Origin of the sequence: Henriciella algicola (assembly GCF_003576245.1) — a bacterium.
In the GTDB taxonomy this organism is placed as follows: domain Bacteria; phylum Pseudomonadota; class Alphaproteobacteria; order Caulobacterales; family Hyphomonadaceae; genus Henriciella; species Henriciella algicola.
Map to the genome: position 1 here is coordinate 167,003 of NZ_QWGA01000008.1, position 111,601 is coordinate 278,603.

Sequence of the window (111,601 nt, forward strand, 5' to 3'; positions counted from 1 at the left end):
GCGTGCCTTTCATGAAAAGCACCACATCGTTGCTCTTCACGGCCTTGTCGATGGCTTGCTGGACGTCGTCGCTCATTCTCGTCTCCAATCGGAAATTCCCGGTATCTGCAGGGAATGTGTGGCGAACAGGCGCTTGCTTCAAGGCCTGCTCGCGGTCGGCTTACATGCTGTGGCCCGCTGCGGCAGCGGCCCGGAAGCGGTAAGCGTCAGGCCTAGTCCTTGACTTCTTTCATGATCTGCTCGCGCGCAACGGCCAGCAGTTCTGCCATGTGCTCACGGATGCGCGCATCAGAGCGGTCTACGCCCTTGGCATCGAAATCGCCGCGAACCTTGCGGAAAACGTCTTCGTCGCCCGGCTCTTCAAGGTCGGACATGACCACGGACTTGGCGTAAGCCTCAGCCTCGGTGCCAGACAGGTTCATCAGGTCCGCAGCCCAGAGGCCGAGCAGCTTGTTGCGGCGGTTCATGATCTTGAACTGCAGCGCGCTGTCGTGCGCATATTTTGCTTCCTCGGCGCGCTCGCGATCGTCGAATGTGCTCATGGTAAGCCCTCCTCTTGATTGGGCATGACTGGCTTTGCCGGGATATAGATTGCCATGCCCCGCCTGCGCAAGACGCTAGAGCGGTGCGCCAGTGCCGCAACCCCAAGGGCGCCTGCTGAATCATCGTTTGTTTAGCAAGAGCACTCGCGTTATCACTCCGCCTTGTTCTTGGGGGCGCAGAGCGGCTGATCCTACAGCGCGTCTCCCCTTGGCGGAGGGATAGCGATGTCACGCAGACGCATGATTTATGAGGGCAAGGCCAAGATCCTTTACGAAGGACCAGAGCCCGGCACCCTGATCCAGTATTTCAAGGATGATGCGACGGCGTTCAACGCTGAGAAGAAAGCCGTGCTTGACGGCAAGGGCGTCCTGAACAATCGCATCAGCGAATTCCTGATGACCCGCCTGTCAGCGGTCGGTATTCCGAACCACTTCATCAAGCGCCTCAATATGCGTGAGCAGCTGATCAAGAAGGTGGAGATCATTCCGCTGGAAGTGATCGTGCGAAACGTCGCTGCGGGCACCATGTCCAAGCGCCTTGGCATTCCGGAAGGCGAAACGCTGCCGCGCGCCATTGTCGAGTTCTGCTACAAGAAGGATGAGCTGGGCGACCCGCTCGTTTCTGAAGAGCACATCGCGGCTTTCGGCTGGGCCAGCCAGCAGGAGATGGACGACATCGTCTCGCTCGCGCTGCGGATCAACGACTTCATGTCCGGTCTTTTCTCGGCAGTCGGCATTCGCCTGATCGACTTCAAACTCGAGTTCGGCCGCCATTTCGAAGGCGAGATGGTTCGCACCATTCTTGCGGATGAGATCAGCCCTGATAGCTGCCGTTTGTGGGACTATGAGACCAATGAAAAGCTCGACAAGGACCGGTTCCGCCGTGACCTTGGCGGCGTGACGGAGGCCTATGCGGAAGTTGCCCGGCGCCTTGGTATCATCAAGGAAAGCGCGCAGGGCGGCGATGTGATCGACTTCACAAGTGGCATGAAGTAGCCTTCCCCTCAGGGGGACAGGATATGGCACTCAAGGTTGTGGGCGCAGGCTTTGGCCGCACCGGCACGCTTTCCATGAAGGTGGCGCTCGAACAGCTCGGCTTCGAGAAATGCCATCATATGATGGAAGTCTTTCCTAGCGAGTTTCAGCTCAATAGCTGGAATTCAATTGGACGCGGTGAAGAGCCTGACTGGGATGAAGTGTTTGACGGCTTTCAGGCGAGCGTCGATTTTCCATCTTCCGCTTACTGGCGAGAGCTTTCGGCCCACTATCCAGACGCCAAGGTGATTCTCACGACGCGCAGCTTTGACAGCTGGTATGAAAGCGCGCTGGAAACGATCTACCCGGTCAGCAAGAAAATCCCGAACTGGATGACGTTCATTCCGCAGGTCCGCAAGATCAAGGAAATGACCTACAGCACGATCTGGGATCGGGTGTTTCATGGCAGGTTCGAGGATCGTGACTATGCGCGCAAAATCTTCGAGCAACATGAAGCGGCCGTGAAGGCTGAGATTCCGGCTGAGCGCCTGCTGGTTTTCCATCCGAAGGAAGGGTGGGAGCCACTGTGTGAGTTTCTTGGCGTGCCTGTACCGGACAGGTCTTTTCCGAACGTGAATGACCGGGCGGATTTCAAGAAGCGGGTCGCGGCTTTCACCTGGCTCAATCGCGCGCCGTGGATCGTCGGTGCACTTGGTGTGGCGGGCGCAGTTGCAGCGGCGCTCGCCTTTCAATAGGACGTCAGATCACAAGGACGCAGCAGCGTCGATTCCGAGCGGAGACGAGTGTCATGAAAGCCATTGTCCATGTCGGCCTGAAACCCGGTGTTCTTGACCCGCAAGGCAAGGCGGTTGCCGACACGCTTGGCCGGATGGGCTATGACGAAGTGCACAGCGCGCGTATCGGCAAGGTGATCGAGCTCGATCTTGAAGGCGTTGCCAAGGACAAGGCGGACGCCCGCGTCAAGGAAATGTGCGAGAAGCTGCTCGCGAACACGGTGATCGAGTCCTATCGCTACGAACTGGTCGATTAGGCCGTTTCCGCGCTAGTCTTCCCGAAACATAAGGGAGGACTTCTATGATCAAGCTTACATTCTGCCTGCACAGGCTGCCGCATCTCAGCCGGGATGAATTCCAGACTTATTGGCGAGAGAACCATGCTCCGCTGGTCGCAAAGCATGCCAAGACGCTGGGTATTGCGCGCTATGTGCAGGTGCATGCGCTGACCCATGACTTTAACGGTGTGATGCGCGCCAGCCGGGATGCGCCGGACATGTATGACGGCATCGCGGAAATCTACTTCGAAAGCTGGGACGCGCTGTTCGAGGCGGGCCAGAACGAAGGAAATGCCGAAGCGGGCGCAGCCCTGCTAGAGGATGAGCGCAAGTTTATCGACTTGCCGCGCTCGCCTCTCTGGTTCAATGAGGAACACGTCATCATTGATTAGGGCTGGATGGACTGGCCCAGTTCATGCTTTGGTTTGCAGTATGAAACAGCGTCTTCTTGTTATCGCCGCCATCGCCGTATGCCTTCCTGCAGCGGCTGAGGAAATCTGCCGCTCCATCTCGACGAGCTGGGACACTGAGAGCGGGCAGAGCTTCAATACGCGGATGTGGACCAAGGCCGACGAAGCCGGATGCAAGATTGTCGAACACCTCATCGATGGCGAGAAGATCGAAGGCGTCGACTGCGATTGCGACCTCATTGCCGATGGCTACGAAGATCGCATTCCTCAGCCTGTGTCCGAGCGCCAGCGTGGCCGGCTGACCGATATCTGCGAAGGACCAATCGCGATCGAAGAAGCCGCGCCCATGTCCAAGCCGGGCGATCCGATCATCATCAACGGCTAGGCTTTGCCCGCTAGACCACCGCGACTAGTCACGGGGTTTGCGGCAACCATCGACTATGCGCGCGCTATTATTCGTGCTCGGCACGTCCTGCGGAACGTAGGGCAGGGCGCAGGCATGCACTGTCGTCCGGTTAAAGTCGTGGGTTTCGCGCGCGGCGTCGGCCTCTTCACGAAGGTCACTCATCGTCTCGCCCGGAGCGAGTTCAACGACGCCGCAGGTCTTCTGCAGCCCGGCAGACCGAAAGCAGTAGCGCGCATTGATCGGCTTCTCGCAGGAATTCTTGTAGGGGCCGATATCGCCGTCCCGCGAAAGACAGTCATTGGCGCCTGCATGCGCGGAAGGATTGGTGAAGCGCGACAGGATGTTGGCGCCAATCGTGACCAGTACGACAACCAGGACGATGCGCAGCCAGTTCGGTACTTTCGAGAGCAACTTTTTCATTGGCGTGTTTCCCCCTCTGGCAGGCAGCCCTGTTTCATCCGCTTTGTATTCATATCCTCGACCATGCCGGGCATGTAAGGCAGCTTGCAGGCATAGGTTTCTGCCCGAAGCAGTCCGCCGAGACGTGCGAGGTCGGCCTCAATCTCGGCCCGGTCGAAGCCTTGGCCCGGCTCCAGCCGTTTCGTCTCGCAGATGTCGTCGGCCGTCTTTGAGTAAAGGCAAAGCTCCGCATTGATCGGGAAGTCGCACGTGTTCTCAAGCGGTGGATCGGTGTCCATGATTGGGCCGAGGCATCGCTTCACTTGCCCGAGTTTTTCGGGCTGAAAGATCAGCGCCGACACAACACCAACCAGTAGCAGGCAAAAAAATGCTCCGGCTGCCCAGAGGCAGCCCGGCTGTTTTGCCCGTTCCTGTGCGTCTGACATCGATTGTCCCCCTAAGAGGCTCCTATCAGCATTCCAGGGCAAGCAAAGCAGAAATAGACAAAAGAAAAGCCCCGGCGGTATGGCCGGGGCTTCGTATTCTGGTCAAAGGGCGTGAAGCCTTATGCCATCTTCTTTTCGAGGTTCTCTGCCACGGCTTCGAGGAAGCCTTCGGTGGTGAGCCAGTCCTGATCTGGACCGATGAGAAGCGCGAGGTCCTTGGTCATCTTGCCGCTTTCAACGGTCTCGATGACGACCTGCTCGAGGTCTTCAGCGAACTTGGTGACCTCAGGCGTGTTGTCGAGACGACCACGGTGGGCGAGGCCACGGGTCCAGGCGTAGATCGAGGCGATCGAGTTGGTCGAGGTCGCTTCGCCCTTCTGGTGGTTGCGGTAGTGACGGGTCACTGTGCCGTGTGCGGCTTCAGCTTCGACCGTCTTGCCGTCTGGCGACATCAGAACGGAGGTCATGAGGCCAAGCGAACCGAAGCCTTGGGCGACGGTGTCGGACTGGACGTCGCCGTCATAGTTCTTACAGGCCCAGACATAGCCGCCGGACCATTTCATGGCAGCTGCGACCATGTCGTCGATCAGGCGATGCTCATAGGTGCCACCGAACTCAGCGAAAGCATCGGCGAACTCATTGTCGAACACTTCCTGGAACAGGTCCTTGAAGCGGCCATCATAGGCTTTCAGGATCGTGTTCTTGGTCGACAGGTAGACAGGCCACTTGCGCGACAGACCGAAGTTGAACGATGCGCGAGCGAAGTCGCGGATCGACTCGTCGAGGTTGTACATGCCCATGGCGATACCGGAGGACGGCGCGTCGAACACTTCGTGCTCGATGACGGTGCCGTCAGAGCCTTCGAACTTCATCGTCAGCTTGCCCTTGCCAGGGAATTTGAAGTCGGTTGCGCGGTACTGGTCGCCGAATGCGTGACGGCCAATGACGATTGGTTGGGTCCAGCCTGGCACCAGGCGCGGCACGTTGGAGATCACGATCGGCTCACGGAAGACGACGCCGCCGAGGATGTTACGGATCGTGCCGTTTGGCGAACGCCACATCTTCTTAAGGCCGAATTCCTCAACGCGGGCTTCGTCCGGTGTAATGGTCGCACACTTAACACCAACGCCGTATTGCTTGATGGCGTTTGCAGCGTCGACGGTGATCTGGTCATCGGTTTCGTCGCGCGCTTCGATGCCGAGGTCGAAATATTTGAGATCGATATCGAGGTAGGGGTGGATGAGGCGGTCCTTGATCATCTGCCAGATGATGCGGGTCATCTCATCGCCGTCGAGCTCGACGACCGGATTCTTGACCTTGATCTTTGCCATCGTGTGAAAGTCCTCTTAGTTGCACTGTATCCCGGGCGGCTATAGCAGAAGGGGTCGAATGGTCAAAAGCGGTATTCGCGCCTGCAACAGCTGATTGAGCGTACCCATGAAACTCACCCGACTAAGTCTTGCCGCCACGCTGAGCCTCTGCGTGCTCGCCGTGCCTTCAAATGCGCAGTCACGACAGGCAGGTCGAGACACTTCAGTGGCCAGCGTCACGGTCGGTCCGAGAGACGATGGCAACTGGTTTGTCCGTTACAGCTTCGATGCGCCGCAGCCTGTGTATGCACTCGCGCATTCGCAGACGGGCTACCGGTCCGCGACCTGGTCGCCTGAGACTGAAGGTGTTCGCCTTGGAAGGCTGGATGGCGTCGATGTGATCGTGATGGATGAACCGGTTGGTGTGATCGAGTTCAGCATCATCCCCCTGACAGGGCAGCTGCCAAATGACCCGACGCCGTTTGTCACGTTTGCTGGTGGCGGCATCGCCGTGCACGACGCGCAGTTCGAACTTGTCGGGTTCAAGGATATCGCGAGCGTCGAAGCGTTGGACGGCGATCTGGGTGCCCTGTCGTCTGACACGTTGGCGATGACCCTTACAGTCGAAGCAGAAGGGCCAGTCCTGACCAGTGCTGCTGTTTCGGAAGACACGTTGAGTGCGCCGGTGCAGGACCAGTACGTTTATATCGGAGAGGGTGAGTACGCCTCTAAGGATGGCTTCTCATTTCTTGCAGACCCTTATCTGCCGGAATGGTTGTCGTCCGGCTTGCCGGGGGCCGTTGAGGGGTTTCTTGGCACACTGGAAAGCCGGTGGGGTGCGGAGCTGGAGCGCGATATTTCTGTCATTGTTGCCTACAAGGGCGCGCAGGCGCGCGGTCTTTCGCTTGAGGGGAGCGTGTTGGGCAGCCAGATCATGCTGGAGCTGGGCGGGCAGGGCTTCTCCAACCGCAATAGTGATGCGCTCGCCTATCTGCACTGGTACACGATCCGCGAACTCGTGGGCCTGTTCCAAACCCGGAACGGTGTTGTCCTTGGTGGGCCAGAAGCTGCCTGGATCCATGACGGCTTTGCCAATTCCATCGCCTACCAGCTGATCGCATCGGATATGGATGCGCCGGACGGGTTTCTTTCATCGGTCTATCAGAATGCTTTTGAAGACTGCGTGACGACGCTCGAAGGCGGCTCGCTGGAAACCGCACTCGAGCGCGGCGCCTCCTCCGGTCCCTATGCCTGCGGCGACTTCATTGCCCTGGCGACCGATGGCTATCTCAAGCAGCGCAATCTGTTTGGCTTCTGGGATGGGCTGAGCGACTGGGCGGCTCGAAGCTCGGATCATGTGATCGACAAGCAGGTCTATTTTACCTCGCTGCAACTGATGGGGGCGACGCCAAGGCAGCGCGAACGTATTCGTGCCATCGTCGAAGATGAATTGAGCCAGCCGCGCCGGGCGCTTCGCGACCTGCTGCAGGATGCGGGGCTTGAGCCCCAGTTTACTGCCAATGGCCAGTTCCGTTCGATGGAGTGGCCGGACTATTCAGGCGAATGACTGACACAGACAAGCCAATTATTATTCTCGCGGAGCCACAGCTCGGCGAAAACATAGGCTCGACCGCGCGCGCAATGCTGAATTTCGGACTGACCGAACTTCGTATCGCGGCGCCGCGGGATGGATGGCCGAACCCGGCGGCAGAACCGATGTCAGCAGGCGCGTTTGAGGCGGGCGTCGAGGTGACGGTGTTCGACAGTGTCGAAGAAGCCTGCGCCGATCTAGGCTACCTGATCGCGGCCACGGCGCGTCCGCGCGGCATGGAAAAGCCCGTGGTGACCGCAGCTGGCGCGGTAGAGCTTGTTTGCCAGCAGTCTCTGAAAACCGGCATCATGTTCGGTAATGAGGCGCAGGGCCTCCACAATGACCATGTCGCGCTCAGCGATGCGATCATGACTTATCCGGTCAATAAGGCCTTTGCCTCGCTCAACCTGTCTCAGGCCGTCATTGTGTTCGCTCATGCATGGGGCGAGGCTGCAGGGCAGGAAGGCCGTTTTGAGGGCGCTGAAGCTGGCGTCAGTGATGTGGCGAGCCGGTCCGAGCTAATCGGCATGTTCGAGCATTTTGAGTATGAGCTGGAGCGCGCGGGCTATTTCTATCCGCCGGACAAGACGCCGCTCATGACCCGCAATCTACGCAACGCGTTTATCCGCGGTCAGTGGACCAGCCAGGAAGTTCGTACGTTCAGGGGTGCGGTGAAGGCGCTTGCCATCGGCCGCGGCAAGGCGCGGGTCAAGCGCGAGGACTAGTTCTCGCTCCCGCGCGCGCTTTCAGGAAGGTTCGCCTGTACCAGCGCATTGGCAAGTCGCTCACCCGTCGAAGCATAGACACGTTCGGCTGACACCGCGCCGTCGTCACAGGAATTCCTGCGTGCTGCCTCTGCCGAATAGGCCGTGTTAAAGGCATCGACCATCGAGGTACGCAGACGGCCCTGATAGGGCGCTTCGAGGCTCAGCAGATCCTGCATATAGCTGCGCCAGTACTGGTCATTGCGCCCATTACACAGCACGCGCAGGGCGTGGGCAGAGCCAAGCGTCGAAGAGAGGGCCACGACGTCGCGTAGATAGTCCTGGCTTCGGACGTCTGCGTATTCTCCCTCTGCCTGGTACTGGCCATGCGCTGCCTCCACTGGCAGAAAGGCCACTCCAAGCAGGCACGGGAGCGCGATTTGTACGATCTTCTTATACATGAAAGAACTTTCTCCCGGCTGGAGGCCCGTCTCAAGCCGCTGGCTGAACAAATAGCGCCTCACACCTTAAACGATAGTTCGCAATTCAGGCGCCCATGGGGCGGTGAAGGGACCAAAGGTGTCATTGCATATGGCAATACCGACGCTTTTTTCAGCACGGCCGTGCGCGACTTTGTGAAAGAGGTCTATTCCGCGCCTCGCCTTGCCTGGTTTCAATCGATTGCCGCCGGCCTCGATAACGAGTTTCTGCAGAAGGTCGGACAGAAGGCCGAAATCTACACGGTCAGCCATGTACAGGCACACGCCATCGCTGAGTGGGTTCTCTGGGCGGCTTTCGACTTCTTTGGGGAAGGGGCCGCGCGCCGGAGGTCTCAACAGGACCGGAAGTGGCAGAAGGTGCCTTTCCGTGAGGTCGGAGAGACAAGGTGGCTGATCTATGGGTTTGGCCACATCGGCGAGAATGCCGGGCGACGCCTGAAAGCCCTAGGCGCACATGTGACGGGCGTGCGCCGCTCTAGCGCGGTGTCTCCATTTGCCGACCATATGCTGCATCCAGATCAGCTGACGCCTGAGGATATTGGCCTGGCCGATGCAGTGCTCTTCTGTTGCCCGCTGACAGCGCAGACGGAAAACCTTGGCAATGCCGACTTCTTCGCGGCGATGTCGCCGGGAAGCCTGTTCCTCAATGTGGGGCGCGGCCCGCTTGTCGATGAAGACGCGCTGATAGCGGCGCTCGATCAGGGGCGGCCAGCGCATGCCGCGCTGGATGTTACCCGCCAGGAGCCACTGTCGCCAGAAAGCCCGCTATGGGGACATCCGGCCATTACGCTGACGGCGCACACCGCGCCGACGACTGAGGGCACAGACCGGCGTAATGACGAACAGTTTCTGGAAAACCTGTCCAGCTTCCTCACTGGAAAGCCACTGCGCCACGAGGTTGATGCTGCCGCATTCAAGGCGCAGTCGAGCGTATTCGGAACCTGATTTTAGAGAGCCGCAGCCGGGCGTGCGTGAAGCAGCCTAGCGTTCGACAGTCCAGCCGCGTGCGGTGCGATGGGCTTCCAGCGTGATGCCGCTTTCGTCTGTCTCACCACCGGCATATTGCGCCCGGCGCGGCGCTGCCTTTCCTGTCGTGAGCTTCAGCAGGACCGCAACGGCTGCGATGAACAGGCCAGCGGCAGCAGTGATCACTGCGATGACGCCAGCCATGAACACGATCGCGATCGCAAGCAGGCCCTTGAGTGTCCAGCGTGCCGCCTCTTTGAAGGCGTAAGCAATCCGGCTGAGGAACAGGTCTGCTGAAATCGGGGTGCGTGCTGATGTCATGTGCGTGTCTCCTGCAGACGAATGTGAAGGCTGAAAGCGCCGGAATCAATCTCTCTGCGGCGGAATCCCTCAGTTTGCCGCAATCAGGCCTCGTTCTGCCCGAATGCGCGCATAAGCGCCCGTGATGGCGGCAGCCTTGTCATGCGCGGCGAGTTCAAACTCGCGCGGGGCGCCATTCCCGACAATCCGGTCGGGGTGGTTATCTGCCATCAGGCGGCGATAGGCGCGGCGGATGTCGTCGAAGGCAGCGTCATGTGCGACACCGAGGATGTGGTAGGGATCATCGCGGTCCGGCCCGAGATGGCTCGCCCGGATGCGCCGGAAGGTCGTTTCGTCAAAGCCGAAGGCCTCTGAAACTGTCCGGAGATAATCCATCTCGTCGCTGGTCACTGCGCCATCGGCGCCGGCGATCATGAACAGTCCATCGAGGACGCCTTCGAGCAGACATGGGCGCGCGGAGTATTTCTTGCCGATCTTGCGGGCGTAGGCTTCGTATCCGCGCACTGTCTGCTGGGCGATGCGGAAGACGCGCCGGACCTGTGCTTCGTCCTCGGGCGAAGCACGAAAGATGCGCGAGAACATCATCACTTCGGCATCGCTGACCCGGCCATCCGCCGCCGCCATCTTGGCGCTGAGACCGATCACCGCTGCGGTGAAGCCGACATCATTGGGATCAGGCGCGCAGGCCTGTTCGCTCCCGACCGGCTCTTCCGGCGTATCGGGATCGAAGAGGCGTTTTCCGCCATCGATGAGCAACTGCCAAAGGCTCATTAGACTGCCAGTATATTCGGATCGGGCTTGGGGGACAGTAACCTATACTCACAAATGACGATAATAAGCATTACGAGTTCGTGAGAATTCACTGCTATTCGCTGGTCTTACCGTGGCTATCACGCCGATCAACGGCGGCGCGCAGGCTGGCCATTTCCTCCCGCAGGGAGGTCAGCAGTTTCAGGATCTCGTCACGCTCTTCCTCGGCGTGCTCGACGTCTTCCTCGATGTCTTCCAGCAACTCATCGGTCGCGGCTCTCTGCTCAGCGGCGAGGGCTTCGACGACGAGGGCGATGAAGAGGTTCAGGACGGCGAAACTCGCGATGAAGATGAAGGTGATGAAGAAAAGCCAGGCCCATGGGTGGCCGTCATCGATAACCTTCTGGACAACTTCGAACCGCCATCCATCCATCGTCATGACCTGAAACAGCGAGAAGGCAGAGCTTGGCAAATCGCCGAAAAGCTCCAGCACTTCTTCATTGTCGGTGTTGCCGTACATGTTGGTCGCCATGACGGCGTAGACGTAAGTCAGCAGGGCCAGGACAGCGACGATGGCGCCCATGCCCGGCAAGGCTTTCAGGAGCGCTTCGGTAATGCGCTTCATCATCGGAACGACATGGAGCAGCCTTAGCACCCGCAAAACGCGCAGCGCCCGCAGGACGGAGAAGGCTTCGCTTCCCGGCGCCAGCGATATGCCGACGACGATGAAGTCGAACCAGTTCCAGCCGGAGCGGAAGAAAAGAAGGCGGTAGACGACGAGTTTCAGGAAAATCTCGACCGCGAAAATATAGGTGATCGCCCGGTCGATGCCGTTAAGGGAGACGACCAGCGTAGGCGGCAGGTCTTCCTGATAGGTGAGAATACCCAGAACAATCGCGTTCAGGATGATCAGCGCCGTGATCAGATTACGAAACCAGATGCTTTCGATGGCTGCTTCCAGCCGCGATGTATGTGTCTCAAGATCTAGCGTAGCGCGCGCCATCCTGTTCGCCCCCATTCACGATGCCTGCTGCCGTCTTCGCCTGTCTATGTCGAAGCAGCCGCCAAGCGCAATCAGTCTGCCGAAGTCGTTGTGTCGCTGATAATCTGCCAGTCGCCGCCAATCTTGCGGAAGACGAGCGTGAAGAGGCCCGACGGGGTGTCATTCTCGCGTGTAAGCTGCCAGCGACCATGAAGCACGGCGGCATCTTCGGACAGAACGACGGTTTCTAGTTCAGTGAACGACAGCGTGCCCATCGCCTCGCGCGTGTCGTACCGCGCCTTGTAGCGCGCAAGCGTTGGCTCGAACCCGCGCGTGACGGTGCCGCCTGAAGCGAAGCGCAGTTCGGATGAGCGCAAATAGCCATCCATGAAGGCGTCGATATCGCCGCGATTCCAGGCATTAGCCTGCTTCTGGATCACAGCTTCGATGCGCTCGGTCTGAAGCGAAGCCGAGTTCGCAGGAACGCTGGCTGGCACTTGCGAGGCACAGGACGCCAGAAAGAGACAGGCTGCGAGAAGTGGGGCCTGGTATGCAAGACGCATTGATTTTCCTTTCCATTCACGCGACCAGTGTAGCCGTTTAATCCCGCAAGGGAATTCGCTGCAGTGATTACCTGTCGCGCGAGAGCAGAATGCCGTTCTGGTTGGGAGATAGATGGACATGACAATGATGATTGGCCTCATTATCGGCGGCCTGGTCCTGCTGTTTGCAGGCGGCGAATTCCTCGTGCGCGGATCGGTTGGCGTCGCGCGCAGATTGGGGATGTCAGAGCTCCTTATCGGCCTGACCCTGGTGGGGTTCGGCACATCCATGCCTGAACTTGTCACAAGCCTTCAGGCGCTGTCTGACGGCGCGACGGGCCTTTCAATCGGCAACGTAATTGGTTCGAACATCGCAAACGTGTTGTTGGTGATCGGGGCGGCGTGCGTGATTTCACCCATCGTCACAAACCCGCGAGCACTCGCTCGCGACGGTCTGTTCATGGTGGCTGTCACCGCTGTTTTCGCAGCCGTCATCTGGATTGACGGTTTCACCCGAATGACGGGTTTCGCCTTCATCGGTGTCCTGGCTGTGTATCTCGTTCTTTCAGTGCTCCTCGATAAGCGGAAGGGATCTGCAGCAAGCGAGGTTCATTCCGGCGAAGCAGAGGTCGTCGAGACCAGGGAGCCTCTGCTGATCTCATTGCTGCTCGCTCTGGGCGGCATTGCTGGTGTGATCTTTGGGGCGCGTTTCCTGGTGCAGGGCGGCTCTGATCTGGCGCGCATGTTCGGCATTTCGGAGACCGTCATCGGCCTGTCCATTGTTGCTGTCGGGACCAGCCTGCCAGAGCTTGTGACCTCCGTCGTGTCTGCGCTGAAGGGAAAAGCTGATGTCGCTCTCGGCAATGTCATCGGCTCCAACATCTTCAACATTCTGGGCATCATGGGTGTGTCGGCTGCGGTCTTCCCGTTTAGCCTCATGTCCACCCAGGAGCCTGCCGCCGGAACGCCCGTCGACGTCAGCGCCATGGAATATGGCGAGATGACAAGCCTCGTCACCATGCAGGACATGGGGGCGCTGGCCCTGTCCGTTTTCCTGCTTGTTCTGTTTGCATATACCGGGCGAAAGCTGGCGCGCTGGGAAGGCGCAGTCTTGCTTCTTGCCTATGCGGTCTACATGTCGCTCAGCTTCGGCATTCTGCCGCGCATCGGAGGTTTCTGATCCATGAGCGATAATATCTATACCGGTCTTGAACAGCTTGGCGGGTCAAGCGCCATTCCCGCTTCGCCTCAAGCGGCAGAGCTGGAGCGTGTGAAGAACCCGCATGCGGGAACGCTTTATCTGGCGCGCTTTACCGTGCCGGAGTTCACGTCGCTGTGCCCTGTCACCGGTCAGCCGGACTTTGCGCACATCGTTATCGATTATGCGCCGGGCGAGTGGCTGGTCGAGAGCAAGAGCCTGAAACTCTACATGACCTCATTCCGCAATCACGGCGCCTTCCATGAGGATTGTACCGTAGCCATCGGCAAGCGCCTGCAGGACCTGCTGGACCCGACCTGGATGCGGATCTGCGGCTACTGGTATCCGCGCGGCGGTATTCCGATCGATGTCTTCTGGCAGACAGGATGTCCGCCAGAAGACCTCATCGTTCCGGACACAGGTGTGCCGACCTATCGGGGCCGCGGCTAGGCGCGTTCGAGCGCCGTCATGCCGTCGTCGGTACGGGTAGCACGGAAGCGGGCGATAGAACCCGTGGTGTAGGACTGGTCGCGAACGCCAGAGACTTCGACATATTCCGAGGTCACATCGTCCGCGGTCAGCGTCACCAGCGTGTAGCCGTGGCCGTCCACCTTGTACCAGTTCACATCCTCGTTGGCGGCCGCAAACTGGTCGCCAAGGTCCGGCACGTCCTTGATGTAGGTGCCAAGGCCGGGCGAGGTGACCGAGGTGCAGCCAAATTCGACCCCGCGGGGCGCGCCGGCGCTGTCATGCAGCGTATTGGCCCAGGCAGTGTGCGTGTCGCCGGTCAGGGTTACGAGCCGTGCATTTGACGCCGTCGCCGATGCGTAGAGGCGCTCACGTGCGGCGGGGAAGCCATCCCAGGCATCAAGGTTGAAGGGTAGGCCAAGCTGGCTGAACGGTATCATCTGGGCGACGTATCCGCTCTGCGCGGCTTTCTGCGCATCGGTCAGCGTTTCCATCAGGTTTGGCGGACGCACACGGGCCATGATGACCTGATTGGCGAGGACCTGCCATGTCTTGCCGCTTGAGACAGAGGACTGCAGCTCGCCGTCGAGCCATTCTTCCTGAACCCGGCCAAGCATGGTGCGGCTCTCATCGCTGACGCGCCCCATGACGTCCTGCGCCTTTGCCGGGATGGCGTCAGGGGCAACGCCAGCCAGTTCTGCGCCCCATGAGATTTCGTCCGAGCGGCCTGTCAGGCGCGACTCCAGGCAGAAGACGCTGGCGGTGTCGCCAAAGCTGAAGCTGCGGTAGATCCCGCCTGTGGCGCGGCCCACTTCCGGGTCGCGAACTGGCATCCATTCCAGATAGGCCTGAACGGCAGCCTGCTTACGGTCACTCCAATTGCCTTCGGTTTCCGGCTGATGGTTTTCAGCGCCTGTCCGGTAGGAATTGTTGGTGCTTTCGTGGTCGTCCCAAGTGCATATCCAGGGGGCGACGGCGTGGGCGGCCTGAAGCATCGGGTCGCGCTTGTACTGGGCGTGCCGGGTCCGGTAGTCGCCGAGTGAGACGATTTCCATCGGCGGCTCGTGGTTGCGGTCAATTTCCTGACCAGCCTGGCCGCCATAGCCGTCGACGCCGTACTCATAGAGATAGTCGCCAAGATGGATCACGGCGTCGAGGTCCGTGCGCTTGGAAATGGCGTCATAGACGTTGAAATAGCCGAACGGGAAATTCGAGCACGACACGACGGCGAAGGTTACAGGCGGCTTGCCTGAGGCAGGGGCGGTCTTCGTCCGCCCGACGGGGGAAACGACATCGCCGGATGTCGTGCGGGCCATGAACTGGTAGAAGTATTCAGTGTCGGCCTGCAGGCCCTGAATGTCTGCCTTGAGCGTGAAGTCGCGCGCGGATGTGGCGTTCAGCTGGGTTTCTGCTGCGAGCATGCGCATCGCTTGATCGCTGTAGAGGCGGACAGTCACTGGCACTGGTGACTGCGAATCTTCATCATCCGGTGTGACCCGTGACCAGACGATGACGCCATCGCTGAGCGGGTCGCCAGATGCGACGCCGTGGTCAAAGCTCACCTCGCCTGCGAAGGCCGCGCGGTTGTCGACCAGCGGCGTGTTGCCCGTGGTTTCGGTGGCGCAGGCAGCAAGACCCGCCGCGCCCGCGCTGAAACCTAGAAAGTGACGTCTGGAAATCTTGCTCATTGTAGCCCGCTCCTCAGGAATCGATTTTCGCCTGTCTACAGCGCGATCATGACGACTCCGCGAAACAAGGTCTATAAGCTGTCCCGATGAACACACTCACTGCCACTGCGACGGATGCGGACAAGGGAACGAGGCTAGACCGATTCCTGTCCGAAGCCTTGCCGGAACTTTCGCGGTCTCGCGCGAAAGCCTTGATCAAGGAAGGCGCCGTCAGCCTTAACGGCAAGACGGCCGACGATCCGAAGGCCGGCGTGTCGCCAGGCGATACCTACACGCTCGACATGCCGGACCCGGTGCCAGCGACACCAGAGCCTGAAGACATCCCACTCGATATCCTTTTCGAGGACGAGCACCTCATTCTGGTGAACAAGCCTTCAGGTATGGCGGTCCATCCTGCGCCGGGCAGCTGGCAGGGCACGCTGGTGAACGCCTTGCTTCATCATTGTGCTGGAGAGCTGCCCGGTATCGGAGGCGTCGAACGGCCCGGCATCGTGCACCGGATCGATAAGGGCACCACAGGCGTCCTCGTCGTTGCCAAGACCGAGCCTGCCCACGCAGGACTGTCGAAGCTTTTCAAGACGCACGATATCGACCGGACCTATCTCGCCATCACGCGCGGGGCGCCGCGCCCGCTGGTCGGCACGGTAGACATGCGTATTGCCCGCTCCACTAGTGACCGCAAGAAAATGGCCGTCATTCGCGATGAAGAGAGCGAAGACGGGCGTCACGCTGTCACGCATTACAAAGCCAAAGAGACTTTCGGTGAACTCGACAAGGGCGTTGGTCTTCCAGCGGCGGCGTTGATCGAATGTCGCCTGGAGACCGGCCGCACGCATCAGATCCGCGTGCATCTGGCGCATATCGGTGCCCCGCTCATTGGCGATCCGACTTATGGCCGCCAGCGCGGCATCAAGGCGTATGGGTCAGGTGAGGCCTTCATCGACGCGACAACGCGCGCACGTCAGTTCGACAGGCAGGCCCTGCATGCCGCCAGCCTTGGCTTCGTTCATCCAGTGACGGGGGAAGACGTCTTCGCCGAAGCGCCGCTGCCGCCTGATATGGACGGGCTTCTGTCGGCGCTTCGGAAGATCTGACGAGGGTCTAGCCCTTAGGCTTGAACCAGTCGGGCAGCTTGTAGGTCATGCCGAGGTCCTGAGCGACCTGTTCATGCGTGATGTGGCCTTCAGCCACGGTGAGGCCATTGGCGAGGTGCGCGTTGGAGTTCAGCGCCTCATGCGTGCCCTTGTTCGCGATCTGCAGGACAAAAGGCAGCGTGGCGTTGTTCAGCGCGTAGGTTGATGTACGCGGCACGGCGCCCGGCATGTTGGCGACGCAATAGTGCAGGATGCCGTCGACATCATAGATGGGGTCTTCGTGCGTGGTCGGCTTCGAGGTCTCGAAACAGCCGCCCTGGTCGATGGCAATATCGACAAGCACAGCGCCCGGCTTCATCGTCTTAAGCTGCTCGCGGGAGATGAGCTTTGGCGCCGATGCGCCCGGGATCAGAACTGCGCCGATCACGAGGTCAGCTTCCTTCACGGCCGCATCAAGCGCTGCCTTGGTCGAATACATCGTCTTCACCAGACCGTTGAACTGGGCGTCGAGCTCTGCGAGGCGGTTATTGTTGCGGTCAAAGACGGTGACGTCGGCGCGCATGCCGACAGCGATTTCTGCGGCATTGGTGCCGGACACGCCGCCGCCAATGATGACGACTTTGGCAGGCTGCACGCCGGGTACGCCGCCAAGCAGAAGACCGCGGCCGCGCTTCGTGCGCATCAGCGCCCAGGCCGCAACCTGCATGGACATACGACCGGCAACCTGGCTCATCGGGCGCAGAAGCGGCAGGCCGCCAGCGGGCTCGGTGACGGTCTCATAGGCGATGGCGGTACAGCCGGATTCGATCAGGCCTTTTGCCTGAACCGGATCGGGTGCGAGGTGCAGATAGGTAAAGAGCGTGTGCTCAGGCGTGAGGCGTGCGGTTTCCTCTGGCTGAGGCTCCTTTACTTTCACAATGAGCTCGGCAGACTTGAACACTGCGTCTGCGTCCGCGACGATTTTTGCACCGACATCGGTATAGGCTTCATCGGCAAAGCCGGAGCCGAGGCCCGCACCTTGCTGGACGAAAACTTCGTGGCCGGAATTGATGAGGTCGCCAACGCTCTCAGGCGTCAGGCCGACACGCGATTCCTGCTTCTTGATTTCAGTCGGCACACCAATGCGCATCGTCAGTCTCCTGCATAAGATTTCGCGGACGGTATGCGCTGTCAGGCGGTAAGTCTTGCCAATTCACATCGGCGCAGGAACACGTCGCGACAATAATTTCCCCGGCTTGGCGGGTCAGACAGAAGCCTAATTCGATCGCAAGGAATAACCAGCCGCGCGCACGGTCCGGATCGGGTCCTCGCCGCCCTTGCTCATCAGCGCCTTGCGGAGCCGGCCGACATGCACATCGACTGTCCGGACCTCGACATAGACGTCCGATCCCCAGACACCATCAAGGAGCTGCTCGCGAGAGAACACACGGCCCGGATGCTGGATGAAGTAATCAAGCAGACGAAATTCGGTCGGCCCGAGATGGATCTCTTCGCCATTGCGGCTGACTGTGTGCGTCGTCCGGTCGATGGAGATGTCGCCCACGGTGACGCGGTCATCGACGAGGGCAGGGCGGATACGGCGGAGGACAGCGCGCACGCGGGCCATCAGCTCCGTCGTCGAGAATGGCTTGGTGACATAATCGTCTGCGCCGGTATCGAGGCCTCGAATACGGTCGCTTTCTTCAGAACGGGCCGTCAGCATGATCACGGGCAGATTGGCGGTTTCAGACTTGGATCGGATGCGGCGGCACACCTCGATGCCGGGCACCTTTGGCAGCATCCAGTCGAGCAGGACGAGATCTGGCAGGCGCTCCTCAAGCAGGAGCATCGCCTCGTCCCCATCGGGGGCGACGGCAGTGTCGTACCCTTCACGTTCCAGATTGTAGCGGAGCAGTTCGGCGACTGCTTTCTCGTCTTCAGCAATCAGGACGAAAGGCTTCAACGCTGCTCTCCCTCGTCATTGGCAAGCCGGGATTCGACCTTGGCGCCGGTCGTCGCTTCGCCGGTGACCATGTAGTAGACGGCCTTGGCGATGTTGGTGGCGTGGTCGCCGATCCGCTCAAGGTTCTTCGCCATGAAGATCAGATGGGTGTTCGAGCCGATCTGGCGCGGGTCTTCCATCATATAGGTCAGCGTCTCGCGGAAGAGCGAGGTATAGTGGTCGTCGATATCGTCATCCATATCGAGCACCATTTTCGCCGCTTCGATGTCCTGGCGCAGATAGCAGTCCAGCGCCATCTGAAGCTGATGGGACACGGCGCGCGACATGCGCTCAATGCCTTTGACGGCGGCGCGGTTTTCGTCGCCGGTGAGTTCAAGACAGCGCTTCGCGATGTTCTTGCAGAGGTCGCCAATACGTTCGATGTCGCCAGCCAGCTTCATGGCGCCGAGCACCGCGCGCAGGTCGCCCGCCATCGGATGGCGCAGGGCGATCAGGCGGATGATTGCGCGCTCGGCCTCGACTTCAAGTTCATCGATGGAGCGGTCGCGCTTGATGACGTCGCGGGCAAGCTCGAGGTCGAACGTCGCAACGGCGCGGCTCGCATCCATGATCATGCTCTCGGCAAGACCGCCCATGCGCAGGAGGTTTGCCGAAAGGTGCTCAAGCTCATCGGTAAAGGCTGTAACAATATGGTCAGGCATATCGGGTGTCTCTCTGCCGCTTAACCGAAGCGGCCAGTGATATAGTCTTGCGTGCGGCCATGCTCAGGATTGGTGAAGATCCGTTCGGTATCACCGTATTCAATAAGCTTGCCGAGATGGAAGAAGGCCGTCTTCTGCGAGACGCGAGCGGCCTGCTGCATGGAGTGGGTGACGATCACGATGCAGTAGCGCTCACGCAGCTCGTCGATCAGCTCCTCGATCTTGGCGGTCGCAATCGGGTCGAGGGCCGAGCACGGCTCGTCCATCAGAATGACTTCTGGGCTGACAGCGATGGCGCGCGCAATACAGAGGCGCTGTTGCTGGCCGCCGGAGAGACCGGTGCCCGGTGCCTGCAGGCGGTCTTTCACTTCTTCCCAGAGACCGGCCTTGCGAAGCGAGTTCTCGACGACCTCGTCCATCTCTGCCTTGCCGGAGGCGAGGCCATGGATGCGCGGACCGTAGGCGATATTGTCATAGATCGATTTCGGGAACGGGTTCGGCTTCTGGAACACCATGCCGACGCGCGAACGCAGCAGGACCGGGTCTATGGCCGGGTCATTGATGTTCGCGCCGTCCATGAAGATCTTGCCGGTGACCTTGGCCGACTCGATCGTGTCATTCATGCGGTTCATGCAGCGCAGGAAGGTCGATTTGCCACAGCCCGATGGGCCGATGAAGGCGGTCACAGACCGGTCTTCGATCTCGAGCGAGATGTCTTCGATGGCCCGCTTGTCGCCGTAATAGACGTCAATGTTCTGGCAATCGACCTTGATTGGCGCAGAGGCGGTGTCTGCACGAGCGGAGGATTTGGTCTGGGTGAAGTGTTCCATATTTCCGTCCATGGTGACTACCATCTCCTTTCAAAGCGGCGTCTGAGAATGATCGCGATCAAATTCATGAGAACGAGGAAGACGAGCAGCACGATAATTGCGGCTGCGGTCTGCGGTTCCCATGCGCGCTCTGCACCCGTCGACCACTTATAGATCAAAACGGGCAATACCGTCGACTCGTCCATCGGGCCGTCGGGAACTTCTGCAACGAAGGCGACCATGCCGATGAGCAGAAGTGGGGCGGTTTCGCCGAGGGCGCGGGCCATGCCGATAATGGCGCCCGTCATGATACCTGGCGCTGCTAGCGGCAGCACATGATGGAAGACCGACTGGGTCTTCGATGCACCAACTCCTAGCGCTGCTGTGCGGATGGAAGGCGGCACAGCGGTAAGCGCTGCGCGCGATGCGATAATCACCGTCGGCAGGACCAGAAGGCCAAGTACAAGACCACCGACCAGCGGCACAGAGCGGGGCAGCCCCATGAAGTTGATGAAAACAGCTGCGCCAAGCAGGCCGAAGACAATCGACGGTACAGCGGCAAGATTGTTGATATTGACTTCAATCAGTGCCGTCAGGCGGTTCTTCGGCGCGAACTCTTCAAGGTAGACCGCTGCAAAGATACCAACTGGGATGGCGAGGAGCGCCGTGACCAGCATGGTCAGAAGCGAGCCGATAATCGCTGCGGCCGTGCCGGCGAGTTCCGGATAGGTGCTGTCTGAATTGGTGAACAGGCTGGTGTTCAACACCGATTTAACGCGGCCTTGCGTCTGCAGGATCTTGGTCCAGGCAATCTGACGGTCAGTGACCGTGCGGTTTTCCTGGCTCTGCGCAAGAACGAGGGCCTCCATCTCGGCGCCTTCTGCAGGCAGCACGCGCGGACCGGCGAGATAGGTCAGCGATAGGTTGCGGCCTTCGGAGCTTTCCATCCGGTACCAGGTGTTGCCAGCCTTGATCAGGGCAACGGCCGGAGCATCGTCGACATCGGTACGGGTGAGTTCGGTAAGCGCTGCGCTGAGCTTTTCAGCGTCGTCCTGCGAGGCCAGTGTCAGCGTGACGCCATCCTCGGTTGAGCCTTCTCCGGCTGCAACAGTGCCAATCTCGACAGATTTACGGGCGCTGACGCCGCCCTTTAGAAACAGATCAATGTCATCGGCAAGCGCGACATTGAAAATCTGCTCAGACCCAATGGTCTCTGGGGCATCGGCGGTGGCGCGCGCAATCGGCAGGACGGCGAGCCGGGTGAACACGCCATAGAGTTCGCGCTGATCGTTGCGATCAGCATCATCCGCGAGGAATTCGTCAGCCAGCTGGTCCTGCAGCATGAGGTTAAAGCCGCTGACATTGCGGGCGATCGCATCCGGGTCACGCGTGCCTTCCGGATCGACATAGCTCGCCTCAATGTTGAGGTCATAGCTCAGTACATGACGCGAGAACGCGCTGCTGGCCTGTCCAAAGATGGAGACCAGCAGGGCGACAAGCGCGACGATCGCGATACCAATTGCAAGTTGGCCGTACAGCTTGAAACGCGCTTCTGCGGCGTGGCGCTTTTTCAGGCGTTGCAGCGCTTCTTCGGTAACGAAGGAGCCGGTGTTCGCTGGGCCTTCAGTCGGGCTACTCATATTTTTCCCTGTACTTCTTGACCACGCGGAGCGCGATTAGATTGAAGATCAGCGTGACGATGAAGAGCACGAAGCCGAGCGCGAAAGCGGACAGGGTCTTGGCGCTGTCGAACTCTGTATCGCCGGTCAGCAGGGCGACGATCTGGACGGTAATTGTCGTAAGGTCGGCCGTCGGGTCCGGCGTGATCTGGGCGCGCTGACCCGCAGCCATGACAACAATCATCGTCTCACCGATAGCGCGCGAGACGGCCAGCAGCAGGGCAGCAATCACGCCCGGCAGGGCAGCCGGCATCACGACCTGTTTTACGGTCTCCGACTTGGTAGCACCCATGGCATAGGCACCGTCGCGCAAGGTCTGCGGCACCGCATTGATCACATCATCCGAGAGCGACGACACGAATGGGATGATCATAATGCCCATTACGAGACCGGCGGCGAGCGCGCTGGTCGGCTGCGCAGCCAGGAAGCCGTCCGGAATGAATGGTAGGCCGTTGATCCAGGTGGCGCTTGATCGAACAATTGGCGCCACGAACTGAAGCGCGAAGAAGCCATAGACCACTGTCGGGATACCAGCGAGCAGTTCGAGGATGGGCTTGACGATGCTGCGGACGCGTGGGCTTGCATATTCCGACAGGTAGATCGCCGAGAACAGGCCGATCGGCGCGGCGACGAGCATTGCGAGGAATGCGATCAGGAAGGTGCCGAAGAAAAGCGGGATGGCGCCGAAATCTGCGCCCGTCTGCGCATTCCACTCGGTGCCGAAGAGGAAGCTGAAAACATTTACGCGTGAGAAGAAGCGCAGCGCTTCGAACAGCAGGCTCGCAACGATACCGATCGTGGTCAGGATGGCGATCGCGGCGCAGAGGAAGAGCAGGAATTTGATGCCGTCTTCGACGCGTGCCCGTGCACGGAAGTCACCGCTGAGACGGCTGCGGCCGAAGAAGAAGCCACCGGCTGCAGCCAGAACGGCGAGCAGGATGGCGGCGATACGCGAGAGACCTACAAGGTTGGTGTAGCGATCCGATGCCGCGTCGAAGAGGGCATTGCCTGTCGCCGTGGCGTCGCGGCGGGTCGCGTGTTCGGAGATGCGGTCAATATACTGGCCAAGCTCCAGATCGCCGAGCGCGCGGATGCGTTCCGGAAGTTCACTGGCGAACTGCGCGCGAACAAGGGATTCGCCGAACAGCATGTAGAGGAACAGAATGATCGCCGCCGGCGCGATCGTCGCCATTGCGACAAAGTAGCCATGATAGTTTGGCTGTGAGTTCAGCTGGGATGTGTAGCCACGAGCGATGCCCACGGCCTGCGTGCGACCTACATAGAAGGCCATGAAAGCAGCCGCGGCGAGCACTGCAAAGAGCAGCCAAGCGACGGGCAGATGTCCGAAAGTTTCCAGCATTCCGCTGCGCACCCAATAGAAGCCTTTGGGGCCTCATAACGGCGCTGATTGACACATATGTGACACATACTGATCACAAGCGTGTGTTGGTGCTGCTCTCCTAAAGGTGGAACGACGCAGTGCTCAGAAATTTCAACGGTTTTCCAGTTTCTGGATGTGTGAAATCAAGCTGGCTTGCATGCAGGCAGAGCCGTCCCGAGCGACATGCGCTGTCATAAAGTCGATCACCGAGAATCGGGTGACCGATTGAGGCGAGATGAAGCCTCAATTGGTGGGTTCGTCCGGTCACCGGCTGGAGCTTCAGATGCGCGATGTTTTCTGCCTGCACTTCTAGCGACCAACGTGTCCGCGCTGGCTTGCCGGACTCAAGATCGATGCGCCGGCGCGGACGGTCCTGCCAGTCTCGCCCGATTGGAAGGTCAATCTGACCCCTATCACTTTCCATCTGGCCCTTCACGAGGGCGTCATAGGTTTTTGAAACCGTCCGGTCTGCAAACTGCTTCGCCAGGCTGGATTGGGCTGTCCGATGGCGAGCGACGACAATCAGTCCTGACGTGTCGAGATCCAGCCGGTGAATATCGAGCGCTGAACCATACCGGTCGGCAAGATAGGTAAGCACGCTGGCATGCTTGTGGCCTCCGCGTCCCGGAACTGAGAGGAGCCCGGCAGGCTTATCGGCGACGATGAAGCTCTCGTCAGCATGGATGATGTCGAGCGCCTCTGGTGGGGGCGGGCAATAGTCCGGCTCCGGTGGGACAGGCATGGCTTCAGCGGTTGGTGGCCGCGCTGCCTTCAAGGCATGGCAGCCAGACACCAAAGCAGGCGCCTTCACCTTCTTCACTCGCAACAGCAAGGCCGCCGCGGTGACGCGCCATGATGTGCTTGACGATGGCCAGCCCCAGCCCGGTGCCTTCAATGTCGCCGCCGCGGCTTTCATCGACGCGGTAGAAGCGCTCACCCAGCCGGGAGAGGTGCTGGCGCGCGATGCCAACCCCTTTGTCGGTGACGCTGATCCAGGCGGCAGCAGCTTCAGACGACGCGCGCGGCTGTAGCAGCACCGAACGAATAGCGTCTTCGTTCGTCCCGGTCGCGAGTTTGGCCGCATCAGCCATGCTGCGCGCTGTCCCGATGTAAACGGTGACCCGCCCGCCTTTGGGCGAATACTTCATGGCGTTGCTGATCAGGTTCTGGACGACCTGCGCAAGTTCGTCCCACTTTGCGGTGACCCGGATTTCCCGTCCAAGACCCTCAAGAGACAACTCGATTGCCCGTTCGGCAGCGAGTGGCTGAAGCGCCAGCACCGTCTGGCTCAGGACGTCACCCAGATCGATGACGGTGTCAGGAGCGCGATGTTCGCTAAACTCGATCCGGGACAGCGAAAGCAGATCAGAAACGAGGTGGCGCATCCGGTCGGTCTGCTTATGCATGATCTCCAGAAAGCCGTCCCACGACTCCCTGTCGTCGCGGGCGGGGCCGCGCATGGTTTCGATAAAACCGGCAAGGGCGGTCAGCGGTGTGCGCAGTTCATGGCTCGCATTGGCCAGAAAGTCGGCGCGGGCCCGCTCCGCGCGGTGCACGGCCGTGCGGTCTTCAAAGACAACGAAGACGCTGGAGGCTTCGGGGCCTGGGGTGAGGTGAGCCAGCCAGAGCTCATCGCCGTCAATGGCCATGAATTCCACTCGCTCGCCCGCACTGCTGCGCGAAACCCTGTCAGTGGCTGCAAGAACATCCGGCTGGCGGATGATGACGGATTTGAGCGCGCCCTCAATGTGCTTGATGCGAAAGAGGTCAGAGATCTTCTTGTTGGCGGACTCGATACGCCCTTCGCCAGAGATGTAGCAGGCCGGAAATGGCAGCGCGTGAATGAGTGAACGCACGGACGACTTCATCGCCTCATCACTCGCCTGCAAATCATCGACGGGGGCGATATCTATGGTCGGCGGTGCAGAACCAACGAAGTAGGCTAGCGCGCCCAGCGAAAGCACAATGATCGCCGTCACGCCTTCGAAGATACCAAGGGCGCCCGTGATCATCATGAAGGCAAGCAGGCCGCTTCCCGCTATGCCGAGCACGAAGAAATCGCGGATCCTCTCTGCCCGGCGCAAAGCTGATTGATTGGGGTGCTGACGAATGCTTGCCATATCACTCCAAACCAAGAAAACGGGCGCTCGGCAAGTCGGGCGGGCTGCCCACACGCTTGAAAAGGCAGCTAATTACAACTGACTGCCTTCCGACGCCCGATGATTATTGAAAATCGATAATTGTTTGTTGACAGTCGAGTAATCGCTGCTTAGAGCTGCGATCACATCAAGAGAGGGTGGAATGAAGTTCGAAGGCCTTATTATCGCTGTAGCCGCACTGACCGGATGTAGCAGCTTGCCGGACATGCAGAGCCTGGCTGGCGAGCCAGTTGCAGTCTTCCCTGCTGCGCCTGATGCACCAAAAACCTGGGCCAAAAGCGGTGTCTCCGGAGAACTGCCGACGGGGGACTGGATTTCGCAATTTGGCGACCCGGTGATGGCGACGCTGGTGGCTGAAGCGCTGGCTGCAAATCCCGATCTTCAATCGCAGCTTGCCATCGTCCGCGCGAGCCGCGCGCAGGCGCGCTCAGTCTATGGCCGCTCGCTTCCAAACGTATCCGTTTCCGGTTCTGTGGGGGTTAACTCAACCTATAGCGCCGCCCTCGATGAGCGCTTTACCGACCCGACATATGGCATCGGCGTCGATGCAGGCTGGACCGCTGATCTGTGGGGCCGGGTACAGGCCGCGATTGACGCAGCAGAGGCAGACCTCGTCGCGAGCGAAGCTGATCTTGCTGCTCTTCGACTTGCACTTGCCGCTCAGACCGCAATTGCCTGGACTGACCTTAACGAGGCGTTAGCCCAGGAACGTCTCGCGATCGCGACTTTCGAGGCGCGCGACCGGATCGTGACGCTGACCGAACGTCGCTTCTCACGTGGACTGTCGACTGCGCTTGATGTTCGCCTTGCCCGCAGTGCTCGCGCGACCGCTGAGGCCGCCATTGCTGCGCGTCAGCAAGCGCTGGGCAATGCCACGCGCCGACTGGAGATCCTCCTCGGTCGCTATCCTGCAAATGAGATCGAAGCCCCCGCGGCCCTGCCAGAGCTTGCCCCGATCGAAGCGGCAGGCACGCCAATGCTGCTTCTGGCCCGGCGCCCGGACATTGCCGCTTCAGAAGCGCGCCTTACAGCAGCAGGACTTCGCGCAGAACAGGCGCGTCTCGCGCTCCTTCCGACGCTGAATCTCAGCGCTTCACTCGGCACGAACCAGACTGATCTTGCTGACCTGTTCGACCCTGTCCGGATTGCCGCAAATGCGATCGCAAGTCTTTCCCAGCCTGTATTCAATGGCGGCGCGCTCCGCGCCGACCGTGATGCGGCCATCGCTTTCGCTGAAAGCGCTCTGGCGAACTATGCAGGCGATGTGCTGACCGCCTGGCGCGAAGTTGAAGATGCGCTCGCCGCTGACGAATTTCTGGCCATGCAGGTCGACGCACAGCGCCGCGCGCTTGAGGAAGCCGTTGAGGCTGAAAACCTCGCCACCCGCCAGTATTCGAATGGCCTCGTTTCGATTTTCAATCTGATCGATGCCCAGACACGTAAGCTTAACGCAGAGAGTAACCTGATCGCAGCCCGGTCAGCCCGCGTTTCCAACCGCATCTCCTTCCACCTTGCCATTGGTGGTGCGGTCACCGAGGGGCCAGCGGCCCCGGATTCTGATATATAGAAGAAGTCGAGAACAGAGACCTCCCATGAAGCGTATCATCACAATCCTGCTGCCAGTCCTCGTGCTCGTCGTGCTGATCGGCGGCGGCGCCGTGGTCACCAATCTCCTCAAGCCGCCGGTAGAGCGCGCTGAAGAGCAACCGCGTGGCCTCTCTGTCTTCGCTGAAGCCGCCGAAGAGACCGATCTCGACCTCAAGGTCCGTGCCCAGGGTGAAGTTCGTCCCAAGCGGCAGATCATCGTCGCGCCCCAGATCGCAGGGCGCATCTCTTACGTGTCCCCAGACTTCGTCGATGGTGGCTTCATCCGCCAGGGGCAGGTGCTCGTCCGCCTCGAGGCCGCTGACTATGAGCTTGCCGTGACGCGGGCCCGGTCTGGCGTCGCGTCCGCCCAGCAGGCGCTGGCCCGTGAGCGCGCCGAGGCCGACCTTGCAGAGCAGGACCTTGCAGACCTTGGTATCGAGGATGCGAGCCCTCTTGCCCGCCGTGAGCCACAGCTGGCCGAAGCGCAGGCAAATCTCGATTCCGCGAAAGCCCTGCTCGCTGACGCCCAGCTCGCGCTTAATCGCACGGCTGTCACGGCGCCATTCTCTGGCCGTGTGCGTGAACGCAGCGCCGACCTTGGCCAGTTCGTGAGCCCGGGCCAGACGCTGGGTACCATCTTCGCAACCGATGTTGTCGAAGTCTCCCTGCCGCTTTCGGATGATGAGCTTGGCCGGACCGGTCTTCCGCTCGCCTTTGCCGAAACGGCTGAAACTCCGGGGCCGCGCGTCATCTTCACGACGAATGTGGCCGGTGAGCCGCGCGAATGGGTTGGCCGCGTAAAGCGCACCGCCGCAGCTCTCAACCCGCAAACCCGTCTCATCAACGTCATCGCAGAACTCGAAGACCCATACGGCACCGGCTCTGATGATGGCGTGCCGATGGCGCCGGGCCTCTTTGTCGATGCAGAGATCGATGGTCGCCGGATGGAGAATGTCGTGCGGATTCCGCGCTCGGCTCTCCGCGGCGTGGATCAGGTCTTCATCGGCGACGGTCCTGAAGGCAAGCTCCACATCCGTACCGTGAATGTCGTCTACAGCACTGATGATGGGGCCTACGTCGCAAGCGGTGTCGAAGATGGTGAGCTGGCAGTCGTGTCTCCGATCCAGGCTGCGTTTGACGGGATGAGCATCCAGGTCGTCGAGCGTATGCCTGATGGTGAGCTCGTTCCGCGCACGCCTCGGAAAACGCCGTCTGAAGAAGCCGATGAAGAGGAAACCGCTGCAGCGCAGATTGCCGGTGAAACCGAAGGAGCTACCCAATGAGCGGTCTTGTCGCCTGGTGGGCCAGAAATGGCATTGCTGCCAACCTTCTGATGGTCGTCGCCTTTATCGGCGGGACGTTCGGCTTCCTTAGCCTCGAGAAAGAGGCGTTTCCGTCGGCTGACTTCAATGGCGCGAGCGTTTCCATCGCCTGGCCAGGGGCGTCTCCGCAGGATGTCGAGGACCAGATTGTCGTCCGCCTCGAAGAGGTCGTGGCTGATATTGACGGTCTCAAACGCCTGACCGGTGTTGCCCGTGAAGGGGTCGGCTATGTGAACCTTCAGACTGAACTCGACGTCAACGTCGATGAGTTTGTCGATGAGGTGAAGCGCCGTGTCGACACAATCTCTAACCTGCCGCAGTCATCATTCCCGCCGCAGGTCACCCGCTGGCGTAATGACCAGTCATATATGGGACTTGCCCTTCACGGTAATGTCGACCCGGCGACACTGGACTACTATGCGGACGAGACCCGCGACCGTATCGCGTTGCTCGAAGGCGGTGAGCTTGCCAATGTGCAGGCGACGCTGGGCGAAGAAGTCTCCATCGAAGTCTCGGAAGAAGCGCTTCGACGCTACAACATGACCTTTGCGGAAGTCGCCAGCGCTGTCCGTAGCTCGTCGCTGAACTCTTCTGGTGGCACCGTGCGCACCGAAACGGGCACCGTTGCGATCCAGGCGCGGCAACTTGCCGATACGCGCGAGGATTTTGAGAATATCGTCATCCGCCAAAGTGCTGAATTCGGCACCATCCGTATTCGTGACGTCGCAAACGTTGTTGACGGTTTCGTCGATGGCGAACTCGACGCCACCTACAATGGTGAGCCAACGGCCTTCATCATGGTCAATCAGCCTGAAAAGATGGACATCGTCCTCTACTCCGACAACCTCAAGGACTTCATCGAACGCGCTAATAGCGGACGTGGCCAGGATGCACTTCCAGAGGGGCTCCGCCTCGACCTGCTTTTCGATATGTCCGAGGTCTATAGAGGCCGTATGGACACGATCAGCTCTGCAGCTCTGCAGGGTATGGCGTTGGTTCTCATCATCCTTATCCTGTTCCTGCGGCCGATCGTGGCGTTCTGGGTAACCATCGGTATCGGTACCGCCTTTGCGGGCGGCATCATGATCCTGCCGCTTTTTGGCGTGTCGCTGAACTTCCTCTCTCTCTTCGCGGTCCTCCTCGTGATCGGTGTGGTCGTCGACGACGCGATTGTTGTGGGCGAAAATATCCACAAGGAGGTCGAAAGTGGCCGGCGAGAAGGCTTGGGCGCGGCAACTGTCGGTACACAGCTCGTTCTGAAACCGGTCATCTTCGGCGTTCTGACAACGATGATCATGTTTGCGCCCTGGGCCTTCATTCCAGGGCCTGAGCGCCAATTCACGGCACAGATCACCTATGTTGTCGTCGCAGCGCTCGCATTCTCATTGATCGAGTCCATGCTGATCCTGCCATCGCACCTTGGTCATATGAAACCGCAGAAGTTTGATGGCCCGGTCGGCGGCCTGATGCGCTTTCAGCAGCGTATCGCCGATAGCCTGATCACCTTTGCAAACCGGGTCTACAAGCCGCTTCTCGAATACGCCGTGAAGTTCCGCTATGTCACGGTCGCAGTCTTTACGTCGCTGTTCGTAATCGCGATCCTGCTCGTCCAGTCGAACATCGTGCCGTTCCGCTTCATGCCGCAGATTGAAGACGATCTGGTGCAAGTTCGTATCGACCTGCCGGACGGCTCACCGCAATCGCGTTCCATTCAAGTGCGTGACCAGCTGCGCCTTGCAGTAGAGCAGTCGCGGCAGACCTTCGATGAGCGCTACCCGGAGCTTGGCGATGATCACATGATCCGCGACATCTCCATCGTCGCGACAGAAGGCGACGTCCAATCGTGGATTGGCCTTATTCCGCCACAGGACCGCCCGGACGGTGTCTCCACGAAGGAGATCGCAGACGAAATCCGCGCGAATTTCGGCGAAGTGCCGGACGCCGAGGAGGTGAACTTCCAGTTCACGATCAACAACTCGGATAACTCCATTCGTTATGCGCTGAACAATGACGACCTCGATGTGCTGCGTCAGGCCGCCGATGACGTGAAAGCCCAACTCGCGACCTATGAGCAGGCCTTCGATATCGGCGATAACCTGTCATCGGCTGCGCAGGAAATCCGGATTGACCTGAAGCCTGGCGCAACCTCACTTGGCATCACGCTGGGCGATATCACCTCTCAGGTTCGCGCAGCCTATTATGGCATCGAAGCCCAGCGCCTGCCGCGCGATGGCGACGATGTGCGCGTCATGGTCCGCTATCCAAAAGAAACCCGCGAGTCGGTAGACAGCCTGCGAGATCTGCGCATCCGGACCAATGACGGCCGCGAAATCCCGCTTGAGCAGGTCGCAGAGATTTCCTTTGCACCTGGTATCGACCGAATCCAAAGACGTGAACGCATGCGCTCGGTGACCGTCTTCGCTGACCTCGTCGGCGACAGTACTCGAGCCACGATCTTCGCGGACATGGAGCAGAATTTCTGGCCAGACTTCGCGAAGAAGTACCCGACGGTGACACGCGGCGCAGTTGGTGACATTGAGAGCGAGCAGGAATTTCTGCAGGACATCACGACGCTCTACATCATTGCGTTCGTGGCGATGTACATTCTGCTGGCGATCGCCTTCCAGTCCTATTCGCAACCACTCCTTCTCATGCTGGCCATCCCGTTTGGCTATGCGGGCGCCGTGTTCGGCCACTTCGGGTTCAATACCCCGATGGCGCTCTTCTCGATGTTCGGCATCGGGGCCGCAGCTGGTGTTGTGATCAACGATAACCTTGTCCTCGTCGACTATATCAACCGGCGGCGCGAGGAGGGGGCTGGCGCCCTTCAGGCCATCGTCGATGCAGGCGTGTCCCGCTTCCGCCCAGTGCTGCTGACATCGGTAACGACCTTTGTCGGTATCCTGCCGATGATCGCGCAGAAATCGGTACAGGCGCAGTTCCTGAAGCCAATGGTAGTCTCGCTCGGTTCGGCGGTGGCGTTCGCACTCTTCGTGTCGCTACTTCTGGTCCCGGCTTTCTATGCGGTTGGCTGTGAGGTTGGCCGGATCTTCCGCTGGACGTGGGGCGGTCGGCCATACCGCCAGATCGGGGAGTCGTATGAAGGCGAAGCCCATATCGACGAGGAAGAACTGATCGGAACGAGCCGAGGGGCTCGTCCGCACCCCGCAGAATAATATTTCCAAGGCGCGGCAGATTGCGGGGTGGATTTACCGCAAACTGCCGCGCTATCTAGAATAAAACTGATGGAGAATCCCTGAATGAGATATCTGATGTCTGGCGTTGCCGCTGCAGCGCTCCTCGGCGCCTGTACGACCACTGATCAAACCGCAGACGCGCCGACGCCGCCGTCATCCAGCGAAGCGAGCAGTGCATCGCAGCGTGTCGTTGAAACCACTTCGCCTGACTATTGGGGAAGCTGGGGCATCGATACCGGCCTGATGGATTCTGAAGTTCGTCCGGGCGACAACTTCTTCATGCATGTCAGCGGCGACTGGTTCGACGAGTTCGAGCTGCCTGCAGACAAGACCCGCTACGGCGCGTTCGACCTGCTTCGCGAGAAGTCAGAACAGCAGACCCGCTTCATCATCGAAGACCTCGCTGCTGAAGAGCCGCCAATCGACACCGCTGAAGGCAAGGTTGCCGCGTTCTACAACGCCTACATGGCGACCGATGCCATTGAGGCCGCAGGCATGGCGCCAGCCCAGCCCTATCTTGACCAGATTGCAGCCATCGACAGCCGTGAAGCCCTCGCAAGCGTCTTCATGTCGCCTGGCTTCTCTTCGCCGATCAACGGCTTCGTCTGGGTCGATGACAAGAACCCTGACGACTACATCTTCCAGATGTCCATGGGCGGCCTCGGTCTTCCGGACCGCGAGTACTACCTCAAGGACGACGAGAAATCCGTCGAGATCCGCGCCAAATACGAAGAGCTGCTGACCTTCCTGCTTGGTAAGGCCGGTTATGAAGATGCCGCCGCAAAGGCAGCGGACGTACTGGCGCTGGAAACCGAGCTTGCTCAGGCCGACTGGGACCGCGCCGTCAGCCGTAACCCGGAGATCACCTACAACAAGGTGACCCGCGATGAGCTGATCGCGATCGCCGGTGACTTCCCGCTCGCCGCCGCACTGGAGCAGCTGGGTGTCAGCGGCGAGGAAGAGTTCCTCGTTACCGAAATTCCACCGACCGCAGAGGAAATCGCTTCCGCAGGCCTGTCGCAGGAAGACGTAAACAAGCTCGGCGGCGGTATGCCTGTCGCGTTCGAGCTTGCGAACACCGCTGATCTCGACACGTGGAAAGCCTATCTCGCCGCGCACATGCTCTCGAACTTCTCGTCGGTCCTTCCTTCGGACATCGATGACGCGAACTTCGCATTCTACGGCACGGCGCTCAGCGGTCAGCCAGAGCAGCGCCCGCGCTGGAAGCGTGCCGTCTCGGCCGTCTCCGGCACGCTCGGTGAGGCAATTGGCGAGGTCTATGTCGACCGTCACTTCCCGGCCGAGAACAAGGAGCGGATGGACGAGCTCGTCGCGAACCTGCGCACAGCCATGCACGCCAACCTCGAAGACCTCGAATGGATGGGCGAAGAAACGCGTGAGCGCGCCCGTGAGAAGCTCGACAAGTTCAATCCGAAGATTGGCTATCCGGTAGAGTTCGAGGGTTATGAGACACTCGAGATCACCGACAACGCGTTCCAGAACTCAGTGAATTCGGCTGTCTGGCAGATGGAAGACAACCTCTCCCGCCTGAATGAGCAGCCTGACCGCAACGAGTGGTTCATGACCCCGCAGACGGTCAACGCCTACTACAATCCAGGCTATAACGAGATCGTCTTCCCGGCTGCGATCCTTCAGCCGCCATTCTTCAACATCAGCGCTGATCCAGCTGTCAATTACGGCGCCATCGGCGGTGTGATCGGCCATGAAATGGGCCACGGTTTTGATGACCAGGGCTCGAAGTACAATGGTGATGGCGTCCTCGCCAACTGGTGGACTGAAAGCGACCGTAGCGCGTTTGATGAGCTGACGACGGCTCTCGTTGCCCAGTACAACCAGTACTGCCCCCTCGGTGAAGGCGATCCATGCGTAAATGGCCGCCTGACGCTCGGCGAGAACATTGGTGACCTCGGCGGTCTTTCGCTGGCTTACCGCGCTTATCAGATCAGCCTCGACGCGAATGGCGACGGCGTCGTCAGCGAAGATGAGCGGGCTCGGGTGATCGATGGTTACACGGGCGATCAGCGCTTCTTCATGGCGTGGGCGCAGGTCTGGCGTGCGAAATATCGCGATGAAGCGAAACGCAATCAGCTCCTGACGGACCCACACTCGCCGCCAGAGTACCGCGTCAACGGCATCGTCCGTAACTTTGACGAGTGGTATGAGGCGTTCGACGTGGCAGAGACCGATGCGCTCTACCTGCCGCCGGAAGAGCGTATCCGCATCTGGTAACACGCAGCAAACCTCGCTGACGGGAAGGGCAGGCCGCAAGGTCTGCCCTTTTTCCATTCCGACTGCGATTATACAGGCGTTTCCTGCATCATAACCCTTTCCTGTTCGCTGCAGGTCTGGCTTCTAGGTTCCCTTCTTGCCTCAGGGGCAAGTGGGGTGATGCTGGAGGGTAGAATGCCTTTACCGATGGCGGTCAGTGCCTATTTCGACAGGCTTTCCGGGCCGGTGAAAGAGATCGCGCTTGAGCTGTCGCGCGTCATCCCTTCGCGTGGGCCGCGCCTTATCGCGACCATGGCCCACGCAGCGCCTTGCTGGACCGGGCATGACCGGGTGGTCTCCGTGGTGGCACACGCCAGGCACTGCAATCTTCAGCTCTGGCAGGGGGCGCAATTGGAGTCAGGCTTCTATGGACGCATTGAGGGCAGCGGTAAGGCGCTGCGCCATGTGAAGGTTCGGAGCCTTGATGAGATTGACGACGAATTGCTCGACATAATCGACCGGGCCATCGCGCTCGACGCAGCCTGAGCCTGGCTGTCACCGCTAATAACGCCGTTGGATTTGCGTCGACGCGTGCTAGCCTTCGCGCATCGATCAGACAGGAGCGCGAAGTTGCGCCAATATTTGTTTCCCGCCGCCATCTCTCTCGTCGCCGCTCAGGCCGCAGTCGCTCAGACGGCAACGGTTCAGGCGGCACCTCCCATAGACACGCTATATTTCGTGGTTCGCGATGGCATCGTGATGTCCACGCAGGGGCACACCATGGTCATCGACTATAATGACGATGGCACATTCACTGGCGATGTGAGCGGGTCGGCTTTCCAGGGAACTTACCGGCTGGACGGTGCGCGGCTTTGCGCCACGTCGAGCCTTGCAGCGTCCGAAACCTGCACGACCTATCCGGAAGGCATGGCGTCGGGCGACACGTTTGATGTTACGAGCCCGGCTCTAGGGGGCGTGCGCATTCACATACGCACGCCCGAAGAGAACCGCGCTGCAGCTGCCGCCGCTCAGGCGGGCAACTGATCGCTTAAAGCGTCGGGTTGATGAGGAATTTCTCGCCCGTGCGCTTCGCATTGTAGTTCTGCAGCGTTTCCGGGTCGAGCGCTTCGGCCAGCGAGATCTCGTCGGTATAGTGGCTTGCGAACGTAGTCTTCAGCTCAGCCATGACGCGCTTGCGAAGCTTCTCTCGGCCTTCAGCGCCGATCTTCTGGAGGAAGTAGGTCAGCAGATAGCCGCCTGCGCTCCACGCCATGCCAACGCCCGGCGGGATGGTGGTCGGCGACAGGTCGAGACGTCCATAGATGTAAACATGCTTCGGATCAGCTGAGCCATAACGGCTATACTCAGCGCCAATGTTCGCCGCCGCTTCCATTGCCGTGAGAAGCTGGCCTGCGAGCGGGCCGCCGCCAACAGCATCAAAGGCCAGCGTTGCCTTGGTTTCTGCGATCGCCTTGATGAGGTCTTCCATGAAGGTGTCGCTCGACGAGTTCACGACATGCTGCGCGCCGAGGTCACGGAGGATCTTTTCCTGCTCTGGCTTGCGCACGACGTTCACCAGCGGCACGCCGTCAGCGATACAGATCTTGTTGAGCATCTGGCCGAGGTTGGACGCAGCGGCGGTATGGATGAGGCCTTTGTGGCCTTCCATGCGCATGGTTTCGGGGAAGGACAGCGCCGTCAGCGGATTGACGAAGCATGACGCGCCGTCGCGGGCTGTTGCGCCCTCTGGCAGTTCCATGACCTGCGCGACGTTCAGCATGCGGTATTCGCCGTAGAACTCGCCGCCAAGGCCGGTCACTGTCTTGCCCATCAGCGCCTGAGCTGCATCGGACGAGCCAGCGGCGACGACCGTGCCTGCGCCTTCGTTGCCGACAGCGAGCGACTGGCCAAGGCGGGCCTGCATGGCGCGCATGCCGGCGCCCGGAATGTCTGCAACGAGCTTCGGATTGTCCTTGGTGCCCTCATTGCGCAGCGTCGACAGATTGCCTGCACCGACCAGCAGGCCGAGGTCAGAAGGGTTGATAGGTGTGGCCTCGACGCGGATGACGATATCAGTGTCGCCCGGCGTCGGCATTTTCACGTCGGCAAGGGAAAGCTCAAGCTTGCTATCCTCTGTCACGAGCGTGCGAAGCTGTTTAAATGTGTCTGGAAGTCCTGAAGCCATTTCGCTTTCCTCCTTGCGGGCTCATTTTCGTTCGCACCGACATGGAGGCAGCCGATGGCGGACGCAAGGCAAAGACGAAAACTTAAGCTGGCCTTGGAAACAGGCAGCGCACTTCCAGACCCGGCTCCAGCTTCGTGAGGTGGAGCTCGGCGCCGTGATGGCGAGCAATGCTGGCTGCAAGACTGAGGCCGAGCCCGGAGCCAGTTGTGGTGCGGCTCCGGTCCAGCCGGTGAAACGGCTTGATTGCGTTCTCTAGTTCACCTTCCGGTATGCCAACACCATCATCGCGTACGAGCAGCTGCGCCGCGCCTTCATCCCTGCTGACACTCACTTCGACATGCACACCCGCCTGATTATGGCGAAGGGCGTTCTCGACCAGATTGACCAGCATCTGGGTGATCAGCTGCGCGTCTCCGACAACGTACACCGGCTCTGCGCTCACCAGCGAAATCGACTTATTTTCCGCTTCTGCAACGGCAGCGAAGGTCGAAACGACGCGCCCGGCAATTTCGGAAAGATCGATCGTTTCAGTAGCAACGGGTGTTGAGCGACTTTCAAGCTCAGCGATTTTCAACAGGGCTGCGAACGTGGCGAGGACATCGTCGAGGAGGGCGGTCGTTTCCGCCAGCTCATCGCGCTGGGCCGGTGTGTCTGCGGTGTCCACGAGGCGTTCGAGGCGCTGGCGCAAATGTCCAAGCGGGGTCCTCAGATCATGCGCAATACTGGCAGAGACATAGCGCACGTCCCGCACCAGCGCCTCGATGCGGTCGAGCATCTGGTTGATCGTGCCTGCGAGGCTGTCGAACTCATCGCCCGAGGGCGAGACGGGCATCCGGGCGCTCAGCGATTTCCGTCCGACAGCCTCCGCGGTCGATTTCATATTCTCTACGCGGGCCAGGAAGCGGCGGCTCACAAGCAGGCCTGCGACGAGGCTGAGCAGGAGGGCCGGGATCACTACGACCAGCATGGCGTGGCGCAGCGCCCTTGCAGCCTCGCCAACGATCCGCGTATCGGCGCCGATACCAAGCCTGTACCCGTCATCAAGGGGCGTCGTCAGGACGATGAGGTCGCTCGCGCCTTCCTGCTTCAGCCTGCTCCAGCCGCCCCTCTCGGGCAGGTCAATGCGGTCAAAGATGGATATGCCGCCTGGACTCGTCAGCGTATATCGCAGCCGGTTTCCGGGATGGCGTTCGAGCCGTTCACTAATGTCGTGGCGCAGCTCTTCCAATCCGTCATCATTATAGTCGCCGATAAGCTGACTGGTTTCATTGCGGATCTGCGCGCGCAGCTGGTCTTCCATATCGTCGCGCAGGCCAAGATAGATGAGGATGCAGAGCGCCAGCGTGCAGGCCGCAAAAAGCCCTGCGGCCATGGCCGTCAGCCTGACGCCTGATGAGCGCAGCAGCCTATCCATCGTCTGACAGCCTGTAGCCGGCCCCGCGAACCGTATGAATGAGCGGGCGATCGAACCCCTTGTCGACCTTCGAGCGAAGCCGGCTGATATGTGTTTCGACGATGTTGGTGCGCGGGTCGAAATTGAAATCCCACACATTCTCCAGCAGCATGGTTCGGGTCACGACGCGGCCTTCATGGCGCATCAGATACTCAAGCAGCCGGAATTCCACGGGCTGTAGGCTGATCACTTCTCCGTCGCGTTCTACGGTGCGCTTGAGCCGATCGAGGCAGAGACCGGCCAGTGAGTAAGTTGTCTGCGGTGCATCGCTCGGGGCGGCTGATCTCACCAGTACGCCGACGCGGGCGTGAAGTTCTGCGAAGGCGAACGGTTTGACCAGGTAATCCTCTGCGACCTGAAGGCCTTCTACACGGTCTTCGATCCCGCCAATGGCAGTCAGGAAGATAGCCGGTGTCTGGTTGCCGCCTGCGCGCAACATATTGAGCAGTTTCAGGCCATCGATACCGGGCAGCATGCGGTCGATGATGAGCGCATCATAGCGTGTATCGGTCGCCATCATCAGGCCGTCCTGGCCATTGGCGGCGTGATCGACGACATCACCGTGCTCACGAAAGCCGCGGCTCACATAGTCGGCCGTTTCCCTGTCATCTTCTACCAGCAGGTATCGCAAGCGTGTTCTCTCCAGAAGAAATGCCCTGCCGCAGGATATGCGGCAGGGCGGGGGAATTTACAGGGGGCGTACCCTAGTCATCGCGGTCTTCGCGCGTGCTGGTCACTTCGCCCGTGACGCCATCGACGATGACGTCATAGATCTTGCCGTCTGCAACCACGGAGACTTCAAACTCCGGCGAGAAGGAATCATCCTCGATCTGGGCGTCAAAAGCCTTGCCCTGTGTTGCGCCTTCAGCTGCGACGATTGCATCGACGAGCGAAATGTCGGCGTCGCTAAGTGCGCGGGCATCTTCGACGTCGGCGATGGCGACGCCTGCGGTGGCTGCACCACCAATGACAGCGGCGGCGGCGAGGGTACGAATTGGAAGTTTCATCTGGTTTCTCCTAAGCATTTTCAGTGTTCCAGAACTTTCTGGATGACTGGACCTTCGCACACGGCACCTGAAAAGGATTTTGCCGGAACTATACAGTTTCCCAATGTTGCACTGCACGCATGGAGGCGTGGCAGAGGCCGGTTAAGGGCTTGACGCTGCGTCGCCTGAGGCGCATCTCTTCGCACACGCAAAAGACGATAGAACAGCCCGGAGGAAAAGATGGCTCATGATCCCGTAGTAATCGTAGGTATGTCCCGCACGCCCATGGGCGGTCTGCTGGGCGACCTCGCCGGCATGTCCGCAAATGAGCTTGGCGCCATTGCCGTGAAAGCCGCCTCGGACGAGGCGAAGCTCTCTGAGACGGACGTCAACGAGATCATCATGGGCAACTGCCTGCCTGCAGGTCAGGGCCAGGCCCCGGCGCGTCAGGCAGCCATCAAGGCCGGTCTCGACAAGGGCACCGAAGCCACCACGATCAACAAGATGTGCGGCTCCGGCCTTCAGGCGGCCGTCATGGGCGCAAACGCTATTGCAGCAGGCAATGCGAACATCGTGGTCGCAGGCGGCATGGAGTCGATGACCAACGCGCCGCACCTCGTTGACCTTCGTAAGGGCCACAAATACGGCGCCTCTGGCATGAAGGACCATATGGCGACCGACGGTCTTGAGGACGCCTATGAAGGCGGCCCGATGGGCAACTTCGCCGACATGATCGCCCGCGAATACCAGTTCACGCGGGAGCAGCAGGATGCCTATGCGCTTGAAACGCTCGCGCGCGCCCAGAAGGCGACGAAGGAAGGCAAGTTCAAGCGCGAGATCGTTCCGGTCACGATGAAGACCCGCAAGGGCGATGTGACGGTCGACACGGACGAGCTTCCACGCACCGCGATGCCGGACAAGATCCCGAGCCTTCGCCCGGCCTTCAACAAGGACGGCACGGTGACCGCTGCCAACGCATCTGCCATCTCTGACGGCGCGGCGGCTCTGGTCCTGATGAAACAGTCTGAAGCTGAGAAGCGCGGCCTGAAGCCGATCGCCAAGATCGTGTCTTCCTCCAGCCATGCGCATGAGCCGAAATACTTCACCACAGCGCCCGTGCCTGCGATGAAGAAGGCGCTGGAAAAAGCTGGCTGGTCCAAGGACGATGTCGGCCTCTGGGAAATCAACGAAGCCTTTGCTGTCGTTCCGATGATCGCCATGAAAGAGCTCGGCCTCTCGCATGACATCGTCAACGTCAATGGCGGCGCCTGCGCCATGGGCCACCCGATCGGTGCATCCGGCGCGCGTATTCTCGTCACGCTGCTCGCCGCGATGGAGGACCGCGATGTGAAGAAGGGCGTTGCTTCGCTCTGCATCGGCGGCGGCGAAGGCATCGCCATGTGCGTTGAGCGCGTCTAGGCGCCAGGCTTGCTAGGCGAGACAATTATCCCGGCCCATTTCCGCGAACAGGCGGAATGGTGCCGGACTTTGGGCTCGTCATTCACGGCAGACCTCTGTCTTGCCTTTGCAGAAGATTTCGAGGCCGGCGGTATTATCGCCGGCCTTGTTTCTGACTGGCCGACCAATCCCCGCAAGGACGCGCTTGCGCTCCGGCTAGCCGGTTGCCTACATCATGCGGTGCTGACAGGCCGTGCGCCGGAACTGGCGCGCACCTATCCAGCGTCCGATCCCCACTGGAAGATGAGCAAGGTCTGGCCACTGGCCCGAGACTGGCTATCGGGACACCGCGACTGGGTCATAGCTTTCCTAGAAAGCCCGCCGCAGACCAATGAAACACGGCGCTGCATTGCGCTGCTGCCGGGGTTTCTGGAGCTGGCGCACCGTTTCGATATGCCTATGCACCTTCTGGAACTGGGGGCCAGCGCGGGTCTCAACCAGAACTGGGATCGCTACAGCTATTCGACCTCCAGCTGGCAGCGCCTGCAGCGGCCCAAAAGCGGCGTCACGATCACCACCGACTGGCAGATTGATCCGCCCCGTTACCTAGATGCCCAGCCGCGCGTCGACAGCAGGGCCGCCTGCGACCTCTCGCCCTTCGATCTCAGTGATCCTGAGCAGGTCATGCGCCTGAAGTGCTACACTTGGCCCGATCAGGAAGAGCGCCTGTCACGCCTCGATGCGGCAGTCAGGCTGGCCCAGCAGACGGGCATAAGCGTGGACAAGGCGGACGCTGCCGACTGGCTCACCCGAAAGCTTGAGGCGCGCCCGGCGAAGGGGCTCACCGTCGTCTTTCACTCCGTCTTCCTGATCTATCCGCCGCGCGAGGTCATAGGCCAGATCATGAGCACGATCGCCGCGCATGGCGAACGCGCGACGCCGGACGCGCCGCTCGCCTGGCTATCCTATGAATCCGAGGCCCTTTTCGGCGGCAGCACCGATACGCCGCTGATGGAAACCCGCATGCAAGTCTGGCCGGGCGGTAAGGCACGCACGCTCAACCGCTCAAACGGACACGTCACGCAGGTGATCGCACCGCCCGCGTGATTATTCGTTATCTTCGGCCAGTCGGGCTTCGATCGCAGACACAAGAGCGCCAACGGCCTCACTGGAGGCATCCGTGTACAAATTCGTATTCACGATCAGGACCGTGTCTTCCTGCGGCACCAGCTCAACATGCGACAGCCACATCGTGTTCGAACCGCGATGGGCATAGATCCGGCCAAGCTCGTCGCGGCTGCCGATGCCCCAGCCCATGGCGTAGTCGGCGTCGTCATCTGGCCACGGCGCTAGCAGCTTCCGGCGCGTGCCCTCTGTCATGAGGTCGCTTTCCTCGTCGATGAACGAGGCAAGCAGTCGAAGATGGCTGTCTATCGTGGCGTGCGCCGTGCCCGCAGGTCCAAGCGCCGGCGGATTGTCTGCCCCGCTGCCCCGGCCGGCGGAGACCTTGAAGCCGAACACGGTGTTATGCCCAAGCGGCCCCGACCGCGGGGCACCGAAGCCCCAGCCATCCGTCCAGTCGCTGCCGTCAGCCTCAAAGACCATCTCGCGGATCGCGTCTTCCCAGCTTTGGCCGGTGATCACTTCGATAGCGGACCCGGCAACGATGTAATTGAGATTGCTGTATTCGAACGCGCCAATCTCTCCGGGAGGAGGTTCGACAAGCCTAGAGAGCACCGTTTCCAGTCGCTGCTCTGTCATCGGGCTGTCATCGCTGGCGCGCGACAATAGCCAGACCGGGCCGACCTGACCGGCGCCAGAGCGGTGCGCGAAGAGGTCTTCAATTGTGACGTCGGTCCATGCCGGATCAATCGAGCTCGCCTGACCCTCAAACAGCGAAGCGACAGATGCTCCCCATTCGGCATGTCCGTGTTCCACAAGCCGCGCGTAGAGAAGGGCTGTCAGCGCCTTGGTGTTGGAGCCTATGTGCCAAGCCGCATCTTTCGTTACCGGCGTGTCTGACTTTGAGCTTTCCGTTCCTGCGACGGCAATAACCGGCTCATCGCCAACCTCAAGGACGCCCGCGCCGAGGGCGATGAGGCCGTACTCCTCGTGGATCTGTGCGACCTGCTCATCCAGCCAGTCTTGCGTAACTGGCGCGGCCAGGGCCGAGGCGGACAAAAGGCTGAGCGCGCCAGCTATGGCTGCGAGCTTGCGGAACGGAAAGGGCAGGGTGCGCCCTGCCATCAGCTTGCCGGAACGTAGTCGCTGACGAGGCCGAGCGGCAGCGCGGTCGTGCGCTTGGCGATATTGATCACGATGCGCGATTGCACGTCCGAAACAAGGCCCGAGCCAAGCAGCTTCTCGCGCAGGAAGGTATCGTAGGCGTGCATGTCTGTCGTTGTGATGCGGATCACATAGTCGACAGCGCCCGTCACCGTCATACATTCAAGGACCTCGGCCCATTTGAGGACGAGGGCTTCGAACTTGGCGAGGTTTTCCTTGCTCGGCAGCGCCAGCTTCACGCTCGCGACGACTTCGAAGCCAAGACCCAGAGCGTCGCGGTCGAGCAGGGTGACGCGGCCACGGATGATGCCCGCTTCTTCCATGCGCTTGATGCGGCGCCAGCAGGGCGACGACGACAGACCCACACGGTCTGCGATCTCGGCGACAGAGAGGGCGGCGTCTTTCTGAATCAGGTCCAGAATCTTTGCGTCGATGGCGTCAAGTGATTGGGGCAATTTTTCTCCCTATGCGCGCTCTAAAATGGAACAACTTGCCTGTTCTTACGCTATATACGGCAATATGGGCAAGCATTTTCGGCGAAAAATGCAAATAATATAGCTTCAAAGCTTTATGGGAGCCGTTCCTTGGAACACCGCGAAGTCACGCTGAACGATAAATACGATCTTGTCGAGGGTCATGCCTACATGACGGGTATCCAGGCGCTGGTGCGCCTGCCGCTTGATCAGAAGCGCCTCGACCTTGAGGCCGGGCATAATACGGCCGGCTTTATTTCCGGCTATCGCGGCTCGCCGCTGGGTGGTTATGACCAGCAGCTTCGCGCCGCCGGCAAGTGGCTCGACCAGTATGAGATCGAATTCTGGGAAGGCCTCAATGAGGACCTAGGCGCAACGGCGGTCTGGGGCTCGCAGCAGCTCGGCCTCTTCCCGGGTGCAAAGCGCGACGGCCTGTTCGGCATCTGGTACGGCAAGGCGCCGGGCGTTGACCGCACCGGTGACGCCTTCAAGCACGCCAACGCAGCCGGCACCTCCCGGCTTGGCGGCGTCCTCGCCATCTGCGGCGACGACCACACCTGCAAATCCTCGACGCTGCCATCGCAGTCTGAATACGCGATGCGCGACGCGGAAATTCCGGTCCTGAACCCGGCTTCCATTCAGGATGTACTGGATTACGGCATTCATGGCTGGGCGATGAGCCGCTTCTCAGGCGCTTGGACCTCGCTGATCGCGCTCGCCGACACGATGGACTCCGGCGCAGTTGTCGATGTCACGCTGAACCGCCTCAACCTCATCAAGCCGGACTTCGAATTCCCCGAAAGCGGCGTTCACATGCGCCGCGGCGACAATCCGATCGAGAAAGAGCGCCGCCTTCGCGAGGTAAAGCTGCCAGCCGCCCAGGCCTGGGTCCGCGCAAACCAGCTCGACCATGTTCTCGTCCCGTCGCCAAAGCCGCGCGTCGGCATTATCACGACCGGTCAGGCTGCCCGCGACATCTTCGAGGCGCTTGCAGCAATCGGCATCACGCCAGAGGAAGCTGGCCGCCTCGGCATCAGCGTCTTCAAGGTCGCCATGCCGTGGCCGCTCGAGCCGACCCGCATCCGTGAATTCTGTAAGGGCCTCGAGCGCGTTCTCGTGATCGAGCACAAGCGCCCACTGATCGAAGAGCAGCTTCGCTCCGTCCTCTACAGCCTGCCCGACAATGAGCGCCCTTTCATCGAAGGCAAGCAGGACCGTTTCGGCAAGCCGCTGCTCAGCCAGGTGTCTTCCATTCCAGTCCCGGAAATGGCGCACGCGCTCGTTGGCGCCGTGCCGGGCGAGTGGGACAAGTCCGCCGCAGACCGCTACTTCCAGCGCGTCGGCGCCGCTGGTCAGGCCGCGCAGTCGAATGCGTCCCCGACCGTCCGCACTCCGCACTATTGTTCGGGCTGCCCGCACAATACATCGACCACTGTACCTGAAGGCTCGCGCGCGCTTGCCGGTATCGGCTGCCACTACATGGCGAACTTCATGCCGGACCGTAAGACCGACATGACCAGCCAGATGGGCGGCGAAGGCGTTGCCTGGATCGGCCAGTATTTCGCGACCGACGAGGACCACATGTTCGTCAATCTCGGCGACGGCACGTATTCGCACTCAGGCTCGCTCGCCATTCGCGCTGCGGTCACCTCCGGCGCGAACATGACCTACAAGATCCTCTACAATGACGCCGTCGCGATGACGGGTGGCCAGACCGTCGAGTCCGGCCAGACCCCGGTCGATATTGCCCAGCAGGTCGAGGCCGAAGGCGTGAAGACGATCGTCGTCGTGACCGAGGACCCGACCCGTTATGCAGGCGTCAAAGGCCTGCCGCGTTCGGTGAAGATCTATGACCGCGAAGAGCTCGATGACGTGCAGAAGATGCTACGCGACACCAAGGGCGTCTCCGTCATGATCTATGACCAGGTCTGCGCCACTGAGAAGCGCCGCCGCTCCAAGCGCGGCCTTCGCGAGCCGGATCGTGTACGCGTGATGATCAACCAGGAAGTCTGCGAAGGCTGCGGCGACTGCTCGATCAAGTCGAACTGTCTCTCTGTTGAGCCGGTCGAGACCGAACTTGGCCGCAAGCGCCGCATCAATCAGTCGACCTGTAACACCGACCTTTCCTGTCTGCGCGGCTTTTGCCCGAGCTTTGTGACCATCAAGGACGCGCACTTCGCAGCAGAGGACGCACCGGTTCTCGACGTAGATGCATCGAACCTGCCGCTGCCGGACCTGCCACCTGTCGCCCAGCCATGGAACATCCTGTTCACGGGCGTCGGCGGCACGGGCGTTACGACCGTGGCGGCTGTGCTCGCCATGGCGGCGCATGTTGACGGCAATGCAGCCTCATCGCTCGACATGACCGGCCTTGCCCAGAAGGGCGGCCCTGTGCTCTCGCACCTTCGCTTTGCGCGTGAGCCGGACATGATCTCGACGGGCCGCGTGCCACCGGCGTCGGCTGACGCCATCATTGGCTGTGACCTTGTCGTGGCGGCTGGCGGCGATGCTATCTCGCTGATGGATGTCAGCCGTACGCATGTGACGGCAAACGCTGACGTGACACCGACCAGCGAGTTCATTCGCGACCGGTCCAAGACCTTTGAAAGCCAGCTTCTCGCCGCCCGCGTGAAGCGCCAGGCCAAGGATTTCGGCTCCATCGACGCTGAGTCGCTTGCACTCGGCTATATGAACGACGCGATCTACACGAACATGATCATGGTCGGTTACGCCTGGCAGAAGGGCCTCGTGCCCGTCTCGCTTCGCGGTCTCTACCGCGCCATCAAGCTCAATGGCGTGAAGATCGAAGAGAACATGAAGGCCTTTGATGTTGGCCGGATTGCAGCCGTCGACCCGGACCGTCTTGAACAGACCTCAGATCCACGCGGCGACGTCGCCCCGATGACGCTGGACCAGATCATTGAGAACCGCGCCGAGCGTCTCACGGCTTACCAGAACGAAGCCTATGCGCAGAAGTACCGCGATCTCGTCGCAAAGGTGCGCAAGGACGAAGAGGCTGCGGGTCTTGGCGAAGGCTTCACCACGGCTGTCGCGAAGTTTGCTTTCAAGCTCATGGCCTATAAGGATGAGTATGAAGTCGCGCGCCTCTACACAGACGGCTCTTTCGAGAAGAAACTTCGCGAAACCTTCCACGGTGGCAAGATCAGCTATCTGATGGCGCCGCCTTTGATCGCGAAGAAGGACTCCAACGGTCATCTCAAGAAGAAGCCATTCGGCCCATGGATGAAGACTGTCTTCAGCATGATGCGCCGCTTCAAGGGTCTGCGCGGCACCGCCTTCGACCCATTCGGCTATACCGAAGAGCGCAAGATGGAGCGCGGTCTCCGCGACACCTATCTTGAGCGCGTCGCCGACATGTCAGGCAAGCTGACCAAGAAGAACCATGAGCTTGCCATCGCGATTGCGTCCATCCCGGACGAGATCCGCGGCTATGGCCACGTCAAGGAAGCGTCCGTCGAAGCGGCAAAAGGCCATGAGGCAGAGCTGATGCAGAACTGGCCGGAAGGCGGCATGCCGAAGCAGAAGAAGACGCTGATCGCGGCTGAATAAGCCCGACCAGTCAAACCAATATGAGAAGGCCGCTTCCGGCAGAAGGAGGCGGCCTTTTTCTTTGTGTCAGCTCGCGACGCTGACGATGACTTCGAGCACACTCGCGCTGCTCTCCAGCGCCGCAAGTTCTGCGTAGAGCGACGCTGCAGCGATGTCCTTGCTGATCGCGCTAACCTGCCCGGCCGCGTTCAGTGTCATGATGGTGAGTGTCAGCACCCGCGCGGATGTATCGAGAACGCCGTCAGCTACCTCGATTGGAAACTTGCCGACATGGTAGGCACCCTTGCCGACGGCGTAGGCGCCGCGTCCTGTATAGTAGAGGCCTGTGCCAGCCGCGCGCGTCCCGTGATAGGCCCCCTTGAAGGGTAGGGCGGCGGCTTCGCCTGTTACCTTGGCCACCGTGCAGCCTGATGTCAGTCCTGCGCCGACCAATACCGATGCGATCAGTCCCCTCATGCGCTTGCCCCCTCATTGCCCGCATGAAAGCTGGCAGAAAGGTCTTAAGGCAGGCCTTGGAGATAGGCAGGTTTTATTGGTTAACCGGTGAGGGATCAGGGCCTGTCGACATAGACGTCGACGACATCGTCGCGCTCCGACAGGGCATCGAGTTCGTCCTCGAGGGCGCGCGCCGGGATGATCCGGTCGCTGACATACATGTCGCCGCGATCGCGAAACCGCACGGTTAGTTTCAAGCGCCCGCGCTCCATATCACCAACATCATCGGCGACAGTGACGGGCACGCCATCGCCGCCCGAGACGAGGCCGACGGCGCCCTTGCCCGTATAGTAAACCGTCTTGCCGGCCAGTTCGACACCGGACCCGATCGCGCCCACCGTTGCGCCAGCCACGCTGGCAGCGAGGCAGCCAGACAGGGCAAGAACGGCGAGCGGAGCAAGGATGAGCGCTTTCATGCGCTCAGTCTCAAGCCGATTCCGTGTCGCGCGCCAGCGCACCCTTGATGAGCCGTGCCGTCTCGTGGACGCCGTAGAGGGCTGCAAAGCCGCCAAAGCGCGGACCTTGGCTCTGGCCGAGTAGGACTTCGTAGAGCGCCTTGAACCAATCGCGAAGATTCTCGAACTCGTGGGCCTTGCCGATTTCGAAGGTCAGGTTCTGGAGCGTCTCGGCATCGGCTTCGCCCTCAAGGGACGACAGGCGATTGGCGAGGTCCTCCATCGCGGCGCGCTCTTTCTCGTCTGGTGCACGGTACACCTTTGTCGGCTTCACGAAGTCCTCGTAATAGCGGATGGCGTAGCCAGCGAGCTTGTCGAGGAAGGGGTGGCTCTCAGGGCTGGCCTCAGGCGCATAGCGCGAGATGAAGTCCCAGAGCTGTTCCTTGGTCTCAGTGTTTGCGGCGCTGACGAGGTTGAGCAGCAGCGCGAAGGACACAGGCGTATCGCCTTGCGGCGGATTGCCGGAATGGATATGCCAGACAGGGTTCTCGATCTGGCGCGCTGCCTCTTCTTCCGGGTATTTCGACAGGAAGGTCAGATACTCATCGACCGCCTTCGGAATGACGTCGAAATAGAGCTTCTTCGCAACGCGTGGCTTCTGGAACTGGAAGAGTGACAGGCTCTCCTGCGGCGCATAGGCCAGCCAGTCTTCGACCGAGATGCCATTGCCCTTGGTCTTGGAAATCTTCTCGCCTTTTTCGTCGAGGAAGAGCTCATAGACATATTGCTGCGGCGGCTGGCTGCCGAGGATCTTGCAGATCTTAGAGTAGATCGGCGCATTGTCCTGGTGGTCCTTGCCGAACATCTCGAAGTCGACGCCGAGTGCGGCCCAGCGCATGCCGAAATCCGGCTTCCACTGAAGCTTGGTGTTGCCGCCCGTGACGGGAATGGTGACGTCCGTGCCGTCTTCATCCTCGAAGGTGATCGTGCCAGCCTTCGCGTCCGTTGCCTTCATCGGCACATAGAGCACGCGGCCTGTCGATGGTGAGATCGGCAGGAAGGGCGAATAAGTCGCCTGACGCTCAGCGCCGAGCGTCGGCAGCATGACCGCCATGATCTCATCGAACTTTTTGAGGGCGCGCAGCAGCGCCTCGTCGAATACGCCGGTCTTGTAGAGTTGCGTGGCGGACTTGAACTCATAGTCAAAACCGAAGCTGTCGAGGAAGGCGCAGAGGCGCGCGCCCATATGCGCGCCATAGCTTTCATGCGTGCCGAACGGGTCCGGCACCGCGGTCAGCGGCATCTGCATGTAGGCTTCAAGGTCCTTCGGGTTCGGCACCGTCGGCGGCACCTTGCGCATGCCGTCCATATCGTCTGACACGCAGATCATGCGGGTTTCGTACTTGCCGTCTGTCAGGGTCTCGAAAGCCGTGCGCACCATCGTCGTGCGGACGACTTCACCGAACGTGCCGATATGGGGAAGGCCGGACGGGCCATAACCGGTCTCGAAGGTGACCGGGCCCTCTTTGGGTTTGCCCGCACGCTCCATATTCTCGAGCCGTTTCAGCAGCGCACGTGCCTGTTCAAAAGGCCATGCCTTTGCCGTGTCTGCAAGCTCTGGAAGCGTGCTCATGATATCTCCACTCAAACCGGGGTTAAACTGTGGCGGAGGTAGAAGGGCAGGGGCGTGCGGTCAAGCTGGGGCGGGCGGATGCTGCTGCATGATCGGCGTACTCCTCAGATGCACCTCTTTTGATTGACAATCATTCTCAAACCCGCTAGTTGAGAACCATGATCATTTGCATTTGCAGACGCATTAATGATTCCGGCATCCGCGACGCCGTCGATGCCGGTGCACGCAGCCCAGAAGCGGTTCAGGCCCACCATGGCTGCGCCTTCAATTGCGGCAAGTGCAGAACGACGATCGGTGAGATGATTTCCGAGCGAGTCGAAGCAACGGCACTTGAGCCACTACAAGCTGCTGCAGAATAATCATCCGGCGTCGTCAGCGCTGTCCAAGACAAATTCAAATTAAAACAGCCGCTTCCGGCAATGCATCTGTGCAATTGCTTCTCACTATCATAAGCATCTGATTTTATACAACTTTTTTGCTTGAAACGCCGCTTTTCGGTGATATTTCGGACATTAGACGAAACCTTCGACCTCAGGAGTGCACCATGAAGGGCGACCCGAAAGTCATCGAATTCCTGAACGCCTGTCTCAAGAATGAGCTGACGGCGATTAATCAGTACTTCCTCCATTCGCGCATGCTCATGGACTGGGGTGTCTCCATCCTGGGCGAGCATGAGTACAAGGAATCAATCGAGGAGATGGAGCATGCCGACTGGCTCATCCAGCGCATCCTCTTCCTTGGCGGCCTGCCAAATCTGCAGGACCTCGGCAAACTGAAAATTGGCGAGACGGTCGAGGAAATCCTCGCCAGCGATCTTGAGCTTGAGCGTGAAGCCTGTCCGGTCCTCCGCGATGGTATGGAGCACGCGGAGAGCTGCCGCGACTATGTCACACGCGATCTCTTCCTCAAGATCCTCGCGAGCGAAGAAGAGCACATCGACTATCTGGAAACCCAGATGGAGCTCGTCGAGCGGATCGGTATCCAGAACTACATCCAGCTCCAATCGGAGCCGAACAAGACGCTCGACGCTGCCCCATAAGCCTTACGCGTAGGCGTAAGGCCCACCGCGTTCCAGCGCCCGCTTATAAGCGGGCCGCTCATGGATGCGGGTCAGGAAGCCTGAGATGTTCGGGTATTGCCCGGCATCGCTCCGGCTCGCAGCGGCCTCCAGCGGAAAACTCATGATAAGGTCGGCAGCGGTAAAATCGCTGCCGGCAAACCATCCTGTCGGGGCGAGCGAGCTCTCCCAGAACTCGATATGCTCCTTCAGGCGCGGGTCAATAAAGCCATTCTCCGCCTTGGACGTAATGGCCTTCACCATCGGCCGCACCAGCGGGTTGGCATTCTGCGGCAGCATCTGAAAGACCAGCTTCATCAAGAGCGGCGGCATCGCAGACCCTTCGGCATAGTGCATCCAGTAGGTCCAGGCGCGCTGTTCGGCTGTGCCGGCGGCGGGCTTCAGGCGCCCCGCGCCATGCGTGTCGATGACGTACTCGATGATGGCGCCCGTCTCTGCGACGATGACATCGCCTTCTTCCAGCACAGGCGATTTGCCGAGCGGGTGGATAGCGCGCAGCGCGTCCGGCGCGAGCCTTGTCTGCGGATCGCGCTCATAGCGGATGACCTCATAGTCCAGGCCAAGTTCTTCCAGCAGCCAAAGGATACGCTGTGAGCGGCTGTCTTCGAGATGGTGGATCTTGATCATGTCGCGGCCCCCTGCCGTCCGGCAGCTGCGCAGGATGCGTCTGGCCGGTGCGAGTGATCTGGAGCGCGAGGGCGCTGTTTAAAGGCCTGACGTCGCGAGCAGCTGATCGAACCCGTACCAGAACTGCTGGCGGTAGACGTCCTGCTCCATCAGGATCTCATGACGCGCGCCCTCGATCGTGATGTGCGTACAGCTTGGAATATGCTTTGCGACCTTCGTATGCGCCTTGTTGTCGACGAGCTGTTCGTCGCCAGCACTCGCAACAAAGACGGGGCAGTCCACACCGCGCAGAAGGGCAGGCTTCCGCGTCTCGTTCAGAATGTCGAGTGACGCGCCCAGCCAGCCCCATGTCATCGGGCCGACTTCCAGTTCCGGCACGGCGGCGATCAGGTCGCGCTGCAGCTGCCAACGATCGCGGTCATGCGTGACGATATTATTCTCGAAGGTTTCAGGCGGTCCGGGCTGGCGCGCATAATCGCCGTCGCGGCCAACAGCGCGCATCGCCCAGATGATATAACGCACCGCCAGATTGACCGGCAGGCCCCACATCGGCGCAGAGAATGCCGCGGCGTCGACCCGAACCAGCTTTCGCGCCATCGCCGCGAGCGCGATCGCCCCGCCCATGGAGTGCGCCACACAGACATAAGGCCGGGGCAGGTCCCCCGGCATGGCGTCGAGGCCATTGCGAAGGGCGCTCATGAAGGTTTCGAACCGGTCGATATGGCCTTTTTTGGGGTCTTCCAGCAGCCGGTCTGAAAGGCCCTGACCCGGCCAGTCCAGAATGACGATGGCGAAGCCGCGCGCCTGCAGGTCGCGGGCGGTCTCGAAATACTTCTCGATGAATTCGGTACGGCCGGGACAGATAATGGCCGTCCCGCGCGGACTGGCCTGCGTTGACGGGGCGAGACAGGCCCGCAGGCTGCGCCCGGCCATGCCTTCAAACCAGACAAGCTCTGCGCCCTCGGGCGGAGGGTTCTTGTCCAGCAGGACAAAGCTGCTTCGGTGGTCTCTGTCTTCCTGGTCCATATGCTTGCCTAGCAAAGAAAAAAGGCGCTGGCAGCAAACTTGCCGCTCAGCGCCTTTAAACTGGTTTTGCAGAAGGCCGTGGCCAGTCTGCCTGACCGCTAGAGCCTAGCTGAATTTCTTCATCAGGCTTTGCAGCTGCATGGCGACCGACATGTCGCCGAGCACTTTCAGCTTGCCCTGCATGAAGGCCATCGTCGGGTCGAGCTGACCGGCGACGAGTTTCTGGAAATCGTCCCAGTCGACCTTCACCGTCGCATCTGCCTCGCTGTCGGAATTGTCGGCCTTGCCATTGGCGCCGTCGATGAACAGCTTGCCGGCGTCGCCGAAGTCGAATTTCACCTTCTTGGTGAAATCACCGCCAGCAGACACTGCTTCATTTGCTTTTGCAGTGAGAGTTGCGAGATCCATGAAAGCCTCCTCGAATTGGACTCGGGAGGGATAAAGCAATGCCAGTGCGGCGAAGGCAAGAGGCAATGTCGAAAGAATGACGACTGTGTCATGATGGTCGCTGAAGGCACGCCTATATCGGGCTCGGCGGCTAACCGCTGAAAGCAGCTTCCAGTGCTGAGATATCGAACTTTCTCATTTTCATCATCGCCGCACGGGCTCGCCCAGCCGCTGCCTTGTCGTCACTCTCCATCATGGTTGGAAGGACCGACGGCACGACCTGCCAGGAGACGCCAAACCGGTCGACGACCCAGCCGCACATGCTCTCCTTGCCGCCGTCTTTTGTGAGCGCGTCCCAGAGCCGGTCAATTTCTGTCTGATCGTCGGCTAGCACGGAAATTGAAGCGGCGGGCGAATGCTCGAACATCGGGCCGCCATTCAGCACCATATAGGGGGCACCCGCGAGGGTGAACTCGACCACGAGCGCAGGCTTTCCCGGTTCGGGATAGGACCGGCTCTCGATATGACTGTCTGGCAGGAGTGTCGTGTAGAACTCGGCGGCTTCTTCGCCGCGACCATCGAACCAGAGGCAAGTGCGCACTTTTGATGTGTAGGCCATGTCTGCCCCGTTCAGTCCTTTAGCGGCGCGGACGCGATCGCCTTGGCCGTTTCCTCAAGCTGCTCAGCTGCAGCGCCCCAACCGGCCTCGAAGCCCATCTCTTCATGTTGCTTCAAGCCAGCTTCAGTTCGGTGGCGCGCACCCCAGACAAATCGTGTGCCGCCGCCGGGGGCGTCCGAAAGCTCGACATAGCCCGTCATGAAGCCTTCGCCCTGTGGCACGAAGCCTTCAGTAAAAAAGTCAGTGAAGACGAGGCGTGTCTCAGGGACGACTTCAAGCCAGATGCCCTCATTTTCTATCCGCTCGCCGTCGGGGCCTGCGAAGACGGTATTGAAGCGTCCGCCAGCCCGCACATCGAGATCCGCCTCAGGTACGGACCACGGCTTTGGGCAGTGCCATTGCTTCAGCAGCTCGGCCTCGGTCCAGCACCGCCAGACAGCATGGCGGGGCGCGTCAATGATCCTGCCAATGACAAGCTCAAGCGGGGCCGAAGGTTTAACGTCTATAGGGGTTGCCATCGGCTTTATGCCTCCTGTGCTGGCGGGCGGTGAAAGAGAGAGCGGACATAGCGTGACAGGTGGTCGACCATGTCGCGCGCCACCTCCCTGTCAGAGCTGGCCTTAGCCAGGATGAAGGCGCCCTGAAGCACAGCCTGGCTGTGCAGGGCGAGGCTTTTGGCGGTCCAGTCCGGTGAGAGGCCGTAGGCGGCAAGTGCCGCGCTGATATCTGCTTCAAGCGTGGCGGCATGGCCGAATATGGAATCGCGGCAGGCCGTCCGGATATCTTCGCTCGCGCCAAACTGTTCCTGAACCATGGTTCCGGCGACGCAGGTGAACTCAGCCGGCTCACCTTCGAGTAGCGATTTGCGGAGCTCAATATATCCCAGCACCCGGGCCAGCGGGTCGGCCTCGTGATGGTAATCAGCCGCGGCGAACATTGCGCCGGTAACCTCGCTCCAGTGGTTGGCGGCGGCTGCGCCCAGCGCTTCCTTGCTCTCGAAATGGTGGAAGAAAGCCCCCTTGGTAACACCGGCGGCCTGGCAAAGCTCATCGACGCTGGTCGCGCTGAAGCCCTTCTCCCGGATCAGGTTGAGCGCGGCATCGAGGAGTTTGGTGCGGGCAGGAGCGGGTCTGGTTGAAGGCATCCATTGAACATACCAACTGGTTGGTATGTTGTCGAGTCAAATGAGATTGCGCCTCCTGACAGGGTGCGATCGTCGTCTTCTCAGAAGTGGCTAGTAGCGCTTGCCGACGGGCGGGGAGGCCGTGATCGGGCCGATATTCCAGATGCCATCATAGCGGGAATCGCGGTCCGTCAGCATGAGGCCGTCTTCATAGGGGCGCGACTTGTCATCGACCGGCATAGGGCCGCAGCCTTCGGCGCCGCACATATGCGACGTGCCGCCTGTATGGGCGATATTGAAGCTCAGCACTTCGCCGTCTGGCAAGTGCATGGCCATCGGGTCGAAGCCCGGCCGGTCACCAAGTTCCGGATAGGGCTCCAGGCGGGCGTGAAGATTGCCGACCAGCACCATGATGCGGGCATCCGGGTTACGTGCGCTGGCGCGCTGTAGCTCACCGGCGAGCGCCTTCTCATAAGGTGTCTGGCTGCCCTCGCCGACAATACGGGTTGATGTGAAGCCGATCATGCGGATGTCGGCGCCTTGTGATTTCAGTTCCTGCATCCGCACGAAAAGGTCGAGGAATGCCTGGCTCGACAGGCCCCAATCGGTGCCATCGAAAAAGCCCCGGAGCAGATTGAAGCGGGCATCATCACTGCCATCGCTGTCGACAAAGGTCTGCATCGCGCGGGTCAGGTTTGCCGGGCGTTCGATGCCAACGACGACCGGGCCCTGTTTTGCGGCTTCACAGATAATCTCGCCAAATGCGCGGGGCGCTTCGCGTGTGCCGTGAACCTCGCCAAAGATCAGATAGGTCTCGTCATTCTCGGAGAGGACCTGCTCTGTGCCCGCAAGCGCCTTGCAATTGAGGCCCTCAAGGCCGCCTTCTGCAGCGCTGTCCTGTGCACAGGCCATGAAAGAGGCAGCCGACATGCAGGCTGCGCCAAGAAACGATTTGCGAAGCAAGGATCTCATCATCATGGCCATCTGGTTGCAAAATTCGAGCCAGCACGAGCGCCCATTTCGATATCGGCTCTTGACCTGACACTGGGGCACATCGTCTAGCTGTACCCATGTCTTGGGAGAAGTCGATAGAAGAGCTTCGCCGGCGGGAACGCATGGCGGAAAAGATGGGCGGCGAAGAGCCGGTCTCGCGGCAACGCGGCCGGGGAAAGCTCACCGTCCGCGAGCGCGTGTCCTTTCTGGTCGATCCGGGAAGCTTTCACGAGATTGGCAAGATCGCCGGCGTCGCGACCTATGATGAGGATGAGAAGCTAGACAGCTTCATGGCGTCCAATTCTGTCGTTGGCCGGGCGACACTGGATGGCCGCCCGACCATGGTGCTGGGTGACGATTTCACCGTGCGCGGCGGCGCGGCCGATGCTTCGATCAGGGGCAAGACTGTCATCGCGCTGAAGCAGGCCGTCGAATACCGGATGCCGCTGGTCCAGCTCATCGATGGCACGGGCGGCGGCGGCTCCATCAAGATGTTCCTGAAGGATCCGCGCACCTACATTCCAGAGACACCAAGCTGGGAACTGATCGTCGATGGCATGGGCGAGATCCCGATGGTCTCGCTCGCGCTAGGGCCTTGTGCGGGCCTCGGCGCAGGACGTGTTGGCGCCAGCCATTATTCGGTGATGGTGAAAGAGCTGTCTCAGGTCTTCGTGGCAGGCCCGCCCGTGGCGATTGCCATTGGCGAAGATGTCTCGAAGGAAGAGCTGGGCGGCTGGGAAATTCAGGCCAAGAACGGGACAGTCGACGATGTTGTCGCGACAGAGGCCGACGCCTTCAAGGCGGCCAAGCGCTTCCTCTCCTATCTGCCGTCTTCGGTGCATGAGCTACCGCCGGTCACCGAGCCGACGGACGATCCGGATCGCCGCGACGAAAGCCTCATCTCCATCGTGCCCGAAGACGGCAAGACACCGTACAAGCCACAAAAGATCATCGAAGCGTCTGTCGACAAGGGCAGCTTCTTCGAGATCGGACGCAACTGGGGCAGGGGAATCGTCACGGGTCTTGCCCGCATTGACGGTCACCCCGTCGGCATCATGGCCGGTAACCCGTTCTTCCTCGATGGGGCCTGGACGGCAGATGTGTGCGACAAGGTCATGCGCCACATGGACCTCTGTTCGACCTTCCATCTTCCGGTGGTTCACTTTGTCGATTGCGCAGGCTTTGCTGTTGGCGTGCGCCATGAAACAGCAGGCGTGACCCGCAAGGGCGTGCGTGCCATGGCGGCGGTGTATCAGGCCACCGTGCCAGTCTGCGCGGTCGTGATCCGCAAGGCTTACGGGCTTGCAGGCTCTGCGATGATGAACCCGACCAAGGCGAAATGGCGCTATTGCTGGCCATCCGGCAATTGGGGCTCACTGCCCATGGCAGGCGGCATCGAGGCGGCATTCCGCAAGGAATTGTCCGAGACCGACGACAAGGAAGCGCTGCTTGCCAGCCTCTACAAGAAGTTCGAGGCGATGGAGGATCCGTTCCGCACCGCTGAAGCCTTCTTTGCCGAAGAGATTATCGACCCGCGCGATACGAGGCCGCTCCTCGTCGACTTCGTGCACCATGCGCGCAGGCGTCTGGAGCCTGGAAAGACGGTTTTCGGACCAAGGCCCTGATCCCGCCTTATTTTCGCCGTGAGTAAACGCTCACATATGCATTCCTTATCGTGGAGGGATGCAAATGTTGAAGAAGATTAGTCCAGCCTTTATCGCGCTGGCACTCGTCGCGGGTTGTGGTGGTTCGGGCGGCGAAAGCGCTGCTGAATATGACCATGCGATGGAGGCGCCGGTTCAGGAGGTCGCCGTCAGCGGCAGCCGCATGGCGATGTCTGACGAGAGCTATGCAGAGCCATCGCCAGCGCCGGACCGCCCGGACGTCGAACCAGGCGTGCAGCAATATATCGCCTATAGCCACTCGCTCGGCCTGCGCCTGCCAAAGGGCAGCGTGGAGCCGATGCTGCAGGGCCATGTCGAGGATTGCCGGACCGCAGGCACCGAAACCTGCATCGTGATCAATTCGAACGTCTACAGTTCGAATGAGGACTATGTTTCTGGCAATGTCTCCATCCGGGCGACGCCTGACTGGATCGCGACCTTTCTGGGCGGTGTCGAGGCGGAAACCGAAGCGGCGGATGGCGAAATCACATCACGCTCTACCCGGGCAGAAGACCTGACCCGTTCGATCATCGACACGGGCGCGCGTCTCGATGCGCAGCGGACATTGCGCTCACGGCTGGAGGGCCTTCTGGAGCGGCGGGATGGGACGCTTGGTGACCTACTCCAGATCGAGCGCGAGCTGGCGCGGGTGATTGGTGAGATCGAGTCGACGGAAGCCCAGCTTCGTGCGCTTCGGCTGCGGGTGTCGATGTCGTCGCTGGATGTCTCATACGAGACAAAAGTCCCTGCCTTCTCCAGCTCAAGTTCGAACCCGCTGGGCGAGGCGATTGGCGACTTTTTCTATAATCTTTCCAGCGCAATAGCTGCGGTCATCACGGCTTTCGCCGTGGGGCTGCCCTGGCTGGTCCTGATCGGGATTTTCCTCTGGATCTGGCTGAAGCTTTTCTGGCCCTGGATCCGCCGGAAGCGCCCGACAAAGGCTTCGAAGCCTTGATCAAGGCGGCGCGCTCTTCACTGGTAAGGGCGCGCCATTTGCCTTCTGGCAGTTTGTCCAGCTGAAGCGGGCCGATGCGCGTGCGGAAAAGGTCAATGACTACAAGGCCAACCAGTTCGCACATCCGGCGGATCTGGCGGTTGCGTCCCTCACGCAGGACAAAGCGCAGGCGACCGGGCGAGACGAGGTCGACCTTTGCAGCTTTCAGTCTTCGACCATCGAGAGAGAGGCCGTGGCGGAGCTTTCCGATGATTGGGTCCGTAATCTGGCCCTGAACAGTGACGATATATTCCTTGTCGAGGGCGGAATCCGGGCCGATCACGGCCTTGGCGAGGACGCCATCTTCGGAGAGAAGCAAGAGGCCGCGCGAGTCCATATCCAGCCTCCCCAAGGGCGCAAAGTTTGGGTTACGGCCTGGAATCTTCGGTGCTTTTCCAAGTAAATTGTCCTTGCTTGCCAGGCGGATTGCCGGGATTTGCTCGCCTTCTGGCTGGGCAGAGACATAGCCGACAGGCTTGTGCAGGACGATGGTGAGCTGGTCGTCGAGGGCCTTGGTCGCCTTACCTGCAAGGGTCATGGTCTGGCCGGGCTCTATCTTGTGGCCCGGTTCGCTCACCTTCGCGCCCTCGACCGACACAGAGCCTTGAGAAATAAGCGTTTCTGCCTCACGGCGCGAACAGATGCCGAGGCTGGCCATCCATTTGTTGAGCCTGACAGGCTCTGTTCCGTCATAGGTATAGGTGTTCGACATCGCGCTTGTGCCTAGCAGACCGCGCCCGGTCTGGCGATGTGGGAAGGCTGGCGAATTTCCATGAAAACTGGGGTGCACTGACGGTGTAGTGGCGGTGTTTCTGCCGTTTTCCACAGAAAAGAAAGTTTCCAACCGGATGGGCCGTGCGATGAAGATGTTCGGTGTGCGCGAGCTGTGCCCGGTGCCTGGCGAGCGGATCAAAACGTGAAGATGGACGTTAGCCGAGACGACAGAATGGTTCAGGATCAAGGATACGCAATGAAACCGAACGTGCCAAAATCAGGCTTCTTCTCGCGCATCATCATTGCCGCAGCCCTGTCGCTCATGGCCGCCTGCAGCCCACAAAGCGCCGAGCCGGAGTCCACGGCCGAGCAGGGTGGAGCACCGGCAAACCAAGTGAATGGTGCTGTTGATGCTCCGGTGGCAGATTCAACTGCCAAGACGAGTGAGCGGCAAGCCGATAGCGAACCTGTAGAGACCGTCGATGCCGCCGACCTGCGGCCCGCAGAAGCGCTTTCAGAACTCGCGCTGACAGATGGCGACTGGTTCATGAATAGCGGCGAAGCCATGTTCGGCCCGCCAGAGTCCGAAGCTGTTTTCACGATCGGCTGCGAACCCCAGGCTGGCGAAGTCGTCATGACCCGATCAATTGATGTGACGAGCGCGCGCGTGCGTCTGGGTCTTTTCACCGACAGTCAGATGGCGAGCGGCTATTGGCGTGATGCAGGTGACGTCATGCCAATCGCGATTGCGCGGTTGACGGCAGATGAGCCCGGTCTGGAAGACATCGTCTATTCCGAGCGGTTTGCCATTGCTGCTGAGGGGCACCCCCTGCTGGTTCTGCCCGTGAATGAAGCCGTCCGCGCCGTCATTGATGAGTGCGTCGCCTAGGTCCGCGTCAGACTAGACTAAACCGGTGAAGCTGAGAATCGCGATCGCCTGACTACCTCGTGGATCGTTTTGCTCATCGGAACCGCGTCAGTTCAGACCCGTTTCAAAAGCGACCACCTGCTGTGACAATTTGCATGCAATAGGCGGCCATTAAGGGCTTGGAAAGCAGCCGCCGATTACTTATTTCGCAGGTGCAGCATAAATTATTGAGCAGGTGCAGCAAATGGCACGAGACATCTTGATCGAGACACTGGACGGCGACCCTGTGCGCCTGCGTCCAATGGTGCCCGCAGATGAGGATGCGCTGCGCCACGCGATCAGCCAGCTGTCGAACCGCTCGCGCTATCTGCGCTTCTTCAATGGCGCGGCAACCCTGCCGGACCATGTCGTGCATCGCCTCTCAGATGTTGACGGCGTCAAGCACATCGCGTGGGTCGCCATCGATGAAACCAAGGCCGAGAAGCCGATCATTGGCGCGGTTCATGCCCAGCGCGGCAATGAAACCGACAAGCGCGGCGATTTCTCGATCGGCCTGCTGGACGCCTGGCATAGCAAGGGCCTCGCCCGTCTTCTGATTGCGCTTCTGGCCGCCGACTCCAAGAAAGCCGGTTTCGACGAACTGATTGCCGACGTCCTGTGGGAGAACAAGAAAGGCCGCGCGCTTTTCGGCTCCATCGGTGCGAAGAGCATGGGCAGCGATGGCTCTACCATCCAGTTCCGCATGGTGCTGGATGAAGTAATCGCCAGGATTGGTGAGAAGAAACTCGGCAGCGCCATGGACACAGTCCTCGCCGCCATCGAGGGCGAAGATTTTTTTGAAAGCGCCGCCTGAGCGTGCAAGCCCTGTCGGCTGGCTAGATGTCTCGCGCGTAAAACCGGACGGCATAGTCCGCGCGGTAGCGATGGTCGCCAATCGCTTTGAAGCCCAGCCGCTGATGAAAGCGGTGTGACCCCGGATTGTCGGGGTCGGTGTTTACTTCACAGCAGAGATACGCATTTGGTTTCGCCGCCTCGAAGGCGGCGCGATAGAGCGCTTCGCCGACACCCTGTCCGCGCGCGATTTTGCCGATCGCGATCCGGTCGACATAATGGGCGCTGACCTGCTCACGGGTGATCCAGTCCTCAATCCATCGCAGATTGTCGCTGTTGTAAGCGGCGGTGCCAGGCGAGACCAGGTTGATGAAGCCGATCCGTTCGTCGTCGCCCCCGATGGCCACAAGGCAGGTGCCGATCGCGATCAGGGCGCCAAGGTCGTCTACCGTTTCAGCATGCCCAACGCCGGGCACACCGGCCTGATTGATCTTGTGGAGCGCGGCGAGGTCTTCAGGCTGGAATAGGCGTATCTGCATGGGCGGCTAGATGCGCCGGTTGGTTGGGGGCGTCAATGTGGTGGAGGAGGGGCTGCGACCTGTAAGACGGTGCGCGCCGCCCGCGTGGTTCGACTTCGCTCACCATGCGGGCTCATTGCTGGGGCCATGAGGTATAATTTTCAGGATGCGGGCTGTTGTGGGCCGGCCAATATGGATACCTGCCTGCGCAGGTATCTTCGGAAGCGGTGAGCGGTCTAGGTGACCGGGCCTATGGCGTTCTCATGGCTGGCGGAGGCTACTCACCCTCATATTCGGTCCAGATCTGTGTCTGGCAGATTGGGCCGACACAGCCTTTCAGCTCCAGATCGCCATCTGCGAGTCGTTTGATGCGCGCAGCATAGGTCTTGTCGTTCTCAGGGTCATAGATGGTGCCGCCGCGCCAGTCGCTACGCTTCTGTTCGAAGCCTTCGAGGATAAGAAGGCCGAGCACGGGGTCGCCCGCCTTGGTGCGAAGGTCTTCAGCTGTTGTGCCGGGCTCCAGCACGTTCGGATTGATGGCGCTGACGCGGCCGCACGGGCTGCCATCGCCGCAATCTTCAATCGTCACGCGTGAGGTGCCAGCCTGTGTGTAGAATGTGCCGAACACGTTGTGATTGGCAGGCTCTGCGGCGGCTGGCAGGGACAGGGCGAGGATAGCGACAGAGGTAGCTATGAGGCGCATGGCAGGCTCCAGATCAGATGACGGGAATATGCGCGCCTTGCCTGCGTTTTGTCGATTGGTGATTTTGCGGGGGCGCCGTCCGGCCTGCCTATTCGGCTGCCAGATATCCTGATCGCATCGCTTCAATATGGCTCTCGCCTTCAGCGAGGACGATATCTGGCAGGGTGATCCGGTCTTTCTGGTCCAGCATGTTCTGGACGAGGCCGATGCTCCATTCGGCGTATTGTTGCTGCGCCTCAGTGTTGCCGTCTGCCAGCGCCGCTTCGGCATATTCGGACAGGGTTAGCGCATAGATCCAGGCGATGTCTGGCGCGACGCTCCGGCAGGTTTTGTAGAGACCCTCCAGCCGATACGTGACGGATTTGACGGGGGCCGCATCAATGTCCGCTTTGACGGCGTTGAGCAGCCCTTGTGCCTCGGCGACCGCGCGGGACCTGTCTGCTGGCCGGTCCACCCATGGACACGTGGTTGAGAAGATGTTCTCCGCCTCGCCTTCATAGGGCAGGCTGACATAGCCATTTGTGTAGAGGCGCGTCAGTTCCTTCATGATGTATTCGCGCATAAGGAAATTGACCTGCGAGCCCATCCGGCGCTGTGCCTCATCTTCCTCGTCGATCAGCTGGTCCTGCTGGGCGGCAAGATAGAAGGACTGGTCCAGCATGAGGCCGCGTGCCTCCTGCGAGGCCATGATGCTGCCCATGGTCGCGTAATTGAAGGCCACCCGCCCCAGGATGACCGGATCATTGGCGCAGCTTTCTTCAAACGCGCCGAGTGTGTCGAAATGCTGCGAGATTTCAGACGCTTCCGGCGTGCCGCGCAGATAGTCATACATGTCGCTGAGGACCTGTTCGGCATTCTCCGGACAGGCGGCCGGGGCGGGCGTATCCTCCGCCATGGCTGGCAAAGCGATGGCAATTGCGGAGAGCCCCGCAGCGATGGACCTGACCATGCAGCCCTCCCCCTTCAGATCGTCTGACCAGAAGGCTAGGCGGGTGCGCCGCGCATGTGAAGAGCGGTCTAGAGCTCGCCCGGTTTCTTTGTCGATTGGCGAATAAACCAGATCGTGATGCCAAGGACGATGGCGACGAGGGCGCCAAAGCCTGCGAGCGCGGCAATGGCCAGCGGATCGACTGTCAGTTTGCCCATGAGATTGTGCGCCTCCCACCCGCGCCCGCTGTCTGTTGTGCAGGATGCGGCGGCGGTGGCATGCGGGCTATACGGGCGATTGCGTATTGGGCGGGTCAGGAAGATGGACGGCCGCCGGGGAATTGAACCCCATTACCCTGCCACTCCACTTTGGATAGGGACCGCGTTTGCAGCGCGGCATGGAGTCTGTGGCCGGTATTGGTCAGGCCCGCTCTCAACCGCGTTAATCCGCGCTTTTGTTGGGAGGGCGGATAGGAGGTGACCGGTCTGGCTCTGATGATCGCTTCAGTTACCGAAAGTCCCTGCGCAGGCAGGGACCCATGGTGCGACCGGTGCCAAGCCAACCCGTCGTCACGAGAATGGCGGGCGGTGCACTCTCGATACCTGCCTCCGCAGGTATCTTCGGACACAATTGCCCGTTGGCGGGGTCTACGGAAGCTTTTTGGAATTGAAGAAAAAGTCTCGGCGGTCTCGTCGCTCACCGCAGGCGCTTCAGGTCGATACCCCCCGACCGGGGCTGAGCGGCCCTTATTTCTGCCGGGAAAACTTGAAGTAGGGCTTGTAGGCTTCATTCGCGCGTTCGGCGGCGGCGACGAGCCTCAGGGTCAGGCGCTTTTCGGTGTTAAGGGCCGTCAACCGTTCCTCTTCGGTCAGGTTCTCAACGTCCTGAAGCGTGTCCTGGACCGTCATGTATTCGACAGCCATGTCGATGATCTCCTGGTTCAGCTCGACGATTTTCTTGCCGAACAGGATGTCTGCGCCGAGCACTCTGCGGCGCATCTCCCGAAGCTGTTCGAAATCGACCTTGAGGTCCCTCTGATAGGAGAGGAGGAAGTCCCTGACCGGGTAGTAGACGGCGATCCGCTTCTCGAACAGGGCGAGGTTGAACCTGTGCTTGTTCGTCAGGTGCTGCTGATAGGCGATATAGATCGCGGCAATGGCGATCAGGAAGATGAGGATTGTCTGGAAGTGTTGGCCGATAAACTCCAGCATTCCTAGTTCTTCCCCGCCTTCTTGTCGCGGCCAGCCAGAAGGCGCAGGCGCAGCGCGTTCAGCTTGATGAAGCCTTCGGCGTCTTTCTGATCATAGGCGCCGTGGTCGTCCTCGAAGGTGACGATCTTCTCGCTGTAGAGCGAGTAAGGCGATGAGCGGCCGACGAGAATGACATTGCCCTTGTAGAGCTTGAGGCGAACCTCTCCTTCGACATAGCGCTGGGAGTGGTCAATGGCGGCCTGAAGCATTTCTCGCTCCGGGCTCCACCAGAAGCCATTATAGATCAGCTCTGCATATTTCGGCATCAGCTCATCCTTGAGGTGGGCCGAGCCCTTGTCGAGGCAGGCCTGTTCGATGCCGCGATGGGCCGTCAGCAGGATGGTGCCGCCCGGGGTCTCGTACATGCCGCGCGACTTCATGCCGACAAAGCGGTTTTCCAGAAGGTCGAGGCGGCCAATGCCGTGCTTGCGGCCATACTCGTTGAGGGCGGTGAGAAGCGTGGCGGGGCTCATTGCCTCGCCATTGATGGCGATGGGGTCGCCCTTCTCGAACTGGACGGTGATGTATTCCGGCTGGTCCGGCGCGTCTTCCGGGCTGACGGTGCGCTGGTAGACAAAATCCGGCGTCTCAACGGCTGGATCCTCGAGCGCCTTGCCCTCTGAGGAGGTGTGCAAGAGGTTCGCGTCGACCGAGAAAGGCGCTTCGCCGCGCTTGTCCTTGGCGATCGGAATGTCGTGCTCTTCAGCGAAGGCGATAAGGTCGGAGCGGGACTTGAAGCTCCAGTCGCGCCACGGGGCGATCACCTTGATGTCCGGGTTGAGGCCGTAATAGCCAAGCTCGAAGCGGACCTGGTCATTGCCCTTGCCGGTCGCGCCATGACAGACGGCGTCGGCGCCCGTGATGTCCGCGATCTCAATCTGGCGCTTGGCGATCAGCGGGCGGGCGATCGAGGTACCTAGCAGGTAGACGCCTTCATAGACGGCATTGGCGCGGAACATCGGGAAGACATAGTCGCGCACGAAGTCCTCGCGCACATCCTCAATGAAGATGTTTTCTGGCTTGATACCAAGCTTCAGCGCCTTTTCGCGGGCCGGTTCCAGCTCTTCGCCCTGGCCAAGGTCTGCGGTGAAGGTCACGACTTCTGCGCCAAACTCGGTCTGCAGCCATTTCAGGATGATCGAGGTGTCGAGGCCGCCGGAATAGGCGAGGACGACTTTCTTCGGCGCGTGCTTGGTAGCCATGGCTGTTTGCTCCATTGGGGCAGGGGGTCGGTCTGGCGCGCAACATATTCAAGTGCGCCTGCGGAGCAAGTGGATTGGGCTGAAGCCACAAAAAAGCCCCGGCGTCCGTGCCGGGGCTTTGTCGGTTTGTGTCTGCTGGCCTGATCAGGCGCGTTTCACGAGGCTGATCAGGAAGAGCAGGATACAGGCGCCGAGGAAGGCACCGATCAGATTTCCGATTATGCCGCTAAAGCCAATGCCAAGCAGGCCGAAGATCAGGCCGCCGAGCACCGCGCCGACGATGCCGACAATGATGTTGCCGAGGAGGCCGAAGCCGCCGCCGCGCATCACCTTGCCAGCGAGCCAGCCAGCAATTGCGCCGATGATGAGCCAGACGAGAATTCCAACAATATCCATTTCGCGTATCCTTTGTTGCCAGTTGTTCATCAAGAACACGCTGCAACCGGGGCGAGTTCCGGCCGCCTCGAATTTGTCGGACGCCCGGCCTGCCCGAAGATCACCCCCTGATCACCGCGAAGCCGCCGCGTCATGGCCGCATTTGGCGGTGAGCTTCTGCCCCACCGGACTCCGGGGTGGGGTCCAAGGTCACTGGAGGAGATGATCCCATGTTGAGAAAAGCGTTCCTGAGCGCGGCCCTGGTCGCAGGTTTTGCATTCGCGGCGTGCGCTGCACGTCCAGCCCCCGCGCCAGATACACCGCCAGAGCCAGAAGCGCCGAAGGCGGTCCATTCTTACATTTTGCTCGACCGGACAGGCTCGATGTCAAACCTCTGGGATGAGGCGCTCACCTCAGTCAACGCCTATGCCGCCGCTGTTGGCGAGGCAGGTGAGGGTGAGACGGCGCCGCTGGAAACATCGGTCACGCTGGCGGTCTTCGATGCGCAGGACGGACTTCAGTATGATGTGCTGCGCGAAAACGTGGCGCCAGACGACTGGCAGGCTGTCACCTCTGATGAGGTGTCGCCGCGCGGGATGACGCCGCTTTTCGATGCCATCGGGCGCATCATTTCGACGGCTGAAAGCGACAATCCGGAGAAGGCCGTGATCGTGATCATGACGGACGGTCTGGAGAACTCCTCGCGTGAGATCACTCATGAAGGCGCGAAAGCCGCGCTGGACCGCGTTGAGGCAAAGGGGTGGGAAGTTGTTTTCCTCGGTGCTGATTTCGGCAAGTTCGACGATGCCGAAGCTGTCGGCGTGTCTGCCGCGCAGACAATGGCGGTCGGCAAGGGCACGATGGAAGAGTCGATGAACCGGCTGGCGGCGAAGTCACGCTCTTACGGCAGCGGCGCAGCCCCAAGCGTGAAGTTCGATGCTGAAGACCGCGCGATTGCCAATGAGGCCGAGGTGAAGGACCGCGACAACTAGGCTTCGCGACCAGACTTTAATGCGAAGTGGGGCCCTTGCCGAGCAGACGCGCGGTGAGGGCCCCTGCCATTGGGACGATGAGAAAGCTGATCGTAGGCACCAGGATAAGCGTCAGGATGAGCGTGCTGAGAGCGAGCGGCAGGCCCGGCGAGATGGCGCGCAGCAATGTCAGCCCCGCCAGCACCAGCACATAGATCGACAGCCACAGGATGAAGAGGCGGAGGAGGGTCGCTTTCATGTGGCGGGTCTTTCTGCGCGCTTTCAGCTGGAGGGCCCCATCTAGGTTGCGGCTTTGAGGTATAAAAGAAGCGGGCGCAGAGAAGTCCCCGCGCCCGCTTTTGGCTTTCAAGCTAGTCCTCGTCTCAGACCACGTAGTCTGCGCCTTCATTACGGTCATTCGCATTGCGCCATACCCACCAGGAATAGGCGACGCCGAACAGGCTGACCCCGAGAATGACGCCGGTGAAGCTGAGCGCGAGCCAGATGCCGGTCATGGTGAAGGCGAGCACGATGCCGATAAGACCTGCAGCGATATAGAGCGGGCCCACAAGGCGGTGGGTCTTCTCCCAGGTATAGTCGCTGGTCAGCGTCCAGGGCGTGCGGATGCCCAGGAAGAAGGACTTGCGGGTCTTTGGCAGGTAGTTGCCGATGATGACAAACAACACGCCGCATCCAGCCATGACGAAGCGGACAAATTCATTGGAATCCGTCGCGCCATTCGCGCCGCGGGTCATCATGAGGGCGATGCCTGCGGTCAGTGCCGCGAGCAGCACCATGCTGCCGGCCCAGATCGCCGTATAGGCCTGCCTACTGCGCTGGAGGTTGGCCTTGAACGGGTCAAGATAGGGCGCCGCGGCGAGCAGAAATGAGGTGAAGATCGCGCTTGCGGGCAGGATAGCGAGAATGAGCAATGCTTTATCGCGCGTGGCAAAGCCGTCCGCCTCTCCGCTTGGTCCCCAATGTACGGGGATGTTCACCCCCGTTGGGAGGGCGCTCCACGCCCAGATGAGGGTTCCCAGCATGGCGGCGATCGCCAACCCCGACCATATCAAACCTGTCCTGATCATTCTGCGGCCTCCTTCATGTCGTCGTCGCCATTGTCTTTGCCGATAAGTGCCAGAAGGGCGGCGGCAGCATCTTCGATCACGCTGGTATTGGCGCGGTAGATGATGCTGGTGCCATGTCTTTCGGCGGTGATGAGATCGGCGTCTTTCAGCACAGCCAGATGCCGGCTGACCGTTGGCCAGCTGGCGTCGAATGCGTCGGCAAGTTCGCCGGACGTCCGCGGGCCCTTTCGCAGCAGATCCATGACCTGCCGACGGAGGGGATGTCCCAGCGCGCTGAATACATTATTTGTCATAAATGCTAATTAGCATAACCAGTAATTAGCGGTCAAGCTAATATTAGGCTCGTTTGTTCGCAGGGACTGTCCTGCTTCATTCTGGCGGCGGCGTTGGGTTGAGACTGAGAGGACGTGATGGACACCCACTGCGGCTGAGACCTGGTCGGCAACAATCGCACAAAAAAAGAAGCGCCCCCTGAAATAGGGGACGCTTCCATACGGTCATTGAGCGAGGGGATGAGTTACGCTGCGACCGATTTCTTCTGAGCTTCGTGCTTACCTTCGCAAAGCTCTTCGACAATCTTGTCGTTGAACGCGGGAAGGTCGTCCGGGTTGCGTGACGTCACGAGACCTTTGTCGACCACGACCTTTTCATCGCGAACGACGGCGCCTGCATTCTTCAGATCCTGCTGAATGGCGGTAAAGCCGGTCATCTCGCGGCCGTTCACCAGGCCTGCCGAAATAAGAACTTGTGGGCCGTGGCAGATCGAGAAGACCGGCTTGGCTTGTTCAAAGAATTTCGACGTGAAATCGAGCGCCTTCTGGCTCTGGCGCAGCGTGTCCGGATTGAACAGGCCGCCCGGGATGAGAAGAGCGTCAAAATCGTCGGCCTTCACATCGTCCAGCGTCTTGTCGACACTGACCATAATTCCTTTGTCGCGGTGCTGATTGGCCTGGATCTCGCCGCTCTCGAGCGAGACGACCACAGTCTTGGCGCCTGCATTCTCAAGCGCTTCTTTTGGGGAGGTCAGCTCCACTTCCTCAAAGCCGTCTGCGGCGAGGATGGCGACCGTTTTACCTTCTGCTCTCTTGGACATATTCTATCTCCTCAAATTTAAAATCATTGCTAGGGCAGCCTTTCTGACTGCGTGCCCAATCAACGAAGCGACTTCTCAAGCGTTCCGGGCGAGGCCATGCTTTAATGCCGCAGGGGCAGGCCAGCCGATTATCTGTGACTGATGTCTTCGGCGAGCCGGTCAACGGCGGCCCGTTCGGCGGCGCTTCGGGCTTCATTGACGGCTTTCAGAAACTTCGCTGGTGCGGCCATGATAGGGAAGTCGACCTCGCCTTCGCCGCGCCCGTCAATGTCGAGATTGCCAAAGCCGAAAATGCGGCCGATGACGCCTTGCCTTAGGCTCGCGCCCTCAATGGCCTCGAGGGACATCTGGTCGACATTGGCGGCAATAAAGCCGGTCTTCCTGATGAGGCGTCTGTCAGTGACGGCAAACTCGGTCGTGATGAGGCGGATCATCTCATAGATGAAATAGATGAGGCCAACGATCAGCCAGCCGAAGATGATCAACGCGGCCCAGGCGCGTGCATACCAGAGCCAGTGAAAGCGCCCGACGCGGACTATGGTCTCGCCCTGATTCAGGTGCTTTTCTATATAGGTCATGAGGGCATCTTCTCTGGATTGTCTGGGTGTCTGGACCAACGACAGGCGGACGCGGGCGTTCCCCATCTTGGCAGGGGTGAGGGTTTCGGTCAGAATCCTGCGGTGAACATTTCCAGATATCTGCTCGCGTTTCTCGCTCTGACGCTCTTCGCCGGTCTCGCTGTCAGTCAGACCGGCGAAGACGTAGAGACCCCGCGCGCGGACGTAGTATTGGAGCGCCAGGGCGATGAGCTGGCGGCGGTATGGACCCTGTCAGAGCCTGTAGAGAGCGTGAGCTTTCAAGGGTGGGTGGAGGCCGATGAGCGTATCCGGCTCTGGGTGCCGCAGGGCGATGACTGGCAGTTCGACGGTGTGGTTCTGGCGCGGGTGGGTGGCTCTGCCTTTGACAGTTTCGAGCTGCGGATGAAACCGTCTGACCAATTCTATGATCGCAGATATGTCCCGGTGCTCCGGATTGGTGAGGCGGGCTGGACAGTTTTGAGCGAGGGGCTGTCGCTGAGCGGCTATGAGACCTTCATGGCCGCCAGCAGGATGGCGGATGGAGAGGTCTTCCTCGCCGCAAATGAGCGCCGCGCGAGCGGCGAAAGCGTCGCCGCGGCAACGGGCGGTTTCGTCTATATCGGCCCGGAAGATCATGTCACCGACGACCATGCCACCGTGATCGCGGGTCCGGATATTCCGGGCTGGCTGCGCGGGAAGTTCGTGGCGGATATCGACGCGATCAGCGAGACACTGACAGACCGGTTTACTGAGCCGCCACCCGCGCCGCCTGTGCTCATTATGACCTACCGCGAAGGTGACGGGGCGAGCTTCAAGGGGAGCTCCCTTGGCCGTTTCATCACGCTGCATGTGCGTGGTTTCGACCTTGATCCATCGGATGATGACTTCATGGGCCGGATGAAGAGCCTCGCCCTTCATGAGACGGTGCATGTGTGGGTCGGGCAGCTCTATAGCTCCAGCGAGAATGCAGAGCAGTCCTGGGTGCATGAGGGGGCGGCCGAGTACATCTCCATGCGCGCCGGGATGGATGAGGCGCATTTGCGTGCCGACATCGAAGAGAAGATCAATCAGTGTCAGCGCGCGCTGGTGCGCCGGCCCCTGACCACGACACGCTATGGCAGCCGGGGGCGCGCGCCTTATGACTGCGGCGCACTGGTCCAGCTTATCGCCGAGGCAGCCTCGCTTCAGCATGGCGGCGGCGATATTCTGACCATCTGGAAAGACGTGTTCGCTCGCGCCGGAGAGGACCGCACCTTCGATTCAGCCACCTTCAAGGCGGCGGCGAGTGAGGCTGGCGGAGAGGCCTTTGCGCGCCGGATGGACATGTTTGCTCAAGGTATGAACGCTGAAGAGTGGAGCGCTTTCCTGATTGGTCTTTCGGAGATCGGGGTTGAGGTGGAGCTGTTGGCGCCCACCGCCCCTCATCCCGATGATTTCCAGCTGGCAGGTACCGCGCTCGGTGCGCTGCAGCGGGATGTCTGCCAGAACCAGGTCAGCCTCTATCAGCGTGAAGACCATTACTGGACCGATATCAGCGAGCATTGCGGCGGCCAGCTGCCCGGCAACCCGCAGCTGAGGCAGCTGAACGGGATCGATCTCGTCGACGCGCCGGGGGCGGCCTATGCCGAGATGCGGCGCGCATGTAGTGCCGGTGAAGCCATTGTTCTCGGCCAGCTGAATGGCGAGGAGCTGGCGCCAATATCCTGCGGGGAATGGATGACCAACCTTCCAGCACTGGCGGTCGTTCGCGCGCTTCCTGAGCTACCTCCGCTCTGAGACCGCGCCGCCTGTGGGCAGGCACTCGCTTTTATGGGCCAAGGCGTGTAAAGCGCGCCCCATACAAGACTTGAAAGCCTTATCCTCCCATGACCGAGCCTACTTCGCTTCGCAATATCGCGATCATCGCCCACGTTGACCACGGCAAGACCACGCTGGTCGACTGCCTTCTCAAACAGTCCGGCACCTTCCGCGAGAATGAAGAGACTGCCGACCGGATGATGGACTCCAACGATCTGGAGCGCGAGCGCGGCATCACGATCCTCGCCAAGACAACATCGGTCGTCTGGGGCGATACGCGCGTTAACATCGTCGACACGCCGGGCCACGCCGACTTTGGCGGTGAGGTGGAGCGTATCCTGAACATGGTGGATGGCGCGATCGTGCTGGTCGACGCGGCTGAAGGCCCGATGCCGCAGACCAAGTTCGTTGTGTCGAAGGCGCTGAAAGTGGGCCTCAAGCCGATCGTCTGCGTCAACAAGATCGACAAGCCGGACAGCCGTCCTGACTATGTCATCAACGAAGTGTTCGACCTCTTCGCTGACCTCGGCGCCGATGACGAACAGCTCGACTTCCCGATCCTCTACGGCTCAGCGAAGAATGGCTGGATGAGCATGGATCACGAGAAGCCGGAAACCGATATGGCGGCTCTGTTCGAGCTGGTCATCAAGCATGTACCAGAGCCGCGCACCGAGGAAGGTCCGTTCCGGATGCTCGCGACGACCATCTCGTCCGACAACTTCCTTGGCCGCATCCTGACCGGTCGCATCACCTCCGGCACCATCAAGCCGAACCAGACGGTGAAAGTTCTCTCGCGCGATGGCGAGCTGGTTGAGCAGGGCCGCGTCTCCAAGGTGCTGGCTTTCCGCGGTCTTGGCCGTGAGCCGATCGAGGAAGGTGTCGCTGGCGACATCGTCTCACTGTCGGGCCTCACCAAAGCGAACGTGGCCGATACTTTCGTCGATCCTTCGGTCAGTGAGCCTATCCAGGCCCAGCCAATCGACCCGCCAACGCTCTCCATGACCTTCCGCGTCAATGACAGCCCGCTGGCCGGTACCGAAGGCAAGAAGGTGACCTCGCGCCTGATCTGGGACCGTCTGGTCAAGGAAGCGGAAGGCAACGTCGCGCTTCAGGTGGAACGCTCGACCGAAGCCGAAGCCTTTACCGTGTCCGGCCGGGGCGAACTTCAGCTGGCCGTTCTTATCGAGACCATGCGCCGCGAAGGCTTCGAGCTTGGCGTGATGCGCCCAAAGGTCGTTATGAAGGAAGACCCGGATACGGGCGAAAAGCTCGAGCCGATAGAGGAAGTGGTCATCGACGTCGATGATGAGCACACCGGCGTGATCGTGCAGAAGCTGCAGGAGCGCAAAGCCGACATGATGGAGATGAAGCCATCGGGCGCAGGGCGCACGCGGCTCGTCTTCCACGCGCCGACGCGCGGCCTGATCGGTTATCAGGGTGAGCTTCTGTCCGATACGCGCGGCACGGCTATCATGAACCGCGTCTTCCTTGAATACGCACCCTACAAGGGCGCGATCAAAGGCCGTCACACCGGTGTTCTCGTGTCGATGGAGCAGGGCGAGGCTGTGGCCTTCGCACTCTTCAACCTCGAAGACCGCGGTCCGATGATGATCCACCCTGGTGACAAGGTCTATCAGGGCATGATTATCGGCGAGCACACGCGCGACAATGACCTTGAGGTCAATGTCATGAAGGGCAAGAAGCTGACCAACGTCCGCGCGTCGGGTACCGACGAGGCCGTGCGCCTGACCCCGCCGCTGCAAATGACGCTCGAGCGTTCGCTGGCCTATATCGCCGAAGATGAGCTGGTTGAAGTCACGCCGCAGTCCATCCGCCTGCGCAAGATCCACCTCGACCCGCATGAGCGCAAGAAAGCGGCGAAGGCGGCCAGCGCGTAAGCACGCCGGATTCTAGGAAATTCTGTTATGGTGGTCTCTTTTACAGGAGACCATCATGACCGGACCATTCGCTAGTAAAAAATCTGAGCTTGCCTATCGTGGCGGGCTGGGGGCACGCGGCCTTCGATCGCCATTCGGAGGTCGCGCTGATGTGGCGTGAACTGGCATGCGTTCTAGCGCTCGCGGCGATGACCGGCGGGCCCGTGTCCGCGCAAGACGCCGTCAAAGGCGAGTCCGAACCAGTTCAGGTCATGGTACTCGGCGTCTATCACTTCGATAATCCGGGTCTGGATGTGAATAACATCGAGACCGACAACATTCTCTCTCCCAATCGTCAGGAAGAGCTGCAGGTTCTTGGCGAAGCATTGGCGAGCTTCGAGCCGACGGCCATCGCGCTAGAGATCGTTTCGCAGCCGCCTTATCTGGACGCGGGGTTCCAGAGTTTCGAAGCTGATGACCTGCTGAACGAAGCGAGCGAGGATGTTCAGATCGGCTACCGCGTTGCCCGGATTGCCGGTGTGGACCGTGTCTATGCGATCAATGAGCAGCCATCTGGCGACGAGCCGGACTATTTCCCGTTTGATCGGGTTTCGGCATTCGCCGAGCGCGCAGGCAGGCAGCAGGAATTCACGGCACTGGCTGACATGTCCGATATGGTTTCGCAGTTCGAGGCCCTTCAGGCCACATCGACGATACCGGAACTTCTGAAGCTCCATAATTCCGACTGGGTGCCGGACCATTTCTATTGGGAGATCATCGGCTATGGCGAAGGCGAGGAGCAGCCGGGCGCAGAGCTTGCCGCCTACTGGTTCATGCGCAACGCAAAGATATTCAACAAGCTTCAACAGGTGACTGAGCCAGGTGACCGTGTCCTTGTGGTTTACGGCTCGGGGCACAAGGCCTGGCTCGATGAGCTGGTAGAAAAGACGCCAGGATACCAGAGTGTGGATCCGCTACCGTATCTTGATCTGGCAAGCACGACCCTGGAAGGGCGTTAGGGCGCCGACAATAAAAAGGGCAGCCCATCGGCTGCCCTTTTCAGACTGTATTTCACATGGCGCGCGCATTCAGGATGCGCGAGCCGAAGCATGCCTTAGTCTTCTTCGAAGTCTGGATCTTCGCTGTCAGCGACGCCGTCGCCGTCATCGTCGGTGTCGACTTCGTCTGCGATGCCGTCACCGTCGGTATCGGTCATGGCTTCATCGACAGCAGCTTCGGTGTCTTCTGCGAGCTCTTCAGCTTCAGCAGCGACTTCGTCTGCAGCTTCTTCGAGGTCTTCGCCAACAGTGTCTTCCTCGACCACGACTTCTTCTTCAGCCGGTGGGGTTTCGATTTCGACTTCTGTGGTGTCACCCTCGCAACCGGCGAGGACAGCGGCGAACGCGCCAGCGGCAGCAACATAGAAAAGTTTTTTCATTTCCGGACCCTTTCATCAACGGAACTTGAGCGATGTGACGAAAAAGTGATTTGCGCAAGGAGGTTAGGCCGAAAAATTTTCATTTTGCGTTCGTGCGCCCCTTTGATGGGCAGGCTCAGATGCCGAATGAAAACAGAGGCGCCACGGCTGAAATCGTAAAACTTGTTGCAGTCGGCATCGAACCAAAAGTGTTTAACCTAAGTTATGTCAGGAACAGATAGGGGTGGTGCCATGGCGATTTCTGTAAGTCCTGTTGAAACTGCTGATGTCGGGCTGAACCGTGACCTGTTTCTGAGGTCCCTTCTGCGCGAACTGGCAGGCACGCTGGAATCTGTCGTCGGGCTAGAGGATGCTTCCGGTTACATCTCGGTCGTTGGCGGGGCCATCGGCAATCAGATTAACCAGGCTTACAAGAAAGAGATTGCGGTCCAGAAGCTCAGCCGCGAAGAAATCGGCCAGGTACTGGTCGATCTCAAACGTCGTATTGAAGGCGACTTTTACATCATCGAAGCCGATGAGACGAAAATTGTGCTGGGCAACAAGGCGTGTCCTTTTGGCAAATTTGTCGAAGGTCGTCCCTCGCTCTGCATGATGACGTCTAATGTGTTCGGGACGATCACGGCGGATAATCTTGGATATGCCAATGTGGTAATCGAGGAAGCCATCGCGCGCGGTGACAAGGGATGCCGCGTGGTGGTCAATCTGGTTCAGCCGGACGAGGCGCCCGAAGGGCGGGAATATTTTGGCGGCTGATCCCTCGCCTTTCGCGCAATGGACAGACATTTTCGACGTTTCGCGCGAAGCGCTGATGCTTGTTGGGGATGACGGAAGCGTCCATGCGAGCAATCATGCCATGCGCCGTCTCATTGAACAGGCCAGACCGGGGCAGCAACTCGACGCCTTGCTCGTTGGCGATGAGCGCGCGCGAAGCGCCTTGACCGCCGACCTGAGAAAAAGCGCAGATCCGCGCCCTTTCAGCCTCATCTTCAAGGATGGAAGTCCGTCGGGCCTCCGGCTGCGCGGCGTCGGGAAACGTCTGCGCCGGGGCGGAGCCAGCGTCTATTTCATGCTCCGTTTTGACGTTGACGATACTGATCGGTTCGCAGCGCTGAGCCTGCAGGTCGCCGATCTGGACCGCGAGGTGCGTGCCCGCCGCGAAGCCCAGCAGTCGGCCGAAGCTGCGCTGGAAATCAATCGGCTGTTGACCAAAGAGCTTCACCACCGGGTGAACAACAATCTGCAATTGCAGATTTCCCTGCTTCGCCGCGCGTCTCGCCTGACTCAAAATCCGGAAGTGAAACTGTTTGTGGGACACGCGATCGGCCGCCTTCGCGCCATGTCGGCCGGTCTCGACCTTACCTATCAGAGCGGGGAAACAGGGGTCGAAGTCGCCGATCTGATTCAAAAGCTGGCCGGACAGGCGGCGGAGACTCTCTCTCCTGACCTCGAGATCGAGCTTTCGCTCAGTGTTGGCTTCGCAGTTTCAGTGCCACAGGTCACGCCCCTTGCGCTCATCATCCACGAAACGATGACGCGGCTTTACGCCAACAAGGACGGGTCTGACCAACGCCGGATATTACTCCAGGCGGGGGAAGACGAAGAAGGCCCGTGGCTCGACCTTGTGGACGACGGAAATTGGGCTGATGTCGCGATTTATGGGGAGTCTGCTGAAGCTGACAGGCTGGTCGACACGCTCGCCAGACAGGCTGGCGTGACAGTAATACGCAGCGATGAAGGTGGCCGCCGGTTGCGCTTGCGGTTCGTGACCCTAGCCTAACCAGTTAGCGAGGGGTCGGCGAGCCGTGTGATCGCTTGTTGCTTGACCATGTCTACGGCAGGCGCGATCTGGGCGAGGCCGCTCTGGCTTGAGCCATTCGCCACTTCGTCGAAAACGATCTTCGTGCCGCCTGTCTCGGGATCCTCTTCCAAGGTGATAGTCCAGGTGACCTGTACGCCCATGCCCTGCAGCGGGCCGAAGGGGGCGTCCAGCCGCAGCATCTTGTTCTCAAGGATTGAGAGGACACGGCCGTGCTCAACGGCGTTGCCTTCCCAGCTTTCCATCCATGGCCCGCCCGCATTCGGGTTTAGCCAGAGATGTTCGGTCTTGCCGGAATAGGTGTGATCTGCGTGCCACCAAGTGTCGGGCTGGATGAGGCGCTCCCATGTCTCTTCGACACTCAGCTCCGACACCGCTTCATGGCGCAGCGTGTAATGGTCAGCGGTCGCAGTGACGACTTCAGCGCTCGCGGGCAGGCCCACAAGTGCGGCGGCTATCAGACAGGCTGATCTCATGAACTCCCTCCATCATGTGGCGCTGACTATTTGCGGTGATGGGCCATTTGGCAAGTTGTGGCCCGTTTGCATCGGCTGGCCCGGAAAGCGGCCCGCCACGTTACCGAAACGTCATAAAATACTTTGCAGCGAAGCCCGCCTCTTTAAAAGTGTGGGCATGGCGCTTTTGCTTCATCAAGGTGCAGGCTGGAAGATCAGGCCTTACGCACGAGCTGACAATGTCAGCGTGGAAACGCTTTTTCTCGACTGTCTTGATGCATTTCCCTGGCGCAGTGGCCCCGTCGATGAGCTCATCCGCCTTCGCCAGACGCTCCGCCTTTCACGCTGTATCGTTGCCGAAGAACCGCACGCCGGCGTCATCGGCTTCCTGACTCTGGAGCGGAAAAGCTCTTACGTGCCGCATCTGTTCGTCGCAGAGGACTGGCGTCTTTGCGGGGTCGGGTCAGGCCTGCTGGAAGTCGCGCGAGATCTGGCGCGTGCGCCGCTTTCGCTCGACGTCGATGACCAGAATGCGCTGGCTATGAAAGCCTACCTCGCAATGGGCTGGACCGAGAAGGTCGACACATCGACCCGGCCAGGTCAGCGACGGCTCACAGGGCCTTAGGGCGTTTTTATCAATATTCGCCGCCCTAGTGTAAGGCGGGCAGCCAGAAGATCTGAGCGGCCATGAAGATACCGAGTGCTGTGGCCGCGCTGACGGCAACCATTCCACCTGCCATGGCGTAGCGCGCGGGGGCTGAGCCTCTGTCGCGGACGAGGAGGTAGAGCTCTAGGACAAGCAGGGGAATGACCGCGTGTCCGATGCCAAGGAACCGGTCAAACGGTCCGGTCAGGTCCATGGCGCTGCCGGGCATTGTCCCGCCCGTGATACCGGCCCAGAATCCGAAGCCGAGCCGGAAGAACCAGACGCCGCTCGCCGCAATGAAGAGTCGCATCGCCCAGCGATAGTGATCTGCAAACCGGCGCTTGAGCGCAAATCTCAGCGTCATCGCGGAAAATACGAGAATGCAGATTGCATTGATCGTGTTTCCGGTCGCAACAAAGGCGCCGCCGACAACGCCGCGATGATAGACGAGAACAAGTGCGCCGACGCTCATCACGACGGCCACGAGGAGGAAGAGGCGGCCATTCCAACGGTGGAAGGTGCGGAAGTTGTTGCGGATCTGTGGGACAAGCTGAAACGGGGCGCCGAACGTGATAATAAAGGCCAGCAGCACATGGCTCAGGAACAGGCTGTTGCCCAGCAGGTCCCCATCGATGAAGCCGTGAAATACGCGGCCATCCATCCGCTCGAAATCACCTTGGGCGGTCGATACACCGTAGAAGCCCAGGATATAGGCGGCGAAGGCGGCCTGTCCGATCACGGCGATGACGAACCAGAGTGCGCCTGAGAGTTTCAGGACGCGCAAGGCATCAAGTTGCGGGAGGATTGCGGGGCGGGAAGTGAGCGCTGTCATTTTCTTGGTCTTTTCAGTGCGATTTGGCTGCATTTTATCGGCGCAGCGCGGCTGACCCCATGACGGCGGGTTCCAATTTCATGACCTGTGGTAACAATAGGGCGGACGCGAATGGGCGACGCCCGAGGGGAGGATAATGGCTGGAGCCTCAGTATCAGCTGGTTATACGAAAGCTCTGCTCGACCTTGCCGTCAGCCTCGGCGCCGACCGCGCTGAACTGCTGTCAGCCGCCGGTTTGAGCGCAGACGATCTCAAGCAAAGTGAGGCGCGTATCCCGTTCGAGCGGTTCAAACGTCTTATGCGCGAAGGCAAGCGATTGTCCGAAGACCCCGCGCTCGCGCTGCGCTTTGGCACCGATATCAGGTTCAACGTGCTGTCCATTGTGGGCCTGATCTGTTTTGCGGCGCCGACCATGGACGAGGCCTTCCGGCAGATGAACCGGTATGGCCGATTGGTTATCGAAGTAGAAGGCGTGGGACGCGAGGATCGCTTTGTTATCGAGGAACATGGCGGGCGCACTTACATTGTCGACAAGCGGGCCAATCCCAACAGTTTTCCTGAACTGACTGAATCGACGCTCGGCCGGTTCATCTGCGGATTTACACGCGTCTTTCCCAAGGTGCCGCTCTACCTGTCTGCCGAGGTTACGCATGCGCGTCCTGACTATGGCGATCTCTATGAGGAGCTGCTGGGTGTGCCGGTAAAGTTCGGCCAGGAGCGGAACACGATGGAAATCGACCCTGCTTATTTCACGATGACGATATCGGACTCGCCCGGCTATGTCTTTGGCATGCTGAACGCGCATGCCGACGAGCTCCTGAAGCAGCTTGAAGCTTCAGACACAGTCGCGTCCGAGGTCGAGCGACGCGTGATGGCAGATCTGCATACGGGCAATGTCAGCATGAAGACGATTGCCTCGCAGATGGGGATGAGCCGTCAGACGCTGTACCGGCAGCTGAAGCAGGAAGGCACGAGCTTTGACGAGTTGCTGGACCGCTTACGCCATCGCCTCGCGATTGATTATCTTGAAGGCGAAAAAGTCTCGGTCAACGAAACCGCCTATCTGGTTGGTTTTTCAGACCCAAGCGCGTTTTCCCGGGCCTTCAAGAGATGGACGGGACATCGTCCAAGCGCGGGCGCTGGCCATTTGCTTCGACAGAATGACCAGCGGGTCGGCCATGGCGATTAGCGCGTAGGCAAGCTTGCTTTCGAACGGAAGTTTTGCGTGCTTCAGCGGCGCGCCTTCAACGATGTCGAACCTATCTCGCTATCAGTGAGATGCCGCTACGCGATCAATCGCTTCAAGATGCGGTGCTTGCTCATCGGCGGAGAGGAATGACCCGGTAAAGCTGTTCTTCGCCAGCGTGATGATGTCATCGCGGGTCAGGCCGACGGCCTTGGCCGTCTCGCGGAAGTTCTGGCTCACATAGCCGCCGAAATAGGCCGGATCGTCAGAGTTCACCGTCGCCCTAAGGCCAAGCTCCAGCATCTTTTTCATGGGGTGCTGGGTGAGGTCATCGACGACACAAAGCGAGAGGTTCGAAAGCGGGCACACTGTCAGCGTCATACCGCTCTCGGCCAGCCGGGCGACAAGCTTTTCATCTTCCAACGAGCGATTGCCGTGATCGATGCGGTCGACCTTCAGCTCGTCCAGCGCCTCATAGACATAGGCGGGCGGGCCTTCCTCGCCTGCATGGGCGACGAGCTTCAGCCCCTCCTTGCGGGCCTCTTCATAGATGCGCGCAAACTTGGAAGGCGGGTGGCCGTTCTCTGAGCTGTCGAGGCCGATGCCATGGATCCTTGAGAGCCAGGGCTTTGCCTGATCCCAGGTCTTGAAGGCTTCCTCTTCGGAGAGGTGGCGCAGGAAGCACATGATGAGGCGATAGGTGATGCCATACTTTGCCTTCGCAGCATCGAGCGCCTTCAGGATACCGCTGATCGGCACGTCGAACGGGACGCCGCGTTCGGTGTGGCCCTGCGGGTCGAAGAAAACCTCGACATGGCGGACATTATCGGCGGCGACGCGCTGCAGATAGGCATCGGTCAGGTCGTGGAAGTCGGCCTCTGTCTGCAAGACCGACATGCCCTGATAGTAGATGTCGAGGAAGTCCTGCAGGTTGGAGAACTCATACGCTGCGCGGACTTCCTCGAGCGTCTTGAAGGGGATGTCGACCTTGTTGCGGGCGGCAAATTCGAGGAGCTGCTCAGGCTCGAGGCTGCCTTCGAGGTGAAGGTGCAGCTCGGCCTTGGGCAGAGCGTCGATCAGGGCATCAAGGTCTGACATTCTGGGTCCTACTCCTCGCCTTCTCCGTCCTGCTTTGCAGGGTCATATTTCGCGAACCAGCCCATGATGTTGTCCGTCTTGGCGATGAGGCGGCTTGGGCGACCGGCGATATAGTGCGGGGAGCCCGGAATGCGGATCAGGGCCGTGTCGACGCCCTGAAGTTTCAAAGCGGTGTAGAACTGCTCAGCTTCCCAGGTTGGCGTGCGCCAGTCTTCTTCGCCCACCATGACAAGCGTCGGTGTCGTCACATTGCCGACGAGCGAGATTGGCGAGAGGTCGAAATAGGCTTGCGGGTTTTCCCACGGATCCTCGCGGATCCAGTGGCGCCAGACGAAGGGTGCAATGTCGCCGGCAAGTGCCATGGTGAACCAGTTGATGACCGGCTTGATCGTGGCGGCTGCCGCAAAGCGGTCTGTCTTGCCGACGGCCCATGCGGTGAGCACGCCGCCGCCAGACCCGCCAGTGATGAAGAGGCGTTCCGGGTCGACATAGTTGCGGGCCACCATCTCATCGACGACGGTCATCAGGTCGTCATGGTCGGTGGACGGATAGGCCTTGTCGATCAGCTGGGCGAACTCCTCACCATAGCCGGTCGAACCGCGCGGGTTCGCCCAGACGGTCACATAGCCTTCGGCGGCATAGCGCTGGATCTCGCTCGCGAAGAACGGGCCGTACATGGAGAACGGGCCGCCATGGATCTCGAGGATCATCGGGAAACTGCCATCGGCGGTGAAGTCTGGCGGCAGGGCCACCCAGGCTTCGATTTCCCGGCCATCGGCGCTGGAAGAAACTTTGACTTCCTCAACGCGGGCCATGTCGAGATAGGGCAGGACATCAGCATTGAGCGAGGTCAGCGTACGTGCATTCACGCCGCGCCCGGCGATCGCCACCTCTGCTGGGGCGTCAGCGGTGCCAGCAGTATAGGCGATGACCGGGTTGCGCGTCTTTGAAACAGAGAAGTCTGCGCCCGCATAAGGCCGGCCGATGGATGTGCCACCAAGGCCTGAGACGGCGACAGAGGTGTCCCCGCCCGTCGTGATCTGGAAGAGGTCCATATTGCCGGCATTCTCAATGGCGCTGTAGAGCGAACGGCCATCGGGCGCCCATTGCAGGGCGCCGATCTCACGGTCGAAGTCGGCGGCGATTTCGCGGACGTTCGAGCCGTCGGCATCCATCAGATAGAGGTTGGCCTGCTCATAGGCTTTGAGATTGTCGTCATGGCCGCGGAACGCGATGGTGCGCCCGTCGGGAGAGACGACCGGGCCGAAGTCAGGTCCATCGCGGCTGGTCAGCGCGCGCATGGAAAGATCGGAGAGCTCTACGGCGTAAATCTCGCTCTCGATCGGGTCGAGGTCGGCGTCTTCGGCCGTGTTGCCGGTGACAAGCAGCGTATCATTGTCGAGCCAGACAGGCCCGCCAAGGTCAGCGTCGCCCTTTGTGACCTGACGCGGTGAACCGCCGTCGGCAGAGAGCACGAATGTGTGCGTAGTGCCTTCCTCAAGATAACCCTGGCCGTCAAAGCGGAAGGTCAGGTCATCAAAGACGCGGACGGGCTCGCTCCACTGGGCGCCTGCGCGCTGACTTGGCGGCGTCGCAAAGCTCGGCTTCTCGCCTTTTACGAACATCGAGAAGGCGATCTTCGAGCCGTCAGGCGACCACTTCGCACCGCCAGCGCCATATTCGAGCTGGGCGAGGGAGAAGCTTTGGCCGGTGTCGAGATAGTGGAGGCGAAGCTCCGGCTTACCGTCGGCCGAGGCAGTTGAGTAGAGAAGCTTCGAACCATCGGGCGACCATGATGGGCCACCCGCTGATGCGCCGCCCGTAACAAGGGGGCGCTGCTCGCCAGAGGCGACGTCGATGATCCAGAGATCGCCGCGGTCGCGGTCGGTCAGCTGGTCCATGGAATGGCGGACATAGACGATCTTGGAGCCATCAGGCGAAATCTGAGGTGAGGTCGCGTATTCAATGTCGAAGACGCGTTCAGCGGTGAAACGGCGGCTTTCCTCATCGCTGCCTGCGTCCTGCGCGCCTGCGCCCATCGCGCACAACCCGGTCAGGCAGACGCCCGCAAGAAATGCCCACTTTTTCATCTGAAATCCTCCCGCAGCTTTTGACTTTCGCTGAATGTCTAGCATGCACGTTCCGCAATGACAGGGTTAAGCAGGCGTTATTTTGGTGACATGCTGCCCTGATAAGCTAGGGTCTTGCTGGAAATACCGCCTTTGGGGGGCGATGGAGATGAGAAAATGGATCTGATCTGGTGGATATTGCCCGCGCTGTCGGGTGTTGTTGGCCTCATGCTGACCTTTGCTGGGCTTGGGCGCCTGTTCAAGCTGCGGGTCATGACGGGCGCGCTTCGCTTCCTTTTTGGTATCGGCTTTCTGGGGATCGCGGGCATCGGCACCTTCCTCGGCCTGAACCTGCAGACCTATGAGCGCCTGACCTATGAGCGGCCGGTCGCGCGAGTGACCTTCGCAGCGGTCAGCGGTGAAGAGAATGCCTATCGCGTAAATGTCGATCTTGCAGGCGGCGGCGAGGTTACCTGTTTCGACCCGGGCGCCGAGGGTGAGCCTTGTGTTCTTAGCGGAGATGAGTTCTCGCTCGGGGCGCGCGTCATCACCTTTGAGCCAATGGCAAACATGCTGGGCTATGACAGCGTCTACCGGCTTGAATACATGGAAGGCCGTATGAACCGCCGGTACAATACAAGCTCTGTCAGTGAGGCGACCAGCAATGGTCTCGCCCTGTCAGAGAACCCCGGCCTCGACGTGTTCGCCCTTGCCCGTGAGCAGGGCGAGCGTGTCGGCGTGAAGGGCAGCCAGTTCGGCTCTGCTGTTTACGCCCCCATGGCAGATGGCCTCGCTTATGACATTGTCATCACACAGCAGGCGCTGCGACTTGAGCCAGCCAACGCCGCCGCGCGCCAGCAACTCGAAACAGGGGGCTGACTTTGGGGTTCTGGGACAAATTCGTTGTACCACCACTGATCTCGTGCGCCTGCGCGACCAAGCCGATCATGAAGCAGCGCGAAAAGGTCGTGCCGCTCGCCACCGGCAAGGTGCTGGAGCTTGGCTGTGGGTCAGGCACGAATTTCGGCTTCTATGATGCTTCAAAGCTGGAAAAGCTCTACGCCCTAGAGCCTTCGCCGGAAATGATGGCGCGCGCTCGCAAGGCGGCGAACGAGTATGGCTGGGCCAGCCGGATCGAATTTCTGGAAACCGGCGCCGAAAACGTGCCGCTGCCGGATGGTAGTATCGACACGGTCGTGATCACGTTCGTACTTTGCACCATTCCTGACTGGGCCGGGTCGCTGGCAGAGGTGCGCCGGGTCCTGAAGCCGGGCGGCAAGGTCCTCTTTTCCGAACACGGCCTCGCCCCCGATCAGGGCGTCGCCAAATGGCAGCGCCGGGTTGAGCGCTTCTGGAAACCGCTTGCAGGTGGATGCCACCTGACGCGCGATGCCAATGCGATGCTGGCTGATGCAGGCTTCGTCATGGAAGACGTGCACACCATGTACCTGCCGAGCACGCCAAAGATTGCAGGTTTCGTCAGCTGGGGGCAGGCACGTGCCGCTTAGGACGCCGCCTTATCTGCCTTTCCTGCATGGCCCGCCTGCAGTCGCCCCGGCGCTGAACCCCATTCCAGAGCGCAGCTGGCTCCTGCCGGATATGGAAATGGATGGCTGCGAGCTGGACCGGCTCATGCTGCTCGAGGAGCAGCCGGAAGAGACGCTGCTTGGTGAGTTGAACGGCCCTGCCGCGCGCGAACTGCTCGCCATGATTGGCGAGGCCGTGAATACCTCATCGCAAAGCTCGTTCGAGAACGCACTCGCACGGGCGGCGACGCTTGTGTCCGATGATCTCTGCCTGCTGGAGCCTGACGATGATGGCGTCTGGCGCCTTGTCGCGGCGGCGGTGACCGCGCCGACCTATTGGTCCTTGCCTGAAGTAATGGGCGGCACACTCCATGACCTGCACGGCCCAGTGCCGGGCGGTAGCCCGGAACTTGCCAGCCGGATCGACCGGATATTCACCAATCTCGCGCCGGGCAAGGTGCTCGAGCGGTTCAACTGGACCGTCCAGGCAGGCGCACAGCGCTTCACGCCCGAGCGCCCGCTGACGCTCGCGGCAGAGCCTGAAGACCTGTTCCTGCGCGTCGAACGCCAGACGGTAAGGAAGCTGCCGGAAACGGGCGCGATCTGTTTCACCATCCGGGTCTGTCTCGACCCGCTTCTGCCAATCCTCGTCGATGACGATCTTCGCGAAAGCTTCGAGGATGCCTGGATCGGCGCTGACCGGGACCTTCGCGCCTATAAGGGCTGGAACGAGCTGGAGCTTCTGGTGCGTGAAGCCTGCCTCCAGTCGGCGGCGACGGGCTAGTCGGCTTTTCTAAGCCCACATTCAACTCAGTCAGACGCGCTGGCACAAGATGTCTGCTTGTCCCTGTCGCAATGGCGGCGAACCGTCTTATGTCAGCTCACGAAACCATGGAGAGGAGACAGCGATGGCATATTGGCTGTTCAAGTCCGAGCCGTTCAAATGGAGCTGGGACGACCAGAAAGAAGCTGGCGAAGCGGGCACGCAGTGGACCGGCATTCGCAACTATCAGGCGCGCAATTTCATGCGCGACATGAAGGTTGGCGACAAGGGCTTCTTCTATCACTCCAATAAGGGCCTCGAAGTCGTGGGCATCGTCGAGGTCTCGGCAGAGAGCGCGCAGGACAAGACGACCGATGACGATCGCTGGGATTGCGTCGATCTGCGGGCGGTCTGCGATATGCCGAAATCAGTGACCCTCAAGGATGTGAAAGCGAACGAGAAGCTTCAGGACATGGCGCTGGTTACGAGCTTCCGACTTTCGGTCCAGCCCGTGAAGGAAGACGAGTGGATTGAGGTTTGCCGGATGGGCGGCCTGAATGGAAAGACGCTCAAGCCACTTTAGCGCTTTCAATTGCCCGCATCGGGATGATACGCCCTTTCCATAGATTAATATGTAAAGGTACCTGATGACTAAGATTATAAGCGCGCTCATCGCAATGGGCTTCGTTCTGGCCGGCTGTACGGCTATCGAAGATCCGTCCGCCAATAGTGAGATGATGGTCGCTGATGATGGCACCGAAGTAGAGTGCCGCCGGATCAAGGAAATGGGCACGATGCTCGGCAAGCGCGTCTGCATGGAGCCGACAGAGTGGGAAGAGGTCGACCGTGCAGCCGAAGAGGGCGCCGAGGACTTCATGGGAAGCTCACGCGGTGCCGGTCAGGGGCCAGACTCACCCGGCCTCTAGCCAGTTTCAACGCCCGGAGATCGCTTCTCCGGGCGTTTTTCGTTTCGTCTGCGTAAAATCGGAAGGGGAAAGCTGATGACCAGGATCGCAAGCGCACTCGTTGCGATGGGAACTCTGTTGGCCGGTTGCACCGCCATCGAGGATCCATCGGCCAATAGCGAGATGATGATGACGACGGATGGACGAGAAGTCGAATGCCGCCGCATCAAGGAAATGGGCACGATGCTCGGTGAGCGTGTCTGTATGGAGCCTGCCGAATGGGCCCAGATTGACGAACAGGCTGAGGAAGAAGGCCGCCGCTTCGTCGACGAAGTCAGTGCGGATGGCGGCATGATGCCGATGAACCCTTAGGTCCGTTCCAAGTCTCCAAGCGCAAGGTCCAGCGCAACTTCGCAATGGATCAACGCCGTATCATAAACGGGTAAGGGCGAGTTGCTGGCGTCGAGCAGCATGCCAATCTCGGTGCAGCCGAGAATGACGCTGTCTGCACCGGCTTTTCCATACTTGCGAACAATGTCGAGGAAGGCGTCCCGGCTTGCATCGGTGGTGATGCCATTCACCAGCTCATCGAAAATAACGCCGTGAATGCGCGCACGGTCGGCGTCGCCCGGCACAATCACACCGAGGCCGTGCTGGTCTGCGAGCCGTCCTTTGTAGAAGTCCTGCTCCATCGTGTAGGCGGTACCAAGCAGGAGCGGACGCGCGCGCCCATCTGATTTCAGCCTGATCGCGGTCGCATCGGCGATGTGGAGGAAGGGCACGCCAAGCGCGTTCTCTATGGCGTCGGCGCAGCGATGCATCGTGTTGGTCGCGAGCAGGATGAGGTCGGCGCCTGCGGCCTCCAGCCGTTTCGCAGCGCTCGCCAGGTGTTCGCCTGCTCCGGCCCAGTCGCCTGCCTTCTGCATAGCCTGTATCTCACCGAAATTCATGGAGGCGATGACGCAGTCTGCTGTCGCTAATGCGCCTAGCCGCTCACGCGCCCCGGCATTGAGCGCGCGGTAATAGATGATCGTGCTTTCCGGGCTCATCCCGCCGAGGATGCCGATCCGCTTCATCCGCGCACGCCATCTTCGAAACTGGCGAGCGCCCATTCGGCGAAAACGCCAAGATTGCCGCCTCTGAACAGGAAGGCGCCAACGCCAGCTGCGCGGGCCGCGTCGATATCGGTATCCTTGTCACCGATCAGGAAGCTCTGTTCGCGGTTGACGTTGAAGTCTGCCATCGCCTGCAGCAGCATGCCTGGGCCGGGCTTGCGGTCGATGCTCGATTTGCGATAGCGCGCAATCTCGCCGTCTTCATGCCAGGGGGCGTGATAGAAGCGATCGATATGGGCACCGGCCTCTTTCAGCTCTTCCGTCATATGGTCATGCAGGGCCTGCATATCAGCTTCTGTGTAGTAGCCGCGCGCGATGCCTGACTGGTTGGTGACGACGAACACGTACCAGCCGCGTTTGTTGAAATTGGCGATGCAGGTCTTGGCACCCTCAATCCACTCAAAGTCCTCGATGCGGCTGACATAACCGCGATCGACATTGAGGACGCCGTCACGGTCAAGGAAAAGGGCGGGGCGTCGTTCGGCCATAAGGTTTCCTACGCCAAGCGCAGCAGCGGCACCAGATCAGGGCGCTGCATTCAGCTGCTGGCGCTTTCGTCCTGTCCAATCTCTGACACGGCCTGCCGGTTCGCGCGCACACCAAGCATGAAAGGGATAAGGCAGAGCGCCGTCAGGATGGAGGCAAGCAGGAAGGCTGCACCGGGGAAATAGACTGGCGCATCGGGCGCCGAGAAAGCGTGCAGCGTCTGCGTCATCAAAAGCGGGGCGAAGATGATGGAGAATGCGTTGAGGCTGGCCGTTGCACCCTGAAGCTCACCCTGGGCGTTGCGTGGTGTCAGGCCGGACATGATTTGATTGATGGACGGGCCGAACACCCCGCCAAGCGCGCTGAGCGGGATAATTGCGTAGACCATCCAGCCCTGCACCGCGCCCGCAAAAAGACCGAGCGCGAGCACCATGATGCCGATGCCCCCAAGGGCCGTGCGCACGGGACCAAACAGTTTGATGGCTGGCCCGATCAGCAGGACCTGCGTGACCGCAGACCCAAGACCGACCGCCGCGAGCGACAGGCCGATCTGCGTTTCCGACCAGTCATAGCGGATGTCGGAATAGAAGTTCCAGGTCGACGGGAAGACGCTGTGGGCGAACTGGAAGATGCCAAAGGCGACAATGAACCAGCCGACCTTGGGGATCTTCGAGAAGTGTTTGACGGCCCCGAACGGGTTGGCGCGCTTCACGTTGAAAGGGCGGCGGTCCTCTTTCGCCAGCGATTCCGGCAAAACGAAATAACCATAGAGAAAATTGGCGATGGACAGCGCGGCTGCGCCGAAGAAAGGAAGACGCGTATCGATCGACCCCAGAAGCCCGCCAATGGCCGGGCCGAGGATGAAGCCGATGCCGAAAGCTGCGCCAATCATGCCGAACGCCTTGCCGCGTTCCTCAGGTTCTGTGACGTCGGCGATATAGGCGTTCGCGGTCGAGAAGGTGGCCGATGAGATGCCGGTCAGCGCGCGGCCGATGAAGAGAAGCCAGACCGAGTCGGCGAGCCCCATGATGATGAAGTCCATGCCCAGCGTCGCGATGGAAACCAGCATGACGGGCCGCCTGCCATACCGGTCAGAGAGATTGCCAATGGTCGGCATGGCAACAAAGTTCAGGATGCCATAGGTGGCCATAAGATAGCCGCCGATCACGATCGTCTCTGAGGCCGGATTGCCTGTCAGCTCTTCGAGCAGGGACGGCATGACCGGGATGATGATGCCAAAGCCCATCATGTCCATCGCCACGCAGACGATGACAAACAGGAAGGCATTCTTCCCATGTTTGCGGGTGGCAGGGGCCTCACTCATGGCGCAAGGCAATGGCCGGGAACGGCGCGGGCGTCAATGACGCATGCTGGGCTAGCTTTGGGCTCAGCTGGTCGCAGGCCCGCGATGAGCTGCATTCAGTCTTGCGCTCACCTAGTCGCAACCAGACCGAACCGCTTATATCCCTAGCAATGATCAGAAAGGAGCCGACCATGCGCGCAACACTATTGGGGAGTGGAGCCCTTCTGCTTTCAGCGGGCGCCTGGGCGCAGGACGCGGCGGTTTCCTACGATGTCTCCTTCCCGAACGCGGCGCACCACGAGGCGGAAATCTCCGTCACCTTCCGTGAGATCGGCGAAGGCCCGCTCACTGTGCGCATGTCACGCGCTTCGCCGGGGCGGTATGCGCTGCATGAGTTTGCCAAGAATGTGTACGGGTTGAGCGCGGTCGATGCGGACGGGCAGGCGCTGGCCGTCTCACAGGACGATCCCTATTCGTGGACGATCGAAGGCCATGATGGCGAGGCGACGGTGACCTACACCCTCTATGCCGACCGCGCCGATGGCACATATTCGCAGATCGATCTCACCCACGCCCATCTCAACATGCCCGCCACGCTGCTCTGGGCGGAGGGAATGGAAGACCGCCCTGTAGAGATCAGCTTCGAGCCTGCGTCCCCGGACTGGAAAGCGGCGACGCAGCTCGTTCCGGCAGGGTCGGCGATGGCTTTTACCGCGCCGGACCTGCAATATCTGATGGATAGCCCGACCGAGCTTTCCGACTTCGACCTCCGCAAATGGACGATCGGGGAGGGTGATAGTGAGCAGACCATCCGCCTCGCCATCCACCATGACGGTACGCCAGAAGACGCCGACGCCTATGCCGAGATGGCGAAGAATGTCGTCGACGCGCAGATCGAACTCTTCGGTGAGGCGCCGCGCTTTGACTATGGCACCTACACTTTCATCGCCGACTATCTGCCTCATGTCAGCGGCGACGGGATGGAGCATCGCAATTCTACCGTCATCAGCAACACCAAGGGCCTCTATGAGGACGAGTTCGGTCAGCTGAGCACGCTCTCGCACGAGTTCATCCATGCCTGGAATGTCGAACGCCTGCGCCCGGCAGAACTGGAGCCCTTTGACTTTACGAAAGCCAATCCGACGACCACGCTCTGGTTCGCTGAGGGATTCACCACCTATTACGCACCACTGACAATCCGGCGGGCGGGCGAAGAGGATGTCGATGGGTATCTGAAGACGCTGAGCCGAAATCTCAGCTATGTCGTGAATGGGGCAGGGCGGGAGCTACGGTCCCCCATGGCGATGAGCCTGCGTGCGCCTTTCGTCGATGCAGCAACGGCCATCGATCCCGATAACAACGCAAACACGTTCATGTCCTACTATCCCTACGGCGCCATGATCGGCCTTGCGCTGGACCTCGAACTTCGTGGCAGGTTTGAGGGCATTTCGCTCGATGATTATATGCGCCGCCTCTGGCGGAAGTTCGGGAAGACCGCGACGGCCTACACGCATCAAGACCTGAAGGTCACGCTGGCAGAGGTGACGGGTGATACGGCCTTCGCGGAGGGCTTCTTCGCGAATTACATCGAGACGGGCGCGCTGCCGGATTATGGGCCGCTTCTTGCGCAGGCGGGGCTTGAGCTTGGGCCCGCCAATCCCGGCAAGGCCTGGATCGGCGGTAGCTTTGAGGCCGATGGCCCAGTCGTGAAGATCGCGTCCAACACGGTGCGCGGTACGCCGCTCTACCAGGCCGGGCTGGACCGCGGGGATGAGATTGTCCGGATCGGTCGTTTCGACATCAACTCGACCGGTGACGTGGACACGGCGCTCTCACGCCATGAACCTGGCGACACTGTCGAGGTCGCTTATGTTTCGCGCACCGGGGACGGCACAGTCTCAGTCACCCTAGTTGAAGACCCCGCGCTGAAGGTCACCCGCAAGGAATCGGGCGACGAGGAGCTGTCAGCAGCAGAGAAACGCTTCCGCGAGGACTGGCTGGGCATCGAGGAAACTGAAGACGCGGGTTGATCAGTTCGGTGATCTGCGGCGGGCAATGCTCGCCAGCGCGACGCCGCCAAGGATGAGGCCTGTGGCGATCACAAAGCGCAAGGTCAGCGGCTCGCTCAGGAAGACCATACCGCCAATGGCGGCGATGGCTGGCACGGTCAGTTGCGCGATTGCGGCAAGGCTGGCGCTAAGATCGCGCAGTGCGGCGTACCAGATCGCATAGCCGAGCGCCGATGTGATTGCGCCAGATGCGAGGGCGTAGACGACGCCTTCGATGCTTGGGGAGGCTTCGCCGCTGAGAAGCAGTGCCGGGCCTGCAATCACGATGGCCAGCACGGAAGCGCGCGCGAAATTTCCTGCCGTCAGCACCGTTGGTTGGCTCGCCCTACGACCCCGCAGTGAATAGATACCCCAGCCAATACCTGCCGCGCCCATGAGCAGCGCGCCGATCAGGGGTGGGGCTTCAAGGCCGGGCAGGAGCAGCCAGACAAGCCCGCCCAGCGCCAGCGCCAATCCGGCCCACCGTGCGGCCGCCAGCCGCTCGCCTTGCAGGATGCCCCAGCCGATCATGGTTATCTGGACGATGGCAAAGAGGATGAGCGCGCCCGTGCCCGTCGCGAGCGTCAGATAGGCGAGGGAGAACGCCGCCGCATAGAGAAGGAGTGCGGCCCCTGAGGCCCAGCTGCCAGACCCGATCGCGCGCTTTGGCGAGACGATCAGCGCCAATACGACCGCGCCTGAGACAAGGCGGATCAGCGTAAAGCTCCACGGGCCGGCCTCGCCGGTCGCCATGGCAAGGCGCGCCAGCACGGAGTTCGCGGCAAACGCCGTCATGGCGAGTGCCGTCACAAGAAAGAGGCGGAGCGGAAAAGCCATCACGCGCCCCGATGCCTGAAAGCGGGACGCATGACCAGAGCGTTCAGCGAGGAAAAGCGCCTATTCGGCGGCGTCATCACCCATCAGCTGCTCTTCAAGGAATTCAGCCTGGCGGCGGAAATAGAAGAGCTGGTTCTTCAGCTTGCGCCATCCATGGCCCTCATCCGGGATGCGGACATAGGGGGTCTCAATGCCATTCTCGCGCAGCGTCTTCACCATGATCTCAGTCTCGTAGATGTCGATACGCGGATCCTGAACGCCGTGCGAGTAGAGCACCGGCACCTTGATTTGGTCGGCGAGAGTGACGGGCGAGTTCTCGGTGTAATAGTCGATCCATTCCTGCTCGCGGATATCGCCATACTCGATCCGGTCGGATGCCTTGAGACCGGGCGAGGCGACTTGTAGCGCGGTCACCCAGTTGCCGACGCCGAACAGCGACGCGCCCGCATCGAAAGCGTCCGGATAAAGCGCCAAAACTGCGTTCACCATGTAACCGCCATAGGAGCCGCCTACGACAGCCGCACGGCTCGTATCGACGCGCCCATCTTCGTCAAGCGCGGCCAGCATGTCGATCAGGTCGCGGACGCTGTCGCGGCGCTTTTTCTGGTCATCCAGCGTGACATAGGTCCGCCCGAAACCGGTGGAGCCGCGCACATTGGGTTCAAAGACGGCAAGGCCGCGGTCGAGATGGTATTGCACCACAGGGTCAAAGCTTGCGACCGACTGGCCCGTCGGCCCGCCATGCACGAAGAAAATGACCGGCGGCGGCCCATCCTCGGTGCGTGAAGTGTCGTCCGGCAGATAGAGGAGACCCTGAAGCTCTACCCCGTCGCGCGCCATCATGCGCACGCTCTCAGGACGGACAAGGCGCTCCGGGTCGAGGCCCGCATAATTGGACGCGAAGACCTGTGTGTGGTCACCGGTATCAAGGTCCATTACATAGACATCGCCCGGCGTGCGCCAGCCGCTTGCCCGGATGGCGAGCTTGGAGCTCTCCATCGAGCAACTCGCCTGATACTGGCCTTCTGGCAGGAAACTGGTGTCGAGGCCCGCGTCTTCGCCATCCCGGTCAATGTGCAGCGTATCGAAACCATCGACGTTTTCGGTGTAGACCATGTAGGCCCCCGCTTTGCCGCAAAGTTCGATCCCGCCGAGATCGTAGTCTGCTTCTTTCACCACGCTCATTTCGCCCGAAGCGACGTCATAGTGGGTGATGGCTGAAAATTCGCGATCCTCATTCGAGGCGAAATAAAAGCCCGACGAGTCCGGCAGCCAGGCGAAACCGCCATTCGTATGATTGGCGCGCGGATCAGGTTTCGCGAGCGTCGTGATCTCGCGGCTTTCAATGTCGAGCAGGTAGAGATTGTCGGAGTCCTCGCCCACCGTTTCGCTGACGATCAGCTTTGTGCCATCCGGCGAGATGTCATGCGCGAAAAAGCCGAACGTGCCTTCATAGAGGCGCGTTGTCTCTCCGGTGGAGAGGTCCGCCGTATAGATGTCGAAGTCCTGCTGGTTGCGCTCAGTTGAGGCGAAAGCGATTGTCTCGCCGTCGGCGCCAAAGTCGCCGAAGGCGCGAAAGCCGCCTTCGACAGCCGCCAGAACCAGCGCTTCGGACGAGCCGTCGGCAGCGCTGCGGTAATAGGACTCCTGCTCATTGCCATCATTGTCGGCGCCATAGATCAGCGTCTCGCTGTCCGGCGACCATGAGAAAAAGGTGATGCCATTGCCGAAGGTTAGCTGCTGCGGCTGGCCGCCGCTGATGGGCAGGCTCCAGAGCTGCGGCTCGCCCGTCACGTCCCAGCGAAAGGCAAGCATTTCGCCATCGGGAGAGATTGAAACGCTGCCCGCGCCGCTCGCGAGCAGATAGCGCGCAATATTGGCCGGGTCCTGTCCAGCAAGACCAACATTCACCGCTTCATCCTCAGGCGTCATCGCCTCGAGCGACATGTCCGGGCCAGACTGGCCCCCATAGGAGGCTTCCGAAGCCGGGCTTTCTGCGGCCGGTTCGGCGTCCTGCGCAAAAGCGGGCGCGGCCAGCATGGTTGAGCCAAGAAGGGCGATCAGCGCGTTTTTCATGTCCATTCCTCCGGTCGACGGCACTTTGGGTGCGCCTGCCATGCGGCGCTGTCAACCGGGAGCGAAGCTTGGTGGCGGAGCGGTACCTGCCTGCTTCATTCGCGGGCGCGGCAGGTCAATAAGGGCCTTAACAGAGACGGCGTGATAGCCGATAGTCCGCTCTGGTTTTGTAAGAAGAGGAGCCATCATGGCTGCGCTTTTCGTCCTGATCGGCGTCCTGGTCCTGCTCGTTGTGACCGCGATCATCCTCTACAATAATCTCGTGGCCAAGCGTCAGATGGTGAACAATGGCTGGGCCGATATCGATGTCCAGCTCAAGCGCCGCGCCGACCTGATCCCGTCGCTCGTTGCTACGGTTCGCGGCTATGCCAGCCATGAGCGCCAGCTGTTCGAAGAGGTGGTTGAAAAACGCAATCAGGCCCGCGCCGCAGGCGATGACGCGGCCGCGCGCGGCGCCGCAGAGAGCGCGCTCTCTCGCCCGATCGGAAAGTTGATCGCGCTTGGTGAGGGCTATCCCGAACTGAAAGCCAGCGCCAATTTCAAGGATCTGCAGGACGACCTGTCTGACACTGAAAACAAGATTGAAATGGCCCGCCGCTTCTACAATGGGGCCGTGCGTGAGCTGAACACCGCTGTCGAGACCTTCCCCGGTAGCCTCATCGCAGGTCCATTCGGTTTCCATCAGGCCGCCTATTTCGAAATCGAGACCGCAGACAGGGCCCTCCCGGAGGTCGATTTCGGAGGCAAATCGTGATGATCCGCGTCCTCGCTCTCCTCTGCCTGCTTGTCGCGGCGGTTTTCCCGGCAGCCGCTGAAGAGGTCATCAACCGCTTCGATGTGGACATCGATGTCCAGCAGAATGGCGACATCGTCGTCACCGAAGCGATCAACATCACGGCCGAGGGCGATCAGATCCAGCGCGGCATTTTCCGCGAACTCCCACGCTATTTTGAGAATAATGGCGACCGGCTCCGCTACGATTATGACATCCTGTCGGTTGAACGCGGAGGCGATGATGAGCCGTACGAGACCTCAACCGAGGGCAATGCCTATCGCATCCGCATCGGGGACCCGGACCGGCGCCTCATCGTGGGCGAACATGTTTATGAGATCAGCTACCGCGTCAAAAACCAGGTCCGCTATTTCGACGAATATGATGAGCTCTACTGGAACGTCACGGGCAGTTATTGGGAATTCCCGATCCGCGAAGCGAGCGCGCGCATTTCGCTTCCCGAAGGCGGTAGCTATGTCGCGCAATCTGGCTATACCGGCGCGCAGGGCAGCGACGGCAGCGCCTATCGCTTTGAGCGCGTGGGCAGTGACTATGTGTTCGAGACGACCGCGCCACTTGCCCGGCGCGAAGGGCTTACTGTTTCACTCAGCATCGAAAAGGGCGTCATCGATCCGCCGTCTGCAGGCGACAAGCGCGCACTCTGGTGGCAGCGGCATGGCTCGCTCGCAGTCCTGCTCGCGTCGCTCATCGGGGTTTTCATATTCCTCTACCGCTCCTGGAACCGTGTCGGGCGCGACCCGGCGCGCGGGCCAGTCTTCGCGCTCTATGAGCCGCCCGCAGGATATTCACCCGCCGCATGCCACCACATCTATCATCGCGGCTTCAATGATCATGACGCGCTGATTTCGACGCTGGTAAACCTTGGTATCAAAGGCAGGCTCGACATTGATGCCGAGGACAAGAAGAACACCGTGCTTACACCGAAGCCGGCTGCTACCGCCCCGCGCCTGCCTGCCGAAGAATGGACACTGTACCGCAAGCTGTTCGCAGGCAGCGAACCTGTCACGCTCGGCAAGAGCTATGACAAGGGTTTCACCGCCGCCTATCAGGCCTTCCGCAAGAAGGTGTCAGAGAAGTTCGGCTCGGACTATTTCCGCTGGAATCTCGGCTATACCTTCGTCGCCATCGCACTGTCTGCAGTCGCCATCATCTTTGCGATCGTTCACGCGACCAGCTGGAATAACTGGCTGACGGGTCTCGTCATTGCCATCGCGGCGATGAACGGGCTTTTCATGTATCTGATGCCTGCCGCCACCCAGAAAGGCGAGGATGTCCGCACCAAGATCAAGGGCTTCAGGCTCTACATGGAGACGGCCGAGAAGCTGCAGCTCAACGCGGCCGAAGTTGGCGGTGACCGTCCACCGCCGATGACGAAGGACCGGTACGAAACCTTCCTGCCGTATGCCATCGCGCTCGGCGTGGAAAAGCCATGGACGAAGCATTTTGAGTCCGTCCTGCCTCAGGAAGCAGCCGACTATAATCCCGGCTGGAGCGCGGCACATATGGGGCGCGGCTCTGTCGCCAGCCTCAACAAGGCGGTTACTGCCAATGTCGCGGCGGCTGTGGCGGCTTCCATGCCGCAAAGCTCATCCTCATCCGGCTCCGGGGGTGGTGGCTTCTCCGGCGGCGGCGGCGGCGGCGGAGGTGGGGGCGGCTGGTAGGCTAGAACTTGCCGTGCCGGCCTGTTCCCGTCGCGAAGCGCGTTGCGCCAGCCTGCGTCTCGCCTGAACGGATCACCTCCATCCCGCCTTTGACCTCTGCGCGCAGGGCCGTTTCTTCATCGAGGCTCCACTGGTTGAGCAGGGAAGCCCGATCTGCGCGCATGCAGGCTTGAGGGAAGGCAGCGATATCGCGGGCAAGCTGCAGCGCGGCATCGAGTGCGCCTCCAGCTTCAGTATGGCGGTTGGCGAGACCGATTGTGAGTGCTTCGCCGACACCGACCTCGCGCCCCGTTAGCACCATATCCATCGCCCGTGATTGACCAATCAGCCGTGGCAGCCGCACGGTGCCGCCATCGATCAGCGGAACGCCAAAGCGGCGACAGAATACGCCAAAGCGCGCCGTTTCACTGGCGACCCGCATGTCGCACCAGAGGGCCAGCTCAAGGCCGCCAGCAACGGCATAGCCTTCAACGGCGGCGATGACGGGTTTGGAGAGGGCAAGGCGTGTTGGCCCCATTGGGCCAAGGTCGCCGTCCAGCTTCGTGATATTGCCGCGCCCTTCGGACACGGCTTTGAGGTCTGCACCCGCGCAGAAGTTTCCCTCCGCCCCTGTCAGGATCGCAACCGACAGGCTGTCATCCGAGTCGAACGCCTTGAATGCCTCATAGAGCGCCTGCGCGGCCTCCCGGTCTACGGCATTGCGCGCCGCAGGCCGGCTGATGGTGACGACGAGAATGTTGCCATTCGTCTTGGTCAGGACAGGCGCGGTCTCGCTCATTGCCTTCAGCCCGGCTCGTTCGCTTTCAGGAAAGGCACAATCTTGTCCAGCAGCGGCTGGACCATGGCCTTCGGCATGTCATGGCCCCACTTTTCGATGATTTCGAGCTTTGCGCCCGGCACGCGCTTGGCGATGTCCTCGCCGCAAGCTGGCAGGATGAGCGGGTCGATGGCCCCATGCAGGACAAGCGTCGGTACGCTGATCGTGGACAGGCGCTCATGCCAGCGCGGCTGGGCAAGGATGGCGGCATACTGACGGGCAACACCCATGGGCCGGTCTGAGCGGTTGAAGCTCGCGCGGGCGCTCTCTGCCGTTTCCTCATCGCTGTTGCGGACACCATCCGCCGACCCGATGACACGGCGCGATGCGACAGAGATTTCGGCCACCGCATCGGCGGTGCGCATTTCCGGCTGGGCCGTGAGCGCCTTCTGGGCCTCGGGGGTTGAGCGCGGCAGGGAAGGCTCGCCAGACGTTGTCATCACAGGGATGAGCGTGCGCACTTTCTCAGGGTGATTGAGCGCGATCAGCTGCCCAATCATGCCGCCCATGGAATTGCCCATGACATCGGCCTTGTCCGCGCCCAGCGCCGTGATCAACGCGGCTGCATCGGCGGCCATGTCGTCGAGAAGGTAAGGCACCTCCTTCGACATGTCCTTGCCTTCGGAAAGCCCCTTGATGATGTCGCCCGGGGCAGGGGGGATCTCATTGGTGAACTCTGTCGACAGGCCAATGTCGCGATTATCGAAGATGACGACGCGGCGCCCTGCGGCGGCCAGCCCTTCAAGATAGCTCTCCGGCCAGGAAATCATCTGCGTGGAAAAGCCCGAGACAAGCAGCAGCATCGGGTCATCCGGATTGCCGATCTCGCGGTATTCGATCTCGATGCCATTGGCCTTGATACGTGGCATGGGCGCGTCTCCTCACTGTTTTCGTTTTCCGGGATTTAGAAGGGTTGCCGCGGCGGCTGTAAAGGCGTTGCGCACGCCCATGGTTCGGCTCGGCTCACCATGCGGTCTTCTGAGAAGATATAAAAAAGCCCGCATGGTGAGCGAAGTCGAACCAAGCGGGCTGTTTAGTTTTACACCAGTAGAAAGCGCCTATCGGCTAAGTTCCTTCATCGCATCTTCGAGGCCCTGCAGGGTCATCTCGAACATGCGGCCGGGGCCGATCAGCTCGTTAATCAGCTTGATGGAGCCGGTATAGTCCCACGCGCCGGCCTTGACCGGGTTCAGCCATACAAAGTTCGGGAACTGCTCCACGAAACGCTGGATCCAGAGGCCGCCGGCCTCCTCGTTCCAGTGCTCGACCGAGCCGCCTGCATAGGTGATCTCGTAGGGGCTCATCGTGGCGTCGCCGACGACGATGACCTTGTAGTCGGACGGATATTTATGGAGCACGTCCCAGGTCGGGATTCGCTCATTCATCCGGCGGCGATTGTCCTTCCAGAGGCCCTCATAGATGCAGTTGTGGAAGTAGTAGTATTCGAGGTTCTTGATCTCTGAGCGGGCCGCAGAGAACAGCTCTTCCATTACGCGGACGTGCGGGTCCATAGAGCCGCCGACATCCATCAGCAGCAGGACTGAGACGGTGTTGCGCTTTTCGGGGCGCATCTCGATGTCGAGATAGCCCTGCTTGGCCGTCTTGCGGATCGTATTGTCGAGGTCGAGCTCTTCATTGGCACCGTCACGCGCCCATTTGCGCAGGCGCTTCATCGCAACCTTGATGTTGCGCGTGCCGATCTCGACGCTGTCATCGTAATTCTTGAATTCGCGCTTGTCCCAGACCTTTACGGCGCGGCGGTGGCGGGACTTTTCCTGCCCGATGCGGACACCTTCCGGATTGTAGCCATTGGCCCCGAAGGGCGAGGTGCCGCCCGTACCGATCCATTTATTGCCGCCCTCATGGCGCTTCTTTTGCTCTTCGAGGCGCTCTTTCAGCGTCTCCATGAGCTTCTCGAAGCCGCCCATGGCTTCGATTTCGTCCATCTCCTCCTTGGTGAGGAATTTCTCCGACATCTTGCGCAGCCATTCTTCAGGCAAGTCCTGCACGTCGACGGCGTCCTGCATCGTGTCGAGGCCCTTGAAGACGTGAGAGAAGGCGCGGTCGAACTTGTCGAGATTGCGCTCATCCTTCACGAGCGCGGCGCGCGAGAGATAGTAGAAGTCCTCGACCTCCATCTCGATCACGTCATTGTCCATCGCCTCGAGCAGGAGAAGATACTCCTTCAGCGTGACGGGGATCTTGGCGGAACGAAGCTCATTGAAGAAGTTGAGGAACATGGGCGGTTATCTCTCCAGTCTCTTCTGAACACATTAGCGCGCGCCAGCCCTCTGTCCAAGGGCTGACGCGGCGCAACTGGAAGATAGCCGAAGTGTTACCAGCGAAGATCGGCGCGGATTTCCGCAACAGCGTCATGATCATGCGCTGCATACCAGCTAATGTCGGCGCCATTTTCGAGCGCCAGCATGGTGGTGCGGTTCTGCTCGGCTTCCGCGCTGTCATGGTCAAACTCGCGGAACTTCACATGCTCATCCGCCTGGTCGTGCACCTCTTCAAGCATGGCGCTTTCGAGCGGCAGGTAAAGCGTATCGAGCTGTCCGGCCTTCGCGGCATCCTGCAGGTCCGGCAGGCTCTTGCCTTCTGGAAGCTCACCATCGACCGCAGGCTCCTCGGCAAAAGCGTCGATGATATTCTGCTCCACGTTATTCGTGCCGCCTGCATGATGCTGCACGATCTCAAAGCGGCTGGAACTCATCACCTTGGCGAAATGCCCGACAGTGCCTTCTTCACCAATGAGGTGCAGCGTCTTGGTCTGCGGCGGCAGCGCCGCGTCTGCGGCATTGGCGATTTCCTCATAGAAGGCGAGGTCTGTCTTGTCGCGCTCCTCGTCCTGTCCGGTGCCGAGGGCATGATGGATAGAGCGGCCATCACTGCTGCGGGCAGAACCGCGTGAGCCGGAATGGAAGAACACATCATCCTGCACATGGCGGCGTGCTTCGACGGAACGATACTTCGGCGCGTCGAGACGGTCGGTCATGTCTTTCACATTGCCGCCCTGATAGAGATAGAGCTTCGGTTCGCTCTTCGTCACGAACAGCACCCAGTGGGTCTTGCGGCTCTGATAGTCAGCGAGAAGCGGCAGGATGAATGGGTGCTCGCCCGTCGTGATTGAAGCAACCGGACGCGCATTGAGGTGCGCCATGCGTTGATTTTCCTTGTCCTCGAAGAGCGCGATGCCATTGGCGCGGAAGTCGGCGAGCTCGAAGCTCTCAAGCCGATCCTTGATGAAGGCCGCATCTGGCGCGTGCTTCTCGACGGCGTCGATGACGTTCTTGCGCAGGATACGCCATTTTTCGCCGCCAACTTCCACCGAAGGGCGCGGGACGTAAACGCTTGTCGTCTTGTCGGAAAAGCCGGCGAATGCTTGCCTGAAAGTGTCGAGGGATGTCTGTTCTGACATGTTCTTCTCCTTGCTTGTCGATTGTAAAACCAACGGGCTTGAGAAGGCGGCGTTCCCGCTAACCGTCTGTATTTGCTGATTGCGGGATCGTATCGGTCACCGGGCTTTCAGCGCCCGCCGAATAGGACGTTCCACCACGTACGAGAAAACGTGGCACCTGACGTCCGCCCATCAGCTCGTCATAGAGGAGATTGCCAGAGCCAAGGTTCAACCCGCCGCCCGGGAGGTCTACAAAACCGGTCTCCGCCGCATCGGCCAGCGTCGCCACCACGGAGTTCGAGTTCTGGAACAGGAAATTGTAGTTCAGCCGCGCCTCATCGATCGCCCGGGCAAGGACGGCGACTTTCAGCCAGCGCTCCTGTCCAAAGTCGCGCGCAATGATGCCGACGCGTTGTGTGCGGCGGGGCTGTCGCAGCGGTGAGTGCGGGCTCTCGCCCCAGCCCATCGGCCCGAGGACGCGCAGCTCTCCATCTTCAGGATAAGCGGTGATGATCTCGGGGCGCCTGCCAGCTTCGGCGACATGCACAAGATGGGAATGTTCGCCTATGCTTGCGACGTCGAATTCGATCTTCACCAGGACGTTCTCGCCAAAGACCAGCTGAAACGCTTCGCCGCCACGCTCTGCCAGAAGGCGGAAGTCCTCGGCGCAAATTCCGTCACGATGGACGCGCGCCCGCAACTGTGAGATCAGCGGGTCGCTCTCAGGCAGGCCGTTCGGCCAGATATCTTCAGGTGTCAGCAGGCATGTTGTCACGGTAGATTAAACGCATACTCCCTTTGCGTGGTTTCCCACACCCCTGTCGGGCGGAACGCTTCAGGACGCTGTGGCATTAAGGTTGCCAATGGCTGGAGGCACCTGAACGACATGAAGCATCTCGCAGTTATCCTGACGACTGGGCTTATCATTCTCATTGGAATTGGCGCGCGGTTCGCGATCGGCAACGTCTATAGTGAGGCCGAAGCGACAAACCTTATCCAGTCACTCACCCAGACGGGTCTCTATCTCGGCTCCGCCATCGCGGGTGCCTCAGCGACCACTCTTGCACTCATGCTGACCCTGCTTGGGCTGACCAATCAGACGCAAACCGACTTCGATTCCGATGTCTATCGAAGTATTTCGCAAGTAGCCTGGCTATCCACGATCAGTCTTGTCGGGGCCGTCATCCTGTTGCTCATGTTGGTTCTGCCGGTCGGCGAATTCAACAAGATGCCAGATGGTTGGTACCGGCTGATGTATGAAGTGATCTTCGCGCTGACTGTACTGGTCTGTGCACTTCTGACCGCAACAGTGGTGAGGCTGTTCATGACGATCCGCCGCGTCATCAGTCAGGTGACGCCGGGCGATGCAGTCTAAAGCATAGATATATATTTGTAGTTCCATAGCTTTAAGTAGAAGAATAAGAAGTATGGTTATGAAAGCATGACCTTTACATAGAGCGTCGGAACGAGATGAAGGTGAACGCTTTGTTTCTACTCATAAAATTATAGAACAAAGCAACTTCCTCCATGAAATTTGTACCTAACAGTGTGTTCGTCAGTCATGCCGGACTGCCCAGCGGGCTCGTGTCGCGCCAGGACTGGAAAGACTTTATCGACGACACTGAGAAAGAAATCGCAGCCTTGGAGACGGCTTGGGCCGATTATCTACAGCACCATGAAGCGACGGCCGAAGATCAGCTGAGATTCGAGACTGTCAGAGACCGGCTGCAGGAAATCCGCGAGGATGCCCTGGTGAAATGGCGTTCAATGCGGGGCAACAAACCCGGCCTTGCCTGCTGAATTTTTCGGAAGAAATGGCACACCCGAGAGGATTCGAACCTCTGACCCCCAGATTCGTAGTCTGGTGCTCTATCCAGCTGAGCTACGGGTGCTCCGTTGAGAGGGCGGACACATAGCGGCGCCGCGCGCACGATGCAAGCGCTTATGCTGCAGTCTACTGATCTGCCTCATATACACCCCGTGCAATCGCCCGTGCGAGCGTGGAAGCGGCAAGCTCTCCGATGCGCGTCAGGGAAATGGGCGAGGGCTCTTCCAGAGGGATTTTGCCCGTCGACAGAACGAACAGCGCATCCCCATCGAAGGGAGCAAAAACTGGCCTGATCGCGCGCGAAAAGCCCGAAAGCGCCATCTGGGCGACGCGGTGCGCCTGCGCCGGGCTAAGCGCTGCATCGGTCGCGATACAGGCAATCGTCGTGTTCTGGCCGGGCTGTGGGTTCATCTTCGCATCGCCCCATTCTTCAGGGTCAGGATTGTAGCCCTCGCCCGGGCGGTGGTTGCCGAACTCACCATTCTGCTCATACGGCCAGGCCCAGAAGCAGCTCGTCCCCGGCATGAAGACTGAGCCGAAGCAGTTCACGCCTGCAAGGGCGCCGATCGTCATTCCGTCAGCCGTGCGAAGCGAGGCAGAACCAAGCCCGCCTGCATGCGCACCAGCATTTGCGCCAAGCCCGCAACCGACATTGCCGAGCGGAAAGGACTTGGCCCGGTTTTCGAACGCTTCCTCCCCAAGCAGGCGATAGGGAGGCTGCTCGCCCCAGCCCTTGTCGCCGCCATTGGCAAGGTCATAGAGGATGGCCGCTGGAACGATCGGCGTCTTCGGCACGCCCGGAAGGTCCTTCAGGCCATAGCCGCGCCCCATCGCGCCGAGTTTCGCCGAAACCCCATCTGCGGCGGCGAGACCATAGGCGCTGCCGCCCGACAGGACGACGGCATCGACCTGCTCAACCATCGTGTCGGCGCGCAAAAGGTCCGTCTCGCGCGTGCCGGGGCCACCGCCCGCGACGGCGCAGGCAGCCGTTGCAGGCTCATCTGCGACGATGACGGTCGTGCCGGTCAGCACGTCCCGGTTTTCCGCATTGCCAACCTCGATGCCTGGAACGTCGGTGATGAGATTTTTTGGGCCGGGCCGGGACATATCGCGCTGCTCCACATTTTCGCCCGTCCCGGGCTGGGACAGGAGTTTGCGTCAACCTGATCCCTAAAGCTGGCAGGCCTCTGACACAACACGCCAACCATCCTGCCTCTCCGGCATGAAACCTGCTTGCAGACAGGCAAGCCGGGCACAAAAGCTTCATTTGCGCCCACCGCCCCAATGGGTAAGGTCTTAACGTGTCAGGGGAGCAGGACATGAAACTCAAATTTGCCATCGCAGTCTCAGCCATCGCAGCAGGCGGCCTTTCGGCAGCCGCGCAAGAGGCGCAGACCTATTCGACGGAAGTCCCGAACCTCAGCCAGTGCATTGAGCGCGCAGGCGCCGATGGTGAGGCGACGCAGGAAGAGCTTGATGACTGCATCAGCGCCAATCTTGGCGAAGTGCGCGCGGCAATGCCTCAAGTGCCTATGGATAATGCGGGTGAAACGCCCTATCGCATGGAAAACGCCATGACCGGTGAAACCGCTGAAGGGGACACCGAAGAGGAGTCCTGATGAAACCTTCCACCTTGCTCTGTCCAGCGCTCGCTCTGGTCGCGCTTGCTGCGTGTCAGCCACAATCTGAAACCAGCGTCCCCGACCGACCGACACTTGAAGAGACAGAGCAGGCGCCCGCACCCAGGATCTGGGACAAGGGCGCCATGGTGGCGGCGGCGGACCCCCGCGCCGTGGAAGCGGGCCTCAAAATCCTGCGTGAAGGCGGCACCGCGATCGATGCCGCCATCGCCGTTCACACTGTCCTTGGTCTGGTTGAGCCGCAGAGCTCCGGCATCGGCGGCGGCGCTTTCATGGTCTATTACGACTATGAGGACGATGCGCTGACCGTATTCGATGGGCGCGAAACGGCGCCTCAGGCGGCAGACGAAAACCTGTTCGTGATCGACGGCGAAGTCCTCGACTATGTCACCGCATGGCAGTCAGGCCGCTCGGCAGGCGTGCCCGGCATGATCGCGCTCTACAAGGCCGCGCATGAGGCAGAAGGTGAAGCCGAATGGGCCTCGCTCTTCCAGCCTGCCATCGATCTTGCCCGCGATGGTTTCGAAGTTTCTCCGCGCCTTGCCGGCCTGCTCGCCAATGAGCGCCTGCGCGGTGCTATGCGCCTTGATGAGGACGAAAATGCCAGCGTCTACTTCTTCCCGGAAGGTGAGCCGCTGACTGTCGGCACGGTGCGCGACAACCCAGCCTATGCCGACCTCCTCCAGTCTGTCGCTGAGAATGGACCGTCCGCCTTCTATGAAGGCGAGAATGCGCAGGCCATTGTCGATGTGCTGTCTCAGGAACCACTCCCCGGCTCCATGACGCTGGACGATATCTCTTCCTATGAGGTGAAGCTGCGCCCAGCGGTCTGCGGCGACCATGAGACGATGCGCATCTGCTCTGCGCCGCCGCCAAGCTCCGGCGCGGTTACCCAGAACATGATCTGGGGCCTTTATGAGCGCATGACTGAGGGCAGCAGCCCCGGTTACAGCGATGAGAAGCTCGCCGCATGGGTCGATGCCCAGCGTATCGCCTATGCTGACCGCGATCATTACGTCGCCGATGGGGACTATGTTCAGGTGCCAACCTCTGACCTGATTGATCCGCGCTATCTCGATGCCCGTGTCGGTGATGTCTATGCGCCGGATGCCACTCCGCAGCCGGGTGATCCGGGTGAGGTTCTCGGCCGTGGTTCGATGATCGGCATGTGGGGCAGGGACCTAACCGACGAAACGCCAGGCACCACGCACATCTCCATCATCGATGGTGAGGGCAACGCTGTCTCCATGACAGCGACGGTAGAGTCCGCCTTCGGCAATTCGCGCATGGTGAACGGCTATCTGCTTAACAATGAGCTGACAGACTTCTCGCGCCAGCCAACGATCAACAGCCTGCCAGTGGCTAATGCACCGGCGGCTGGGAAACGCCCGCGCTCTTCCATGTCACCGACCATGGTGTTCGATCAGGACGGCGACCTCTTCATGGTCACCGGGTCTCCGGGCGGTAATTCCATCGTCGCCTATGTCTCCAAGACAATTGTCGGCGTGCTCGACTGGGGCCTCTCTGCGCAGGAAGCCATCAACCTTCCGAACGTGATCGCGCGCGGCCCATCGGTCGGCGTCGAAATTGATGTGGAGCGCGGTCAGGACTGGGCCGATACGCTGTCGGCGGCAGGATATGCCGTTGAAGAGCGGACCGGCGAGAATTCAGGCCTTCACGTCATCATCGTGCGCGGCGACGGGCTGGATGGTGGGGCAGACCCCCGCCGCGAAGGCGTCGCCCTGACACTCGACTAGCCTATTTGGCAGGCGGCGCAGCGGGGAGGGTCAGCCTGAACCGCGTGCCCGTCTCACTGGTCTCTACCAACGAAAGCTCCCCGCCCATGGCGCGGGCAAGGTCGCGTGACAGCGACAGGCCAAGCCCCGTGCCATCGCGCCGCGATGAAGCGGCGAAGGGCTTGAACAGATTGTCCTGCGCCCGCTTTGGCAGGCCCGGGCCAGTATCTGCAAAATCGATGCGGGTCGGGTCGCCTGATACAGTGATCGTCCCGCCAGCCTCTCCCATCGCTTCGGCCGCATTGCGGATCAGATTGGCCGCTATCCGGTAGAGATGATCCGGGTCACCATAGCCGGTGAGGCCGGGATCGATCTCATTGGCGAAACTGACCTGGCCACCATCGCCAATCCCTTCCATGGCCGCCTCGCTCACCGTTTCGGCGAGTCTGACCATCTGCAGCCGCGCGACAGGTGTCGAGGAGCGGCCATAGCGCAGCGTATCGCTCGCAAGGCCGATGGCCCGCTCCAGCGCACGTTCAAGCCGCGGGACGGCGCGCTGGACCCGCGGGTCGTCAGAGGTTGAGAGGGCATCGGATGCGAGCTGCGCGGTGGCGAGCGTGTTTCGGAGGTCATGATTAATCTTGGCGACCGCCTCACCAAGCTGGGCCAGCCGTTCGCGCTGGCGGAAGCTGTCGGAGACCGCCTCTTCCATGTCAGCGAGGGCATTCTGCGCGCGGCCAATCTCATCGCGCCGCGAAGTCGGCCCCAGCCGCCGCGTCCAGCTGCCCGGGTCCTGCCTGAACTGGATAACGGCCTGCGTCACCCGCTGGATGGGCCGCACGACGAGCGCGATCAGCAGGAAATAGATCAGCATCGCCGCTGTGATCGAGACGATGAGCGACACGATCAGGATGCGCCCGGCATAGGCGGTCAGCCCCCGCTTCAGCGGCGCTTCTGGCAGGATGACCTCCAGCACACGCCCCTCGCCAGACCCCATGCCGCGAATGACCAGCATGCGCCCATTCTCTGCCAGCAGGGTCTCCAGCGTCTCGCCAATCTCGCCGAAATAGCTCTCCGACATCATGTCGATTTCTTTCATCGGCCCTTCGAGCGGCATGGCGGGCGGCAGGATCTGCTCGCGCATGTCATCGCTGAGCTCAGCCACAGCCAGCACTTCGGCGCGCATAAGCAAGTCGTTCGACAGCTCTTCGGACACCATGCGGCTTGGCGCGGCCTCGAGTGAGAGGGCCGCGATACGTGCCGCTTGCACGCGCTCATTCAGCCAGCTTTCGCGATAGTTGGCGGCGCTCGGCAGGAAGATGATGAATTCGACCAGCAGGATGACGCCGATCGTCACGAGGAATAGCCGCACGCTCAGGCTGTCGAACAGCCCGCGTCGGTTGGTCGTATTCGCTTCAGGCTCACGCAACGGCACGCAGCGGCAATTAAGCTAGGCGATGCGTTGAAGCAAGCTGACAAGAAGGCGCGCGGGCCGTCCAAACACCGCGCCAGAGAAATGCGCGCTGGCCGCCCGCTTCACGACTTCGGTCCGCGTCGGGTAGGGCGAGATGAAATTGGTGAGCGAGGTCAGCTTCATCCCGTTCGACATGGCATAGCCGACCAGCTGGATGATATCGCCTGCGCCTTCGCCCACAATCGACGCGCCAACCAGCTTGCCCTTATGGAGCACGAGCTTGCATTCGCCCTTGGTCTTGCCCTCGGCAATCGCGCGGTCATTCTCGTCGAAGGCGAAGACGGACGTCTCGACCTTGTCGCCAAATTGCTCCCGCGCTGCCGCTTCAGTGAGGCCCACCTGCGCGACCTCCGGCGAGGTATAGGTCACCGCTGGCAGTGGCAAACTGTCAGCGCGCGAGCCCTGTTTGAAGAAAGCCCGGCGCACCAGCACGGACGCATGCCAGCCGGCAAGGTGCGTGAATTGCCCCATCCCCGCGACATCGCCCAGCGCCCAGACACGTTTGTTAGAGATCGAGCGCAGCTTCTGGCTGACCTTGATGCCGCGCTTGTCATATTCGACATCGCCAACTTCCAGATCGAGCCCGTCCAGTACTGGCTGGCGGCCAGCCGCGACGAGGAGGTGGCTACCTCGCACAATCTTCTTGCCGTCGGGCCCTTCCGCTTCCAGCACGATGGTGCCGTCGCTTTCGCTGACGCTGGCGGCCTCATAGCCCTCCAGCAGCGTCACGCCCTCATCGCGCAGCGCATCAGCAGCGACCTTTGCATGGTCCTCATCAGAAGAGGCGAGCACGCGGCCCATCTCGACAACCGTGACCTCAGAACCAAGGCGGCGGAAAGCCTGCGCCATTTCCATACCGATCGGCCCACCGCCAAGGATGATCAGGTGAAGCGGCAGCTTGTCGATGTCGAAGATGGTCTCATTGGTGAGATAGTTGACCGTCGCAAGGCCTGGCACAGGCGGAATGAAAGCGCGTGAGCCGGTCGCGATAACGATCCGTCGGGCTTTCACGGTCGCGCTGGGCGAATTGATTGTCTGCGGATCAGAAAACTTCGCATGCTCGCGGATGACAGTGACGCCAAGACCCTCAAACCGCTCCTGGCTGTCGACGGGTGCAATCGTTTCGATGGCAGAGCGGATATGCGCCTGCACCTTCTGCCAGTCCGCCACCGGCGTGCCCGTGACAATACCATAGTCGACGCCTTCACGCGCCGACGCGGCGTACTTCGCGGCAGAGATCAGCGCCTTTGACGGCACGCAGCCGGAGTTGAGACAGTCGCCGCCCATCTCGCCCTTTTCAAACAGGACAACTTTCAGCCCCAGCATGGCCGCACCGGCAGCCGCTGAGAGACCGCCAGACCCGGCGCCGACGACGACCAGATCGGCCTTGAGATTGCGATGCGGCGCGGCGCCAACCGAGTGGGGCGCAGGCTCAGTGCTCACCTGGTCGGGGGACTGATCACCCGGGATGGGCGCGCGGGCATTCTGCTTGGCGGTCGCATCATCACTCATTGGGCAGCTTCCTCAATCTGGGCCGCCTTGCGGCGGAAAATCTTCTTGTAGGCTACTGGCAGCAGCGCCACGACGGCGAGCGCCAGGAAGGCCGGGGCAAAATTGGCCACCGCATCCAGCAGCGAATTGGTCTCGCCCTGGTCGAATGTCGCGCCAAGGCTCGCCCCGATCCACGTATATGCAATGACGCCGGGGACAATGCCGAGCGCCGTGGTGAGGACATAGTCGCGGAACTTCGCGCCAAGCAGGGCAGGGGCGATATTGGCAACCGGGAACGGCACCAGCGGCAAGAGGCGGAGGGCAAACATGTAGGACACTGCGTCCTCCTGAAAGCCTTTCTCCATCCGCTTGACGAACCCGCCCGCCTTCTCCTGTAGCGTCTTGCCAATCGATGTCTTCGCGGCGAGGAACAGCGCGCTCGCGCCCAGCGTTGCGCCGACGACCGTGGCCGCGCTCCCGCCAAACAGGCCAAAGAGCAGGCCGCCCGCAATCGTGATCCAGAGTGCGCCCGGCAGCATGAATGCCGTCGCAAGCGCATAGATCAAGACATAGGCGGCCACAGCGAGGACGATATTCTCGTCCACAAAGGCCTGCATGCTCGCATTCTGGCGTTGCAGCGTCTCGATGGAGAGATAGTCGAACAGGCCGAACGCCCATGCGGCTATGAGACCCGCGACAATCACATAGATCGGCCAGAGGCGGACCCAGATGGATGTCCCGGTCTTGGTATTGTCTTCAGACATGGCGTGGGCTTTCAGATGAATGTCAAAGCGCGATGCGGGCTTATTTCGCCGCATCGTTGAGCGACCAGTCATAATCATAGTCGTCGATCTTTCGCCGGGCAGCTATCTTTTCTGCGAGGTCGGGGGCGGCATATTGGAGCAGATGGTCGATCACGGCAGCTTCAGAGCCGCCAAAATCTTCCTCAAACCACTTATAGATGGATGAGATATCGATGCTGTCGCCATCGACGCGCACGCCGCGCGGGTGGTTCACATAAGCGCGGGCGGCGTCATCGAGGTCTGCATCCAGCGTCTCGGCGACCCATGGCGCCGTGCGAAGGTCCGGGCAGCTATAGGACGCGCAATTGATCGCATAATGGAGGCGCGGATCATCGCTCCACTGTTTGCGCAGCACATCATGCTCGATCCCGTGAAGGGAGATAAGCTCATCGCCCGCACGGACCTTGATGCTCTTCCACGGGCCGGTCGAATACCAGGGCTTGATCGTATCTGTCGGATACTTTTCGACGATGTAGCGGACAGTCACGGCGTTATAGAGGTTGGACCAGGCCGCAAACTGCGCATCGCGCTCCATCGCGTCGATATCGGCCCCGTCGAACTGGGCGATATAGGCGTCCAGCTTTTCGCGATCTTCGGCATTGGGCTCGAGCGCTCCATAGTCGACCAGATTCACCCCGTCAGGGCCGGGCGAGACATAGGTTTCGAGGATGTCGCCCCAGCTTTCATGTGAAATCACGCCCTGCGCGGACGCTGTAAAAGATGTCATAGCGACGGCCACCCCTGCGAAGACCGCAGCTATGCGGGAAAATCTATGGACTGCAAGTTTCATAGCCGGGCATATAGGCCGCGCGCTGCGAAGTGACACGTCACACTCCAGTCCCGAGATATCACACGGACGTGAGGTGTCCCGGGGTCAGTCGCGCCTGCAGCCCCGGCGGCGGCAAAAGGGCTGGAAAGACTGGTAAGCTAGCCTTGACCTATCCTTGAGCAGCCTGTATCAGCCGCGGTTTCCGAATTCGGTCAACACTTGATTGAGGCTCGACGCCCATGAAACGTACATTCCAGCCTTCGCGTCTTAAGCGCGCCCGCCGTCACGGTTTCCGGTCACGCATGGCCACCAAGAACGGCCGCAAGGTGCTTTCGCGCCGCCGCGCCAAGGGCCGCAAGCGCCTGTCAGCCTAAAGGCTGCCTGCGTCGCTCCTGCGTCTGGAGCGCTGCCATGACGACAGTCGAAGACACATTTGCTGAGGTCGAGCGGCTCACCGTTCGGCCTCAGTTTCTTTTTGTGCGCGGAGGGCTCAGCGAGCGCCGCAAGAGCCTCGTCGTTCAGGCCCGCCTGCGCACCGGCGCGCGGGCCGAGAAAGCGACCATCGGCGAAGGCTTTACCGCCACCAAGAAGATCGGAAATGCCGTCGTGCGCAACCGTGCGAAACGCCGGCTCCGCTCTGCCGCGCGAGAACTTCTGCCGCGCCATGGTGTCCCATATACCGACTATGTCTTCATTGCGCGCATGGATACGGCTGAAATTGGCTGGCAGCGCTTGCTTGACGATATGGAAAGCGCGCTGATAAGCCTCCGCGCAGCCTTGAATGCGGGGTCGGGCCCGGCCTGACCCCTTTTTGTTATCACGGAATACCGGCGGATTATAACGACATGAACCAGGGTATGGACCCGCAGGACCAGCGCAATTTCATCATCGCAATCGTGCTGATGCTGGTTTTCGTCTTTGGCTACCAGACGTTCGTCCTGCAGCCGCAGGAAGAAGCGCGTCTGGAAGCGCAGGAGCAGGCAGAGGCAGAGCGCGAAGCGGCCGTTCCGCAGGCAGGTGACACGATCGAACAGGTCACCGCCGCCGAGTCGGTTGAAGAAGCCCTCAGCGCCAACTCACGTGTCACACTGGACGCTGACCGCGTCGATGGCTCGATCCGCCTGCGCGGTGCCATCCTCGACGACCTGCAGCTCAAGGATCACTATACGACGGTTGAGCGCGTCAATGAGCTGCGCCTCCTGCGTCCAACGAATTTCGACCATGGCTATTTCGCCAGCTGGTACTGGTTTGATGGCAACCAGCCGGTAACCGGCCCAGCGACCGAATGGCAGGTTCAGGGCAATCCGACGCTTTCGTCCGGCAATCCGGTTACGCTGACCTATGAAGGCAATGGCGTCTCCATCGAGCGCACGATCAGCGTCGATGAAAACTACATGTTCACCTATAGCGACCGCCTGACGAACACCGGTTCGGAAGCGCGCACGCTGGCACCGCTCGGCTCTATCCGCCGTCAGGGCCAATGGAAGGAATTCCTCGAAACCACCGATCCGGGCAGCTCGAAAACCGGCGGCATGGCGCATATGGGCCTGATTGGCGTCTTCGATAACAATCTGACCTGGCGCAATTACAAGAATTTGGACCAGGGCAAGGGCCTCAAGGATTCCGACGATCTCGGTGTTCGCCGCGCGTCCGAAGGCGGCTGGCTGGGCTTTACCGATAAATACTGGATGACCACCCTCATCCCGGAGCAGCAGTATGAATTTGCTGGCCGTTATCAGCGCCTGTCGCGTGAAACCGGTCCTGTCATGCAGCTCACCGTGGCGAGCGCTGCCCGCGTGATTGAGCCGGGCGAGACGGTCACCTCAGAGAATCGCATCTTCTCGGGCGCCAAGGAACTTGCCGTCCTCGATACCTATCAGGAAGGCGGCGTGCCGCGTTTCGAAGACGCGATCGACTGGGGCAACATCCTTTACTACATCACCAAGCCGCTCTTCTCGCTGCTGCGCTGGCTCGAAGGCATGGTCGGCACGTTCGGCCTCGCCATTCTGGCGCTGACGGTTCTCGTCCGCCTGCCGCTCGTTCCGCTGTACAACCAGTCCTACAAGTCGATGGCGAAGATGAAAAAGCTCGCCGAGCCGATGAAAGAGATCCAGGAGCGCTTCAAGGAAGACCCGCAGCGCCGCCAGCAGGAAGTGATGAAGCTTTACCAGCGTGAGAAAGCCAATCCGATTGCGGGCTGTATCCCGATCCTCCTGACGATCCCGGTCTTCTTCGCGCTCTACAAGGTGCTGTTTGTCACCATCGAGATGCGTCACGCCTCCTTCTGGTACATCGACGACCTTTCGGCGCCTGACCCGACCGCGATTGGCAACCTCTTCGGCCTGCTCCCATGGGCGGCTGCCGATGTGAAGGCGATCCCGATTATCGGCCTTGTCATAGGTATCGGCATTCTGCCGATCCTCTACGGTGTCACCATGTCGGGCATTCAGGCGCTTTCGCCGCCGCCGACCGATCCGACGCAGAAGATGATCATGCGCTTCCTGCCGCTTATCTTCATGTTCGTGTTCGCAGGCTTCGCCGCCGGTCTCGTTCTCTACTGGGTCTGGTCGAACGTCCTGTCCCTCGTTCAGCAATACTTCATCATGCGCCGGAATGGGGTCGAGACAGAACTCGACAAGCTGATCGCCCACCTGCTTGGGCGTAAAAAGGAAGACGCGTGAGCGACGCCCCTGAATTCAGCGAGGAGACGATAGAGGCCGCCCGCGTGCTTTGCTCGGGTCCTTGCGAATTCGTGCTCGGCGCCGCCGCACTGACCCAGCTGCCAGAGGCTGACCGGCCAGAGATTGCCTTTGCCGGCCGTTCCAATGTCGGCAAGTCCAGCCTGATCAATGCGCTTCTCTGGCGCAAGAACCTCGCGCGCGCCTCCTCAGAACCGGGCCGTACGCGGGAGCTGAACTACTTCAATCTCGGAGAAGGCCGTCTCTGGCTGGTTGACCTTCCAGGCTTTGGCTATGCGAAAGTTTCGCGCACGCAGGCGCAGGAATGGCAGCGCCTGACGCTCCGCTATCTGCGGGGCCGGGT

118 protein-coding genes, 1 tRNA gene and 1 pseudogene (2 of these 120 cut by a window edge) are annotated in these 111,601 nt (G+C 60.5%); 51 read left to right on the forward strand and 69 right to left on the reverse strand.

All coding sequences use genetic code 11. The features are described 5' to 3' along the window. Nucleotides 1-76 carry the start of a Grx4 family monothiol glutaredoxin gene (grxD, locus tag D1222_RS13630; protein WP_119454811.1) on the reverse strand. 260 nt of this gene lie to the left of the window's left edge, so only the first 76 of its 336 coding nucleotides appear in the window; the start codon lies at nt 74-76; the stop codon falls past the left edge of the window. 136 nt (nt 77-212) lie between these two features. After that, nucleotides 213-542 carry a DUF1476 domain-containing protein gene (locus D1222_RS13635; protein ID WP_119454812.1) on the reverse strand — a complete coding sequence of 110 codons (330 nt, stop codon included), beginning with the start codon at nt 540-542 and terminating at the stop codon, nt 213-215. A 225-nt stretch (nt 543-767) separates the two neighbouring features. Between D1222_RS13635 and purC the strand changes: the two genes are divergently transcribed. From purC to D1222_RS13660, 5 genes are read left to right on the forward strand one after another with little or no spacing between them, the layout of a single operon-like run. Continuing rightward, nucleotides 768-1,538 carry a phosphoribosylaminoimidazolesuccinocarboxamide synthase gene (gene purC, locus D1222_RS13640; protein WP_119454813.1) on the forward strand — a complete coding sequence of 257 codons (771 nt, stop codon included), beginning with the start codon at nt 768-770 and terminating at the stop codon, nt 1,536-1,538. 23 nt (nt 1,539-1,561) lie between these two features. Continuing rightward, entirely contained in the window at nt 1,562-2,272 is a 711-nt protein-coding gene (locus D1222_RS13645) for a sulfotransferase family protein (RefSeq protein WP_119454814.1), read from the forward strand. A gap of 53 nt (nt 2,273-2,325) precedes the next feature. Then, nucleotides 2,326-2,568: a phosphoribosylformylglycinamidine synthase subunit PurS gene (gene purS, locus D1222_RS13650; RefSeq protein WP_119378789.1), complete on the forward strand. Its 243-nt coding sequence runs from the start codon at nt 2,326-2,328 to the stop codon at nt 2,566-2,568. A gap of 44 nt (nt 2,569-2,612) precedes the next feature. Then, entirely contained in the window at nt 2,613-2,981 is a 369-nt protein-coding gene (locus D1222_RS13655) for an EthD domain-containing protein (protein ID WP_119454815.1), read from the forward strand. 40 nt (nt 2,982-3,021) lie between these two features. Then, complete coding sequence (locus tag D1222_RS13660; RefSeq protein WP_119454816.1) at nt 3,022-3,384, forward strand: hypothetical protein; 363 nt, start codon at nt 3,022-3,024, stop codon at nt 3,382-3,384. Nucleotides 3,385-3,408: 24 nt separating this feature from the next. Here the strand turns inward: D1222_RS13660 and D1222_RS13665 are convergent, their stop codons facing one another. From D1222_RS13665 to D1222_RS13675, 3 genes are all read right to left on the reverse strand, one after another. Continuing rightward, a complete protein-coding gene (locus D1222_RS13665) occupies nt 3,409-3,825 on the reverse strand; it encodes a hypothetical protein (RefSeq protein ID WP_119454817.1) in 417 nt (138 codons plus the stop codon). Beyond that, complete coding sequence (locus tag D1222_RS13670) at nt 3,822-4,250, reverse strand: hypothetical protein (RefSeq protein ID WP_119454818.1); 429 nt, start codon at nt 4,248-4,250, stop codon at nt 3,822-3,824. Before D1222_RS13670 ends, D1222_RS13665 begins: the two co-directional genes overlap by 4 nt. A 119-nt stretch (nt 4,251-4,369) precedes the next feature. Beyond that, entirely contained in the window at nt 4,370-5,581 is a 1,212-nt protein-coding gene (locus D1222_RS13675) for an NADP-dependent isocitrate dehydrogenase (protein WP_119454819.1), read from the reverse strand. A 106-nt stretch (nt 5,582-5,687) separates the two neighbouring features. On the opposite strand from D1222_RS13675, the gene D1222_RS13680 reads away from it, so the two are divergent. Together D1222_RS13680 and D1222_RS13685 are read left to right on the forward strand one after the other, a co-directional pair. Then, complete coding sequence (locus D1222_RS13680) at nt 5,688-7,127, forward strand: hypothetical protein (RefSeq protein ID WP_147371881.1); 1,440 nt, start codon at nt 5,688-5,690, stop codon at nt 7,125-7,127. Further along, entirely contained in the window at nt 7,124-7,876 is a 753-nt protein-coding gene (locus tag D1222_RS13685; RefSeq protein ID WP_119454821.1) for an RNA methyltransferase, read from the forward strand. Before D1222_RS13680 ends, D1222_RS13685 begins: the two co-directional genes overlap by 4 nt. Here the strand turns inward: D1222_RS13685 and D1222_RS13690 are convergent. Next, nucleotides 7,873-8,316: a TIGR02301 family protein gene (locus D1222_RS13690; RefSeq protein ID WP_119455181.1), complete on the reverse strand. Its 444-nt coding sequence runs from the start codon at nt 8,314-8,316 to the stop codon at nt 7,873-7,875. The genes D1222_RS13685 and D1222_RS13690 overlap by 4 nt on opposite strands. 162 nt (nt 8,317-8,478) lie before the next feature. On the opposite strand from D1222_RS13690, the gene D1222_RS13695 reads away from it, so the two are divergent. Further along, nucleotides 8,479-9,300 (forward strand): NAD(P)-dependent oxidoreductase, encoded by an 822-nt coding sequence (locus D1222_RS13695; RefSeq protein WP_182481992.1) that lies wholly within the window; start codon nt 8,479-8,481, stop codon nt 9,298-9,300. A gap of 36 nt (nt 9,301-9,336) precedes the next feature. Here D1222_RS13695 and D1222_RS13700 read toward each other — a convergent pair whose 3' ends face one another. The 4 genes from D1222_RS13700 to D1222_RS13715 all read right to left on the reverse strand — a co-directional run bounded on the left by D1222_RS13700 (nt 9,337) and on the right by D1222_RS13715 (nt 11,937). After that, the gene (locus tag D1222_RS13700) at nt 9,337-9,642 is read right to left on the reverse strand and encodes a hypothetical protein (RefSeq protein WP_119454823.1); all 306 of its coding nucleotides are present in this window, start codon (nt 9,640-9,642) and stop codon (nt 9,337-9,339) included. 69 nt (nt 9,643-9,711) lie between these two features. Continuing rightward, nucleotides 9,712-10,413, reverse strand: a complete 702-nt coding sequence (locus tag D1222_RS13705; RefSeq protein WP_233348774.1) for a molecular chaperone DjiA — start codon at nt 10,411-10,413, stop codon at nt 9,712-9,714. Nucleotides 10,414-10,507: 94 nt separating this feature from the next. Next, entirely contained in the window at nt 10,508-11,395 is an 888-nt protein-coding gene (locus D1222_RS13710) for an ion transporter (protein ID WP_119454825.1), read from the reverse strand. A 71-nt stretch (nt 11,396-11,466) separates the two neighbouring features. Beyond that, nucleotides 11,467-11,937, reverse strand: coding sequence for a YybH family protein (locus tag D1222_RS13715; protein ID WP_119454826.1), 471 nt, complete (start codon nt 11,935-11,937; stop codon nt 11,467-11,469). A gap of 118 nt (nt 11,938-12,055) precedes the next feature. Between D1222_RS13715 and D1222_RS13720 the strand changes: the two genes are divergently transcribed. Both D1222_RS13720 and queF read left to right on the forward strand, forming a co-directional pair. Beyond that, nucleotides 12,056-13,096, forward strand: coding sequence for a calcium/sodium antiporter (locus D1222_RS13720; RefSeq protein WP_119455182.1), 1,041 nt, complete (start codon nt 12,056-12,058; stop codon nt 13,094-13,096). 3 nt (nt 13,097-13,099) lie between these two features. After that, nucleotides 13,100-13,564, forward strand: coding sequence for a preQ(1) synthase (gene queF, locus D1222_RS13725; RefSeq protein WP_119454827.1), 465 nt, complete (start codon nt 13,100-13,102; stop codon nt 13,562-13,564). On the opposite strand, the gene D1222_RS13730 is transcribed toward queF, so the two are convergent. Continuing rightward, nucleotides 13,561-15,270, reverse strand: a complete 1,710-nt coding sequence (locus D1222_RS13730) for an alkaline phosphatase D family protein (protein ID WP_119454828.1) — start codon at nt 15,268-15,270, stop codon at nt 13,561-13,563. The two genes, queF and D1222_RS13730, sit on opposite strands and share 4 nt — an antisense overlap. 86 nt (nt 15,271-15,356) lie before the next feature. On the opposite strand from D1222_RS13730, the gene D1222_RS13735 reads away from it, so the two are divergent. Further along, on the forward strand, nt 15,357-16,364 hold the full coding sequence (locus D1222_RS13735) for an RluA family pseudouridine synthase (protein WP_119454829.1): 1,008 nt from the start codon (nt 15,357-15,359) through the stop codon (nt 16,362-16,364). Nucleotides 16,365-16,371: 7 nt separating this feature from the next. On the opposite strand, the gene ald is transcribed toward D1222_RS13735, so the two are convergent. The 8 genes from ald to D1222_RS13775 all read right to left on the reverse strand — a co-directional run bounded on the left by ald (nt 16,372) and on the right by D1222_RS13775 (nt 24,996). Then, a complete protein-coding gene (ald, locus tag D1222_RS13740; RefSeq protein ID WP_119454830.1) occupies nt 16,372-17,493 on the reverse strand; it encodes an alanine dehydrogenase in 1,122 nt (373 codons plus the stop codon). Nucleotides 17,494-17,619: 126 nt separating this feature from the next. Beyond that, entirely contained in the window at nt 17,620-18,306 is a 687-nt protein-coding gene (gene phoB, locus D1222_RS13745; RefSeq protein ID WP_119454831.1) for a phosphate regulon transcriptional regulator PhoB, read from the reverse strand. Then, nucleotides 18,303-19,007, reverse strand: a complete 705-nt coding sequence (phoU, locus tag D1222_RS13750; RefSeq protein ID WP_119454832.1) for a phosphate signaling complex protein PhoU — start codon at nt 19,005-19,007, stop codon at nt 18,303-18,305. The genes phoB and phoU overlap by 4 nt, the downstream gene beginning before the upstream one ends. A 20-nt stretch (nt 19,008-19,027) precedes the next feature. Then, nucleotides 19,028-19,849, reverse strand: coding sequence for a phosphate ABC transporter ATP-binding protein PstB (pstB, locus tag D1222_RS13755; protein ID WP_119454833.1), 822 nt, complete (start codon nt 19,847-19,849; stop codon nt 19,028-19,030). A gap of 5 nt (nt 19,850-19,854) precedes the next feature. After that, nucleotides 19,855-21,456, reverse strand: coding sequence for a phosphate ABC transporter permease PstA (gene pstA / locus D1222_RS13760; RefSeq protein ID WP_119454834.1), 1,602 nt, complete (start codon nt 21,454-21,456; stop codon nt 19,855-19,857). Then, nucleotides 21,449-22,855 (reverse strand): phosphate ABC transporter permease subunit PstC, encoded by a 1,407-nt coding sequence (pstC, locus tag D1222_RS13765; RefSeq protein WP_119454835.1) that lies wholly within the window; start codon nt 22,853-22,855, stop codon nt 21,449-21,451. Before pstC ends, pstA begins: the two co-directional genes overlap by 8 nt. Before the next feature lie 100 nt (nt 22,856-22,955). After that, entirely contained in the window at nt 22,956-23,618 is a 663-nt protein-coding gene (locus tag D1222_RS13770) for an RluA family pseudouridine synthase (RefSeq protein WP_119454836.1), read from the reverse strand. Between the two features lie 4 nt (nt 23,619-23,622). Further along, a complete protein-coding gene (locus D1222_RS13775) occupies nt 23,623-24,996 on the reverse strand; it encodes an ATP-binding protein (RefSeq protein ID WP_119454837.1) in 1,374 nt (457 codons plus the stop codon). Nucleotides 24,997-25,177: 181 nt separating this feature from the next. On the opposite strand from D1222_RS13775, the gene D1222_RS13780 reads away from it, so the two are divergent. From D1222_RS13780 to D1222_RS13805, 6 genes are all read left to right on the forward strand, one after another. Beyond that, on the forward strand, nt 25,178-26,602 hold the full coding sequence (locus D1222_RS13780; protein ID WP_119454838.1) for an efflux transporter outer membrane subunit: 1,425 nt from the start codon (nt 25,178-25,180) through the stop codon (nt 26,600-26,602). A 25-nt stretch (nt 26,603-26,627) separates the two neighbouring features. Next, nucleotides 26,628-27,905: an efflux RND transporter periplasmic adaptor subunit gene (locus D1222_RS13785; protein ID WP_119454839.1), complete on the forward strand. Its 1,278-nt coding sequence runs from the start codon at nt 26,628-26,630 to the stop codon at nt 27,903-27,905. Further along, on the forward strand, nt 27,902-31,120 hold the full coding sequence (locus tag D1222_RS13790; protein ID WP_119454840.1) for an efflux RND transporter permease subunit: 3,219 nt from the start codon (nt 27,902-27,904) through the stop codon (nt 31,118-31,120). The genes D1222_RS13785 and D1222_RS13790 overlap by 4 nt, the downstream gene beginning before the upstream one ends. Nucleotides 31,121-31,204: 84 nt before the next feature. Further along, entirely contained in the window at nt 31,205-33,391 is a 2,187-nt protein-coding gene (locus D1222_RS13795) for a M13 family metallopeptidase (protein ID WP_119454841.1), read from the forward strand. Between the two features lie 174 nt (nt 33,392-33,565). Then, nucleotides 33,566-33,916 carry a DUF1801 domain-containing protein gene (locus D1222_RS13800; protein WP_147371882.1) on the forward strand — a complete coding sequence of 117 codons (351 nt, stop codon included), beginning with the start codon at nt 33,566-33,568 and terminating at the stop codon, nt 33,914-33,916. A gap of 84 nt (nt 33,917-34,000) precedes the next feature. Further along, on the forward strand, nt 34,001-34,414 hold the full coding sequence (locus D1222_RS13805; RefSeq protein ID WP_119454843.1) for a hypothetical protein: 414 nt from the start codon (nt 34,001-34,003) through the stop codon (nt 34,412-34,414). Between the two features lie 4 nt (nt 34,415-34,418). Here D1222_RS13805 and D1222_RS13810 read toward each other — a convergent pair whose 3' ends face one another. From D1222_RS13810 to D1222_RS13825, 4 genes are all read right to left on the reverse strand, one after another. Further along, nucleotides 34,419-35,555, reverse strand: a complete 1,137-nt coding sequence (locus D1222_RS13810) for a zinc-binding dehydrogenase (RefSeq protein WP_119454844.1) — start codon at nt 35,553-35,555, stop codon at nt 34,419-34,421. A gap of 82 nt (nt 35,556-35,637) precedes the next feature. Then, nucleotides 35,638-36,969: a HAMP domain-containing sensor histidine kinase gene (locus D1222_RS13815; RefSeq protein ID WP_119454845.1), complete on the reverse strand. Its 1,332-nt coding sequence runs from the start codon at nt 36,967-36,969 to the stop codon at nt 35,638-35,640. After that, complete coding sequence (locus D1222_RS13820; protein ID WP_119454846.1) at nt 36,962-37,639, reverse strand: winged helix-turn-helix domain-containing protein; 678 nt, start codon at nt 37,637-37,639, stop codon at nt 36,962-36,964. The genes D1222_RS13815 and D1222_RS13820 overlap by 8 nt, the downstream gene beginning before the upstream one ends. A gap of 73 nt (nt 37,640-37,712) precedes the next feature. Next, nucleotides 37,713-38,015 carry a PepSY domain-containing protein gene (locus tag D1222_RS13825; RefSeq protein ID WP_119454847.1) on the reverse strand — a complete coding sequence of 101 codons (303 nt, stop codon included), beginning with the start codon at nt 38,013-38,015 and terminating at the stop codon, nt 37,713-37,715. Nucleotides 38,016-38,234: 219 nt separating this feature from the next. On the opposite strand from D1222_RS13825, the gene D1222_RS13830 reads away from it, so the two are divergent. Further along, nucleotides 38,235-39,413, forward strand: coding sequence for a thiolase family protein (locus D1222_RS13830; protein ID WP_119454848.1), 1,179 nt, complete (start codon nt 38,235-38,237; stop codon nt 39,411-39,413). 9 nt (nt 39,414-39,422) lie between these two features. After that, nucleotides 39,423-40,499: a DUF2332 domain-containing protein gene (locus tag D1222_RS13835; RefSeq protein WP_119454849.1), complete on the forward strand. Its 1,077-nt coding sequence runs from the start codon at nt 39,423-39,425 to the stop codon at nt 40,497-40,499. On the opposite strand, the gene D1222_RS13840 is transcribed toward D1222_RS13835, so the two are convergent. Then, entirely contained in the window at nt 40,500-41,639 is a 1,140-nt protein-coding gene (locus D1222_RS13840) for a serine hydrolase domain-containing protein (RefSeq protein WP_119454850.1), read from the reverse strand. Further along, on the reverse strand, nt 41,639-42,133 hold the full coding sequence (locus D1222_RS13845; protein WP_119454851.1) for an Lrp/AsnC family transcriptional regulator: 495 nt from the start codon (nt 42,131-42,133) through the stop codon (nt 41,639-41,641). Before D1222_RS13845 ends, D1222_RS13840 begins: the two co-directional genes overlap by 1 nt. Nucleotides 42,134-42,262: 129 nt before the next feature. Here D1222_RS13845 and D1222_RS13850 point away from each other — a divergent pair, with 129 nt between their 5' ends. Then, nucleotides 42,263-45,721, forward strand: coding sequence for an indolepyruvate ferredoxin oxidoreductase family protein (locus D1222_RS13850; protein ID WP_119454852.1), 3,459 nt, complete (start codon nt 42,263-42,265; stop codon nt 45,719-45,721). Between the two features lie 66 nt (nt 45,722-45,787). Here D1222_RS13850 and D1222_RS13855 read toward each other — a convergent pair whose 3' ends face one another. From D1222_RS13855 to D1222_RS13865, 3 genes are all read right to left on the reverse strand, one after another. Continuing rightward, entirely contained in the window at nt 45,788-46,177 is a 390-nt protein-coding gene (locus D1222_RS13855; RefSeq protein ID WP_147371883.1) for a hypothetical protein, read from the reverse strand. A gap of 95 nt (nt 46,178-46,272) precedes the next feature. Then, on the reverse strand, nt 46,273-46,632 hold the full coding sequence (locus D1222_RS13860; protein WP_119454854.1) for a hypothetical protein: 360 nt from the start codon (nt 46,630-46,632) through the stop codon (nt 46,273-46,275). Between the two features lie 10 nt (nt 46,633-46,642). Continuing rightward, complete coding sequence (locus D1222_RS13865; RefSeq protein ID WP_119454855.1) at nt 46,643-48,244, reverse strand: lysine--tRNA ligase; 1,602 nt, start codon at nt 48,242-48,244, stop codon at nt 46,643-46,645. A gap of 158 nt (nt 48,245-48,402) precedes the next feature. On the opposite strand from D1222_RS13865, the gene D1222_RS13870 reads away from it, so the two are divergent. Continuing rightward, nucleotides 48,403-48,603 (forward strand): (2Fe-2S)-binding protein, encoded by a 201-nt coding sequence (locus D1222_RS13870; protein WP_119454856.1) that lies wholly within the window; start codon nt 48,403-48,405, stop codon nt 48,601-48,603. Nucleotides 48,604-48,788: 185 nt separating this feature from the next. Next, entirely contained in the window at nt 48,789-49,283 is a 495-nt protein-coding gene (gene bfr, locus D1222_RS13875) for a bacterioferritin (protein WP_119454857.1), read from the forward strand. A 3-nt stretch (nt 49,284-49,286) separates the two neighbouring features. Here bfr and D1222_RS13880 read toward each other — a convergent pair whose 3' ends face one another. The 7 genes from D1222_RS13880 to D1222_RS13910 form a co-directional block, all read right to left on the reverse strand. Next, the gene (locus D1222_RS13880) at nt 49,287-49,949 is read right to left on the reverse strand and encodes a glutathione S-transferase (RefSeq protein ID WP_119454858.1); all 663 of its coding nucleotides are present in this window, start codon (nt 49,947-49,949) and stop codon (nt 49,287-49,289) included. 78 nt (nt 49,950-50,027) lie between these two features. Next, a complete protein-coding gene (locus tag D1222_RS13885) occupies nt 50,028-50,975 on the reverse strand; it encodes an alpha/beta fold hydrolase (RefSeq protein ID WP_119454859.1) in 948 nt (315 codons plus the stop codon). A 105-nt stretch (nt 50,976-51,080) separates the two neighbouring features. Next, nucleotides 51,081-51,383, reverse strand: coding sequence for an SCP2 sterol-binding domain-containing protein (locus D1222_RS13890; protein WP_119454860.1), 303 nt, complete (start codon nt 51,381-51,383; stop codon nt 51,081-51,083). A gap of 130 nt (nt 51,384-51,513) precedes the next feature. After that, nucleotides 51,514-51,981, reverse strand: coding sequence for a VOC family protein (locus D1222_RS13895; protein WP_119454861.1), 468 nt, complete (start codon nt 51,979-51,981; stop codon nt 51,514-51,516). 11 nt (nt 51,982-51,992) lie between these two features. Then, the gene (locus D1222_RS13900) at nt 51,993-52,499 is read right to left on the reverse strand and encodes an SRPBCC family protein (RefSeq protein ID WP_119454862.1); all 507 of its coding nucleotides are present in this window, start codon (nt 52,497-52,499) and stop codon (nt 51,993-51,995) included. A 5-nt stretch (nt 52,500-52,504) separates the two neighbouring features. Next, nucleotides 52,505-53,125, reverse strand: coding sequence for a TetR/AcrR family transcriptional regulator (locus D1222_RS13905; RefSeq protein WP_119454863.1), 621 nt, complete (start codon nt 53,123-53,125; stop codon nt 52,505-52,507). Between the two features lie 90 nt (nt 53,126-53,215). Beyond that, entirely contained in the window at nt 53,216-54,067 is an 852-nt protein-coding gene (locus D1222_RS13910; RefSeq protein ID WP_147371884.1) for a hypothetical protein, read from the reverse strand. A 152-nt stretch (nt 54,068-54,219) separates the two neighbouring features. On the opposite strand from D1222_RS13910, the gene D1222_RS13915 reads away from it, so the two are divergent. Beyond that, on the forward strand, nt 54,220-55,722 hold the full coding sequence (locus tag D1222_RS13915) for an acyl-CoA carboxylase subunit beta (RefSeq protein WP_119454865.1): 1,503 nt from the start codon (nt 54,220-54,222) through the stop codon (nt 55,720-55,722). A 337-nt stretch (nt 55,723-56,059) separates the two neighbouring features. Then, nucleotides 56,060-56,596, forward strand: a pseudogene (locus D1222_RS15995) (DUF4349 domain-containing protein); the annotation flags it as partial. Here D1222_RS15995 and D1222_RS13925 read toward each other — a convergent pair. Further along, the gene (locus tag D1222_RS13925) at nt 56,595-57,467 is read right to left on the reverse strand and encodes a pseudouridine synthase (protein WP_119454866.1); all 873 of its coding nucleotides are present in this window, start codon (nt 57,465-57,467) and stop codon (nt 56,595-56,597) included. The pseudogene D1222_RS15995 and the gene D1222_RS13925 overlap by 2 nt on opposite strands. A gap of 258 nt (nt 57,468-57,725) precedes the next feature. On the opposite strand from D1222_RS13925, the gene D1222_RS13930 reads away from it, so the two are divergent. Together D1222_RS13930 and D1222_RS13935 are read left to right on the forward strand one after the other, a co-directional pair. Further along, nucleotides 57,726-58,358: a hypothetical protein gene (locus D1222_RS13930; protein ID WP_119454867.1), complete on the forward strand. Its 633-nt coding sequence runs from the start codon at nt 57,726-57,728 to the stop codon at nt 58,356-58,358. 223 nt (nt 58,359-58,581) lie between these two features. Next, on the forward strand, nt 58,582-59,190 hold the full coding sequence (locus tag D1222_RS13935; RefSeq protein ID WP_119454868.1) for a GNAT family N-acetyltransferase: 609 nt from the start codon (nt 58,582-58,584) through the stop codon (nt 59,188-59,190). Between the two features lie 22 nt (nt 59,191-59,212). Here the strand turns inward: D1222_RS13935 and D1222_RS13940 are convergent, their stop codons facing one another. From D1222_RS13940 to D1222_RS13960, 7 genes are all read right to left on the reverse strand, one after another. Next, nucleotides 59,213-59,707 carry a GNAT family N-acetyltransferase gene (locus tag D1222_RS13940; protein ID WP_119454869.1) on the reverse strand — a complete coding sequence of 165 codons (495 nt, stop codon included), beginning with the start codon at nt 59,705-59,707 and terminating at the stop codon, nt 59,213-59,215. 256 nt (nt 59,708-59,963) lie between these two features. Then, the gene (locus tag D1222_RS15795; RefSeq protein ID WP_182481994.1) at nt 59,964-60,389 is read right to left on the reverse strand and encodes a DUF2147 domain-containing protein; all 426 of its coding nucleotides are present in this window, start codon (nt 60,387-60,389) and stop codon (nt 59,964-59,966) included. Between the two features lie 88 nt (nt 60,390-60,477). Next, nucleotides 60,478-61,338 carry a hypothetical protein gene (locus tag D1222_RS15800; protein ID WP_182481995.1) on the reverse strand — a complete coding sequence of 287 codons (861 nt, stop codon included), beginning with the start codon at nt 61,336-61,338 and terminating at the stop codon, nt 60,478-60,480. A gap of 68 nt (nt 61,339-61,406) precedes the next feature. Next, nucleotides 61,407-61,535, reverse strand: coding sequence for a hypothetical protein (locus D1222_RS15915; RefSeq protein WP_267896093.1), 129 nt, complete (start codon nt 61,533-61,535; stop codon nt 61,407-61,409). A gap of 528 nt (nt 61,536-62,063) precedes the next feature. Next, entirely contained in the window at nt 62,064-62,528 is a 465-nt protein-coding gene (locus D1222_RS13950) for a hypothetical protein (RefSeq protein WP_119454871.1), read from the reverse strand. 2 nt (nt 62,529-62,530) lie between these two features. Further along, entirely contained in the window at nt 62,531-63,769 is a 1,239-nt protein-coding gene (locus tag D1222_RS13955; protein WP_119454872.1) for an argininosuccinate synthase, read from the reverse strand. 144 nt (nt 63,770-63,913) lie between these two features. Then, nucleotides 63,914-64,165, reverse strand: coding sequence for a GlsB/YeaQ/YmgE family stress response membrane protein (locus tag D1222_RS13960; RefSeq protein WP_119454873.1), 252 nt, complete (start codon nt 64,163-64,165; stop codon nt 63,914-63,916). A gap of 209 nt (nt 64,166-64,374) precedes the next feature. On the opposite strand from D1222_RS13960, the gene D1222_RS13965 reads away from it, so the two are divergent. Continuing rightward, entirely contained in the window at nt 64,375-65,136 is a 762-nt protein-coding gene (locus D1222_RS13965; protein ID WP_119454874.1) for a vWA domain-containing protein, read from the forward strand. Between the two features lie 16 nt (nt 65,137-65,152). Here the strand turns inward: D1222_RS13965 and D1222_RS13970 are convergent, their stop codons facing one another. From D1222_RS13970 to D1222_RS13990, 5 genes are all read right to left on the reverse strand, one after another. Then, nucleotides 65,153-65,374, reverse strand: a complete 222-nt coding sequence (locus tag D1222_RS13970; RefSeq protein WP_119454875.1) for a hypothetical protein — start codon at nt 65,372-65,374, stop codon at nt 65,153-65,155. A 124-nt stretch (nt 65,375-65,498) separates the two neighbouring features. Further along, nucleotides 65,499-66,158, reverse strand: coding sequence for an SdpI family protein (locus tag D1222_RS13975; RefSeq protein WP_182481996.1), 660 nt, complete (start codon nt 66,156-66,158; stop codon nt 65,499-65,501). 41 nt (nt 66,159-66,199) lie between these two features. Then, a complete protein-coding gene (locus tag D1222_RS13980; RefSeq protein WP_119454877.1) occupies nt 66,200-66,496 on the reverse strand; it encodes a metalloregulator ArsR/SmtB family transcription factor in 297 nt (98 codons plus the stop codon). A gap of 224 nt (nt 66,497-66,720) precedes the next feature. After that, nucleotides 66,721-67,296 (reverse strand): type 1 glutamine amidotransferase domain-containing protein, encoded by a 576-nt coding sequence (locus tag D1222_RS13985; RefSeq protein ID WP_119454878.1) that lies wholly within the window; start codon nt 67,294-67,296, stop codon nt 66,721-66,723. Nucleotides 67,297-67,424: 128 nt separating this feature from the next. Beyond that, a complete protein-coding gene (locus tag D1222_RS13990) occupies nt 67,425-67,874 on the reverse strand; it encodes a PH domain-containing protein (protein ID WP_182481997.1) in 450 nt (149 codons plus the stop codon). A 102-nt stretch (nt 67,875-67,976) separates the two neighbouring features. On the opposite strand from D1222_RS13990, the gene D1222_RS13995 reads away from it, so the two are divergent. From D1222_RS13995 to D1222_RS14005, 3 genes are all read left to right on the forward strand, one after another. Then, entirely contained in the window at nt 67,977-69,650 is a 1,674-nt protein-coding gene (locus D1222_RS13995; RefSeq protein WP_119454880.1) for a hypothetical protein, read from the forward strand. Nucleotides 69,651-69,739: 89 nt separating this feature from the next. Beyond that, nucleotides 69,740-71,569 carry a translational GTPase TypA gene (gene typA, locus D1222_RS14000; RefSeq protein WP_119454881.1) on the forward strand — a complete coding sequence of 610 codons (1,830 nt, stop codon included), beginning with the start codon at nt 69,740-69,742 and terminating at the stop codon, nt 71,567-71,569. 149 nt (nt 71,570-71,718) lie between these two features. Then, nucleotides 71,719-72,567 (forward strand): DUF5694 domain-containing protein, encoded by an 849-nt coding sequence (locus tag D1222_RS14005; protein ID WP_147371885.1) that lies wholly within the window; start codon nt 71,719-71,721, stop codon nt 72,565-72,567. A 95-nt stretch (nt 72,568-72,662) separates the two neighbouring features. Here D1222_RS14005 and D1222_RS14010 read toward each other — a convergent pair whose 3' ends face one another. Next, a complete protein-coding gene (locus D1222_RS14010; protein ID WP_119454883.1) occupies nt 72,663-72,986 on the reverse strand; it encodes a hypothetical protein in 324 nt (107 codons plus the stop codon). Between the two features lie 231 nt (nt 72,987-73,217). Here D1222_RS14010 and D1222_RS14015 point away from each other — a divergent pair, with 231 nt between their 5' ends. After that, complete coding sequence (locus D1222_RS14015; RefSeq protein ID WP_119454884.1) at nt 73,218-73,739, forward strand: methanogen output domain 1-containing protein; 522 nt, start codon at nt 73,218-73,220, stop codon at nt 73,737-73,739. Beyond that, nucleotides 73,729-74,763 carry a histidine kinase dimerization/phosphoacceptor domain -containing protein gene (locus D1222_RS14020; protein WP_119454885.1) on the forward strand — a complete coding sequence of 345 codons (1,035 nt, stop codon included), beginning with the start codon at nt 73,729-73,731 and terminating at the stop codon, nt 74,761-74,763. Before D1222_RS14015 ends, D1222_RS14020 begins: the two co-directional genes overlap by 11 nt. Here the strand turns inward: D1222_RS14020 and D1222_RS14025 are convergent. After that, a complete protein-coding gene (locus D1222_RS14025) occupies nt 74,760-75,278 on the reverse strand; it encodes an SRPBCC family protein (RefSeq protein ID WP_119454886.1) in 519 nt (172 codons plus the stop codon). The genes D1222_RS14020 and D1222_RS14025 overlap by 4 nt on opposite strands. Before the next feature lie 157 nt (nt 75,279-75,435). Between D1222_RS14025 and D1222_RS14030 the strand changes: the two genes are divergently transcribed. Beyond that, on the forward strand, nt 75,436-75,882 hold the full coding sequence (locus D1222_RS14030; protein WP_182481998.1) for a GNAT family N-acetyltransferase: 447 nt from the start codon (nt 75,436-75,438) through the stop codon (nt 75,880-75,882). Between the two features lie 25 nt (nt 75,883-75,907). On the opposite strand, the gene D1222_RS14035 is transcribed toward D1222_RS14030, so the two are convergent. Beyond that, on the reverse strand, nt 75,908-76,735 hold the full coding sequence (locus tag D1222_RS14035) for a DUF2306 domain-containing protein (RefSeq protein WP_182481999.1): 828 nt from the start codon (nt 76,733-76,735) through the stop codon (nt 75,908-75,910). Between the two features lie 136 nt (nt 76,736-76,871). Here D1222_RS14035 and D1222_RS14040 point away from each other — a divergent pair, with 136 nt between their 5' ends. Continuing rightward, the gene (locus D1222_RS14040) at nt 76,872-77,924 is read left to right on the forward strand and encodes an AraC family transcriptional regulator (protein WP_233348780.1); all 1,053 of its coding nucleotides are present in this window, start codon (nt 76,872-76,874) and stop codon (nt 77,922-77,924) included. Nucleotides 77,925-78,005: 81 nt separating this feature from the next. On the opposite strand, the gene D1222_RS14045 is transcribed toward D1222_RS14040, so the two are convergent. Further along, entirely contained in the window at nt 78,006-79,019 is a 1,014-nt protein-coding gene (locus D1222_RS14045) for an adenosine deaminase (protein ID WP_119454890.1), read from the reverse strand. 8 nt (nt 79,020-79,027) lie between these two features. Continuing rightward, the gene (locus D1222_RS14050; RefSeq protein WP_119454891.1) at nt 79,028-81,109 is read right to left on the reverse strand and encodes an alpha/beta hydrolase family protein; all 2,082 of its coding nucleotides are present in this window, start codon (nt 81,107-81,109) and stop codon (nt 79,028-79,030) included. 156 nt (nt 81,110-81,265) lie between these two features. On the opposite strand from D1222_RS14050, the gene D1222_RS14055 reads away from it, so the two are divergent. The 6 genes from D1222_RS14055 (at nt 81,266) to D1222_RS14080 (ending at nt 84,654) form a co-directional block, all read left to right on the forward strand. Then, nucleotides 81,266-81,967, forward strand: coding sequence for a hypothetical protein (locus tag D1222_RS14055; RefSeq protein ID WP_119454892.1), 702 nt, complete (start codon nt 81,266-81,268; stop codon nt 81,965-81,967). A gap of 2 nt (nt 81,968-81,969) precedes the next feature. Further along, nucleotides 81,970-82,596 (forward strand): class I SAM-dependent methyltransferase, encoded by a 627-nt coding sequence (locus D1222_RS14060; protein ID WP_119454893.1) that lies wholly within the window; start codon nt 81,970-81,972, stop codon nt 82,594-82,596. Continuing rightward, nucleotides 82,586-83,398: a heme-dependent oxidative N-demethylase family protein gene (locus D1222_RS14065; RefSeq protein ID WP_182482000.1), complete on the forward strand. Its 813-nt coding sequence runs from the start codon at nt 82,586-82,588 to the stop codon at nt 83,396-83,398. The genes D1222_RS14060 and D1222_RS14065 overlap by 11 nt, the downstream gene beginning before the upstream one ends. A 124-nt stretch (nt 83,399-83,522) precedes the next feature. Then, nucleotides 83,523-83,960 carry an EVE domain-containing protein gene (locus tag D1222_RS14070; protein ID WP_119454895.1) on the forward strand — a complete coding sequence of 146 codons (438 nt, stop codon included), beginning with the start codon at nt 83,523-83,525 and terminating at the stop codon, nt 83,958-83,960. Between the two features lie 64 nt (nt 83,961-84,024). Then, complete coding sequence (locus D1222_RS14075; protein ID WP_147371886.1) at nt 84,025-84,303, forward strand: hypothetical protein; 279 nt, start codon at nt 84,025-84,027, stop codon at nt 84,301-84,303. Nucleotides 84,304-84,378: 75 nt separating this feature from the next. Further along, nucleotides 84,379-84,654, forward strand: a complete 276-nt coding sequence (locus D1222_RS14080) for a hypothetical protein (RefSeq protein WP_119454897.1) — start codon at nt 84,379-84,381, stop codon at nt 84,652-84,654. Here the strand turns inward: D1222_RS14080 and D1222_RS14085 are convergent. Genes D1222_RS14085 through D1222_RS14095 form a run of 3 tightly spaced genes read right to left on the reverse strand, consistent with a single transcriptional unit; the run spans nt 84,651 to nt 87,207 of the window. Beyond that, nucleotides 84,651-85,358: an aspartate/glutamate racemase family protein gene (locus tag D1222_RS14085; protein WP_119454898.1), complete on the reverse strand. Its 708-nt coding sequence runs from the start codon at nt 85,356-85,358 to the stop codon at nt 84,651-84,653. The genes D1222_RS14080 and D1222_RS14085 overlap by 4 nt on opposite strands. Then, nucleotides 85,355-85,885, reverse strand: a complete 531-nt coding sequence (locus D1222_RS14090; RefSeq protein ID WP_119454899.1) for a D-glycero-alpha-D-manno-heptose-1,7-bisphosphate 7-phosphatase — start codon at nt 85,883-85,885, stop codon at nt 85,355-85,357. Before D1222_RS14090 ends, D1222_RS14085 begins: the two co-directional genes overlap by 4 nt. 50 nt (nt 85,886-85,935) lie before the next feature. Then, nucleotides 85,936-87,207: a TCR/Tet family MFS transporter gene (locus D1222_RS14095; RefSeq protein WP_119454900.1), complete on the reverse strand. Its 1,272-nt coding sequence runs from the start codon at nt 87,205-87,207 to the stop codon at nt 85,936-85,938. A 170-nt stretch (nt 87,208-87,377) separates the two neighbouring features. On the opposite strand from D1222_RS14095, the gene D1222_RS14100 reads away from it, so the two are divergent. After that, entirely contained in the window at nt 87,378-89,216 is a 1,839-nt protein-coding gene (locus tag D1222_RS14100; RefSeq protein ID WP_119454901.1) for a M61 family metallopeptidase, read from the forward strand. On the opposite strand, the gene D1222_RS14105 is transcribed toward D1222_RS14100, so the two are convergent. Both D1222_RS14105 and D1222_RS14110 read right to left on the reverse strand, forming a co-directional pair. Beyond that, nucleotides 89,217-90,071, reverse strand: a complete 855-nt coding sequence (locus D1222_RS14105; protein WP_119454902.1) for a DMT family transporter — start codon at nt 90,069-90,071, stop codon at nt 89,217-89,219. It lies immediately after the preceding gene. A 60-nt stretch (nt 90,072-90,131) separates the two neighbouring features. Further along, nucleotides 90,132-92,147, reverse strand: a complete 2,016-nt coding sequence (locus D1222_RS14110; protein ID WP_233348782.1) for a S9 family peptidase — start codon at nt 92,145-92,147, stop codon at nt 90,132-90,134. 187 nt (nt 92,148-92,334) lie between these two features. Between D1222_RS14110 and D1222_RS14115 the strand changes: the two genes are divergently transcribed. Both D1222_RS14115 and D1222_RS14120 read left to right on the forward strand, forming a co-directional pair. Then, entirely contained in the window at nt 92,335-92,901 is a 567-nt protein-coding gene (locus tag D1222_RS14115) for a LemA family protein (RefSeq protein WP_119454904.1), read from the forward strand. After that, nucleotides 92,901-94,601, forward strand: a complete 1,701-nt coding sequence (locus tag D1222_RS14120) for a DUF2207 domain-containing protein (RefSeq protein WP_119454905.1) — start codon at nt 92,901-92,903, stop codon at nt 94,599-94,601. Before D1222_RS14115 ends, D1222_RS14120 begins: the two co-directional genes overlap by 1 nt. 1 nt (nt 94,602) lies before the next feature. Here the strand turns inward: D1222_RS14120 and D1222_RS14125 are convergent, their stop codons facing one another. From D1222_RS14125 to D1222_RS14145, 5 genes are all read right to left on the reverse strand, one after another. Next, nucleotides 94,603-95,379 (reverse strand): crotonase/enoyl-CoA hydratase family protein, encoded by a 777-nt coding sequence (locus D1222_RS14125; RefSeq protein ID WP_119454906.1) that lies wholly within the window; start codon nt 95,377-95,379, stop codon nt 94,603-94,605. Between the two features lie 5 nt (nt 95,380-95,384). Then, complete coding sequence (locus D1222_RS14130; RefSeq protein ID WP_119454907.1) at nt 95,385-96,287, reverse strand: alpha/beta fold hydrolase; 903 nt, start codon at nt 96,285-96,287, stop codon at nt 95,385-95,387. A gap of 189 nt (nt 96,288-96,476) precedes the next feature. Continuing rightward, the gene (locus D1222_RS14135) at nt 96,477-97,658 is read right to left on the reverse strand and encodes a vWA domain-containing protein (RefSeq protein ID WP_119454908.1); all 1,182 of its coding nucleotides are present in this window, start codon (nt 97,656-97,658) and stop codon (nt 96,477-96,479) included. Nucleotides 97,659-97,753: 95 nt separating this feature from the next. Beyond that, entirely contained in the window at nt 97,754-98,839 is a 1,086-nt protein-coding gene (locus tag D1222_RS14140) for a hypothetical protein (protein WP_119454909.1), read from the reverse strand. Between the two features lie 58 nt (nt 98,840-98,897). After that, complete coding sequence (locus tag D1222_RS14145) at nt 98,898-99,593, reverse strand: hypothetical protein (RefSeq protein ID WP_119454910.1); 696 nt, start codon at nt 99,591-99,593, stop codon at nt 98,898-98,900. A gap of 111 nt (nt 99,594-99,704) precedes the next feature. Between D1222_RS14145 and D1222_RS14150 the strand changes: the two genes are divergently transcribed. Both D1222_RS14150 and D1222_RS14155 read left to right on the forward strand, forming a co-directional pair. Further along, nucleotides 99,705-100,193 (forward strand): hypothetical protein, encoded by a 489-nt coding sequence (locus tag D1222_RS14150; RefSeq protein ID WP_119454911.1) that lies wholly within the window; start codon nt 99,705-99,707, stop codon nt 100,191-100,193. A 152-nt stretch (nt 100,194-100,345) separates the two neighbouring features. Continuing rightward, nucleotides 100,346-100,618 (forward strand): hypothetical protein, encoded by a 273-nt coding sequence (locus tag D1222_RS14155; protein ID WP_147371888.1) that lies wholly within the window; start codon nt 100,346-100,348, stop codon nt 100,616-100,618. 15 nt (nt 100,619-100,633) lie between these two features. On the opposite strand, the gene D1222_RS14160 is transcribed toward D1222_RS14155, so the two are convergent. Next, nucleotides 100,634-100,710, reverse strand: a tRNA-Arg gene (locus D1222_RS14160). A 62-nt stretch (nt 100,711-100,772) separates the two neighbouring features. Beyond that, nucleotides 100,773-101,753, reverse strand: coding sequence for a P1 family peptidase (locus D1222_RS14165; protein ID WP_119454913.1), 981 nt, complete (start codon nt 101,751-101,753; stop codon nt 100,773-100,775). Nucleotides 101,754-101,965: 212 nt separating this feature from the next. Here D1222_RS14165 and D1222_RS14170 point away from each other — a divergent pair, with 212 nt between their 5' ends. Beyond that, nucleotides 101,966-102,265 (forward strand): hypothetical protein, encoded by a 300-nt coding sequence (locus D1222_RS14170; protein ID WP_119454914.1) that lies wholly within the window; start codon nt 101,966-101,968, stop codon nt 102,263-102,265. Then, the gene (gene ggt / locus D1222_RS14175) at nt 102,265-104,043 is read left to right on the forward strand and encodes a gamma-glutamyltransferase (RefSeq protein ID WP_119454915.1); all 1,779 of its coding nucleotides are present in this window, start codon (nt 102,265-102,267) and stop codon (nt 104,041-104,043) included. The genes D1222_RS14170 and ggt overlap by 1 nt, the downstream gene beginning before the upstream one ends. Nucleotide 104,044: 1 nt before the next feature. Here the strand turns inward: ggt and D1222_RS14180 are convergent, their stop codons facing one another. The 4 genes from D1222_RS14180 to D1222_RS14195 are packed head-to-tail and all read right to left on the reverse strand — an operon-like array spanning nt 104,045 to nt 108,517. Further along, entirely contained in the window at nt 104,045-105,451 is a 1,407-nt protein-coding gene (locus tag D1222_RS14180; protein ID WP_233348784.1) for a sensor histidine kinase, read from the reverse strand. A gap of 21 nt (nt 105,452-105,472) precedes the next feature. Next, nucleotides 105,473-107,008 (reverse strand): dihydrolipoyl dehydrogenase family protein, encoded by a 1,536-nt coding sequence (locus tag D1222_RS14185; protein ID WP_119454916.1) that lies wholly within the window; start codon nt 107,006-107,008, stop codon nt 105,473-105,475. After that, nucleotides 107,005-107,751 carry a TVP38/TMEM64 family protein gene (locus D1222_RS14190; RefSeq protein ID WP_119454917.1) on the reverse strand — a complete coding sequence of 249 codons (747 nt, stop codon included), beginning with the start codon at nt 107,749-107,751 and terminating at the stop codon, nt 107,005-107,007. The genes D1222_RS14185 and D1222_RS14190 overlap by 4 nt, the downstream gene beginning before the upstream one ends. A gap of 40 nt (nt 107,752-107,791) precedes the next feature. Beyond that, nucleotides 107,792-108,517, reverse strand: coding sequence for a DUF547 domain-containing protein (locus D1222_RS14195; RefSeq protein ID WP_233348786.1), 726 nt, complete (start codon nt 108,515-108,517; stop codon nt 107,792-107,794). A gap of 281 nt (nt 108,518-108,798) precedes the next feature. Here D1222_RS14195 and rpmH point away from each other — a divergent pair, with 281 nt between their 5' ends. The 4 genes in view from rpmH to yihA are tightly spaced (at most 41 nt apart) and all read left to right on the forward strand, a layout consistent with a single transcriptional unit that may run on beyond the window. Then, a complete protein-coding gene (gene rpmH / locus D1222_RS14200; RefSeq protein ID WP_119454919.1) occupies nt 108,799-108,933 on the forward strand; it encodes a 50S ribosomal protein L34 in 135 nt (44 codons plus the stop codon). Between the two features lie 37 nt (nt 108,934-108,970). After that, nucleotides 108,971-109,363 carry a ribonuclease P protein component gene (gene rnpA / locus D1222_RS14205; RefSeq protein ID WP_119454920.1) on the forward strand — a complete coding sequence of 131 codons (393 nt, stop codon included), beginning with the start codon at nt 108,971-108,973 and terminating at the stop codon, nt 109,361-109,363. Between the two features lie 41 nt (nt 109,364-109,404). Beyond that, entirely contained in the window at nt 109,405-111,240 is a 1,836-nt protein-coding gene (gene yidC / locus D1222_RS14210; RefSeq protein WP_233348788.1) for a membrane protein insertase YidC, read from the forward strand. Further along, on the forward strand, nt 111,237-111,601 hold the 5' portion of the coding sequence (gene yihA / locus D1222_RS14215) for a ribosome biogenesis GTP-binding protein YihA/YsxC (protein WP_119454922.1). It continues 280 nt past the right edge of the window; only the first 365 of its 645 coding nucleotides appear in the window; its start codon is at nt 111,237-111,239; its stop codon lies beyond the right edge, outside the window. Before yidC ends, yihA begins: the two co-directional genes overlap by 4 nt.

Coding starts and splice junctions, on each gene's coding strand:
- D1222_RS13635 (WP_119454812.1), bottom strand. CDS start 542: ATGAGCACATTCGACGATCGCGAGCGCGCCGAGGAAGCAAAATATGCG.
- purC (WP_119454813.1), top strand. CDS start 768: ATGTCACGCAGACGCATGATTTATGAGGGCAAGGCCAAGATCCTTTAC.
- D1222_RS13645 (WP_119454814.1), top strand. CDS start 1,562: ATGGCACTCAAGGTTGTGGGCGCAGGCTTTGGCCGCACCGGCACGCTT.
- purS (WP_119378789.1), top strand. CDS start 2,326: ATGAAAGCCATTGTCCATGTCGGCCTGAAACCCGGTGTTCTTGACCCG.
- D1222_RS13655 (WP_119454815.1), top strand. CDS start 2,613: ATGATCAAGCTTACATTCTGCCTGCACAGGCTGCCGCATCTCAGCCGG.
- D1222_RS13660 (WP_119454816.1), top strand. CDS start 3,022: ATGAAACAGCGTCTTCTTGTTATCGCCGCCATCGCCGTATGCCTTCCT.
- D1222_RS13665 (WP_119454817.1), bottom strand. CDS start 3,825: ATGAAAAAGTTGCTCTCGAAAGTACCGAACTGGCTGCGCATCGTCCTG.
- D1222_RS13670 (WP_119454818.1), bottom strand. CDS start 4,250: ATGTCAGACGCACAGGAACGGGCAAAACAGCCGGGCTGCCTCTGGGCA.
- D1222_RS13675 (WP_119454819.1), bottom strand. CDS start 5,581: ATGGCAAAGATCAAGGTCAAGAATCCGGTCGTCGAGCTCGACGGCGAT.
- D1222_RS13680 (WP_147371881.1), top strand. CDS start 5,688: ATGAAACTCACCCGACTAAGTCTTGCCGCCACGCTGAGCCTCTGCGTG.
- D1222_RS13685 (WP_119454821.1), top strand. CDS start 7,124: ATGACTGACACAGACAAGCCAATTATTATTCTCGCGGAGCCACAGCTC.
- D1222_RS13690 (WP_119455181.1), bottom strand. CDS start 8,316: ATGTATAAGAAGATCGTACAAATCGCGCTCCCGTGCCTGCTTGGAGTG.
- D1222_RS13700 (WP_119454823.1), bottom strand. CDS start 9,642: ATGACATCAGCACGCACCCCGATTTCAGCAGACCTGTTCCTCAGCCGG.
- D1222_RS13705 (WP_233348774.1), bottom strand. CDS start 10,413: ATGAGCCTTTGGCAGTTGCTCATCGATGGCGGAAAACGCCTCTTCGAT.
- D1222_RS13710 (WP_119454825.1), bottom strand. CDS start 11,395: ATGGCGCGCGCTACGCTAGATCTTGAGACACATACATCGCGGCTGGAA.
- D1222_RS13715 (WP_119454826.1), bottom strand. CDS start 11,937: ATGCGTCTTGCATACCAGGCCCCACTTCTCGCAGCCTGTCTCTTTCTG.
- D1222_RS13720 (WP_119455182.1), top strand. CDS start 12,056: ATGACAATGATGATTGGCCTCATTATCGGCGGCCTGGTCCTGCTGTTT.
- queF (WP_119454827.1), top strand. CDS start 13,100: ATGAGCGATAATATCTATACCGGTCTTGAACAGCTTGGCGGGTCAAGC.
- D1222_RS13730 (WP_119454828.1), bottom strand. CDS start 15,270: ATGAGCAAGATTTCCAGACGTCACTTTCTAGGTTTCAGCGCGGGCGCG.
- D1222_RS13735 (WP_119454829.1), top strand. CDS start 15,357: ATGAACACACTCACTGCCACTGCGACGGATGCGGACAAGGGAACGAGG.
- ald (WP_119454830.1), bottom strand. CDS start 17,493: ATGCGCATTGGTGTGCCGACTGAAATCAAGAAGCAGGAATCGCGTGTC.
- phoU (WP_119454832.1), bottom strand. CDS start 19,007: ATGCCTGACCATATTGTTACAGCCTTTACCGATGAGCTTGAGCACCTT.
- pstB (WP_119454833.1), bottom strand. CDS start 19,849: ATGGACGGAAATATGGAACACTTCACCCAGACCAAATCCTCCGCTCGT.
- pstA (WP_119454834.1), bottom strand. CDS start 21,456: ATGAGTAGCCCGACTGAAGGCCCAGCGAACACCGGCTCCTTCGTTACC.
- pstC (WP_119454835.1), bottom strand. CDS start 22,855: ATGCTGGAAACTTTCGGACATCTGCCCGTCGCTTGGCTGCTCTTTGCA.
- D1222_RS13770 (WP_119454836.1), bottom strand. CDS start 23,618: ATGCCTGTCCCACCGGAGCCGGACTATTGCCCGCCCCCACCAGAGGCG.
- D1222_RS13775 (WP_119454837.1), bottom strand. CDS start 24,996: ATGGCAAGCATTCGTCAGCACCCCAATCAATCAGCTTTGCGCCGGGCA.
- D1222_RS13780 (WP_119454838.1), top strand. CDS start 25,178: ATGAAGTTCGAAGGCCTTATTATCGCTGTAGCCGCACTGACCGGATGT.
- D1222_RS13785 (WP_119454839.1), top strand. CDS start 26,628: ATGAAGCGTATCATCACAATCCTGCTGCCAGTCCTCGTGCTCGTCGTG.
- D1222_RS13790 (WP_119454840.1), top strand. CDS start 27,902: ATGAGCGGTCTTGTCGCCTGGTGGGCCAGAAATGGCATTGCTGCCAAC.
- D1222_RS13795 (WP_119454841.1), top strand. CDS start 31,205: ATGAGATATCTGATGTCTGGCGTTGCCGCTGCAGCGCTCCTCGGCGCC.
- D1222_RS13800 (WP_147371882.1), top strand. CDS start 33,566: ATGCCTTTACCGATGGCGGTCAGTGCCTATTTCGACAGGCTTTCCGGG.
- D1222_RS13810 (WP_119454844.1), bottom strand. CDS start 35,555: ATGGCTTCAGGACTTCCAGACACATTTAAACAGCTTCGCACGCTCGTG.
- D1222_RS13815 (WP_119454845.1), bottom strand. CDS start 36,969: ATGGATAGGCTGCTGCGCTCATCAGGCGTCAGGCTGACGGCCATGGCC.
- D1222_RS13825 (WP_119454847.1), bottom strand. CDS start 38,015: ATGAAACTTCCAATTCGTACCCTCGCCGCCGCCGCTGTCATTGGTGGT.
- D1222_RS13830 (WP_119454848.1), top strand. CDS start 38,235: ATGGCTCATGATCCCGTAGTAATCGTAGGTATGTCCCGCACGCCCATG.
- D1222_RS13840 (WP_119454850.1), bottom strand. CDS start 41,639: ATGGCAGGGCGCACCCTGCCCTTTCCGTTCCGCAAGCTCGCAGCCATA.
- D1222_RS13855 (WP_147371883.1), bottom strand. CDS start 46,177: ATGAGGGGACTGATCGCATCGGTATTGGTCGGCGCAGGACTGACATCA.
- D1222_RS13860 (WP_119454854.1), bottom strand. CDS start 46,632: ATGAAAGCGCTCATCCTTGCTCCGCTCGCCGTTCTTGCCCTGTCTGGC.
- D1222_RS13865 (WP_119454855.1), bottom strand. CDS start 48,244: ATGAGCACGCTTCCAGAGCTTGCAGACACGGCAAAGGCATGGCCTTTT.
- D1222_RS13870 (WP_119454856.1), top strand. CDS start 48,403: ATGATCATTTGCATTTGCAGACGCATTAATGATTCCGGCATCCGCGAC.
- bfr (WP_119454857.1), top strand. CDS start 48,789: ATGAAGGGCGACCCGAAAGTCATCGAATTCCTGAACGCCTGTCTCAAG.
- D1222_RS13880 (WP_119454858.1), bottom strand. CDS start 49,949: ATGATCAAGATCCACCATCTCGAAGACAGCCGCTCACAGCGTATCCTT.
- D1222_RS13885 (WP_119454859.1), bottom strand. CDS start 50,975: ATGGACCAGGAAGACAGAGACCACCGAAGCAGCTTTGTCCTGCTGGAC.
- D1222_RS13890 (WP_119454860.1), bottom strand. CDS start 51,383: ATGGATCTCGCAACTCTCACTGCAAAAGCAAATGAAGCAGTGTCTGCT.
- D1222_RS13895 (WP_119454861.1), bottom strand. CDS start 51,981: ATGGCCTACACATCAAAAGTGCGCACTTGCCTCTGGTTCGATGGTCGC.
- D1222_RS13900 (WP_119454862.1), bottom strand. CDS start 52,499: ATGGCAACCCCTATAGACGTTAAACCTTCGGCCCCGCTTGAGCTTGTC.
- D1222_RS13905 (WP_119454863.1), bottom strand. CDS start 53,125: ATGCCTTCAACCAGACCCGCTCCTGCCCGCACCAAACTCCTCGATGCC.
- D1222_RS13915 (WP_119454865.1), top strand. CDS start 54,220: ATGGCGGAAAAGATGGGCGGCGAAGAGCCGGTCTCGCGGCAACGCGGC.
- D1222_RS13925 (WP_119454866.1), bottom strand. CDS start 57,467: ATGTCGAACACCTATACCTATGACGGAACAGAGCCTGTCAGGCTCAAC.
- D1222_RS13930 (WP_119454867.1), top strand. CDS start 57,726: ATGAAACCGAACGTGCCAAAATCAGGCTTCTTCTCGCGCATCATCATT.
- D1222_RS13935 (WP_119454868.1), top strand. CDS start 58,582: ATGGCACGAGACATCTTGATCGAGACACTGGACGGCGACCCTGTGCGC.
- D1222_RS13940 (WP_119454869.1), bottom strand. CDS start 59,707: ATGCAGATACGCCTATTCCAGCCTGAAGACCTCGCCGCGCTCCACAAG.
- D1222_RS15795 (WP_182481994.1), bottom strand. CDS start 60,389: ATGCGCCTCATAGCTACCTCTGTCGCTATCCTCGCCCTGTCCCTGCCA.
- D1222_RS15800 (WP_182481995.1), bottom strand. CDS start 61,338: ATGGTCAGGTCCATCGCTGCGGGGCTCTCCGCAATTGCCATCGCTTTG.
- D1222_RS15915 (WP_267896093.1), bottom strand. CDS start 61,535: ATGGGCAAACTGACAGTCGATCCGCTGGCCATTGCCGCGCTCGCAGGC.
- D1222_RS13950 (WP_119454871.1), bottom strand. CDS start 62,528: ATGCTGGAGTTTATCGGCCAACACTTCCAGACAATCCTCATCTTCCTG.
- D1222_RS13955 (WP_119454872.1), bottom strand. CDS start 63,769: ATGGCTACCAAGCACGCGCCGAAGAAAGTCGTCCTCGCCTATTCCGGC.
- D1222_RS13960 (WP_119454873.1), bottom strand. CDS start 64,165: ATGGATATTGTTGGAATTCTCGTCTGGCTCATCATCGGCGCAATTGCT.
- D1222_RS13965 (WP_119454874.1), top strand. CDS start 64,375: ATGTTGAGAAAAGCGTTCCTGAGCGCGGCCCTGGTCGCAGGTTTTGCA.
- D1222_RS13970 (WP_119454875.1), bottom strand. CDS start 65,374: ATGAAAGCGACCCTCCTCCGCCTCTTCATCCTGTGGCTGTCGATCTAT.
- D1222_RS13975 (WP_182481996.1), bottom strand. CDS start 66,158: ATGCTGGGAACCCTCATCTGGGCGTGGAGCGCCCTCCCAACGGGGGTG.
- D1222_RS13980 (WP_119454877.1), bottom strand. CDS start 66,496: ATGACAAATAATGTATTCAGCGCGCTGGGACATCCCCTCCGTCGGCAG.
- D1222_RS13985 (WP_119454878.1), bottom strand. CDS start 67,296: ATGTCCAAGAGAGCAGAAGGTAAAACGGTCGCCATCCTCGCCGCAGAC.
- D1222_RS13990 (WP_182481997.1), bottom strand. CDS start 67,874: ATGACCTATATAGAAAAGCACCTGAATCAGGGCGAGACCATAGTCCGC.
- typA (WP_119454881.1), top strand. CDS start 69,740: ATGACCGAGCCTACTTCGCTTCGCAATATCGCGATCATCGCCCACGTT.
- D1222_RS14005 (WP_147371885.1), top strand. CDS start 71,719: ATGTGGCGTGAACTGGCATGCGTTCTAGCGCTCGCGGCGATGACCGGC.
- D1222_RS14010 (WP_119454883.1), bottom strand. CDS start 72,986: ATGAAAAAACTTTTCTATGTTGCTGCCGCTGGCGCGTTCGCCGCTGTC.
- D1222_RS14015 (WP_119454884.1), top strand. CDS start 73,218: ATGGCGATTTCTGTAAGTCCTGTTGAAACTGCTGATGTCGGGCTGAAC.
- D1222_RS14025 (WP_119454886.1), bottom strand. CDS start 75,278: ATGAGATCAGCCTGTCTGATAGCCGCCGCACTTGTGGGCCTGCCCGCG.
- D1222_RS14030 (WP_182481998.1), top strand. CDS start 75,436: ATGGCGCTTTTGCTTCATCAAGGTGCAGGCTGGAAGATCAGGCCTTAC.
- D1222_RS14035 (WP_182481999.1), bottom strand. CDS start 76,735: ATGACAGCGCTCACTTCCCGCCCCGCAATCCTCCCGCAACTTGATGCC.
- D1222_RS14040 (WP_233348780.1), top strand. CDS start 76,872: ATGGCTGGAGCCTCAGTATCAGCTGGTTATACGAAAGCTCTGCTCGAC.
- D1222_RS14045 (WP_119454890.1), bottom strand. CDS start 79,019: ATGTCAGACCTTGATGCCCTGATCGACGCTCTGCCCAAGGCCGAGCTG.
- D1222_RS14050 (WP_119454891.1), bottom strand. CDS start 81,109: ATGAAAAAGTGGGCATTTCTTGCGGGCGTCTGCCTGACCGGGTTGTGC.
- D1222_RS14055 (WP_119454892.1), top strand. CDS start 81,266: ATGGATCTGATCTGGTGGATATTGCCCGCGCTGTCGGGTGTTGTTGGC.
- D1222_RS14070 (WP_119454895.1), top strand. CDS start 83,523: ATGGCATATTGGCTGTTCAAGTCCGAGCCGTTCAAATGGAGCTGGGAC.
- D1222_RS14075 (WP_147371886.1), top strand. CDS start 84,025: ATGACTAAGATTATAAGCGCGCTCATCGCAATGGGCTTCGTTCTGGCC.
- D1222_RS14080 (WP_119454897.1), top strand. CDS start 84,379: ATGACCAGGATCGCAAGCGCACTCGTTGCGATGGGAACTCTGTTGGCC.
- D1222_RS14085 (WP_119454898.1), bottom strand. CDS start 85,358: ATGAAGCGGATCGGCATCCTCGGCGGGATGAGCCCGGAAAGCACGATC.
- D1222_RS14090 (WP_119454899.1), bottom strand. CDS start 85,885: ATGGCCGAACGACGCCCCGCCCTTTTCCTTGACCGTGACGGCGTCCTC.
- D1222_RS14095 (WP_119454900.1), bottom strand. CDS start 87,207: ATGAGTGAGGCCCCTGCCACCCGCAAACATGGGAAGAATGCCTTCCTG.
- D1222_RS14100 (WP_119454901.1), top strand. CDS start 87,378: ATGCGCGCAACACTATTGGGGAGTGGAGCCCTTCTGCTTTCAGCGGGC.
- D1222_RS14105 (WP_119454902.1), bottom strand. CDS start 90,071: ATGGCTTTTCCGCTCCGCCTCTTTCTTGTGACGGCACTCGCCATGACG.
- D1222_RS14110 (WP_233348782.1), bottom strand. CDS start 92,147: ATGAAAAACGCGCTGATCGCCCTTCTTGGCTCAACCATGCTGGCCGCG.
- D1222_RS14115 (WP_119454904.1), top strand. CDS start 92,335: ATGGCTGCGCTTTTCGTCCTGATCGGCGTCCTGGTCCTGCTCGTTGTG.
- D1222_RS14120 (WP_119454905.1), top strand. CDS start 92,901: ATGATCCGCGTCCTCGCTCTCCTCTGCCTGCTTGTCGCGGCGGTTTTC.
- D1222_RS14125 (WP_119454906.1), bottom strand. CDS start 95,379: ATGAGCGAGACCGCGCCTGTCCTGACCAAGACGAATGGCAACATTCTC.
- D1222_RS14130 (WP_119454907.1), bottom strand. CDS start 96,287: ATGCCACGTATCAAGGCCAATGGCATCGAGATCGAATACCGCGAGATC.
- D1222_RS14135 (WP_119454908.1), bottom strand. CDS start 97,658: ATGTTCCTCAACTTCTTCAATGAGCTTCGTTCCGCCAAGATCCCCGTC.
- D1222_RS14140 (WP_119454909.1), bottom strand. CDS start 98,839: ATGTCAGAACAGACATCCCTCGACACTTTCAGGCAAGCATTCGCCGGC.
- D1222_RS14150 (WP_119454911.1), top strand. CDS start 99,705: ATGAAGCATCTCGCAGTTATCCTGACGACTGGGCTTATCATTCTCATT.
- D1222_RS14155 (WP_147371888.1), top strand. CDS start 100,346: ATGAAATTTGTACCTAACAGTGTGTTCGTCAGTCATGCCGGACTGCCC.
- D1222_RS14165 (WP_119454913.1), bottom strand. CDS start 101,753: ATGTCCCGGCCCGGCCCAAAAAATCTCATCACCGACGTTCCAGGCATC.
- D1222_RS14170 (WP_119454914.1), top strand. CDS start 101,966: ATGAAACTCAAATTTGCCATCGCAGTCTCAGCCATCGCAGCAGGCGGC.
- ggt (WP_119454915.1), top strand. CDS start 102,265: ATGAAACCTTCCACCTTGCTCTGTCCAGCGCTCGCTCTGGTCGCGCTT.
- D1222_RS14185 (WP_119454916.1), bottom strand. CDS start 107,008: ATGAGTGATGATGCGACCGCCAAGCAGAATGCCCGCGCGCCCATCCCG.
- D1222_RS14190 (WP_119454917.1), bottom strand. CDS start 107,751: ATGTCTGAAGACAATACCAAGACCGGGACATCCATCTGGGTCCGCCTC.
- D1222_RS14195 (WP_233348786.1), bottom strand. CDS start 108,517: ATGACATCTTTTACAGCGTCCGCGCAGGGCGTGATTTCACATGAAAGC.
- rpmH (WP_119454919.1), top strand. CDS start 108,799: ATGAAACGTACATTCCAGCCTTCGCGTCTTAAGCGCGCCCGCCGTCAC.
- rnpA (WP_119454920.1), top strand. CDS start 108,971: ATGACGACAGTCGAAGACACATTTGCTGAGGTCGAGCGGCTCACCGTT.
- yidC (WP_233348788.1), top strand. CDS start 109,405: ATGAACCAGGGTATGGACCCGCAGGACCAGCGCAATTTCATCATCGCA.